At 57.9% G+C, this 115,343-nt stretch carries 105 protein-coding genes and 8 pseudogenes (1 of these 113 running past the window's edge); 44 read left to right on the top strand and 69 right to left on the bottom strand.

Annotated elements, in window-relative coordinates:
- Window positions 1-462, top strand: the 3' portion of a protein-coding gene (locus R6W86_RS08095) for an asparaginase domain-containing protein (protein ID WP_410328848.1). 18 nt of this gene lie to the left of the window's left edge; 462 of the gene's 480 nt are visible here — the last part of the coding sequence; its start codon lies beyond the left edge, outside the window; its stop codon occupies window positions 460-462.
- On the opposite strand, the gene rsuA is transcribed toward R6W86_RS08095, so the two are convergent.
- The 8 genes from rsuA to R6W86_RS08055 all read right to left on the bottom strand — a co-directional run bounded on the left by rsuA (window position 463) and on the right by R6W86_RS08055 (window position 7,808).
- Window positions 463-1,161, bottom strand: coding sequence for a 16S rRNA pseudouridine(516) synthase RsuA (gene rsuA, locus R6W86_RS08090; protein WP_410328856.1), 699 nt, complete (start codon window positions 1,159-1,161; stop codon window positions 463-465). It lies immediately after the preceding gene.
- Between the two features lie 5 nt (window positions 1,162-1,166).
- A complete protein-coding gene (locus R6W86_RS08085) occupies window positions 1,167-2,195 on the bottom strand; it encodes a metal-dependent hydrolase (protein WP_410328847.1) in 1,029 nt (342 codons plus the stop codon).
- A gap of 33 nt (window positions 2,196-2,228) precedes the next feature.
- Entirely contained in the window at window positions 2,229-3,389 is a 1,161-nt protein-coding gene (locus R6W86_RS08080) for a lytic murein transglycosylase (RefSeq protein WP_410328855.1), read from the bottom strand.
- A 216-nt stretch (window positions 3,390-3,605) separates the two neighbouring features.
- A complete protein-coding gene (gene phoR, locus R6W86_RS08075) occupies window positions 3,606-4,928 on the bottom strand; it encodes a phosphate regulon sensor histidine kinase PhoR (protein ID WP_410328846.1) in 1,323 nt (440 codons plus the stop codon).
- A gap of 55 nt (window positions 4,929-4,983) precedes the next feature.
- Window positions 4,984-5,676 (bottom strand): phosphate regulon transcriptional regulator PhoB, encoded by a 693-nt coding sequence (phoB, locus tag R6W86_RS08070; RefSeq protein ID WP_410328845.1) that lies wholly within the window; start codon window positions 5,674-5,676, stop codon window positions 4,984-4,986.
- Window positions 5,677-5,752: 76 nt separating this feature from the next.
- Window positions 5,753-6,640 carry a 4-hydroxybenzoate octaprenyltransferase gene (ubiA, locus tag R6W86_RS08065; RefSeq protein ID WP_410328844.1) on the bottom strand — a complete coding sequence of 296 codons (888 nt, stop codon included), beginning with the start codon at window positions 6,638-6,640 and terminating at the stop codon, window positions 5,753-5,755.
- An 84-nt stretch (window positions 6,641-6,724) separates the two neighbouring features.
- Window positions 6,725-7,270 (bottom strand): chorismate--pyruvate lyase family protein, encoded by a 546-nt coding sequence (locus R6W86_RS08060; protein WP_410328854.1) that lies wholly within the window; start codon window positions 7,268-7,270, stop codon window positions 6,725-6,727.
- Entirely contained in the window at window positions 7,251-7,808 is a 558-nt protein-coding gene (locus tag R6W86_RS08055) for a hypoxanthine-guanine phosphoribosyltransferase (RefSeq protein WP_410328843.1), read from the bottom strand. Before R6W86_RS08055 ends, R6W86_RS08060 begins: the two co-directional genes overlap by 20 nt.
- 300 nt (window positions 7,809-8,108) lie before the next feature.
- Here R6W86_RS08055 and R6W86_RS08050 point away from each other — a divergent pair, with 300 nt between their 5' ends.
- The 3 genes from R6W86_RS08050 to tesB all read left to right on the top strand — a co-directional run bounded on the left by R6W86_RS08050 (window position 8,109) and on the right by tesB (window position 10,423).
- Window positions 8,109-8,276, top strand: coding sequence for a rubredoxin (locus tag R6W86_RS08050; protein ID WP_008173532.1), 168 nt, complete (start codon window positions 8,109-8,111; stop codon window positions 8,274-8,276).
- Between the two features lie 17 nt (window positions 8,277-8,293).
- A complete protein-coding gene (locus R6W86_RS08045) occupies window positions 8,294-9,448 on the top strand; it encodes an FAD-dependent oxidoreductase (RefSeq protein ID WP_410328842.1) in 1,155 nt (384 codons plus the stop codon).
- Between the two features lie 117 nt (window positions 9,449-9,565).
- Entirely contained in the window at window positions 9,566-10,423 is an 858-nt protein-coding gene (gene tesB, locus R6W86_RS08040) for an acyl-CoA thioesterase II (RefSeq protein WP_410328841.1), read from the top strand.
- On the opposite strand, the gene R6W86_RS08035 is transcribed toward tesB, so the two are convergent.
- From R6W86_RS08035 to R6W86_RS08025, 3 genes are all read right to left on the bottom strand, one after another.
- The gene (locus R6W86_RS08035) at window positions 10,420-12,987 is read right to left on the bottom strand and encodes an EAL domain-containing protein (RefSeq protein ID WP_410328840.1); all 2,568 of its coding nucleotides are present in this window, start codon (window positions 12,985-12,987) and stop codon (window positions 10,420-10,422) included. The genes tesB and R6W86_RS08035 overlap by 4 nt on opposite strands.
- 85 nt (window positions 12,988-13,072) lie before the next feature.
- Window positions 13,073-13,519: a flavodoxin gene (locus R6W86_RS08030; protein ID WP_410328839.1), complete on the bottom strand. Its 447-nt coding sequence runs from the start codon at window positions 13,517-13,519 to the stop codon at window positions 13,073-13,075.
- A gap of 78 nt (window positions 13,520-13,597) precedes the next feature.
- Window positions 13,598-14,701: a GGDEF domain-containing protein gene (locus R6W86_RS08025; protein WP_410328838.1), complete on the bottom strand. Its 1,104-nt coding sequence runs from the start codon at window positions 14,699-14,701 to the stop codon at window positions 13,598-13,600.
- A 204-nt stretch (window positions 14,702-14,905) separates the two neighbouring features.
- Between R6W86_RS08025 and R6W86_RS08020 the strand changes: the two genes are divergently transcribed.
- Both R6W86_RS08020 and R6W86_RS08015 read left to right on the top strand, forming a co-directional pair.
- A complete protein-coding gene (locus tag R6W86_RS08020; protein ID WP_410328837.1) occupies window positions 14,906-16,468 on the top strand; it encodes an inorganic phosphate transporter in 1,563 nt (520 codons plus the stop codon).
- Between the two features lie 87 nt (window positions 16,469-16,555).
- A complete protein-coding gene (locus R6W86_RS08015) occupies window positions 16,556-16,822 on the top strand; it encodes a hypothetical protein (protein ID WP_410328836.1) in 267 nt (88 codons plus the stop codon).
- A gap of 133 nt (window positions 16,823-16,955) precedes the next feature.
- Here the strand turns inward: R6W86_RS08015 and panP are convergent, their stop codons facing one another.
- From panP to R6W86_RS07995, 4 genes are all read right to left on the bottom strand, one after another.
- The gene (gene panP / locus R6W86_RS08010) at window positions 16,956-18,632 is read right to left on the bottom strand and encodes a pyridoxal-dependent aspartate 1-decarboxylase PanP (RefSeq protein ID WP_410328835.1); all 1,677 of its coding nucleotides are present in this window, start codon (window positions 18,630-18,632) and stop codon (window positions 16,956-16,958) included.
- A 190-nt stretch (window positions 18,633-18,822) separates the two neighbouring features.
- Complete coding sequence (locus tag R6W86_RS08005; RefSeq protein WP_410328834.1) at window positions 18,823-19,167, bottom strand: DUF503 domain-containing protein; 345 nt, start codon at window positions 19,165-19,167, stop codon at window positions 18,823-18,825.
- 242 nt (window positions 19,168-19,409) lie between these two features.
- Window positions 19,410-21,110 carry an isovaleryl-CoA dehydrogenase gene (locus tag R6W86_RS08000; protein WP_410328833.1) on the bottom strand — a complete coding sequence of 567 codons (1,701 nt, stop codon included), beginning with the start codon at window positions 21,108-21,110 and terminating at the stop codon, window positions 19,410-19,412.
- A gap of 2 nt (window positions 21,111-21,112) precedes the next feature.
- The gene (locus R6W86_RS07995) at window positions 21,113-21,745 is read right to left on the bottom strand and encodes a TetR/AcrR family transcriptional regulator (RefSeq protein WP_410328832.1); all 633 of its coding nucleotides are present in this window, start codon (window positions 21,743-21,745) and stop codon (window positions 21,113-21,115) included.
- Between the two features lie 170 nt (window positions 21,746-21,915).
- On the opposite strand from R6W86_RS07995, the pseudogene R6W86_RS07990 reads away from it, so the two are divergent.
- Window positions 21,916-22,638 (top strand): annotated as a pseudogene (locus R6W86_RS07990) (IS5 family transposase).
- Window positions 22,639-22,860: 222 nt separating this feature from the next.
- Window positions 22,861-23,949 carry an IS630 family transposase gene (locus R6W86_RS07985; RefSeq protein WP_410328831.1) on the top strand — a complete coding sequence of 363 codons (1,089 nt, stop codon included), beginning with the start codon at window positions 22,861-22,863 and terminating at the stop codon, window positions 23,947-23,949.
- 6 nt (window positions 23,950-23,955) lie between these two features.
- Here the strand turns inward: R6W86_RS07985 and R6W86_RS07980 are convergent, their stop codons facing one another.
- Window positions 23,956-24,510: a cupin domain-containing protein gene (locus R6W86_RS07980; protein ID WP_410328830.1), complete on the bottom strand. Its 555-nt coding sequence runs from the start codon at window positions 24,508-24,510 to the stop codon at window positions 23,956-23,958.
- A gap of 181 nt (window positions 24,511-24,691) precedes the next feature.
- Between R6W86_RS07980 and R6W86_RS07975 the strand changes: the two genes are divergently transcribed.
- Entirely contained in the window at window positions 24,692-25,987 is a 1,296-nt protein-coding gene (locus R6W86_RS07975; RefSeq protein ID WP_410328829.1) for an NAD(P)/FAD-dependent oxidoreductase, read from the top strand.
- 372 nt (window positions 25,988-26,359) lie between these two features.
- Here the strand turns inward: R6W86_RS07975 and alr are convergent, their stop codons facing one another.
- The 3 genes from alr to R6W86_RS07960 form a co-directional block, all read right to left on the bottom strand.
- Window positions 26,360-27,475: an alanine racemase gene (alr, locus tag R6W86_RS07970; protein ID WP_410328828.1), complete on the bottom strand. Its 1,116-nt coding sequence runs from the start codon at window positions 27,473-27,475 to the stop codon at window positions 26,360-26,362.
- 95 nt (window positions 27,476-27,570) lie between these two features.
- A complete protein-coding gene (locus R6W86_RS07965) occupies window positions 27,571-28,830 on the bottom strand; it encodes a D-amino acid dehydrogenase (protein ID WP_410328827.1) in 1,260 nt (419 codons plus the stop codon).
- Between the two features lie 286 nt (window positions 28,831-29,116).
- A complete protein-coding gene (locus tag R6W86_RS07960; RefSeq protein WP_410328826.1) occupies window positions 29,117-29,875 on the bottom strand; it encodes a reverse transcriptase domain-containing protein in 759 nt (252 codons plus the stop codon).
- A 766-nt stretch (window positions 29,876-30,641) separates the two neighbouring features.
- Here R6W86_RS07960 and R6W86_RS07955 point away from each other — a divergent pair.
- Window positions 30,642-30,992, top strand: coding sequence for a hypothetical protein (locus R6W86_RS07955; protein WP_410328825.1), 351 nt, complete (start codon window positions 30,642-30,644; stop codon window positions 30,990-30,992).
- A 5-nt stretch (window positions 30,993-30,997) separates the two neighbouring features.
- Here the strand turns inward: R6W86_RS07955 and R6W86_RS07950 are convergent, their stop codons facing one another.
- The 7 genes and pseudogenes from R6W86_RS07950 to R6W86_RS07920 all read right to left on the bottom strand — a co-directional run bounded on the left by R6W86_RS07950 (window position 30,998) and on the right by R6W86_RS07920 (window position 35,218).
- Window positions 30,998-31,267 carry a hypothetical protein gene (locus tag R6W86_RS07950; protein WP_410328824.1) on the bottom strand — a complete coding sequence of 90 codons (270 nt, stop codon included), beginning with the start codon at window positions 31,265-31,267 and terminating at the stop codon, window positions 30,998-31,000.
- 98 nt (window positions 31,268-31,365) lie between these two features.
- Window positions 31,366-32,001, bottom strand: coding sequence for an IS66 family transposase (locus R6W86_RS07945; protein WP_410328853.1), 636 nt, complete (start codon window positions 31,999-32,001; stop codon window positions 31,366-31,368).
- A 48-nt stretch (window positions 32,002-32,049) separates the two neighbouring features.
- A complete protein-coding gene (locus R6W86_RS07940; protein ID WP_410328823.1) occupies window positions 32,050-32,301 on the bottom strand; it encodes a hypothetical protein in 252 nt (83 codons plus the stop codon).
- Between the two features lie 35 nt (window positions 32,302-32,336).
- Entirely contained in the window at window positions 32,337-32,558 is a 222-nt protein-coding gene (locus R6W86_RS07935; protein WP_410328822.1) for a hypothetical protein, read from the bottom strand.
- A gap of 34 nt (window positions 32,559-32,592) precedes the next feature.
- Window positions 32,593-33,564: pseudogene (locus R6W86_RS07930) on the bottom strand (IS630 family transposase); the annotation flags it as partial.
- 98 nt (window positions 33,565-33,662) lie between these two features.
- Window positions 33,663-34,400 carry a glutamine amidotransferase-related protein gene (locus R6W86_RS07925; protein WP_410328821.1) on the bottom strand — a complete coding sequence of 246 codons (738 nt, stop codon included), beginning with the start codon at window positions 34,398-34,400 and terminating at the stop codon, window positions 33,663-33,665.
- 98 nt (window positions 34,401-34,498) lie between these two features.
- Window positions 34,499-35,218, bottom strand: a complete 720-nt coding sequence (locus R6W86_RS07920) for a glutamine amidotransferase-related protein (RefSeq protein WP_410328820.1) — start codon at window positions 35,216-35,218, stop codon at window positions 34,499-34,501.
- Window positions 35,219-35,556: 338 nt separating this feature from the next.
- Between R6W86_RS07920 and R6W86_RS07915 the strand changes: the two are divergent.
- The 3 genes and pseudogenes from R6W86_RS07915 to R6W86_RS07905 form a co-directional block, all read left to right on the top strand.
- Window positions 35,557-35,897, top strand: a pseudogene (locus tag R6W86_RS07915) (transposase); the annotation flags it as partial.
- A 173-nt stretch (window positions 35,898-36,070) separates the two neighbouring features.
- Window positions 36,071-36,403, top strand: coding sequence for an SMR family transporter (locus tag R6W86_RS07910; RefSeq protein ID WP_410328819.1), 333 nt, complete (start codon window positions 36,071-36,073; stop codon window positions 36,401-36,403).
- Window positions 36,404-36,634: 231 nt separating this feature from the next.
- A pseudogene (locus R6W86_RS07905) lies at window positions 36,635-37,547 on the top strand (IS3 family transposase).
- Between the two features lie 48 nt (window positions 37,548-37,595).
- Here R6W86_RS07905 and R6W86_RS07900 read toward each other — a convergent pair.
- Window positions 37,596-38,090: an Lrp/AsnC ligand binding domain-containing protein gene (locus tag R6W86_RS07900; RefSeq protein WP_410328818.1), complete on the bottom strand. Its 495-nt coding sequence runs from the start codon at window positions 38,088-38,090 to the stop codon at window positions 37,596-37,598.
- Window positions 38,091-38,260: 170 nt separating this feature from the next.
- Here R6W86_RS07900 and R6W86_RS07895 point away from each other — a divergent pair, with 170 nt between their 5' ends.
- Window positions 38,261-38,617: a RidA family protein gene (locus tag R6W86_RS07895; protein WP_410328817.1), complete on the top strand. Its 357-nt coding sequence runs from the start codon at window positions 38,261-38,263 to the stop codon at window positions 38,615-38,617.
- A 219-nt stretch (window positions 38,618-38,836) separates the two neighbouring features.
- A pseudogene (locus tag R6W86_RS07890) lies at window positions 38,837-39,872 on the top strand (IS110 family transposase).
- 302 nt (window positions 39,873-40,174) lie between these two features.
- Here the strand turns inward: R6W86_RS07890 and speB are convergent.
- The 7 genes from speB to R6W86_RS07855 all read right to left on the bottom strand — a co-directional run bounded on the left by speB (window position 40,175) and on the right by R6W86_RS07855 (window position 47,497).
- A complete protein-coding gene (gene speB / locus R6W86_RS07885; RefSeq protein WP_410328816.1) occupies window positions 40,175-41,146 on the bottom strand; it encodes an agmatinase in 972 nt (323 codons plus the stop codon).
- Between the two features lie 35 nt (window positions 41,147-41,181).
- Window positions 41,182-42,006 (bottom strand): ABC transporter permease subunit, encoded by an 825-nt coding sequence (locus R6W86_RS07880; protein ID WP_410328815.1) that lies wholly within the window; start codon window positions 42,004-42,006, stop codon window positions 41,182-41,184.
- Window positions 42,006-42,911 carry an ABC transporter permease subunit gene (locus tag R6W86_RS07875; RefSeq protein WP_410328814.1) on the bottom strand — a complete coding sequence of 302 codons (906 nt, stop codon included), beginning with the start codon at window positions 42,909-42,911 and terminating at the stop codon, window positions 42,006-42,008. The genes R6W86_RS07880 and R6W86_RS07875 overlap by 1 nt, the downstream gene beginning before the upstream one ends.
- Window positions 42,908-44,038, bottom strand: a complete 1,131-nt coding sequence (locus R6W86_RS07870; protein WP_410328813.1) for an ABC transporter ATP-binding protein — start codon at window positions 44,036-44,038, stop codon at window positions 42,908-42,910. The genes R6W86_RS07875 and R6W86_RS07870 overlap by 4 nt, the downstream gene beginning before the upstream one ends.
- A 65-nt stretch (window positions 44,039-44,103) precedes the next feature.
- On the bottom strand, window positions 44,104-45,192 hold the full coding sequence (locus R6W86_RS07865) for a polyamine ABC transporter substrate-binding protein (protein ID WP_410328812.1): 1,089 nt from the start codon (window positions 45,190-45,192) through the stop codon (window positions 44,104-44,106).
- Between the two features lie 191 nt (window positions 45,193-45,383).
- Window positions 45,384-46,736, bottom strand: a complete 1,353-nt coding sequence (locus R6W86_RS07860) for a glutamine synthetase family protein (protein WP_410328811.1) — start codon at window positions 46,734-46,736, stop codon at window positions 45,384-45,386.
- 5 nt (window positions 46,737-46,741) lie between these two features.
- On the bottom strand, window positions 46,742-47,497 hold the full coding sequence (locus tag R6W86_RS07855; RefSeq protein ID WP_410328810.1) for a gamma-glutamyl-gamma-aminobutyrate hydrolase family protein: 756 nt from the start codon (window positions 47,495-47,497) through the stop codon (window positions 46,742-46,744).
- 248 nt (window positions 47,498-47,745) lie between these two features.
- Between R6W86_RS07855 and R6W86_RS07850 the strand changes: the two genes are divergently transcribed.
- Window positions 47,746-49,104 (top strand): glutamine synthetase family protein, encoded by a 1,359-nt coding sequence (locus tag R6W86_RS07850; RefSeq protein WP_410328809.1) that lies wholly within the window; start codon window positions 47,746-47,748, stop codon window positions 49,102-49,104.
- 82 nt (window positions 49,105-49,186) lie between these two features.
- The gene (locus R6W86_RS07845; protein WP_410328808.1) at window positions 49,187-50,503 is read left to right on the top strand and encodes an NAD(P)/FAD-dependent oxidoreductase; all 1,317 of its coding nucleotides are present in this window, start codon (window positions 49,187-49,189) and stop codon (window positions 50,501-50,503) included.
- A 61-nt stretch (window positions 50,504-50,564) separates the two neighbouring features.
- Here the strand turns inward: R6W86_RS07845 and R6W86_RS07840 are convergent.
- From R6W86_RS07840 to R6W86_RS07815, 6 genes and pseudogenes are all read right to left on the bottom strand, one after another.
- Window positions 50,565-51,607: pseudogene (locus R6W86_RS07840) on the bottom strand (polyamine ABC transporter substrate-binding protein).
- Entirely contained in the window at window positions 51,608-52,096 is a 489-nt protein-coding gene (locus R6W86_RS07835) for a GNAT family N-acetyltransferase (protein ID WP_410328807.1), read from the bottom strand.
- 15 nt (window positions 52,097-52,111) lie between these two features.
- Entirely contained in the window at window positions 52,112-53,398 is a 1,287-nt protein-coding gene (locus R6W86_RS07830; RefSeq protein ID WP_410328806.1) for an NAD(P)/FAD-dependent oxidoreductase, read from the bottom strand.
- Between the two features lie 6 nt (window positions 53,399-53,404).
- The gene (locus tag R6W86_RS07825) at window positions 53,405-53,764 is read right to left on the bottom strand and encodes a cupin domain-containing protein (RefSeq protein WP_410328805.1); all 360 of its coding nucleotides are present in this window, start codon (window positions 53,762-53,764) and stop codon (window positions 53,405-53,407) included.
- A 92-nt stretch (window positions 53,765-53,856) separates the two neighbouring features.
- A complete protein-coding gene (locus R6W86_RS07820; RefSeq protein WP_410328804.1) occupies window positions 53,857-55,347 on the bottom strand; it encodes a CoA-acylating methylmalonate-semialdehyde dehydrogenase in 1,491 nt (496 codons plus the stop codon).
- Between the two features lie 66 nt (window positions 55,348-55,413).
- A complete protein-coding gene (locus tag R6W86_RS07815) occupies window positions 55,414-56,733 on the bottom strand; it encodes an aspartate aminotransferase family protein (protein ID WP_410328852.1) in 1,320 nt (439 codons plus the stop codon).
- Between the two features lie 233 nt (window positions 56,734-56,966).
- Here R6W86_RS07815 and R6W86_RS07810 point away from each other — a divergent pair, with 233 nt between their 5' ends.
- From R6W86_RS07810 to R6W86_RS07770, 9 genes and pseudogenes are all read left to right on the top strand, one after another.
- Window positions 56,967-58,460: an aldehyde dehydrogenase gene (locus R6W86_RS07810; RefSeq protein ID WP_410328803.1), complete on the top strand. Its 1,494-nt coding sequence runs from the start codon at window positions 56,967-56,969 to the stop codon at window positions 58,458-58,460.
- 103 nt (window positions 58,461-58,563) lie between these two features.
- A complete protein-coding gene (locus R6W86_RS07805) occupies window positions 58,564-59,853 on the top strand; it encodes an NAD(P)/FAD-dependent oxidoreductase (protein WP_410328802.1) in 1,290 nt (429 codons plus the stop codon).
- Window positions 59,854-59,868: 15 nt separating this feature from the next.
- A pseudogene (locus tag R6W86_RS07800) lies at window positions 59,869-60,620 on the top strand (aldehyde dehydrogenase family protein); the annotation flags it as partial.
- An 87-nt stretch (window positions 60,621-60,707) separates the two neighbouring features.
- Window positions 60,708-61,601 (top strand): annotated as a pseudogene (locus R6W86_RS07795) (aspartate aminotransferase family protein).
- 311 nt (window positions 61,602-61,912) lie between these two features.
- Entirely contained in the window at window positions 61,913-62,134 is a 222-nt protein-coding gene (locus R6W86_RS07790) for a hypothetical protein (protein WP_410328801.1), read from the top strand.
- 388 nt (window positions 62,135-62,522) lie between these two features.
- Entirely contained in the window at window positions 62,523-62,903 is a 381-nt protein-coding gene (locus R6W86_RS07785) for a lipase secretion chaperone (RefSeq protein WP_410328800.1), read from the top strand.
- A gap of 115 nt (window positions 62,904-63,018) precedes the next feature.
- Window positions 63,019-64,035, top strand: a complete 1,017-nt coding sequence (gene hemB / locus R6W86_RS07780) for a porphobilinogen synthase (RefSeq protein WP_410328799.1) — start codon at window positions 63,019-63,021, stop codon at window positions 64,033-64,035.
- Window positions 64,036-64,102: 67 nt separating this feature from the next.
- Window positions 64,103-66,244, top strand: a complete 2,142-nt coding sequence (ppk1, locus tag R6W86_RS07775) for a polyphosphate kinase 1 (protein WP_410328798.1) — start codon at window positions 64,103-64,105, stop codon at window positions 66,242-66,244.
- Window positions 66,245-66,265: 21 nt separating this feature from the next.
- Window positions 66,266-67,555 (top strand): DUF945 family protein, encoded by a 1,290-nt coding sequence (locus tag R6W86_RS07770; RefSeq protein WP_410328797.1) that lies wholly within the window; start codon window positions 66,266-66,268, stop codon window positions 67,553-67,555.
- A 53-nt stretch (window positions 67,556-67,608) separates the two neighbouring features.
- On the opposite strand, the gene coaD is transcribed toward R6W86_RS07770, so the two are convergent.
- The 4 genes from coaD to R6W86_RS07750 all read right to left on the bottom strand — a co-directional run bounded on the left by coaD (window position 67,609) and on the right by R6W86_RS07750 (window position 72,223).
- On the bottom strand, window positions 67,609-68,091 hold the full coding sequence (gene coaD, locus R6W86_RS07765) for a pantetheine-phosphate adenylyltransferase (protein WP_410328796.1): 483 nt from the start codon (window positions 68,089-68,091) through the stop codon (window positions 67,609-67,611).
- A gap of 164 nt (window positions 68,092-68,255) precedes the next feature.
- Window positions 68,256-69,848, bottom strand: coding sequence for a GMC family oxidoreductase N-terminal domain-containing protein (locus R6W86_RS07760; RefSeq protein WP_410328795.1), 1,593 nt, complete (start codon window positions 69,846-69,848; stop codon window positions 68,256-68,258).
- A gap of 26 nt (window positions 69,849-69,874) precedes the next feature.
- Window positions 69,875-70,513, bottom strand: coding sequence for a hypothetical protein (locus R6W86_RS07755; protein WP_410328794.1), 639 nt, complete (start codon window positions 70,511-70,513; stop codon window positions 69,875-69,877).
- Between the two features lie 264 nt (window positions 70,514-70,777).
- A complete protein-coding gene (locus R6W86_RS07750) occupies window positions 70,778-72,223 on the bottom strand; it encodes a coniferyl aldehyde dehydrogenase (RefSeq protein WP_410328793.1) in 1,446 nt (481 codons plus the stop codon).
- A 178-nt stretch (window positions 72,224-72,401) separates the two neighbouring features.
- Here R6W86_RS07750 and R6W86_RS07745 point away from each other — a divergent pair, with 178 nt between their 5' ends.
- Window positions 72,402-73,070: a TetR/AcrR family transcriptional regulator gene (locus R6W86_RS07745; RefSeq protein ID WP_410328792.1), complete on the top strand. Its 669-nt coding sequence runs from the start codon at window positions 72,402-72,404 to the stop codon at window positions 73,068-73,070.
- Window positions 73,071-73,263: 193 nt separating this feature from the next.
- Here R6W86_RS07745 and yihA read toward each other — a convergent pair whose 3' ends face one another.
- Window positions 73,264-73,902, bottom strand: coding sequence for a ribosome biogenesis GTP-binding protein YihA/YsxC (gene yihA / locus R6W86_RS07740; RefSeq protein ID WP_410328791.1), 639 nt, complete (start codon window positions 73,900-73,902; stop codon window positions 73,264-73,266).
- A gap of 174 nt (window positions 73,903-74,076) precedes the next feature.
- On the opposite strand from yihA, the gene R6W86_RS07735 reads away from it, so the two are divergent.
- The 3 genes from R6W86_RS07735 (at window position 74,077) to R6W86_RS07725 (ending at window position 76,401) form a co-directional block, all read left to right on the top strand.
- Window positions 74,077-74,685 (top strand): c-type cytochrome, encoded by a 609-nt coding sequence (locus tag R6W86_RS07735; protein WP_410328790.1) that lies wholly within the window; start codon window positions 74,077-74,079, stop codon window positions 74,683-74,685.
- A gap of 157 nt (window positions 74,686-74,842) precedes the next feature.
- Window positions 74,843-75,478: a thiol:disulfide interchange protein DsbA/DsbL gene (locus R6W86_RS07730; RefSeq protein WP_410328789.1), complete on the top strand. Its 636-nt coding sequence runs from the start codon at window positions 74,843-74,845 to the stop codon at window positions 75,476-75,478.
- Window positions 75,479-75,540: 62 nt separating this feature from the next.
- The gene (locus R6W86_RS07725; protein WP_410328788.1) at window positions 75,541-76,401 is read left to right on the top strand and encodes an endonuclease/exonuclease/phosphatase family protein; all 861 of its coding nucleotides are present in this window, start codon (window positions 75,541-75,543) and stop codon (window positions 76,399-76,401) included.
- A 64-nt stretch (window positions 76,402-76,465) separates the two neighbouring features.
- On the opposite strand, the gene rpmG is transcribed toward R6W86_RS07725, so the two are convergent.
- The 3 genes from rpmG to radC all read right to left on the bottom strand — a co-directional run bounded on the left by rpmG (window position 76,466) and on the right by radC (window position 77,764).
- Window positions 76,466-76,621: a 50S ribosomal protein L33 gene (gene rpmG / locus R6W86_RS07720; protein ID WP_008173465.1), complete on the bottom strand. Its 156-nt coding sequence runs from the start codon at window positions 76,619-76,621 to the stop codon at window positions 76,466-76,468.
- Window positions 76,622-76,632: 11 nt separating this feature from the next.
- The gene (gene rpmB / locus R6W86_RS07715) at window positions 76,633-76,869 is read right to left on the bottom strand and encodes a 50S ribosomal protein L28 (protein ID WP_008939672.1); all 237 of its coding nucleotides are present in this window, start codon (window positions 76,867-76,869) and stop codon (window positions 76,633-76,635) included.
- 220 nt (window positions 76,870-77,089) lie between these two features.
- Window positions 77,090-77,764, bottom strand: coding sequence for a RadC family protein (radC, locus tag R6W86_RS07710; protein WP_410328787.1), 675 nt, complete (start codon window positions 77,762-77,764; stop codon window positions 77,090-77,092).
- A gap of 186 nt (window positions 77,765-77,950) precedes the next feature.
- Between radC and coaBC the strand changes: the two genes are divergently transcribed.
- From coaBC to argA, 7 genes are all read left to right on the top strand, one after another.
- The gene (gene coaBC, locus R6W86_RS07705; RefSeq protein ID WP_410328786.1) at window positions 77,951-79,147 is read left to right on the top strand and encodes a bifunctional phosphopantothenoylcysteine decarboxylase/phosphopantothenate--cysteine ligase CoaBC; all 1,197 of its coding nucleotides are present in this window, start codon (window positions 77,951-77,953) and stop codon (window positions 79,145-79,147) included.
- The gene (gene dut, locus R6W86_RS07700; protein WP_410328785.1) at window positions 79,144-79,605 is read left to right on the top strand and encodes a dUTP diphosphatase; all 462 of its coding nucleotides are present in this window, start codon (window positions 79,144-79,146) and stop codon (window positions 79,603-79,605) included. The genes coaBC and dut overlap by 4 nt, the downstream gene beginning before the upstream one ends.
- Window positions 79,606-79,698: 93 nt before the next feature.
- Window positions 79,699-82,329: a phosphomannomutase/phosphoglucomutase gene (locus R6W86_RS07695; protein ID WP_410328784.1), complete on the top strand. Its 2,631-nt coding sequence runs from the start codon at window positions 79,699-79,701 to the stop codon at window positions 82,327-82,329.
- Between the two features lie 51 nt (window positions 82,330-82,380).
- Window positions 82,381-83,277 carry an acetylglutamate kinase gene (argB, locus tag R6W86_RS07690; protein WP_410328783.1) on the top strand — a complete coding sequence of 299 codons (897 nt, stop codon included), beginning with the start codon at window positions 82,381-82,383 and terminating at the stop codon, window positions 83,275-83,277.
- Window positions 83,278-83,297: 20 nt separating this feature from the next.
- The gene (locus tag R6W86_RS07685) at window positions 83,298-84,548 is read left to right on the top strand and encodes an acetylornithine deacetylase (protein WP_410328782.1); all 1,251 of its coding nucleotides are present in this window, start codon (window positions 83,298-83,300) and stop codon (window positions 84,546-84,548) included.
- Between the two features lie 55 nt (window positions 84,549-84,603).
- Entirely contained in the window at window positions 84,604-85,773 is a 1,170-nt protein-coding gene (gene argE, locus R6W86_RS07680) for an acetylornithine deacetylase (RefSeq protein WP_410328781.1), read from the top strand.
- Window positions 85,774-85,786: 13 nt separating this feature from the next.
- Window positions 85,787-87,094 (top strand): amino-acid N-acetyltransferase, encoded by a 1,308-nt coding sequence (gene argA / locus R6W86_RS07675; protein WP_410328780.1) that lies wholly within the window; start codon window positions 85,787-85,789, stop codon window positions 87,092-87,094.
- Here the strand turns inward: argA and R6W86_RS07670 are convergent.
- Window positions 87,068-88,138 carry an aminopeptidase gene (locus tag R6W86_RS07670; RefSeq protein ID WP_410328779.1) on the bottom strand — a complete coding sequence of 357 codons (1,071 nt, stop codon included), beginning with the start codon at window positions 88,136-88,138 and terminating at the stop codon, window positions 87,068-87,070. The genes argA and R6W86_RS07670 overlap by 27 nt on opposite strands.
- Window positions 88,139-88,301: 163 nt before the next feature.
- Between R6W86_RS07670 and R6W86_RS07665 the strand changes: the two genes are divergently transcribed.
- Entirely contained in the window at window positions 88,302-92,057 is a 3,756-nt protein-coding gene (locus R6W86_RS07665) for a DUF1631 family protein (protein WP_410328778.1), read from the top strand.
- A gap of 19 nt (window positions 92,058-92,076) precedes the next feature.
- Complete coding sequence (locus R6W86_RS07660) at window positions 92,077-92,943, top strand: phosphoribulokinase (protein WP_410328777.1); 867 nt, start codon at window positions 92,077-92,079, stop codon at window positions 92,941-92,943.
- A 2-nt stretch (window positions 92,944-92,945) separates the two neighbouring features.
- Here R6W86_RS07660 and R6W86_RS07655 read toward each other — a convergent pair whose 3' ends face one another.
- The 3 genes from R6W86_RS07655 to R6W86_RS07645 all read right to left on the bottom strand — a co-directional run bounded on the left by R6W86_RS07655 (window position 92,946) and on the right by R6W86_RS07645 (window position 95,366).
- Window positions 92,946-93,791: a pirin family protein gene (locus R6W86_RS07655; RefSeq protein ID WP_410328776.1), complete on the bottom strand. Its 846-nt coding sequence runs from the start codon at window positions 93,789-93,791 to the stop codon at window positions 92,946-92,948.
- Between the two features lie 133 nt (window positions 93,792-93,924).
- Entirely contained in the window at window positions 93,925-94,716 is a 792-nt protein-coding gene (speD, locus tag R6W86_RS07650; protein ID WP_372986096.1) for an adenosylmethionine decarboxylase, read from the bottom strand.
- Window positions 94,717-94,943: 227 nt separating this feature from the next.
- A complete protein-coding gene (locus R6W86_RS07645) occupies window positions 94,944-95,366 on the bottom strand; it encodes an OsmC family protein (protein ID WP_410328775.1) in 423 nt (140 codons plus the stop codon).
- Between the two features lie 246 nt (window positions 95,367-95,612).
- Here R6W86_RS07645 and crp point away from each other — a divergent pair, with 246 nt between their 5' ends.
- Window positions 95,613-96,254, top strand: coding sequence for a cAMP-activated global transcriptional regulator CRP (gene crp / locus R6W86_RS07640; RefSeq protein WP_007153756.1), 642 nt, complete (start codon window positions 95,613-95,615; stop codon window positions 96,252-96,254).
- Here crp and R6W86_RS07635 read toward each other — a convergent pair.
- From R6W86_RS07635 to R6W86_RS07610, 6 genes are all read right to left on the bottom strand, one after another.
- The gene (locus tag R6W86_RS07635; RefSeq protein WP_410328774.1) at window positions 96,251-97,138 is read right to left on the bottom strand and encodes an alpha/beta fold hydrolase; all 888 of its coding nucleotides are present in this window, start codon (window positions 97,136-97,138) and stop codon (window positions 96,251-96,253) included. The two genes, crp and R6W86_RS07635, sit on opposite strands and share 4 nt — an antisense overlap.
- A 104-nt stretch (window positions 97,139-97,242) precedes the next feature.
- Window positions 97,243-98,325 (bottom strand): molybdenum ABC transporter ATP-binding protein, encoded by a 1,083-nt coding sequence (gene modC, locus R6W86_RS07630; RefSeq protein WP_410328773.1) that lies wholly within the window; start codon window positions 98,323-98,325, stop codon window positions 97,243-97,245.
- A complete protein-coding gene (gene modB, locus R6W86_RS07625) occupies window positions 98,322-98,999 on the bottom strand; it encodes a molybdate ABC transporter permease subunit (protein WP_410328772.1) in 678 nt (225 codons plus the stop codon). The genes modC and modB overlap by 4 nt, the downstream gene beginning before the upstream one ends.
- A 29-nt stretch (window positions 99,000-99,028) precedes the next feature.
- Entirely contained in the window at window positions 99,029-99,838 is an 810-nt protein-coding gene (modA, locus tag R6W86_RS07620) for a molybdate ABC transporter substrate-binding protein (protein ID WP_410328771.1), read from the bottom strand.
- A gap of 120 nt (window positions 99,839-99,958) precedes the next feature.
- A complete protein-coding gene (locus R6W86_RS07615) occupies window positions 99,959-100,909 on the bottom strand; it encodes a sterol desaturase family protein (RefSeq protein ID WP_410328770.1) in 951 nt (316 codons plus the stop codon).
- A 110-nt stretch (window positions 100,910-101,019) separates the two neighbouring features.
- Entirely contained in the window at window positions 101,020-101,796 is a 777-nt protein-coding gene (locus R6W86_RS07610; protein ID WP_410328769.1) for a glutathione S-transferase family protein, read from the bottom strand.
- A gap of 105 nt (window positions 101,797-101,901) precedes the next feature.
- On the opposite strand from R6W86_RS07610, the gene R6W86_RS07605 reads away from it, so the two are divergent.
- Entirely contained in the window at window positions 101,902-102,879 is a 978-nt protein-coding gene (locus R6W86_RS07605) for an META domain-containing protein (RefSeq protein ID WP_410328768.1), read from the top strand.
- Here the strand turns inward: R6W86_RS07605 and R6W86_RS07600 are convergent.
- From R6W86_RS07600 to R6W86_RS07585, 4 genes are all read right to left on the bottom strand, one after another.
- Window positions 102,855-103,688, bottom strand: coding sequence for a substrate-binding periplasmic protein (locus tag R6W86_RS07600; RefSeq protein WP_410328767.1), 834 nt, complete (start codon window positions 103,686-103,688; stop codon window positions 102,855-102,857). The genes R6W86_RS07605 and R6W86_RS07600 overlap by 25 nt on opposite strands.
- Window positions 103,689-103,769: 81 nt before the next feature.
- Entirely contained in the window at window positions 103,770-104,825 is a 1,056-nt protein-coding gene (locus R6W86_RS07595) for a glycine betaine/L-proline ABC transporter ATP-binding protein (RefSeq protein ID WP_410328766.1), read from the bottom strand.
- A 10-nt stretch (window positions 104,826-104,835) separates the two neighbouring features.
- Window positions 104,836-105,870: an ABC transporter permease gene (locus tag R6W86_RS07590; protein WP_410328765.1), complete on the bottom strand. Its 1,035-nt coding sequence runs from the start codon at window positions 105,868-105,870 to the stop codon at window positions 104,836-104,838.
- 94 nt (window positions 105,871-105,964) lie between these two features.
- Complete coding sequence (locus R6W86_RS07585; RefSeq protein WP_410328764.1) at window positions 105,965-106,936, bottom strand: ABC transporter substrate-binding protein; 972 nt, start codon at window positions 106,934-106,936, stop codon at window positions 105,965-105,967.
- Between the two features lie 393 nt (window positions 106,937-107,329).
- On the opposite strand from R6W86_RS07585, the gene R6W86_RS07580 reads away from it, so the two are divergent.
- Window positions 107,330-108,067, top strand: coding sequence for an alpha/beta fold hydrolase (locus tag R6W86_RS07580; RefSeq protein WP_410328763.1), 738 nt, complete (start codon window positions 107,330-107,332; stop codon window positions 108,065-108,067).
- 110 nt (window positions 108,068-108,177) lie between these two features.
- Window positions 108,178-108,795: a glutathione S-transferase family protein gene (locus R6W86_RS07575; RefSeq protein ID WP_410328762.1), complete on the top strand. Its 618-nt coding sequence runs from the start codon at window positions 108,178-108,180 to the stop codon at window positions 108,793-108,795.
- Between the two features lie 38 nt (window positions 108,796-108,833).
- Here the strand turns inward: R6W86_RS07575 and R6W86_RS07570 are convergent, their stop codons facing one another.
- Window positions 108,834-108,950, bottom strand: coding sequence for a hypothetical protein (locus tag R6W86_RS07570; RefSeq protein WP_410328851.1), 117 nt, complete (start codon window positions 108,948-108,950; stop codon window positions 108,834-108,836).
- 222 nt (window positions 108,951-109,172) lie between these two features.
- Here R6W86_RS07570 and R6W86_RS07565 point away from each other — a divergent pair, with 222 nt between their 5' ends.
- Window positions 109,173-109,787 (top strand): DUF4202 domain-containing protein, encoded by a 615-nt coding sequence (locus R6W86_RS07565; RefSeq protein ID WP_410328761.1) that lies wholly within the window; start codon window positions 109,173-109,175, stop codon window positions 109,785-109,787.
- A 52-nt stretch (window positions 109,788-109,839) separates the two neighbouring features.
- On the opposite strand, the gene trpC is transcribed toward R6W86_RS07565, so the two are convergent.
- The 6 genes from trpC to rpe form a co-directional block, all read right to left on the bottom strand.
- Window positions 109,840-110,661: an indole-3-glycerol phosphate synthase TrpC gene (gene trpC, locus R6W86_RS07560; RefSeq protein WP_410328760.1), complete on the bottom strand. Its 822-nt coding sequence runs from the start codon at window positions 110,659-110,661 to the stop codon at window positions 109,840-109,842.
- 79 nt (window positions 110,662-110,740) lie between these two features.
- Window positions 110,741-111,769: an anthranilate phosphoribosyltransferase gene (gene trpD / locus R6W86_RS07555; protein ID WP_410328759.1), complete on the bottom strand. Its 1,029-nt coding sequence runs from the start codon at window positions 111,767-111,769 to the stop codon at window positions 110,741-110,743.
- Window positions 111,760-112,368: an anthranilate synthase component II gene (locus R6W86_RS07550; RefSeq protein ID WP_410328758.1), complete on the bottom strand. Its 609-nt coding sequence runs from the start codon at window positions 112,366-112,368 to the stop codon at window positions 111,760-111,762. Before R6W86_RS07550 ends, trpD begins: the two co-directional genes overlap by 10 nt.
- Window positions 112,369-112,384: 16 nt before the next feature.
- Window positions 112,385-113,872 carry an anthranilate synthase component I gene (gene trpE, locus R6W86_RS07545; RefSeq protein WP_410328757.1) on the bottom strand — a complete coding sequence of 496 codons (1,488 nt, stop codon included), beginning with the start codon at window positions 113,870-113,872 and terminating at the stop codon, window positions 112,385-112,387.
- 236 nt (window positions 113,873-114,108) lie between these two features.
- Window positions 114,109-114,798 (bottom strand): phosphoglycolate phosphatase, encoded by a 690-nt coding sequence (locus tag R6W86_RS07540; RefSeq protein WP_410328756.1) that lies wholly within the window; start codon window positions 114,796-114,798, stop codon window positions 114,109-114,111.
- The coding region (gene rpe / locus R6W86_RS07535; RefSeq protein ID WP_410328755.1) for a ribulose-phosphate 3-epimerase at window positions 114,795-115,343 on the bottom strand (549 nt) is incomplete at its 5' end. The genes rpe and R6W86_RS07540, both read right to left, overlap by 4 nt.

Genomic DNA, 115,343 nt, shown 5'->3' with positions numbered 1-115,343 from the left:
ACCGGCGGCACCATCGACAAGGTGTATTTCGACGCCAGCAGTCAGTTCGAGATCGGCGACTCGCTGTTGCCTGAACTGTTGTCGGAATCCAACATCCACGACGGCTATCGTATCCATGAGGTGTTGCGCAAAGACAGCCTGGATATGACCGAGGACGACCGGGACAGGGTATTCAATGCGGTGGCCGGTTGTGAGGGACAGAAGATCCTGATTACCCATGGTACGGATACCATGGCCGAAACGGCGGAACGACTGATGTCCCTGGCCGATCGGACCATCGTCCTGTTCGGGGCCATGCAGCCGGCGCGAATGCGCCGTTCCGATGCCGCGTTCAACCTGGGTTTTGCCTGGTCGGCGGTTCAGCTGCTGCCGCCGGGCGTCTACATCGCCATGAACGGCGAGGTCTTCGAGGCCGGTGCGGTGCGCAAGAATCGTGAAGCCAAACGGTTCGAGCGGACCTGATCAGTCCGTGCCGATGCTCGCGATTTCCTGCTCGGTGAGGGGGCGATACTCTCCGGGCGATAGCGCAGGATCGAGAACAATGACCCCCACGCGTATCCGGTGCAGTGCCTCCACATGATTCCCCACCGCGGCCAGCATACGCTTGACCTGATGATAGCGCCCCTCGGAAATGGTCAGCTCAATCACCCTGTCATCCACGCGCCGGACCGTCGCCGGCCGGGTTTCTCTCTCTTCATTACGCAACACCACGCCTGTGACCAATGCCTGTTCCGCCGTGTCCGTCAGTGGTTCCCCGAGAGTGACCCGGTAGGTCTTCGGGCAATCAGTCCGGGGTGAGGTGACGCGGTGGGACCACTGGCCGTCGGTGGTTAGCAACAACAGGCCGGTGGTGTCCAGGTCCAGCCGTCCAGCGATGTGCAGGTCCCGGGTCAGCCCGGCTGGCAGAAGGTCCAGCGCGGTCGGATGCTCGCTGTCGGTGGTGGCGCTGATCACGCCCTCCGGCTTGTTCATCATCAGATAACGTTCGCCAGGAAGGGCCAGGAGTTCACCATCCAGGGTGATGCAGGCGTCATCGGGAATTTTCCGGTTGGCGGTCTTACAGACCGCGCCATCGATGGTAACAGTGCCCGTGCCAATCGCCCGCTTTGCTTCCTTGCGGGACAGTTCGGTGCAATTGGCGATGAACTGGTCCAGGCGCAGATTCATCAGCAACTCTGTCCCGGTGCTGGTGAGCTTAGGGTGGCAAGGCAAAGCACCTTGCTCTTGCCGGTCACCCGGGCCCACAGCTGGCTCATCGCTTGGTCATTGACCGTGGGTCTTGGTAGACGGCTGCTGGTGAGCGGCAAGAGCTGCCCCGCGTTCTCTCGGGCGATCACGAAGGTGAAGGGGTGTGCACCGGGCAGGCCAAGGCGGATGTCCGTGGCGGTAATCCGGTCACCGTCGGTGGCATAGTCCAGAAAGCCGCCGGTGAACCATTCGAGGCGGCGTACTTCCGGCAGATCGGCCACGGCTTGCGCCAGCTGCGGGTCGCGGGGAAAGGTTTCCAGGGTCAGGGGCTGGTCACCGTCGAGGAAGCCGGTGACGATTTCCACGCGCTGTTCGTCGTTCATGGCGGTGGCCCGCCACAACACTGTGGTGAAGGGCATGGGCTGGACCATAAGCCGGGTGTTCTCCATGCCCGCGTGCGCCAGTGCGGGCGCGACCCGGTTGGTGATGATCTGCTGCGCGACCAGGGTCCAGCCCAGATAAACGGTGGAGAGAGTCAGGCCAACGGTAATGGCCCGCGGGGCCGGCGGTCGGACCAGGAACAGGATGCAGCCCGCCAGCAGTGGCAGGGTGTAGGCCGGGTCGATAATGAATATGCTGTTGATGGCAACCGGCCCGCCAAACGGCCAGAACAGTTGGGTGCCGTAGGTGGTAAAGGTGTCCAGTATCGGGTGGGTCAACAGGATCAGACCGGTCAGCAGCAGCCATCGCCGGAAGTCCAGCCGGGGTTTCCAGTGCCAGAGCAGCCCGGCGAGCAACAAGGCCACGGGCGCCAGGACAAAGAGCGAGTGGCTGAAACCACGATGCTGGGTGAAATTGGCCACCGCGGAACCATAGTCGATGACCACATCCAGATCGGGCAGTGTGCCGAGTGCGCCACCGATCAGGAGCGCTGACCGCCCCAGAGTTTTACCCGCTACCGCGCCAGCCAGGGAAGCTCCGAGGGCAACCTGAGTGATGGAATCCATGACGTTGTTTCGACCTCTGCCTTATGTGTCGAATCAGTTACCGGCAGATACGTTCAGTCTGGCCAGAACGGCTTGCCCGGGATAGCCATCGGCAACCATGCCGGAGGCTGCCTGGAACTTACGAATGGCCGATCGTGTGGCCGGACCGAGCACGCCGTCCGGTTTGCCGGTGTCATAACCCCGGTCGGTCAGGGCCTCCTGCAGTTCCATGATACTGTCCCGGGAAAGCGCTGGTGCATCCTCCGGTGGTGGATTCTGCAGCTGGCCGGCACCCGCCACCCGATCCGCCAGGTGGCCAACTGCGATGGCATAGAACTCGGAACGGTTCCAGCCCATGATCACCCGGAAGTTATCGTAGACCAGAAATGCCGGTCCCTGGTGCCCGGCGGGCACCAGGAGTTTGGCCTTGATGTCTGCGCGGGACAGGGCATTGCCAAAGGCATCGGTGATGCCCATCTCGCGCCATTCGCTCAATACCAGGCGCCGGCCATCGGCCAGGCTGTAATCGAAGTTGTCGGGTAGCAACACCTCGCGCCCCCAGCGGTAGTCCCCGTCCCATCCCATGGACTGCAGGAATTTTCCGGCAGACATCATGGCATCGGGCAGGCTGTTCCAGAGATCCCGGCGACCATCGCCATCGGCGTCCACCGCATGCTGGAGAAACACCGTCGGCATGAACTGGACGTGTCCCATGGCTCCGGCCCAGGACCCCTCCATCTGGTCGGCGGGTATCGCGCCCTCATCGATGATGCGCAGGGCGGCGATCAGCTGCTGGGTGAAGAAGGTGCTCCGGCGGGCATCGCAGGCCAGCGTGGTCAGGGCGTTGGGCACGGACATCTTGCCGAAATAGCTGCCGAAGTTGGTCTCCAGGCCCCAGAACGCCACCAGGTACGGCGCCGGAACCCCGGTTTCATCCGTCACCCGCTGCAGCAGGTCCCGGTGCTCGGCGAGCATCTCCCGGCCCTTACTGACCCGGGCCTCATTGACCCGACGGTTCAGGTAGTCGGCGAAGGTGGTGGTGAATTCCGGCTGCCGGCGGTCCAGTTCGATCACCCGGTCCAGGTGTTCCACCTGTGCCATTACCTGGCTGGCGGTGGCCTGGCTGACGCCGGCCTCGATGGCCTGTTGCTCGAGCCGGGCCTTGCACTCGACAAAGGCCTGCTGATTGATTGGCTCAGCCTGCTCCTGGGCGATAGCGGTGCCCGTGGCGGAGCCCAGGAGGCTGGCAATGATCAGGGCCAGGGGCCCGCGGGATGTCCTTGAGAGAGTGAAGCGCACTCGATACCTCGAACCGGATAGTCTTGGGTGGAAGCGGTTGTTGTCATGGTAGCGTGTTTTCAGGTTGCGAAAATACCGCAATCACCAAGAGGGGATGACAATTGTTTAAGCTTCCGGTTCCCCGGGGGCCGTTTAATCGTTCCTGGCCGTTTCCGGTACCCGCTCGACCAGCCTTTCCCGCGGGAAGTGGCAGATGAACTCGCTGCCATCACCAATCCGGCTACGGATTTCCAGGTTGCCATCGTGGTTCAGCAGCACGTGCTTGACGATCGCCAGGCCCAGGCCAGTTCCGCCGGTATCCTTGTGCCGGCTGGGATCAGCACGGTAGAAGCGTTCTGTCAGGCGGGGGATATGTACGGGGTCGATGCCTATGCCGGTGTCCTTCACCGAGAGGTGCGCACCCTCCCGGTTGGTGGTCCAGGAAACGGTTATGTGGCCATGGGCCGGGGTGTATTTCACGGCGTTGAAGATCAGGTTCGAGAAGGCGCTGCGTAACTGGCTTTCGTCACCCCGCAGCAACCGGTGGTCAGTAATATTGACAGTAAACGCATGCTGCTTGTCGCCGCTGAGGGCCTTGGCGTCGTGACAGATCTGTTCGATCACGGCGTCGACGTCGGTCAGGGAATCGTCCACCGTCTGCTCGCCGGTCTCGATCCGGGACAGAAGAATCAGGTCGGTGATCAGGGCTTCCATGCGGGAGGACTGGGCCGCCATGGTGTTGATGGCACGCCGCCATTTCGGGGGTAGCTCGTCGGAATGGTCCACCAGGGTTTCCAGGTAACCGCTGATCACCGTCAGCGGGGTGCGCATCTCATGGGACACGTTGCCGACGAAGTCCCGACGCATCTGCTCCAGATGGTAGAGGCGGGTGACGTCCTTGGCGACGATCAGCCGGTCGTCATCGCCAAACAGGCTGATCTGGATCTGCAGATGGATGTGGGGCTTGGCCGGAGAGTTGATCTCCAGCGGTTCACGGTAGTCCCGGGAATCAAAATAGTTCTTGAACACCGGGTTACGGATCAAATTGTGGATGTACTGGCCCTGGTCGGTATTGCGTCGGAAACCCAGCAGGTGCTCGGCCGAGCCGTTCCACCATTCCATAGCGCCCCTGGAGTCGGTCATGATGACCCCGTCGCGCATGGCGTTTGTGGACTCCTGCACCCGGTTGATACGCGCCCGCAGCCGGTCCAGGGTGCGCAGGTGGTTCTGGTGCAGCTTGTTCAGGCCATCGAAAATATCGCCCCACATACCAATGCTCTGAGGGGCTTCATCGGTACTGCTGGGATTGCCCAGCCAATGATAGAGGCGGCGCGCCTGGACCAGGGTCCACCACAGGTAGACTACCAGCCCGAAGGTCAGGCCCCACAGTGGTCTGTCGAAAATGAAGCCCACCAGCGTGGTAATGGCGAGCCCGGCAATGATTACCCGCAGGTAGCGTGACCAGTTGTGATGCATCGAAAGCTGCCTTGTCTCAGTTCCGGCCTGATGCAGAATGGATGGCCGGCAGTGCTTATGCGGCTCTGGTGGAAAAACGGTAACCGGTTCCCCGAACAGTCTGGATCAGTTGGTCGTGCTTGTCCCCCAGGGCCTTGCGTAACCGCCGGATGTGGACATCCACGGTGCGCTCCTCGACGTAGACGTTGCCGCCCCAGACCTGGTCCAGAAGCTGGGAGCGAGTATAGACCCGTTCCTGGTGTGTCATGAAGAACTGGAGCAAACGGTATTCGGTCGGGCCCATGATCAGCTCGCCTTCCTCGGTGGTTACCCGGTGGCCGACCGGGTCCAGGGTCAGACCCTTCACCTCGATTGGAGTATCGACACCGGGCGGGGTGGCACGGCGCAATACCGCCTTGAGGCGGGCAACCAGCTCGCGGGGGCTGAAGGGTTTGGTGATGTAGTCATCGGCCCCCACTTCCAGGCCCTGGATCTTGTTGTCTTCCTCAACCTTGGCGGTGAGCATGATGATCGGGATGTCGGCGGTGGCTTCGTCTTTCTTCAGTCGCCGGGCCAGCTCGACGCCGCTGGTTCCCGGAAGCATCCAGTCGAGCAGGACCAGGTCCGGGTGTTTGTCGACAATCAGGGCATGGGCTTCCCGGGCATCCGCTGCCTCCATGTAGTCGTAATCTGCCATTTCGAGGGCCACGGCAATCATCTCCCGGATGGGGGCCTCGTCATCGACGATCAGGACAGTTTTTCCATTCATGGTTTGTAACCTGTGTCAGACCTTTATTTGTTGCTGCCTCATTACAACGTCGAAGTATGACAAGTATATGACAGCTTCAGCGGAACAACAGGTCGATCGCCAGCCCCGCAAAGACCGCAAAGCCGGCCCAGTTGTTGTTCAGGAAAGCCTTGAAGCAGCCCTCCCGTGCCCGATCCCGGGCCAGGTACTGATGATAGGCAAACAGGCCGGCCATGGCGGTAACTCCCAGATAGTAGGACACGCCCAGCTCCGCCCGGTGGCCGACCATCACCAGGATCAGGATGACCAGGGCCTGAAGCATGCCGATTATGGCCTTGTCGGCATCCCCGAACAGGATGGCGGTGGACTTGATGCCGACCTTGAGGTCATCGTCCCGGTCGACCATGGCGTAGAGGGTGTCGTAGGCCACGGTCCAGAGCACGTTGGCGGTAAACAGCAGCCAGGTCAGCTGGCTGAGTTCGTTGGCCTCCGCCGCCCAGGCCATGGGAATGGCCCAGGAAAAAGCGGCGCCCAGGAATAGCTGGGGCAGGTGAGTATAGCGTTTCATGAACGGATAGATGAACGCCAGGAGGACCCCGCCAAAGGACAGGTACAGGGTCAGGGTGTTGGTGAACAGGATGACCATCAGGAATGAGACCAGGCACAGGCCGGCGAACAGGGCAACCGCCTCCCAGGCCTGGATGCGTCCGGCGGTCAGCGGTCGGTCCCGGGTGCGCTTGACGTGCTTGTCCCAGTCCCGGTCGGCATAGTCGTTGATGGCACAGCCGGCGGCACGCATGAAGAAAACGCCGAGGGTAAAGACGATGACATTGCCGATGCCGGGGTTGCCGTCCCCGGCGAGCCAGAGTGCCCAGTAGGTGGGCCAGAGCAGCAGTAGTGAGCCGATGGGACGATCGATTCGCAGCAGCCTGGCGTAATCGGCCAGGCGGCTTTGGACGTGGTCGGGCATGGCGTTCGGGATCATTGTGCGCATCCGGTTGCAGCAAATGGAAAAATGGATAGATCTGCGGATTATAGCCAGCCGGCTCCGGCCGGTTAAAGGCCGGGCTCAGGAATACAGGACCGGCAGCAGGTATTCGCCCACCAGCAGGGCATGATTCCCGTCATGGAAGATCGAGCGGCGGGCCAGGCGGGGTTGTTTGCTGTCCTGTGAAGCACACAGGCCGGTTTCCAGCGGGCCGCGTTGCCAGCGGGGGCTGCTGAACAGGTAGGCACCGAGGGGCTTGTTACCCAGGTTACGCAGGATGCGGTTGCGCCCCTCCAGGCACTCAAGGGGGATGATGGTACGGGCCAACACCCAGGGGCGCCCGTCACCACATAGCCGGACCTCGCGGATCCACGCCTGCTCGCGCTCGGGAATGGCCAGCCGTTGCGCCTCTTCGAGGGTAGGGCGGCCGAAGCCTTCGCGCTGGATCTCGACGTGGAAGGACTGGCGGCATTCTTTCTGGAGCGCGCGGGTAAAGGAGCCCTCCAGTTGCAGCCAGTAACGGGCCGGACCACGAACCTCCGGGTTGCGAAGGCTCGCTGCGGCAAGGGAGCGGTACCAGCGGGTCAGAGGGATGCCCGGCTGGTGCTTAGAGTCCCTTGACGGCATAGATCCCGGGGGCATTACGCCAGTAGCCTTTGTAGTCCATGCCATAGCCGAACAGAAAGCGGTCTTCCACTTCCAGGCCGGTGAAGTCGGCCTTGAGGCCGGGGCGGGCCTTGCGATCGTGCTGCTTGTCCACCAGCACTGCGGTCAGGACCTCTGATGCGCCATGGGCCAGGCAGTAGTCTGCAATCGCGCACAGGGTGGTGCCTTCGTCGAGAATGTCATCGACGATCAGTACGGTACGGCCATTCATGTCGGCTTCGGGCTGGAGCTTCCATTCCAGGATGCCGCCGGTGGTTTCCTGACGGTATCGGGTGGCGTGGAGATACTCGGCCTGGACCGGGAAGGTAAGCCGGGTCAGCAGTTGGCCGGTGAGGATCAGGCCTCCGTTCATTACACAGAACACCAGCGGATTGCTGTGCTTGAGACGGGCGGTGATGTCGTCAGCCAGATTGCCGATGGCAGCCTGTACCTGCTGTTCGTCAACCAGGCAGTCGGCCTCGGCCATGACCTGGTTCATTTCGGCGACGGTATCGGTCATAACGGTCGGATCCTGTCTAAAACGGGCGATTATACCGGAGTGGCTGGTCAGAAGGGAGGGGCGGTTGTGGGAGCGAAGATCTGTATTTATGGCTATTGGCAGAAAACTCTCCGGGTGGCCGTCCGTAATGGCATTGGTGTCGGGGAAGGCGGCCGGTATGATGACCCGTAAAGCCATGGTGGCCTGCCATGACAACTGTTGGTGGCCGGGAACAGGCAAAACAACTTGCGCGTATGATTGTCGGACAATTACTATGCGCCCAGCGATTCATCCACAAGCGAATGTTCGGGGAGAGTATTGATGAAAAAGTGGCAGTGCGTGGTCTGTGGGCTGATCTATGACGAAGCCGAGGGCTGGCCGGAGGACGGTATCGAGCCGGGTACCAAGTGGGAAGATGTCCCCGAGGACTGGGTGTGTCCGGATTGCGGTGTGGGCAAGGAAGACTTCGAGATGATTGAGATCGGTTAACGGACGGGAGTACCGCTATGTCTGAACAGGCCCCCATCGTGATTGTCGGGACCGGTTTGTCCGGCTACTCCCTGGTCCGGGAGTTCCGGAAACAGGACAAGGAAACCCCGGTGGTGATGGTGACCGCTGATGACGGCGTCAGCTATTCCAAGCCCATGTTGTCCACCGGGTTTACCAAGGGCAAGGATGCCGATGGTCTGGCCCAGGCTTCCACCGACGCCATGGCGGAGCAGCTCAATGTGCAGCTTCGGACCTTCACCACAGTGACCGGTATCGATCCCGGAGCCCACGAACTGATTCTCGGGGATGAACGACTGAAATACAGCAAGCTGGTGCTGGCATGGGGGGCGGATGTGATTCGCCTGGCCATTGCCGGTGATGGCCAGGAGCACGTGTTCTCCATCAATGATCTGATGGACTATCGGGCCTTCCGCGAGGCGCTGGCGGATGGCCAGCGGGTGGCGATCATGGGCGCCGGTCTGATCGGTTGCGAATTCGCCAACGATCTGCGTAATGGCGACTACGAGGTGGACGTCATCGCGCCGTCGGAAGTGGTGATGCCGGGCCTGTTACCCGAACCGGCCGCCAACGCGGTTCAGCAGGAACTTGAGAACCTGGGCGTGCGATTTCACCTGGGGACCGTGGTCGATCGGATCGATCGTCACAACAGTGGCGTCAGGCTGACCCTGGCCAACGGTGAGAGTTTTGAGGCGGATGTTGTCCTTTCCGCTGTGGGTCTGCATCCCCGCACGGGTCTGGCCGAGAGCGCCGGCCTGGATGTCGGCAAGGGCATCCGGGTGAACCGTGCCCTGGAGACTTCCGCCCCGGACATCTATGCGCTGGGGGATTGCGCCGAGGTGGATGGTCATGTGCTGTTGTATGTGTTGCCGCTGATGGCGTGCGCGCGGGCACTGGCAAAAACCCTCACCGGCGAGCGTATAGAGGTGAGCTACGGAACAATGCCGGTAATGATCAAAACCCCGTGCTGTCCGACGGCCGTGTGCCCACCTCCGTCGGGGGCCGACGGCAAATGGGATGTCGAGATCGAAGGGACCAGCGTGCGTGCGCTGTTCCGGAGTGACGCAGGTGAGATGTTGGGCTTCGCGGTAACGGGTCGTTTCGCCGTTGAAAAGCAGGCCCTGGCGAAGGAAGTGCCTCCGATCCACGGTTGATCCGTTCATGGTCTGTAGCGTCATCGCCGTCGCAGACCATGCCTGCTTGTCATTGCGAAAAAAGTACACTTGGGGTAGAAAACCCCTTCGTGAGCTAATTAATCGACAGGAGCAGGCATGCTAGAAGTCACAAAGAAGCTGGTTGAGCTGCTGGACCTTTCGCCCATCGGCGACGATCACTTCCAGGGCGGCAGTGAAGACCTGGGGTTTCCCAACGTGTTCGGTGGCCAGGTTCTCGGCCAAGCGCTGATGGCGGCCAGCCGCACCGTTGAGAAACGTCTGTGCCACTCTCTCCATGCTTATTTCCTGCGGCCGGGCAACCACAGCATGCCGATCGACTACGAGGTACAGCGGGTTCGGGACGGTGGCAGTTTCTCCGTACGCCGGGTGATCGCCCGCCAGGACGGCAAGGAAATCCTGACCGGTTCCATGTCCTTCCAGGACGAGGAATCGGGCTTCGAGCACCAGTTTGATATGCCCGATGCGCCCGGGCCGGAAACCCTCCAGTCCGAGCAGGAGCTGGGTCGGATCCTGGCGCCTCAGGTGCCAGAGCGGTTCCGGGAAACCCTGACGCGCGATCGACCTATCGAGATTCGCCCGGTGAATCCCGTCAATCCGCTGCAGCCGGAGAAGCGTCCTCCCATCAAGCAGAGTTGGTTGCGGGCCCAGGGTCGGCTGCCCGAGGACCCGGTGCTGCATCGGTGCCTGTTGACCTATGCCTCCGATTTCCACTTCCTGGCCACGTCCATGCAGCCCCATGGCCTGACTTTCACCAGCAAGAATATGCAGGTAGCCAGCCTCGACCACGCTATCTGGTTCCACCGGGATTTCCGCATGGATGAGTGGCTGCTCTATGACAAGGACAGTCCCAGCACCTCGGGCGGCCGGGGCTTCAACCGGGGCAACTTCTATAACCGGGACGGAGTGCTGGTGGCATCCACCACCCAGGAAGCCCTGATCCGAAAACGTTCCTAACCCAGCTTGCGTGAGGGCTGGCGATCAGTGGTATTGAGCCAGTCCAGGAACTCATTCACCGGCAGCGGAGGTGTGACCAGGTACCCCTGGATCATGTCGCAGCCCATGCCTCTCAACAGATCCGCGGTCGCCTGATCCTCCACGCCTTCCGCCACGACCTGGTAGCCCAGGTTGTGGCACATGTCGATGGTGGTCTGGACAATCACCCGGTCCTCGGCCTCGCTGGGCAGTTCGGTGACCAGGGACCGGTCGATCTTGATTTCGCTGGCGGGCAGTTGCTTGATGTAAGACAGCGAGGAGTAGCCTGAGCCGAAGTCATCGATGGAGACCCGGATTCCGGCCGCGTTCAGGTCATTCAGGGCCTCCAGTGAGTTGGCCGGGTCCAGCATCATCGAGGTTTCGGTGACCTCGAAGGTGACCGCGCCCCGGTGGTCATCGTACTGATTCATCAGGCGCTGTACGTAGAGGGAAAAATCCGCCTCGCGCAGATTGTTGGGCGAGATGTTGGCGGACAGCTCAAGGTCCCAGCCCTGTTCCAGCAGTCGAGTGCGAAGGCAGAGGGACTCCTCCAGGACCCAACGGGTCAGCGGCTTGATCAGCCCGGTTTGTTCCGCCAGAAGGACGATCTCGTCCGGGCTTACTGTCTTCTGGCGCCCCGGCCACCGGATAAGCGCCTCCATTCCGACCACCTGGCCTGTGACCAGGGATTGCTTGGGTTGCAGGTAGAGCGCCAGCTGGTGGCCGTCCAGGGCCTTGCGCAGTTCCGAAACCAAAGTTAGCCGATCCGCGCTGTAGGCATCCCGGGAAGGCTTGTAGTAGGCCATGCCCCGGTCCCGGGCCCGCTCGGAACCTTCGGCGATGATGGCGCGGCGGATCAGGGTGTTGGCGTCACTACCATGGTCGGGGAAAATGGCCACACCCATGCGCGGGTCCAGGGGAACCTGCATGCCCAGGTAATCGATAGACTGCCGCAGGCTATCCAGGCCGAGAATCATGGATCTGGGGGAGGCTTCCGCCAGGGTGGCATCGACAATAAAGCCGAAGGACTGCTGGTCGAGGGAGGCCAGAAAGTAGTTGCGCTCGTCGGTCTGCTCGACCGGCCGAGCACCCGGTATGGCCTGGATTACGGAATTGTAGTGCCGGGCGGCCAGTTCCAGGATCCGGTCGGTGTTGCGGTGGCCCAAGGTTTTGGTGACCGAAGACAGGTTGTTCAGATGCACCACGGCGACCCCGTAGCGCTTTTCGGGATGCCGCATGATCAGGTCATTGAGCATCATCTCGAAGCTGCTGCGGTTCGGCAGGCCGGTCAGGGGGTGATGCAGAGCTTGATCCATCAGCCTCAGTTCCACGCTACGGCGGGCTTCGAGGGCGCGGAGCTCGGCTTCCCTGGCGAGCACCTTGTCCTGGCGTTCCTGGTAGATCCTGCTTGCCATGGCCAGGGCGAGCAGGACGGCCTGCAGGGCCGAGCCGATCTGCATGGCATAAACGCTCAGGAAGCTGTTGGGTAACAGACCGTACTTGTTGGCCGCAGTCACCGCGCTGCCCAGGGTCAGCGCACCCCATGCCAGGGTGTAGTAGATGGCCTGCCGGTTACCACGGAGCCACTGTTGCGGCCCGAGCAGTGTCAGCAGCAGACAGCTGGGCATGGTCAGGGCGACCACCAGCCGGATCGCGGTGTTGTAGTCGGTCAGGAAAGTGGCCAGCGCTGCGACAGCATTGAGGACAATGGCGAAAGTAACCACCTGTGCGGTGGCGGGGCTCTGGCTGCGGAGTCGGAGAAACGCATGGGCGAACCAGAGCGTGAAGACCATGGCAAAGGGAATTCCCAGCACCATGGACCGGTTCTGTATCTCGGGGTTGGCTGGCCACAGGAGTTGGTAGGCAATGCCATTCAGACTGCCGATGATCACCAGGTAACCCAGGGTGGAGAGCACGTACAGCAGGTAGATCTTTTCCCGCAGCGCGATGAAAATGAATAGGTTGAAGCAGATGACGGTGATGAGGATGCCGTAATAAACGGCGTGGGTCAGATCCTCGAAAAACGCGCTCTCAAAGAAATCCTTGTCGTGCCAGAGGTGCACCGGCACCTGAACGGCTCCGCTGGTGCTGATTTCCAGCAGGATCTGCTGGTTGGTTTCCGCTGCATGATCAAAACGGAACAGGAAGTTGCGATAGAGCACCGGGCGTTCGAAAAACGGCAGCCGGTCGCCGGCCGTGGCCTGACTTACTACCTCACCGTTCTCCAGCAGGAAGAAACGGATGTGGTCCAGATGAGCGTAACCGATTTCCAGCAGATTGATGTCGCTCTGTTCGGGAACCGGGAAACGCAGCCAGACGGTTTTGCGGATATAACCGAAGTTCGGGCTCGGATCTTCCAGTGACTGCCAGCCGTCCATTGCCAGCGCCTGCGTCGGGCTTGCCGGTAACTCCGGGTCAGTCAGCAGGAAGTCCATCGCCGGGCGTACACTGTCGCCTGCCGCAAAGGAGGAGGCTGCCATAACCGACAGGACCATCAGGGTGATCAGAAGCTGGAGCGGGCGGGTCAAGGTCACAGGTTGTCGCATTTCTTATCATTGTTTCCCGAGTATGCCCCGTCGTTTCCGGTGGCTCAAGCGCCGGATCGGCCTTCGGCGCGTTTGCAGAGTCTGCTCAGAGTTGCCTGATCCAGTCCCGGACCCAGGGTAGTGCTTCACTCTCCGGTTCCATGGTTTCCATGGCATCGATGCGCAGGGTGTCTCCCACTTTCCGAGCGGCGGTCTCGTACAGGGCTTCCTCCATCAGCTCGCCGGCTCCGCAAAAGGTGTCACCGTAGGAACTGTCCCCCAGCACGATGATGCCGAAGGGGCGCCCGGGTTGGTGCGGCAGTTGCTCCCTCAACTCGACATAGAAGTGCAGTAGATTCTCCGGGATCTCGCCCTGGCCCGTGGTCGAAGTGCAAACCAGCAAAGGCTCCTCGTTGGATGTGATGTCGGAGAGTTTCGGGTTCTCCAGCACGGTAACCTGATGCCCGTCCGTCTCAAGCTCCTTCCGGATATCCCGTGCAGTCATCAGGGCACCGCCGTAAATGCTCCCGACCAGAATACGTATCGCTGTCATTGAGAGTCCTGTGAAAGTTGGCATAGTTGGGCCGAGCGCCCGAGTCGCGCCTGATCATAGCGATCGATATGGCCAGCCTCAAGACGATGAATCGATGGGTCGGACTTCTCCCCGGCTGCGAACCCGGGGGGCAATCCGGTTGCGGCCTGCGTCCTTGGCGTTATAGAGGTTGAGATCGGCCTGTTTCAGCAGGTCGTCGATGGAGGCAGCCTTGGCGATGGAGCAGACCCCGGCGCTGATGGTTACCGGTAGGCAGTGGTTCCTGAAGCTGAATCGGGCTTCGGCGACCTCCGCCCGCAACCGTTCCGCCAGGGTGAGGGCCTGGAGTAGGGAGGTATCCGGAAGCAGCAGCAGGAATTCCTCTCCGCCCCAGCGCGCTGCCACGTCGGTCTGGCGGATGATGTCCCGCACCAGGGCCGAAAACTGCCGAAGAACGGCGTCGCCGGCGTCATGACCATGGTCGTCGTTGATGGTCTTGAACAGATCCAGGTCGATCAGCACGATGGAGAAATGGTGCCCGGAACGCTGGTATCGTGAAAATTCGCTGACCAGCCGGTGTTGCATGTCCCTCCGGTTGGACAGGCCGGTCAGTTCGTCGGTCCTGGCGGCATGCTCGTGGGTCACCACCAGTTCCAGCAGTTCGTTGCGAGCCTTCAGCCGCCCGGCCTCCAGTACGAAGCAGAAGATGGACTCGAAAGTGAGGGTGGCAAAGAATCGGATCTTGAAGTCACTGGAATACTCCGCAGTGATGAACGGCAGATCGGGGAATTGGAACACCACCGCGGCCACCAGGTAACAAATGAGCAGGACCCCCGTGCCGGCCTTGAGGTTGGTCAGGAAAAACAGCAGTGGCGGAAAGACATAGAACCACAGCGGACCGGTGTTGCTCTCCCCGCCCGAGGCAATCAGGTACACGAACAGCAGACCCACCACCACAATCAGGCCGCCCTTCTGGCGCACGGCGTTGCCACTGAGTGCGAAGTAAACCATGTTCAGACTGACCAGAACGGAGCAGGACCAGAGCACCCAGGCATGCAACATGTGGCCGGAGTACCATGCCTTCAGGCCGATACCCAGCAGGAAGACGGTGGCCGTGAACGACAGCCACGTCAGTAACCGTGATACCTGCGCATCCTCGCGCGCACCTGCGGCCTGGTGGCTGAATGACTGGGACTGACTCATAGGGGATCAGGGCTTAATTGTATTTTTTGGCGTCATATCTGGTCATTATGCGCCAATCCGTGGCGCGTTCGCGGTCCTGGATCACAGTTGCGGATGCTGCGTACCCACATGAAGGTCCGGTTTCAATTTTGTGACAAAAAAATTATAGTTGCCGCGCGGCCCATCGGCCTGATTCCATTCTGACCAAATGAGACCTGATCTGTTATGGCCCGTTCAACCGGATTTCTGGATACCGTCCTCACCAGCCCTTCCACGGAAAGATACAGGGTCGGAATCAGCCTGCTGTTTCTTCTCGGCATCTGGCTGACTGTTGGTTCTTTCAGCGCCGGAATGCCCGGCAGCATGCTGTTGATGGCTGCGGCCGTCATCGGTGGTTACATGGCGATCAACATCGGTGCAAACGATGTCGCCAACAACGTGGGTCCGGCCGTGGGCTCCGGAGCGCTGTCCCTGGGGGCGGCGGTCCTGATAGCGGCAGTCTTCGAGGCTGGCGGGGCACTAATTGCCGGGGGCAATGTGGTATCCACCATCAAGGGCGGCATCATCGATCCATCCAGCCTGGAGGATGGCCGGGCGTTTATCTGGCTGATGACGGCTGCCCTGCTCGCCGGCGCCCTGTGGCTGAACCTGGCCACCTGGATGGGTGCGCCGGTATCCACCACCCATTCCATCGTTGGCGGTGTCCTGGGGGCTGGTATTGCCGCCGGTGGCTGGGGCATTGCCGACTGGGCGGTCATGGGCAAGATTGCTGCCAGTTGGGTCATCTCGCCGGTCCTCGGCGGGGCGCTTGCGGCCCTGTTCCTGTTCGCCATCAAGAAAACGGTGCTCTACCGCCAGGACGTGGTGCCGGCGGCGCGCACCTTTGTCCCCTGGCTGGTGGCGATCATGGCGTGGGCCTTCGGCACCTACCTGATGATCAAGGGCGTCAAGAAAGTCATCAAGGTGGACTTCCTTGAGGCTTCCCTGGTGGGTCTGGTGGCGGCTGCCGTGGTGTTTGTGATTGTTCGTGCCCTCGTCGGCCGGAAGGCCTCCACCATGGAGAACAGCTCCGCAGGCGTAAACACCCTCTTCACCTGGCCGCTGATCTTCGCTGCTGCCCTGCTCAGCTTCGCCCACGGTGCCAACGACGTGGCCAACGCCATCGGTCCGCTGGCAGCCATCAACGATGCCTTGTCTGCCGGCGCTGTCGTCGCCTCTGCCAGTATCCCCCTATGGGTGATGATGGTCGGGGCCCTGGGTATTGCCGTCGGCCTGATGCTGTTCGGCCCGCGCCTGATCAAGACCGTGGGCAGCGAGATTACCGAACTGGACAAAACCCGAGCCTTCTGTATTGCCCTGTCCGCGGCGCTGACCGTGATCCTGGCTTCCCAGCTGGGCCTGCCGGTCAGTTCCACCCACATCGCCATCGGCGGTGTCTTTGGCGTCGGCTTCCTGCGCGAATACCTGAAAAGCAACTACGCAACCCAGCTGCACAAGATCATCGAGCACCACGACCCGGACGAGCAGGAGCGCCTCAAGCCGTTCCTGGATGATTTCCGCAATGCCTCGGTGGAAGAGATGGAAAGCCTGCTCAAGCAGGCCAAGAAACAGAAGCAGCAGGTGCCGCTGTCCAAGTCCGAGCGCAAGCGCCTGAAGAAGATCTACAAGGAAGAAATGGTCAAGCGCTCACATCTGGTCAGGATTGCCGCAGCCTGGATCATCACCGTTCCGGCCTCTGCCATCATGGCTGCGATCCTGTTCTTTACTCTCCGGGGCTTGTTGATCTGACCGGGCTGGTTGTATAAACCGAGTTTGGTCATACTATCTGAAAAGGGGGTGTCTCACCCCCGAGCCTATTTGTCCGGGGAGTGAAGTATGAGTTCATCCGTTGAAAGTCGTCAGGCCAAGATGATTGACGAACTCAGGACCTTCATCAAGAAGGTCCTGAGTGACCCGACCATTGCGGTTAAATCCATGGAGATTGCCCGCAAGCACCGCAGCCAGCCCAACGCCAACGAGCTGATTGCCCAGGAAATCAGTGCCAGCACCAACATCCGGATTCCGGAGAACTGGAGCGAGGCGGACAAGATGTTCCTGGATATCATCCACGATGTGCTGGATGACGAAGAGGCGCTTTACTGATCAAGATATTGCGAGACCTTCGTAATGTCTGGCCAGGGCCGAATGCGCACGATTGGTCTGACTGAACCTCGGAGCGGGGAAGGGGGACCTAGGTTAACCCACCTTGCTTTGAAGCCTGTCTAGCATCCCACAATCAGGCCTGCCGTGCGCTGGGCTCGTGCTGCTTGAGGACCGCATCGGCCATCTGGTGCAGGATGGTCATCTCGTCCGAGATCCCTTCGTCTTTCGACAGCTCACGCTGTTCCTTCAGAATATCCGATAGGATTTCCTTGGTGGTCAGCGGGTTGGCCAGCACCACCCGGAAAACAATGCACGGGAAGTGGTAGTAACGGGCCGGCTCCAGCCGGGTCCGGGAGACAAACGCCTTGCCCCGCTCCCGTTGGGTTTTCTGGATGAACTTGGTGATCCTGTTCAGGCAGGTGTTCAGCTTTTCCGCCTGCAGTTCATCCGCCACCGCCAGCGCTTGCTGCACGTCCTCCGGGCAGTAGCGGTAGGTGAGGATGTTCAGCTCCGGCTTGGTCACCAGTTCGAAATCCGCTTCGGCGTTGATCATGTCAGCAAAGGTGTGGGCCTTCTCAATGCCCTGGTCGATCAGGATCTCGTAGCCCTCGCGGCCGAGGATCTTCAAGCCGGAATGGATCAGCATGGACATGCCGGGCCGGGAGCCCTCCAGGGTGGTGCTGCCCAGGTCCCGGGAGCCCTTGCGGATGATGTACTGGGCGTGATGTTCCACCGCGGTTGGCAGCGTGGGGTCCTTGAACACCACCAGGCCGGCGCCCATGGGCACGTACAGTTGTTTGTGAGCGTCGAAGGTGACGGAGTCCGCTTTCTCGATGCCGCGCATCAGGGTCTTGTAGGTACGGGAGAACAGGGTCGGCCCGCCCCAGGCGGCATCCACGTGGAAGTGGGCGCCGAATTCCCGGGCAATGTCGGCCACGGCATCCAGTGGGTCCACGTTGCCGGTTTCGGTGGTGCCGGCCACACCGCAAATGGCCATGACCTTGATTTTCTGCTTCTGCAATTCCAGGCACTTATCCCGCAGAGCATCCGGCTGGATACGATTCTCGTCATCGGTATCCACTGGCACCAGGGCATCACGACCGAGGCCAAGTACGTCGGCGGCCTTGCGTAGGGAGTAGTGGCCCCGACGGGACACCAGAATGGCAGCGCCTTCATAACCGTAATATTTCAGGGCCCGGAACAGACCTTCCTGGTGCAGACCACGGAAGCTACCTTCTGCCGGGAAGGCGTGGTTGCGTGCGATCCACAGTGCGGTCAGGTTGGCAATGGTGCCGCCAGAGCACATGACGCCCAGCGTGTGGCGGGGGTCGTGCATCCACTTGCGGTAGAAGGAGCCGTCTTCCTGGTATACCAGCCGGTGAATCATGCCCAGTACCTGGCGCTCCATGGGCGTGAAGGCCTTGGAGGTTTCGGTCTTCACCAGGTTCTGGTTCAGGGCGATCATGATCTTGGACAGTGGCAGCATGAAGTACGGCAGTGCCGAGGTCATGTGCCCGATGAAGGCCGGGGACGCAGTATGCACGGAGTTGGCTACGAGCTTGTCCAGCAGGAACTGGGCCTGCTCGGACACGAACACGGGTTTCTCCGGGATGTTGTACTCGGCGAAGTCTTTCTCGACTTCCGGTAGGTCCCGCTCTACCGCAACGATGTGCTCCTGCAGGAAGCCGGCAAGGTTGCGGGAGATGTCCTGGTCGATACGGCTGAGGGTGGATTCCGGTGCCTCGGGCACGGTGAATACACGGTACATCGCCTCGACCGAGGCCTGGGCAGATTTTTTCTTTCCGGTCATAGGCACCACACAGAATCAGTGGTCGTCCGCGGGGCTGGTTCCGGATGCCCCCCGGATTCGTCCGGATCCATGTCCGGCATTGGCAAACTGTAAACCTGCATCTGGCAGGTGCGCTGACGTCCCTGAGGGGGCGTAGTATACGGCCTGGCAGGCGGCTGCGCCACACGCCACTGCCACGGGGCCCCGGGAATCAGAGAATTTCGCGCTGCACTTCCAGTATGGCAGCATCAATGCGTTCCTGGATGGCTTTTTCAACCAGGTCGAGGCGTTGGCTGATCTGCTGGGAGGAGGTGCCCAGGGCTGCGATGGTCCAGGTGGCGCAGTCGAGGGCCTCCTGGTCGGCGGTTTCGGCGACGGCCAGATCGGGTTCTTTGCCCCAGACGGCCTTCAGGGCGGTGAAGACTTTGCGCTTGGCTTTGAGGTCTTCGCAGCCGTAGAGCTGGAAGTGCAGGGTCAGGACGCCCACGTGAGGCGTGATGACCGGCTGCTGGGGCTTTTGGCCTTCCCTCAGGAGTTTTCTCAGGGCTTCTGACATCGTTGGTTCCGTGCAGGAGTCGATGAGGAATCCCCTCCCAAAAAACGCTCCTTGCGGCACCCCTTCGGGGTCCAGCCTGCAATCACAGATTGCAGTCGTTCCGCTTTCGCATGAAGCTTCGCTTCATAAGCGCTCAGCGTCACCCATGTGGCGCTTGGGCTCCGCCATCCATGGCTCCGCACATTTTTGGGAGGGGGTTCCCCACCGACTCTCAGAGTTCTCAGTGGGCTTCTAGTAGCAACTTAGCCTACTACAGGCGTTGCCCGTTTGATAATGGCTGCGGGATCGGTGCCCGACGGGAGGTTGCCGTAGTTCATGCCGCCGCCGGATTGCAGGCGGGAGGCGCAGAAGGCGTCTGCCACGGCTTTGTCGGAGTGGCGCAGCAGCAGCGAGGCCTGCAGGACCAGGGCCATCCGATCAACCAGGTTGCGGGCGCGGTACTGGAAATCGCTGATGTCGGCGAAGTCGTGTTGCAGCTGCGCCAGGAACTGGTCGAAGCGCCGGTCGGCGCCTTTGGCTTCGGCGGCCTCCCGGAAGAAGGCGTCGAGGGTTTCGGGTTCTTTTTGCAGGGCGCGCAGGGTGTCCAGGCACTGGACGTTGCCGCTGCCTTCCCATATGGCGTTGACCGGCGATTCCCGGAACAGGCGAGGCATGATGCAGTCCTCCATCACGCCGCTGCCGCCGATGCATTCCATGGCTTCGTAGGCGTGATTCGGGGTGCGTTTGCAGATCCAGTATTTGCCGACCGGGGTGGCCAGGCGGGCCAGCAGGCGTTCATGTTCGCGGTCCTGGTTGTCCAGGGCGCGGGCGATGCGCATGGTGTACACCAGTGCTGCCTCGCTTTCCAGGGCCAGGTCGGCCAGGACATTCTGCATAAGGGGCTGATCGATCAGGCGGGCTCCGAAAGCGCTGCGGTGTCGGCAGTGGTGACTGGCCTGGGCGATGGCCTGACGCATGCCAGCGGAGCTGCCGATCATGCAATCGAAGCGGGTCATGGCGACCATTTCAATGATGGTGGGCACACCACGGCCTTCCTCGCCGACCATCCACGCCAGGGCGCCACGTAGTTCGGCTTCGCTGGAGGCGTTGGCAACGTTGCCCATCTTGTTCTTCAGTTGCTGGACCTGCCAGGGGTTTTTTGTGCCGTCCGGACGCCAGCGGGGCATCAGGAAGCAGGATAGCCCGCCTGGCGCCTGGGCCAGTACCAGAAAGGCGTCGCACATGGGTGCAGAGACGAACCATTTGTGGCCCACCAGTTCATAGGCCTGGCCTGGGCCTTCGGCGCCGGTCGGGTAGGCTCTGGTGCTGTTGGCGCGAACGTCGCTACCACCCTGCTTCTCAGTCATGGCCATGCCGATGGTGACCGAGGTTTTCTGGCTGTCCGGCAGGTTGCGGGGGTCGTAGCTTTCAGCCAGGATCCGGGCTTCCCAGTCGGCTGCCAGTCCGGGCTGTTTGCGGATCGAGGGGATGGCGGCGAAGGTCATGGTAACCGGGCAGCAGTGAGCGGCCTCCACCTGGGAGTGCATGTAATATTTGGCGGCGCGGGCAACGTGGGCACCCTGGCCGGGATGGCTCCAGGGGCTGCTGTGCAGGCCATTATCGAAGGCGATGCGCATCAGCTCGTGATAGGCCGGATGGAAGTCCACTTCATCAATGCGGTGGCCATACCGGTCGTGGGTATTGAACACCGGTTTGTTGGCGTTGGCGCGGAAACCCAGATCGATGGTTTCGGCGGCCCCGGCCAGGGCACCGAATGCCTTGAGGTCCTCGGCGGCTTTACCGGCGCCTTCCCGGAGGGCCGCTTCCTGCAGAGCGATATCCTGCTCAAACAGGTTGTAGTTCTCCAGAGCCGGTGGCTGGTTGAAGACCTCGTGGGTGTCGGCCAGATAGCGAGCTTCCTGGTCGGCTGATGGCCGGTCGGGCCGGGGTTGCGGCGCGTTCATTGCTACCTCCTGGCGCCGGTCAACCCCTGCATACAAAAGCGGATGATGGAGTTGACCAGCGGGTCATTGTTTTCACTTGTTGCGCTGTCCGCCTGGCTGGTCTGGGTTGGTGACAGCGGGCCAACCAGGCTTTCTGCGATAGCACCCACCAGGCAGGTACTGCTCTGGCGGGCGTCCTGATCCGGGATGGACCCTTCCTCGATACCTTCCCGGATGGCCGTTTCGAACAGGTTTGCGTAGGCCTTTCGATAAGCCAGCCGCTCCTCTTCCACTTTCGGGTCTACCGGTTCTGCAATCAGCGACCAGGCCATCATCGGACCCTTCAGGGCCCTCTCGGCGAACTGCCTCAAGGCCCGCTCCAGTCTTTCGGCAGCATTTCCGGACGTGGTCAGTGCTTCGGCCACCTTGTCCACTTCCCGCTGGGTTGCCAGCCGGAATATTTCCGCAAACAGGTCTTCCCTAGACTCGAAGTGGCGATAAATGGTTCCCGTCGCGACGCCGGCGAGGCCGGCGATCCGGGTAACCCGCGCGCTTCGGAATCCACCTTCGGCAACGCACTCGTAGGTGCATTCCACAATCCGTTTTCGCGCCTCGGCCTTACGCTGGCGCATTTTCTCCGTTTCTCGATAGGCCATTCCGGCTCCCTATAAGTAGTGAATCATTATTCATTCTTTGTGTCAATTCAGAATCTCTTCCCTGTAGGCTCATTTTGCCATTAAAATTCAGAAGCTTAAGGAGACTCTGATTAAGTCTCGAAATCAGCGATAATACGGCCATCGCCAACCGCATAGGATTCGTTGCCACCATGGATCAGATGACCTTCTCCGAAGCCGAGTACCAGAACAAGAAGCGCAAGACCCGCCGCGAGATCTTTCTGGAACGAATGGACAAACTGATTCCCTGGACGCAGTTGGAGCAGAAGGTAGCCCGTTATTAACTCAAGGGCCAGAACGGCAGACCTCCGTATCCGCTGTCCGCCATGTTGCGTGAAGGCAGCATTGTCGATGCGACCATTATTTCTGCTCCCAGCTCCACCAAGAACAGCACCGGCAAACGCGACCCGGAAATGCACCAGACCAGCAAGGGCAACGAATGGCACTTCGGCATGAAGATGCACATTGGTGTCGACGATACGTTCGGTCTGATTCACAGCATTGATACCACCGCGGCCAATGTTCACGACATCGTGCCCACCGATAAGCTGTTGCACGGTGAAGATCAATGGGTCTTCGGTGATGCCGGTTACCCTGGCATTCAGAAGCGGGATGAGCATAAGCACCGCGAGAACGTCTCGTGGTTAATAGCCAAACGGCCCGGCACCCGGAAGAAGCTGGATGCCGACAAGCTGAAAGCCGAGAAAATCAAAGCCAGTGTTCGTGCCAAAGTGGAGCATCCCTTTCGGTACATCAAGCAGGTCTTTGGTTATGGTAAGGCTCGCTATCGCGGCCTTGCCAAGAACAACAACCGGTTGCATTTGCTGGCCGCGTTCAGCAACCTGCTGATTGGCGAAAAATACATGCTGGCTTAGGGCCAGTGTGCCTGTTTTTCGCCAAAATGGCGGTAAACAGGCAAGAAACACACGAATAATAGGAGAATAGTGTCTGAAATTCCCGATTTTTGCCGGTTCAAACCAACATCGGCAAAAATCAGCGGTTATTCAGACCTTCCTCCAATGTTCCTTAACAAAAGTCCATCGAATAATTTGTAGCTTAAGGTTATAATTGCAGAAAGCATCGATGGAGCTACAGCAATGGGTCGACCCGTTATTCCTTTGATCATTACAGACGAAGAACGGGATGAGCTTAGTTCGTGGGTCCGTCGCCGGCAGATGCCAGCAGCCGAGCAGCAACGAGCGCGAATGATTCTGTTGAGTGCCGAGGGCCTGCCCGGTCGAGTGATTGCTGAGCGAGTGGGCGTAACGGCAGAAACCGTCAGTAAGTGGCGTAAGCGGTTTGAACAGTTCCGTGTAGCGGGACTGACAGATGCCCCGAGAAGCGGTCGGCCCCGCAGTATTGATGACGACAAGGTGACAGAGGTTATCAACAAGACGCTTCAATCCACGCCCAAGGATGCGACCCACTGGTCTACCACTCTGATGGCCAAGGAAACCGGGCTCAATGCCATGGCAATCAGCCGAATTTGGCGGGCGTTTGGGTTAAAGCCTCATCGTCTGGAGACCTTTAAGCTCTCAACCGACCCGCACTTTGTGGCGAAGGTCCACGACATTGTCGGGTTGTATATGAATCCGCCTGACCGGGCTCTGGTCCTGTGTGTGGACGAGAAAAGCCAGATACAGGCGCTGAACCGCACCCAGCCGGCGCTTCCGCTGTCGTTTGGTTACTCCGAAACGCGAACGCACGATTATGTTCGTCATGGCACGACAACTCTGTTTGCGGCCTTGGACGTTGCCACTGGCGAGGTTATCGGACGCCTTCACAGGCGACACCGTGCCAAAGAGTTCCTGGCGTTTCTAAATGAGATTGACCGGGAGGTTCCGGAAGATCTGGATATTCATCTGGTCATGGACAACTATGGGACTCACAAGACTGAGAAGGTACGAGCCTGGTTCGCCGCACGGCCCCGCTATCACCTTCATTTCACCCCAACATCCGCATCGTGGGTCAACTTGGTGGAACGATTTTTTGGCCTGATCTCGGAGCGTTGGATCAAACGCAGCTCGCACCGCAGCACTCGCGAACTGGAGGCTTCCATTAAAGACTACTTGGCAAAATACAACGACGATCCCAAACCTTTTGTCTGGCGCAAAACAGCGGATCAAATCATTGAATCAATTGAGCGCTTATCCGATAAGCTCAATAGCAAGACGAACTTTTGTTAAGGCACATTAGAGTTTTGGTGGTGTTAATGAGGACACCAGCAGACAGGTTTCATCAAACGGATTGCGGAACCGATGTGGTCGAGTAGTTTCAAAATAGTAACCATCACCTGGTTCTAATATGTAAGCTTCATCGTCTATTGTCAGCTCCAATTTCCCGGAGATAATCAGCCCCGCTTCTTCGCCTTCGTGCTGAAAAAGCTCACGCCCGGTATCGGAACCCGGCGGATAGCGCTCCTCCATGAAGGCCATTTTACGGTTCGGGAAATTACTTCCGACAGGTGTCCAGAGAATGCCGGCTTCTGCATCAATTGGCTGCATCTCATCTTTGCGATACACCACTGGCGCCGATGGGTGTCCGGGCTCCTCGGTCATAAAGAAGTCGAGTAACGACATCGGGACGCCCGACAATACCTTTTTCAGCGAGCCAACACTCGGTGAGACCTTGTTCTTTTCGATCATGGAGATCATTGAGTTGGTGACGCCGGCTCTTTTGGCCAGCTCTCGCTGTGAAAGTCCAGCAGCTTGGCGCACTGCGCGAAGTTGGCTACCTACATCATCCAAGGGCTTATTCCTTTACCAGTTCTAAAGTGAATTTCCATCTTTTGACAGAGCTGCAATTGACCAAAATTGTGAACATTTGTCAACGATATTTAACAATTGCGCCTTGTCATCCCCTATAGCTTTGTTAACATCGTTCACAATATTAACCGATATTTACAGTATAAAAAACGGCAGATAGATCATGCTTAACTCAAAGACCCATCGCCCCACTTACCCAGACTCCTACTATACCGCCAGTAAAAATCTGGATCTTAACCTCCCAAAACTGGCGGAGGACATTCAGACTGAAATCTGTGTGGTCGGCGGAGGGTTCAGCGGGGTGAATACCGCTTTGGAGTTGGCTGAGCGGGGTCATAAAGTCGTTTTGCTGGAAGCCTACCAGATAGGCTGGGGCGCTACCGGGAGAAACGGCGGACAGATGATCCGGGGTATTGGAGAAGGCGTGGATCAGTTCGAAAAACTGATCGGGCAGTCGGGTGTTGAGTCAATCAAGATGATGGGACTGGAAGCGGTCGACATTGTTCGTGAGCGCATCAAACGCTACAACATTGACTGTGATCTGGTGATGGGCTATTGCGATCTGGCCCATAAGCCTCGCCATATGAAAGCTTTTGAAGAAGAGAAGGCCTGGCTCGAAAGCGTGGGCTATGCCCACGAAGTCCGCATGGTGCCGGCGGAAGAGATGCACACCATTGTGGGCTCCGATAACTACATCGGCGGGATGGTGGACACGGGCAGTGGTCACCTGCATCCGCTGAATCTGGTTCTTGGCGAAGCGAAAGCTGCAATTGACTGCGGAGCTCAGTTGTTTGAACAGTCTGGCGTTACAGACATTGAGTACGGACCCACCGTTCACGTGAAAACGGCCAGTGGTTCGGTTCGCTGTGACAAGCTGATCCTCTGCGGAAACGCCTACGTCGCCGGTCTTAACCCCAAGCTTGAAGGGCAGGTTCTGCCAGCCGGCAGCTATGTAATTGCGACCGAGCAATTACCCGACGACCTGGCCCGGAAACTTCTTCCTCAGAACATGGCCGTCTGTGACCAGCGTGTGGCGCTGGATTACTATCGTCTCAGTGCAGACAACCGCCTGCTCTTCGGCGGCCTGTGCAACTATTCTGGCCGCGATCCGGGGTCCATTGCCGGCACCCTGAAGCCCCATATGGACAAGGTCTTTCCGCACCTGAAAGACATCAAGGTCGAATACCAGTGGGGCGGCATGATCGGTATTGGGGCCAATCGTATGCCGCAGATCGGTCGTCTCAAAGAAAACGTCTATTTTGCTCAGGCCTATTCGGGCCATGGGGTTAATGCAACACACATGGCGGCACGGGTGATTGCCGAACACATCGAGGGCGAGTCCGATCGGATCCTGAACTTTGAACGCATCCATCACATGCGTTTCCCCGGAGGCCGGCTGTTCCGTTCACCCATGCTGGCTGTCGGGATGTTGTATCATCGGGCGAAAGACCTGGTCTGAGGCCGCGGGCGCCGATTCCTGGTCTATCCTGCAAGCGACCATGTTGATGCAGGAGGCGATCTCATGACATTCAGCCGAACGGCTCTGGGGGCGCTTGTCTGTGTGCTGCTGTTTTCCCTTACGATGGCCGATAACAGCCATCTGGAATTGGGCGTCGGAACTGCGTTTTCACCGGCTTTGCTTACGCTTTAAAAAAAAGAAGCACTGATAAAATTGGCGACTGCCTACTTAGAGTATCCTGCCAACTTGGGGACTAAGCCGGTAAATTATTATCTCTATCGGACACGTCCTACAAACTTCTCCTTTGTCAGCCAACTACACATCGTAAATGACTTATTGTTTGACAATCTATGACAATCCGGAATCGTTATTTTAAGGCCAAATTGGAGAACTTGTTTTCGGGCTGCCCAAGTAAGTTCGGGGAACGCGTTTCGTTACTCCAGTAAAAAGATGATAAGGGATGGTGTTACAGCAATCCGCAACTTCTTTGGCTGGTAGATTTTTTCCCCAAAGCTCCACGTCTACCCCTACATGGGCGTTGGAAATGTCAGTAAGATCAACAGTCAACATATCCATGGATACTCTCCCTACAATCCGCGTTCGCTGCCCTCCGACAAGAACTGGCGTACCATCTCTAGCTTGGCGCGGGTATCCATCAGCATACCCGATAGCAACGGCTCCTATTCTGGAACGGCGGGAAGCGATAAATCGCCCACCATAACCCACCTGCTCTCCCGGCTCGATCCATCGTGTTGCGATTATTTTGCTCTTGAGCGTCATGGCTGCTTGCAATTGTTGGCTGTAATGATTCTCAACCTCTAGAGGTGAAGACCCATAAAGCATAATTCCAGGACGCTGCCAGTTTCTGCGCGCGAGCTCATGATCCAGAAGGCCAGCAGAATTAGCTAAACTCGTATCAATTTCTGAGTCGATAAATTCGCGAGGTAATCTCAAGATTTGTGACTCAACAGAAATACCTTGCGAAACAGCAGCATCGGCATTGGCCAGGTGGCTCATAATAACGATGTTTTTAACATGAGGAATTGATTGCAGGCGACGGAAGACTTTAAGAGCTTCACCTGGGTCAAATCCTAAACGATGCATCCCCGTGTCGATTTTTAACCAGACAGATATAGGCTCAGGGAGAGTTGCTCGCTCCAATTGTTCTAATTGATGCTCGTCATGAACTGCTGTCCAGAACCCCTGCATTGAAATTTCTTCCAGTTCTGCGAATTCGAAAAAACCCTCCAGCAACAGAATAGGATGCCGGAGTCCTGCTGACCGAATCGTCAAAGCCTCTTCTATCGAGGCCGTCGCAAAGGCGCCGGCTTGACCTGAGAGTGCACTGGAAACTTCTTCAATTCCGTGCCCATACGCATCCGCTTTGACAACAGCAATCGTACGTCCCTGTGGACACAATGAGGATGCGAGCTGAAAATTTTTGCTAATACTCTCCAAATCAATCTCTGCAATTGCAGGCCTAGCCATGTTGCTCATTCCTGTCTTTGAAAAATTAAAACAGACTTCAGTTGCCCATGGTCCATGTGCGATAAACCTGGATCATTAAGATCCATTGGGGGGCATCAATTTACGTACCGATAAATGGACAGGCCTTCCGTATCAATATCGGTCTGTTTTCCATTTATTACATCCCTAAGCAAACGAGCTGAACCCTGAGACATCGTCCAACCCAGAGTGCCATGACCGGTATTGGTAAACAGGTTTCTAATCGGGGTTTCCCCAACAACCGGTACACTGTCTGGTGTCATTGGCCTGAGTCCACACCAGAACTCGGCTTTGCTCACATCACCAGCACCCGGGAAAAGGTCCTGGATCACAAATTCCGTTGGCTTCCGGCGTTTTTTATCAAGGCTCAGGTCATACCCTGCGATTTCAGCGGTGCCTCCAACTCGAATTCGATCATCAAAACGCGTCACCGCCACCTTGAATGACTCGTCCATGACAGTGGACTGAGGCGCTCTTGAGGGATCGAGAATAGGAATAGTCAGCGAGTAACCCTTGATCGGATAGATCGGCAAATTGAATCCAAGCGGATTCAGGATGAACGAGGAGTAACTTCCCAGCGCCACAACGAAGGCGTCCGCAATCATCTCACCCTTCGATGTATGAACGCTGGTTACTCTCCCGGATACTGCATCGAGCTTCTCTACCGTTGTATCCAGGATAAATTTCACCCCGATAGACCGGCATTTTTCGGCAAGAGCGGCGGTAAACTTATTGCAATCGCCGGTCTCGTCCTCCGGAAATCGAAGTCCCCCGACAAACTTCTCACGCATATTGGCAAGCGCCGGTTCGTGATGTATGCACTCAGCTTGGTCAATAACCTCGTGCCTTACGCCGCAGTTTCTTAGCGATTCGATGTCGGCCCCAATCGAATCCATTTTCTCCTGACTGCGGAACAGCTCAATCGTACCTTTGGCCCGATGATCAAAATCCAGTGAAAGCTCTTGTATAAGTTCATTCAAACAAGTCCGGCTGTACTGAGAGACTCGGAGCATTCGAGCTTTATTAATTCGATAGGCGCCTTCGGTGCATTGACCAAGCATCTGCATCATCCATTTGGCAGTCCGAAGGTTGAAGGATGTAGGGCTAATCAAGATAGGCGCCATGTCCTGCATTGCCCACTTAATTGCCTTGAAAGGTACACCCGGGGCAGCCCAAGGACTCGTATAGCCGTAAGAGAGCATCCCGGCATTCCCATAGCTAGTTTCATCCCCAACAGCTGAACGACGATCGACGACAGATACATCATGCCCCGATCTGGCCAGATACCAGGCCGTCGAGACACCTGCCACACCTCCCCCCAGAACAATTATTTTCATACTTCCAATCTCCTATAGCCTTTCGGGATCCTGACCATCTAAAATCCAACATTATCGACTGATATTAGCTTATTTTTGTTATTAAAAATTAACTTTAAATTTATTTAAATAGGTTTTACCACTGAAAAAAGCCATTTTATAAGTGGTTTGAACGTTTCTGAACTTCAGGTATAGAGCACCTATTTCAGAAAACGCACTAGAAAATGAGGGAGCTCAGAGAGAGCAAACGGTAGCGGTAGGAATGCCGATTACTCAGCACCCCCCGCACAGATCCCAGCGTGCGCTGCTAACGCACTGGGCTCCTCCCTCGGGTTCTGGCGTCAAAACGATGCAACGGTTGTGGATGCAAGATACGGACTTTCGGAAAGAAGAAGTTCAGGATCACAGCGAAGCGTGGCCAGGGTATTCGATGGCGTTGGCTTCGACGCCGTAGCATCTTGAGCCATAGCCGAGATACCCGGAACACGAACCCTGACACCCTTTCTCCATTTCCAGGGACGGCGAAGTAGTTCATGTGCCCCTGAATTACTCGGCGGAGCCAGCGCCCCGTTTCGCCAATGGACCGGTTTATTCGCCGTCGCAGGTTGTCTTTTACCGCCCGCAGCTGCGCCCGAAGACGCTTGCGCGATGTTACGCGGGCAATTTTCAACCAGCCGTTTTGGCAAGATTGGGTGCAGTAGTGAGTGAAGCCCAGGAATTCGAAAGTTTCCGGCTTCCCCAAGCCCCTTTGCCGACGCTGTGCCGCCGCAAAGCGGCCAAACCGAATCAACCGGGTTTTATCAGGGTGCAGTTCCAGACCGAACTTTGCCAGTCTGCCAGCAAGGGCTTCCGTGAATGTGTACGCATCATCCTTCTGCTGGAATCCCAGCACCGTGTCGTCAGCGTAGCGGATGACCACCACGTCGCCATGCGCTCTCTTCTTTCTACTGGTATCAGCCCATAGATCGAAGACGTAGTGCAGGTAGATGTTAGCGTGTACCGCTGAGATGACCGTTTCCCTTGGGTCCGGTCCTTTCCTTCGATCTCTCCGCAGATACCTTCGCACCCTTGTTCGAGATCTTCTCAGGTACTACGACCGAATCCGACTTCTCACCCACGTTCATACTTATCTTTCGGAGTTACCCTTCGGTGAGTCGCCTTGGCTGTGCTGGGGTGGATGAGACCTCCCAGGTTCCGTACAAAAGACGTCACCACGTGCACCGGCTCTACGACTGCGTGGAGTGCCACCACAGCTTCCATCGCGGTGAGATAATTGTTGCGTTCTGTTTCGCTTAAGAACATCCGTCCTCCAGAATTGGATTTCGCAGCTCAATACCGAGCCCATGGTCTCCCCTGTCAACACTTCACACGCGACCTCGCGATCGGGTGCGCATGACTCGGGGCCGGGGCTGCTGGCTAGGCCTTACCCCGTGCGGGACTTGCACCTCCAGGAGTGCGCCCGGCACGGGCGCACTCCTGGAGGTGCAAGTCCTCCCGTAAGCTGGCCACAGCGAACGAAGTGAAGCGCAACTGCGGAAGGGTGACTGGCCGTGGCGAGGGAGCGTTGAGCGTAAACCGTGAGCCGATGAACAAGAACCGGATATAAGGCGCTGCCGAGCAGGGCGAGAGGGCTAGAAGCCGCGAAGCTCTTGTGGCCAAGACGAGGTGGCGTAAATCCGGCGGCTGTGCGGTGAAGGAGTGTGTTCTTACCCGGGGAGATCTCGCCTTATGCCTGAAAGGGCGACGTGATAACACGGAGCGAGAAGTCAGCAGAGGCCATAGTAGCTGCTTGTTTACGGCGAAGGGCTGAACGAGAAGGAGCGTCAAACGCCTTGTCGATGAGCACTGTAACTCATCAGATGCCCGTGTCAGCGGGGCGGGTCGCAACACGGGAAGGTGAAGCCTTGCCGGGCGTGGCTAGCGACGAAACAGGACTCCCGCGACAGGAACTGGAGGGCGCAGGGCGAAACCTGCTTGAGCAGGCATTCGCACGAGAGAACATGCAACGGGCATGGAAGCGCGTGAAGGTCAACAAGAGATCGGCAGGTGTTGATGGACTGGACATTGTCCAGACCGCCGAACACCTGCGATGGACCGGGCCGGATCTCCGGCAACAATTGCTGGAAGGTCACTATCGGCCACCGCCTGTCCGTCGGGTAGTAATCGTTCATTTCACGACGTAGTGGCCTTACTTCACATCACGTAGAGGCCTGAGTAGGTCCGGCGAGACCTTGTATTGCTTCTTGCCGTCCTCACTCAACACGATCACGCTCTTGCGGTTGATCTTGGTAACGATCCCTAACACCGGGCCTTCCCGGCCGTCGAACGTCACCTTGAGCCCCATACGCAGCTGACTCAGAGCTTGTAGGCTTTCCTGGTCTTGCAGTTCATCAATACGCCGGCAGATCATTCGGTTCAGTTCCAGCAGCTGATCGATGGTCATGTCTTCAATGCGCATGGACAGAGACCTCCAGCTTTGTGTTCTGTCGATCAGGATGACGCGGATCGATCAACGAGCGTAATGGGGTATCTGCGAATCGAACTTTCCAGAGCCCGCTACGGCCCATTCCTCTTGGAAAGAAAAATTGGGGCCCGTTCCAGGTGATAGGTGTCCGGTTGCACCTCCGGGTCTTCCAAGAACACAGTGAGGCTCGTTTTTCGGCTGAGCACGTAGTTCAGGGCTTTGGTCAGCGGATCACTGGGCAGCAGGCCACCCTTTTTCAACTGGTCCCTGCTCCACTGGAAGAAGTCCCTAACAACCGGCTGTGAGTGCTCCAGCCGGTACTGGCGTTTCTTTTCGCTGGTCGGTTGCTGAGTGCGGATGTCTTCTTCGTTTCGGTACAGTTTGGCGATCTGTTGCAGGGCCTCGGTGGCCCGTTCTGGGTGATCGTTCTGGGCGGCGATAAAGTACCTACGGCCATGTACCCAGCATTGGGCGTGGGTGACGCCTTCCTGCTGTTGCGCGTACCGGGCATAGGCGGCGTAGCCGTCACTGATCAGGGTGCCGGCGAACTGATCGTTCAGTACCTGTTCGATATGGGCCCGCCCCCGGTGGCCGGCTTTAATGGGTGTTTCATCCATCGCCAGGACACGGCTGCGCAGGACGTTATCGGTCTCGGCATCCACAACAGGCCGCAGCAGGTCGATGGCCCGCTTGACCAGGTTGGTCAAGGTGCTGCGACTGACGGTGATGCCCGCTTGCTGGATGCGCTGGTGCTGGCGATACAGCGGCAGGTGGAACTAGAACTTGTCCACCAATAACCCAGCCAGCAGGCTGACGTCGGCCAGGCTATTATCCAGCACGTTGAACGGAGCCGGTGTGGTGATGGGCTTGTCGCTGCCTTTGCGTCGGAACACTGGTCGGTCGCATTTGAGCACCACATAACTGGCGGCCCGCTGGGCCAGACGGTAGGTGGTCTTCATGCCGATAATGTCATACTGATCGGCGTCCGGCCCGGCCAGCTCGGGTGGCAGGTGCTCAACGACTTCCACCGGCACATCGGCGGTAAAGCGTAGCCCCGTGTCGTTCAGGCAGTCATCGTCCCGCTGCTTCTTGCCAGTGCCTCGCTGAAAGCCCGAACCGTGCGATTCTCATCCTCAGGCGGCTTTTCGGGAATCGGCGCTTCACTGGATTGGAACAGGCTGTCCTGTCCCGGCAGGTCGACCACCTGCTTCTCGGATTTGGGGCCGAACAGCTGCTTCTTGAACCAGTCCATCTGACGCTGCATGACCTGAAGTTGTTCACGCAACAGCGGATTCTCCTCGGCCAGTGCCGAGTAGGAAGGTGCGTTGGGAGCGAAACGGCTTTGCCAGCTTCTCATTATGAGTCTTGATAAAGCGGCGAATCGCCGTCTTGAGTTCGCCCACACTTGTAAAAATGCCACGGTACAAAGCGCGGCGTTCCAGCTGACCAAACCAGCCTTCCACGGCATTCAGCCATGAGGCGCTGGTTGGTGTGAAGTGAAGCTTGAACTGGGGATGTTTCTCCAGCCAAGCTTTCACCTCTGGTGTTTTATGAGTCGAGCTGTTGTCCAAAATCAGATGAAGGTTCTGCTCTTTCGGTGTTTCTCGATCAATTTGTCGTAGAAAGTCGAGAAATTCTTTGGCGCGGTGACGTTGAGTGATGCGCCCAATCACTTCGCCGTTCAGGATATTCAGAGCCGCGTATAAGCTGGTCGTGCCGTGTCTCTTGTAATCATGAGTGCGGCGCTCGATCTGGCCGGGTTTCAATTGCAGCTTTGGTTGAGTGCGATCCAGTGCCTGGATCTGCGTTTTCTCATCAACAGACAGCACCAGGGCGTTATCCGGCGGATCCAAGTACAGGCCAACGACATCGAAAACCTTCTCAGCAAAGTCCGGATCATTGCTTATTTTGAAGGTTTTCAGCCGGTGCGGTTTCAGGTCAGCGGCTTTCCAGATCTGATGCACTTGCCAGCGACTGACACCGGCATATTCGGCCATCAACCGGACGCTCCAGTGAGTTGCCTCACGCGGCAGTTTGTCTACAGTATCTTTAAGAATGGCCTTAACCTTCTTCTGGTTCAGCTTTCTTGGCTGCCCGGGCCTTGGAGCGTCTTGAAGACCGTTTAAGCCTTGTTTCGCGTAACGATTGCGCCACTTGAATACAGTCGGTGTAGTGACTTCCAGGTAGTCAGCCACTTCTTTTGGAGATTGCCCGGCATTCAAGGACAAGAGTATCCGTGCTCTCTGAACCAAATTCTGCCTCAGTGTGCTCGTTCGCAACCAACTTTCCAGCTCTAGTTGGTCATTTACAGTGAGGCTGAAAGGTGTTGGTTACCGGGCCAAAACAGGGTCTCCAAATCCGTGAATAATAGCCACGGACTATAGCATATTTACACTAAGGTATTACCCGGACGGAACACTGGCCCACCTTGTAAAACACTTAGCATCCAGCGCGCAACGATCAGCTCATCCAGTTTAGGTGGATTAGGTTGCAATAAGCTTAATGCTTGTTGCGAAGGCTCTAATGCAATGGCTTGTCCCTTATGCAATTCTAACAAGTCGGCTTCATATTCATTGGTGAACTCAGGATGAGCTTGAATCGTGAGTATCGAATCGCCATACATCAGTATGGCATATTCACAAAAGTCGGAGCTGGCTAGGCATTGAGCGTTAATGGGCTTTTCAATCACCTGATCTTGATGCACGGCATTGAGTGTAATGTTGGCTTTGCCCAGAATAGCATCATCTTTCATGGCATAGCTTTGAGGCCCCAAACTCCAGCCGCCATTAAACCTTTCAACCTTTCCCGCAAACACATCCGCAATAATTTGATGGCCAAAACAAATGCCCACCATAGGTATACCTTTCTCATGGGCATGCACAATCCATTTCTTTAATTGTTGCATCCAAGGTGTATTTTCATACACACCACTGGCAGACCCGGTAATCAGCCAGCCATCGCAACTATCAATATATTCTGGCCATTGCCCATCAATAACATCAAACACTTCATATTTTAATTTAGCATTCACCTTTTTAAATAACTGTTTAAACATATGGGCATAACTAACATATTTTTCAAAATGCGGCTCATCAATATGACCTGTAACTAAAATGCCAATCTTCATACTCGCTTTCGCTCACCATCTTTTTATTTTTGTAAATAAAAATCTAAGTAGATATCTGAATCAGATTTCATAAGCGCCATAAATATGTGCTTTATGGCTTACACTCGCTTTTGAATAAACTCCGCCATCCAGTGTGCTACTTTGGCTGATTCTGCTTGTGCACCACTAACACGTAAAGTTGCCAATCCTTCCTCTGCGGTTTCCGTTGGCACAACTGAACCTTTACGCGCTTCCACTAGCGCGTTTTCATAATCCACAGTAAATTCTGGGTGTGCTTGGAAAGTCAAAATACGATCATCATAAACAAGACCGGCATATTCACAAAAGTCAGACTTAGCGAAGATAACGGCATTATCAGGTTTATCAATCACCTGATCTTGGTGCATTGCATTAATAGTAAAGCCTTTTGAGCCATCGTTAATAAAATCAAATTCACCTACTAGGTCATAAGAATGTAGGCCAACGCCCCAACCACCTTGATACTTATCTACTTTTCCACCAAAAGCTTCTGCGATAATTTGATGGCCAAAGCAAATTCCTATCATAGATTTCTTGCTTTCATGAATATCTAAAATCAGTGACTTTAATTTCTGCATCCAAGGTAGATTTTGATACACATTGAATTTAGAGCCAGTAATGATCCACGCATCCGCCACCTTCTCTGATGCTGGGAAAAAATCATCACGCACATCATAGACTTCATATTCAAATTTATAGCCGCTATTTTTAAATAGCTGTATAAACATTTCTGAATATGAACCAAATTCATTAATCAATTCTTCTGGCGTAATGCCTGTGGCTAAAATACCAACTTTCATTTGCGAACCTGCCTATTCAGAGGTGCCGTTACCGGCACCTTATTTATACTTACTGGTTATTCTTGAGCCGCCGAAAGCATTTTGTTTTGTTTGCTCATATGCAGCATGGCCAAGATCAAACCAATGGCTCCGATGGCAATCATTATAGTAGCCAGTGCATTCACTTCTGGCGTCACCCTTAAACGAACTTTAGAGAAGATCTCCATAGATGCGTATAGTAAGAATGAACACCCTTTTTATCCAATTCTCGCCAGGATTACTCATGAGGAGATGAAAGGAATCGGCTGAAAGTGCCATAATTTCAGCAATCCACCAAGCACTATCATCCGCTATCCAAAATGGTACCTGACAAACTGGCGTTCTCGCCACTCTCTCGCCTCGCCGCCAAATTGAAGCCGATCTCTCGGGTGGCCACACCACCTCCGATGCCGGATTGCTTTTACTGCGCGCAGCATCGTCTGGCTCAGCGCCGGTCCTCGGTTCTCAGTGACGCTCGCAACCCGGAGCTGGTTCGTCAGAAGCTGGAGACCATGACCCGACAAAGAGTATTTGGGGCGGCGGCGACTCCTACCGTCCCCGTTTATTGAGTAGGTGCGACTGGAATAACGTGGATTATCTGGTGGGCATCAGCAAGAACAGCCGGTTGCTCAAGGACGTGGACGTGCCCTCGCTGTTGGTTTGACCAACTGAAGCTGGCCGTGAACAACGTTCAATTTCGGGATGGAGTGCAAGTGAATAATTAATCTGGCAGAGATGCCGTCTTATTGTCATACACCAGATTTGACAATAACTCATTGTTATATAAGCTAGCACTACCTATTCGTGATTTTGGTGTGAAGCTGGAGATTCTCTGTGAAAAGTTGGCTATTACTGGGCATTGCCATTGTAGCGGAAGTGGTTGCTACCAGCGGGCTTAAAGCCAGTGAAAGCTTTACCAGGCTCTGGCCCAGCTTGTTGGTGATTGCAGGCTATGCCTTTGCGATCTACTTACTCTCGATCACACTGGAGGAAATCCCCGTAGGCTTGGCTTATGCCATCTGGGCTGGGCTGGGCATTGTGCTGGTGGCGTTTGTCGGCTGGCTGGTATACGGGCAGGCTCTGGATGCCGCAAGTGTGATTGGAATTGCGCTGATTATTTCCGGCGTTGTGGTGATCAATTTATTCTCCAAGGCAATCGTTCACTAGCCCCTAGCGTCCCTTAACAAAAGGACGTCTTATTATTAAGTTTATCGGATAGACGAGCAATTGATTCAATGATTTGATCCGCTGTCTTGCGCCAGACAAAAGGCTTGGGATCGTCGTTGTATCGTGCCAGGTAATTTTTAATGGAAGCCTCCAGCTCGCGAGTGCCCCCCTTCTGGCAGGATAGTTGGCACTACTTAATTTTTAACCAGTTGGGCGGTTCAGGTGTTGATAGTGCCTCGTTACTCGGATGAACGTAAAGCGGCCGTTCTGGCGAAATTGTCCCCGCCCCACAACATGACGGTTGCGGCTCTTGCCAGGGCGGAAGGCATTTCGGATCAGACCCTTTATAATTGGCGGACACAAGCCAGAGAAGAAGGTCGTCCTGTGCCCGGATCCAAAGCCAGATCAGAGCAGTGGTCAGCAGAAGCCAAGCTTGCCACTGTGATCGAAACAGCCACCCTGTCGGAAGAAGAACTCAGCCAGTATTGTCGGGAAAAAGGTCTTTGCCCGGAGCTGGTGTTGGGACATTACTTATTTGGCCTCCGCCGTTCGTGGGCAGTTCTACTACCTGTATATGTTTGGAGATGTCTACAGCAGGAAGATCGTGGGGTACGAGGTCTACGAAGCTGAAAGCGGCGACTATGCCGCCGAACTATTGCAGCGCTGCCTGCTGCGGGAGAAATGTCTCCACCGACCTCTGGTGCTGCACTCTGACAACGGTGCACCGATGAAGGCCCAGACCATGAAGGCGAAGCTCGAAGAACTGGGCGTCCTGCCTTCCTACAGTCGGCCCCGGGTCAGTAATGATAATGCGTTTGCTGAGTCCTTGTTCAGAACGCTGAAGTACCGGGCTGAGTGGCCCTCATCGGGCTTTAAGAGCCTGGAGGACGCCCGGCGCTGGGTGGACGGCTTCGTGAACTGGTACAACACCGAACACAAGCACAGCAAACTAAGATTCGTGACACCGGAAGAGCGACATGAAGGCAAGGATGTGCCGATCCTGGCACAAAGTCAGCGGGTGCTGGAACAGGCCAGAGAACGAACTCCTGGCCGCTTGGGAGCACGTGCGGTCAGGAACTGTGAACTGGTAGGGCCAACGACGCTGAATCTGGAAAAAGCGGTTATGGAAAAGGACGCAGCTTAGACGGAAAAACAGTGCCAACTATCTTGAAAAACACCGCATGGAAGAGAGCTAATAGGTGTCGATTGGTAACTCGAATGTCTCTTTGACTTCCTCCATGACAATGTAGCTTTTTGAATTCTTTACCCCGGGAAGTTTGAGCAGCATGTCACCCAGCAGGGCCCGGTACTCTGATATGTCAGTTATTCTAGCCTTGAGCAGATAGTCTGCGTCTCCGGAAACCAAATGGCATTCCAGCATGAAAGGCAGACTTTCAACCGCCTCGTTGAACTTTTCGAAAGCGTCGCGGGACTGATAAGAGAGTGAGATCTCAACAAACACAAGCATGGAATATCCCATGAGCTGGGGGTTGAGCCGTGCGTAGTAACCCTGAATGAAGCCATCATTTTCAAGCCGTCTAACTCTTTCTATGCAGGGAGTCGCACTCAGTCCGACCTTCTCGGCCAATTCGACAAAGCTCAATCTCCCGTTTTTCTGAAGTTCAACGAGAATTCTACGGTCCAAGCGATCCAGCGCCTTTCGCCGGCGTCTTTCGTTTCTAGACATAGGGTGATCCTCTGTAATGGACGGTTAATTGGCAGTAATTATCACCTTTTTTATAATTTTCTGTAGTGTTATTACTTGGTTTTTTTGATAATAAAGAGATTAATCACGGTTTGAGCGCGCTAGAATTCTGGTGTACTTACGAAATAAACCGCCAAAGAACCGGAGCAAAGATGTCAGAAATTCAACGCGTGCATTCCACGGAAAGAATGAGCCGTATTGTTAAACACAACGGCACGATCTATTTGTGTGGGCAAACTGCCGGCAACGAATCTTGGGAAATTGGAAGGCAGACTGAGGAATGCCTCCGAAAAGTCGAGGTGCTACTTGCAGAAGCGGGTAGCTCTGTTGACCGCATGCTCTCAGTCACCATTTATATTCGCGATATGAAAGACTTTTCAGCGATGAACGCAGTTTGGGATGAATGGATTAGCGGCTACCCCAAACCTGCTCGTGCGTGTGTCGAGGCACGTATGGCCCGACCTGAAATATTGGTTGAAATGTCTGTCGTCGCCGCTGCAATAGATTGATTGGATCTTGGGCCGCAACGGACCATCTCCGGGGCGGTCCATATAGAGAAAATCGAAATATTCTAACCTATCCCCCCTCTGCTCCCCTTCGCGCAATCTCGGGTCCTGGCGATCGTTTGCTCGTAAGCAATGGGATGGACTCCTCCTCACCTAACCGGCATCCACGTGCCAAAATGGTGAGTGAACAGTCAACCATCGTGAAGATGAGGAGAAATCCACATGAATATTATCCGCGTCGGAGTTGATATTGCCAAGTCAGTGTTCCACGTGCACGGCGTAGACCGTCACTGCAAACCCAATGGCAAGGCAAGTATTCTCGCAGCAAGTGGCTTGATGCACTCAGCCGTAAAGTACCAACTGGCGCCGAGATTGGCATGGGGGGCTGTACCTCATCTCATTACTGGGCCCGTGAGCTGCAAAGGCGGGGTTATTACGTCAGGTTGATTGCCGCCCAGTTTGTGAAACCTTATGTCAAAAGTAACAAAAATGACCGGGTGGACGCGGAAGCGATATGCGAGGCCATGAGTCGTCCGAACATGCGGTTTGTCGCCCCCAAGACGGTGGCCCAGCAGGACATTCAGGCCGCTCACCGCATCCGTGAAGAGCTTGTTGGACAACGCACGGCCAAAGCCAACCAGATACGAGGGCTGGTGGGCGAGTACGGCATTATTGCACCGGTGGGCATCCAGCAGCTTCGCCGCGCCTTACCGGGATGGCTTGAAGATGCCGAGAACGGGCTTACCGATAGTTTCCGGGGTCTGCTGCATGGGCTGGCTGAGGATCTCCGTCACCTGGATGACCGCATTAAAGCACTTGACGATCGGATCACCGAGAGTGTCAGGCAGGACCTGTAGCGAAGCGTTTGATGACATTTCGCGGCGTGGGACCGCTCACAGCCAGTACTTTGTCTGGTGCACTGGGCGACGGGAAAGCCTTCCGCAGGGGGCGAGACTTCGCCGCCTCTCTCGGCTTGACGCCCAAACAGCACAGCACTGGAGGTCGGGACCGTTTGCTCGGGATCAGCAAGCGCGGCGATAGTTACCTGCGCAAGCTGCTCGTTCACGGAGCACGGGCCGTGTTGCGTCATATTGATGGCAAAGACGACGGACTCAGTCATTGGCTCAAACGCCTGGCAGCCCGGAAGCATGTCAATGTGGCGACGGTGGCATTGGCCAATAAAACAGCCCGCATTGCCTGGGCATTGGTTCACAACGAGGCGGTTTATGATGAAGGGCTTGCAGCAGCTGGCGCATAAGCGGGTAGCCTGACAGCGGAGCGCGCCTGAGTATAACCGGAAACCTTGCAGGAGACGTCCAACACCACGATTGCATGGCATTTTGATTGATGGCGAACAGGTCGAACCGGCGCTGGGAAACCCCTTTAGGGGCTAGAGCCTTGAGCTCGTGTAAGCGATTGGGAAACAGTGCGCGGATAGCCCATCAGGGTCCGATGCCTACAGAGACGGCATCATTAAAGAGACCGGATACACGCAGGCAGTCGTACCTTGGTCGCGATCAGACAAAGTGCTTGCAATAGAGGAGGAGTCCATACACGCCCCTAGCTGAACTCCGGATCTTTGCCGGCGGCCAACAGACAGACCATATTGGTTGCCACCGTTGCGCCGGCCAGGGCCGTGACCTCGGCATGGTCATACGGCGGTGCGACCTCCACCACATCGCAGCCGATCAGGTTCAATCCTTTCAGCCCCTTCAGCAGTTTGATGGCCACGAGCGTATCAAAACCACCGCATACCGGAGTGCCGGTGCCGGGCGCACAGGAAGGATCAAGAAAGTCGATATCGAACGTCAGATATGCCGGTCGGTCGCCGACAATGGCTCTGATCTCTTTTAGCGCTGCATCGATGCCGTTTTCATGCAGCCACAGTGCGTCAAACACATTGAAACCGGGGTTGCGATCATTCACTGTGCGCATGCCGATCTGAACAGAATCGGTCGGTGAGACCAGTCCTTCACGCGCGGCGTGATAGAACATGGTGCCATGGTCGATACGCCCGTTTTCGTCTTCCCAGCTATCACAGTGTGCATCGAAGTGAATCAGCGAAATCGGGCCGTGCTTTTCGGCAAGAGCCCGGATGATCGGGTACGTCACGAAATGATCACCGCCGATGCTTAGTGGAATCACTCCGGCGTCCAGGATCGGCTGATACCAGGCCATGACCTCCTCCACAATGCGTTCCGGTCGACCGGGATCAAATACACAGTCGCCATAGTCAACCACATTGAGCGTAAGGAACGGGTCCTTACGCCAGGGCCAGGGTCGTGCCCAGGCCAGCTGTGTGGATGCCGCGCGCACAGCGCGGGGACCGAATCGTGCACCAGGTCGGTTGGAGGTGGCGAGATCATAGGGAACACCGACGACGGCAACGTCGACATCAGTGAGATCCCGAGTATACAGCCGGCGCATAAAGCTAGTGGCGCCGGCGTAAATGGCCTCTATCTCGGTTCCGTAGTTGCTCTGGCGCGTGAACGCCAGATCTCCGTTTCCGTATTGGTCAAAAGAGTCAGACATTGCTTTACCCTGACTGATTGCCCCGTCAATTGAAATCAGGACGTGGCTAACTGAGCACTGACTCGGTCATTCATCCGCTTGGTCATATACCAACTTCCGATGGCCACCAACGAGACAGCCCCAATAATCAGTGTCGCCAACGCATTGATTTTCGGTGTGACGCCCAAACGGACTGAACTGAAGATTTCAATCGGCAAGGTCGTGGCGCCTGGTCCGGTCACAAAGCTGGCGATGACAACATCGTCCAACGACAGAGTGAACGACAGCAGCCAGGCAGAAACGATGGCGGGCGAAATGATCGGAAAGGTCACCATGAAAAAGGTACCGATCTGACCCGCACCAAGATCCATAGATGCCTCTTCAAGGGAGCGATCCATCTCCCGCAGACGCGAACTGATGACTATGGTCGAGTAAGCCAGGCAGAACGTGGTATGCGCTATCCAGACTGTCAGCATACCGCGGTTAGCTGGCCAGCCAAACATTTGCCCCATGGCCACAAACAGCAGCAGCATGGACAGACCGATGATCACATCGGGCATCACCAGCGGTGCGGTGATCATGCCCGAGAAGAGCCCTCGCCCTCTGAACTTGTGGTAACGCACCATGATCAGCGAGCCCATGATGGCAAGCACGACGGCTGTCGAGGCTGAGAAGAACGCAAGCTGCAGCGATCGCCAGACCGCGGTCATGATCTGCTGATCCTGGAACAGTTCGCCGTACCACTTTCCGGAAAAGCCAGCCCAGACGGTGACCAGGCGGCTTTCGTTAAATGAGTACACCACCAGGACGAGCATCGGCACATAAAGAAATGCAATGCCGACCCAGAACATGACACGAGAAAAACTGAATCGCGGCGACATTACAGCCCCCCCTCTTTATTCTGAATACGATGAAACAGCACGATTGGAATCAGCAGGATCAGCACCATGATCAGCGCCAAAGCGGACGCTACAGGCCAGTCTCGATTGTTGAAGAACTCCTGCCACAGCACTTTGCCGATCATGATGGTATCGGTTCCGCCAAGCAGTTCAGGAATCACGTACTCACCGACCACAGGAATAAAGACCAGCATCGAGCCGGCCACAATGCCGTTCACAGACAAAGGTAGTGTCACGGTATAAAAACGCTTTAAATGCCCTGCGCCGAGATCGGCGGCAGCTTCCAGCAGACTGTTATCGTGTTTCACCAGATTAGAGTATAGTGGCAGCACCATAAACGGCAGGTAGGAATAGACCACACCGATATAGACCGCGAAGTTGGTATTCAGCATCTGGATCGGGTCGTCGATCAGGCCCAACCACATCAGACTGTTGTTGATGATTCCGCTATTTTTCAACAACCCCATCCAGGCATAGACGCGGATAAGGAAGGATGTCCAGCTCGGAAGCAGAACAAGCAATAGCCAGACAGTTTGCTTTTCCTTGGGCGCTTTTGCTATGGCATAGGCCATCGGAAAGCCAATAAGCAGGCAGTAGACCGTTGACCAGAACGCCATCTTGATGGAGTTCCAGTAGGCCTGAATATACAGCGGATCGTCCAGTAGCCACTGGAAGTTATAAAAGCTGACACGGATGTTCAGTACGCCATCGAGCCACTCGAACAAGTCGCTGTAGGGCGGGATAGCCAGCATGCCATCGGCCACTGAAATCTTGGCGACGAACAGGAACGGCAACAGGAAGAAAACCGAGAGCCAGAGGAATGGTGCGGCTACCAGTGTATACCGCCCTTTAGGCAGATACTTTCTCAGCTTCGAATAAGCGTTCATGAGCGCATAACCATGCCAGCATCGTCCTGCCAGTATACCCAGACCTCTTGTTCCCAATTCGGACGCTCAGCACGACGTTCAGTATTGGCGAGGAAGCAGTGGACGATTTTTCCAGTTGGTAGTTTGACGTAGTAAACCGTGTGACCACCCAGATAGGCGATGTCGTCCACAACGCCGCTCGTCACATTCTTCTCCTTGTCGGGATGATCCAGGCTGATGAACGTCTTTTCGGGACGCAGGGCGAACAGCATGTTCTTATCATCAACGGCCGAAGACACGCCACGACCGATGAAGATGTCGGTCTCGACATCCGGCGAACGCAGTATCATATAATTTTCCTGGTCGTCGACGATTTCCGATTCAAACACATTCACTGAGCCGATGAATTCAGCCACCATACGGTTCATCGGGCTTTCATAAATATCCACCGGTGAGCCGACCTGCTGAATGTGGCCTTCGTCCATGATGGCAATGCGGTCGGCCATGGTCATGGCTTCTTCCTGATCGTGCGTCACCATCACACAGGTCACGCCGACACGCTCAATAATGTCGACCACTTCAAGCTGCATTTCAGTGCGCAGCTTTTTATCAAGAGCACCCATCGGCTCATCGAGCAAGAGCAACTTTGGATGTTTGGCCAGCGAGCGAACCAACGCAACACGCTGACGCTGTCCACCGGAAAGCTGATGAGGCTTTCGGTTGGCATACTTCTCCATATGAACCAGCTTGAGCATATCCTGCACACGGTCATGAATCTCACCTCTGGCCATGCCGTTCTGCTTCAGACCGTAGGCTATGTTTTTCTCAACGGACATGTGCGGAAATAATGCATAGGACTGGAACATCATGTTAAACGGACGTTCATTCGGCGGCAGATTCGCAATGTCTTTGCCGTGCAACAAAACGGAACCGGACGAAGGCAATTCAAAACCAGCCAACATTCTTAGCAGCGTGGATTTACCAGAACCGGACGCACCCAGCAGAGCAAATATTTCGCCCTGACGAATATCCAGATTGATGTCATCAACCGCCAGCACATCGCCGAAGTATTTGTTGATGTTGCGAATGCTCAGCAGAATTTCATCTTGAGCACGGCTATCTTTCCGGGCAATTTCATCACAATTCATAAGAAAATCTTTTCAAAAAAAACCACACAGTGACAGCCGGGCACAAGTGTGCCCGGCACCGATGCTTAGTGAGATTTGACCGAGGTCCAGGTACGCGTCTGATACCGACTGATTTTCCGTGGCAGAACTTCAAATGTGTACAGCTTGGTACCGGCAAGCGGGAATACACCGGGATTTTTCAGGATTTCAGGGTCAATGAATTCCTTGGCCGCTGCGTTCGGGGATCCGTACCAGACATAGTTGGTAATATCGGCACCGATCTGAGCGTCGAGAATGAAGTTTATGAACTCATGAGCCTCATCGACATTTTTGGCATCTTTTGGAATCGCCATCATGTCAGACCACATAGCCGTGCCTTCTTTCGGAATGTAGTAGGCTATTTCAACATTGTTTTCTGCTTCTTCTGCACGCCACATTGCCTGGAAGATGTCACCGCTCCAGCCCACAGCCAGACAGATATCACCATTGGCCAGGTCAGAGATGTAACGCGAGCTGTGGAAGTAAGTAATGCTTGGCTTGACGACATTCAGCAGATCGCCGGCCTTGTCATAGTCTTCGGTAACTTTGGAGTTTGGATCAAGTCCCAGGTAAGACAGAGCCAAGGGCAGAATTTCACCGGCCGAGTCGAGAACGGCGATGCCACACTCGGCCAGCTTTGACGAGTATTCCGGGTTGAAGAACAGCTCCCAGCTGTCGGTTGGTGCATCTTCGCCGAGGATTTCTTCAATCATGGCAACGTTGTAACCAATCCCGGTGGTACCCCACTGATAAGGGACGCCATATTGGTTGCCTGGGTCGTAGTTTTCCAGGTTGGCCAACAGTTCTTTGTCCAGGTTGTCCCAGTTTGGGATCTTGGACTTATCCAGTTTCTGATAGGCACCGGCAATGATGTGGCGTGCCAGATAGTCTGATGTCGGTACCACAACATCATAGCCGGACTGACCGGACAGAACTTTGGCTTCCAGCACTTCGTTGGAGTCAAACACGTCGTAGGTCACTTTGATGCCGGTGGCGGATTCAAATTTTTCGATCGTATCTTCAGCAATGTAGTCAGACCAGTTGTAGACGCGAACGACGCGATCGTCAGCCATGCTGGCTGAAGCGACCGTGCTTGCGACGGCTAACCCGAGAACGGGCTTCATTATTGCTTTCATATTGCCTCTCACCTTTAGTCGGTTGTTATTTTCAGATCACTGGTGTGCTGGCTTTTTCCCAGTCATTAGTTTTGCCCAACAGGTTGAGCCTAACTAATTCGCGTTCGGCAGCATTGCCGCAGCCCGCTGCCTTTTTTATTGTGCATAAAGATTTATCATTCAGCTGAGCTTAACCGCAACTGATTAATGGATCATACGGTCGCGAGCAGATACTGACGCTCCCAGGAACTGATCACTTTCTTGAACCCTTCGTATTCGGCCCAACGGGTTGCAACGAAACCATCCACAAAGTCATTGCCGAGAATCTCGCGGATTTCTTCGCAATTGCTCATATTCTCCAGGGCGGCCTCCAGGTTCCATGGCATGGTATCGTCGGCTGCATTGCCCATGCGACCAGTCACCGGCGTTCTGGGCTTCACTTCAGTGACCATGCCCAAATAGCCACACAGGAGATTGGCTGCCAATGCAAGATACGGGTTGACATCGGAGCCCGGCAGGCGGTTTTCGACACGACGCGCGGCTGGAGGTGCATCAGGTACCCGCAGACCAACTGTGCGGTTTTCTTCGGCCCATTCAATGTTCACAGGTGCGTTGCCATCGGCACCGGGCAGGTAACGGCGGTAGCTGTTAACGTTTGGTGCCAGCATCGGCATGACGCTCGGAATGTATTCCTGAAGGCCGCCAATGTAATGGTGAAATAGTGTGGATGCGGTGCCATCTTTATTGGAGAACAGGTTCTTTCCTGTTTTTGCATCGACCAGCGACTGATGTACATGCATGGAACTGCCGGGCTCACCTGAAACCGGCTTGGCCATGAAGGTGGCATTCATTTTGTGTTTCAGGGCGGCTTCGCGAACCAGACGTTTGAAAATAAATACCTGATCAGCCAGTTTCAATGCATCGCCGTGACGGAAGTTGAACTCAAGCTGCGCGGCGCCCTCTTCATGAATCAACGTATCAATATCCAGGCCCATATCTTCGGCCCAGTCATAAATATCCTCAATAATCGGATCAAATTCATTTGCAGCATCAATGCTGAAACTCTGGCGACCGCTCTCCTGACGACCGCTGCGACCATAGGGTGGCTCCAGAGGGATGTCAGGATCGGTGCTGCTCTTGGTCAAATAAAACTCGACTTCCGGTGCCACAATAGGCTGCCAGCCCTGTTCTCCATAGAGGTCAAGAATTTTTTTCAAAACTGCTCGTGGCGACAGCTCCATCAGGTTACCCATGGAGTCGTGGCAATCATGAATGATCTGCGCAGACGGTTCTGCGGCCCAGGGAATGGTAAAGGCGGCGGAGGAGTCTGGGCGCAATGACATATCAATGTCACGTGGATCAAGCAGTCTGTAGAAGACCTCATCATCGGGATAGTCACCGGTCGCGGTTTGCAGCAAAATACTTTCGGGCAGCCGAATACCACCTTCGGCCAAGAATTTATCGGTCGGCATGATCTTACCGCGCGCGATTCCGGTCTGATCCGGCGTGATGCATTCGATCTCAGTGATCTTGTGCTCAGTTAACCACTTCTTCAGTTCTTCCATACTTATCACTTTGACTGTCGCGCACGACACGCATCGCCAAAGGCCTCGAAGGTTAGTTTTTGTTCTTGGTTTTCCATGACTTCCCATTCCGGATGCCACTGTACGGCCAGGCCAAAAGATAGGGAGTCGATGGAAAGGGCTTCAATGAGTCCGTCAGGTGCGTTCGCTTCAACGGACAGACCAGAGCCCAGGCGGTTGATTCCTTGGGAATGGAGCGAATTAACGTTCATGAATGAGCAGTTGACGATGCGTTCCAGCAGTCCGCCGGACACAACGTCGACCCGATGTGCGGCGGTATACTGCTCTGGAAGCTCGACAGACCTGTCTTCCCGGTGATCGTTGAGTCCGGGAACGTCCTGTACCGCCTGATGCAGTGATCCTCCCAGCGCGACATTAATATCCTGAAAACCACGGCAGACTCCGAACAGGGGCAGATCTGATGCGATCACCGCTTCGATCAGCGCTTTCGCTAACGCATCACGACGGGCGTCATACCGATACGACAGGTCGATTCGGGATTCGCCATACAGGGCAGGGTCTGCCATTGAATAGGAGCCGGTCAGGAAGATGCCATCCAGGCGGTCAAGATAGTCGGTTACCCGAACGTCCGGCAATAAAGAAGGCAGGATGACTGGCGCCACACCTGACGCCTGAGCCAGTGCGCTGACATATTTATCACCCGCCGTGTGGGAAACGTGCGGATCAATCGTCTGGGTATCGCTGATGACTCCAACCAGCGGTTTTCGACTTAAATTCATCATAAATTGCACTCAAATCTTGAACACTCTCAGCATACACAACCATAAATTATTTTAAACACCAATTTCGTGATTTTTCTTTGGCTGCCCGTTCTTGGGCGCCCCATCGTTCTTTCATACATTATATTGAGCGTCAAGTGAGGGTTTTGTTTGAACTCACTCAGAAATGAGGTTAACTTATGTTCAATATATAGATCACTCGTAACACATGTATACGCAGCCAGTCTGCGGAATAACACAGGCCGAAAGCTATGACCGAGAATGAAGTCTCCTCTTTTCTGAAACGATACCCTAAGGTCACCACCATCGAGCTGCTGATCAGTGACATGAACGGGGTTCTTCGCGGAAAGCGGATTGAACGCAACCTTCTGGAAAAAGTTGTCACCCAGGGCTTTTATCTCCCGGGTTCTGTGATGTCTCTGGACGCCACCGGAACCACCGTAGAATCTGCAGGCTTGGGGGCAGACGTGGGTGATCGCGACCGGAAATGTTGCCTGATTCCGGGCACCCTGGCCATTGTGCCCTGGATTGAGGACGGCAGTCGTGGGCAGGCATTGTGTACCATGGTGGGTGACAGCGACGAACCGTTTTTTGCCGATCCACGCCAGATTCTCTGCAGCGCCGTGGAACGCTTTAACGAACTAAATTACCAGGTTGGCTTTGCCGCCGAGCTGGAATTTTACCTTGTGGATATCGCTCGAGATGCCAAAGGCGGGTTGAGACCGCCGGTGTCCGCGACGACCGGTCGTCGCATTGGGTCCTGCCAAGTCTACTCCATTGACGATCTCAGTGAATACGATGCCTTTATTCAGGATGTACTCCAGGCAGCCCGTGAGCAGAACATACCGGCAGACACCGTGATTGCCGAGTACGCTCCCGGTCAGTTTGAAGTGAACCTGCACCATTCAGACAATATCGTACGGTCGGTTGATCATGCCATTCTGCTCAAGCGGGTTATTCGCCAAATCGCCCGACAGCATGGAATGGAAGCCACCTTCATGGCCAAACCCTACATTGAAGAATCGGGAAATGGTCTGCACATGCACCTCAGCCTGATGCAGGACGGGAAGAACATCCTGGCAGCGGACAACCCGATCGACAATCCGATCATGCGCAATATGGTAGCGGGCCTGCTGAGCATGGCCGACAGCACACAGGCGTTTATGGCTCCGAACATCAACAGCTACCGACGCCTGGCCCCGGGCGCCTTTGCACCGACCGCCAAGAATTGGGGCTACGATAACCGAACCGTAGCTTTACGCATTCCGTCAGGTTCCAAAGCCGCAACCCGCATCGAGCATCGCATGGCCGGTGCTGATGCCAATCCTTATCTTGTGGTAACGGCTTTGATTGCGGGTGTCGCTGAAGGTATCCGCCAGCGGATGGAGCCGCCTGAAGCGGTGACCGGCAATGCCTACGAACAGACCCACCCGCATGTGGCCGACAATCTTCGTGACGCCTTGCGCAACATGGAAAATGACGCTCGCACTGCAGACTGGTTCGGTGAATCGTTCGTGAAGCTCTATAAGATCTGCAAATGGCACGACCTGCACCTGTTCGAACAGCAGGTCACCCAGATGGAGTACGACCTGCTTCTGGGTTATGCCTGATTCGCCATCGTCTTCCCAAACCTTTCTCTGGTGGCAGGGGCTGCAACTACCTGAGCCTGTCGACCCTTGCCTGGAGCTTGGGATGGTGGATGTTGCCATCGTCGGTGCCGGCTTCACTGGTCTGTGGACGGCCTACTTCCTTAAGCAACTCCGCCCGACGTGGCGCATCGCAATCTTTGAACAGCATCACGTCGGCTACGGAGCCTCTGGGCGCAATGGTGGCTGGCTGATTGGCGGCATGGCCGGCCAGGAGGATTGGCTAAGCGGCTTAGCTGGCGGCCAGCGACAGCATAGTCAACAATTGCTGTATGGCATCGTTGAGAGCGTTCGTGCGGTTTGTGAAAAGCATCAGATCAATTGTGACTTTAACCATGCGGGCGTACTGTACGCCGCAGCGCGTTACCCTGAACAGGCCCACTCCGCGCATGCCTGGCTGAACGAGATTCATGCCAGCGGCCAACCGGAGTCGGCATTTCGCTGGCTATCGAAATCAGACACAGAAAGCCTTCTGAGCATGCCGGAACTTTATGGCGGCTTGTACTCACCGCACTGCGCAACGATAAACCCGGTAAAACTCTGCTTAGGGTTAGCCAGCACGTTAAAAGGCATGGGCGTTCAGATTGTTGAGCATGCACGCGTTGAAGAAGTATCGAACCGCAAAGTCACCATCAATTCCCAACCGGTCGAGTGTGGCCATATGGTGTTGGCCAGCGAAGCATTTCCGTCAACCTGGCAGCCGCTAACCAGAAAACGGTTACCGGTTTATTCCAATGTTATTGCCACGCGAACCTTGTCGGAAAGCGAATGGCAACAGACCGTGAAGAAACCAGGTCTGGCGTTCAGCGACTTATGCCGGAGTGTGACCTATGGTCAGCGAAGTCAGGGCGGCCACATGGTGTTTGGCGCGCGAGGCGGCTACCAGTTTGGCGCAAAAGCACGCTATGAATTCACACAGGACGACCCTGCTTTCCGGGCACCTACCACCCTTCTACAGCGGTTGTTTCCTACCCTGACCGAACAGGACATCCAATATCGTTGGGCGGGCTCGCTGGCCATGAGTCGAGGCTTTCGGCCTTTCGCAGGGTTCGATAAAGAAAGTGGTATTGCCTACGCAGGCGGTTATGGTGGCGAAGGTGTCGGCGCGTCGCACCTGTTTGGCCAGACTCTGGCCGAGCTGATCGTTGAGAGCGGTAGCATCTTTACCGAACAGCCGTGGATTATTCGCGGTAAACCGAGTCAATTAAAGAACTGGGAAGCCGAACCGCTGCCGTGGCTGGGTTATCAAACACTCGGAAAACTGTTCGCACTGGAAGACTGGCTGTGCCACGAGAAGAAACTGCCGTGGCTGCATAAACCATTGTACAGCTTGAGTCGTTTGGCGGCTGGACTGATACATTAGAGCCTTCATAAAAAAGCCGGTAACACAGTTGTGTTACCGGCTTTTCTGTCAGTGCTAAAACCTACTGGCCAAATTTAATTTTCCGCCACGAGCGCGTAACGATGCGATCGATTCGAAGCGGCAAAACCTTAAACGTATACAGCTTTGCTTCGACTTCCGGCGTTGGGTAAATACTTGGATCACCCGTCACTTCTTCATCGATCAACGGTGTGTTGATGCGCTGTTGCCATTGGCATACCACACATAGTTGGAAACACCGGCAATCACTTCGGCATCCATCAGGTAGTTAATCAGCTCAAGCGCTTCGTCTACGTTGATCGCATTAACCGGGATCGTCGGCATATCGAACCACATACCCGCGCCTTCTTTCGGGATGCTGTACCGAACTTCAACACCATTATCAGCTTCGGCGGCGCGGCCGGCGGCCTGAAGAAGGTCACCGCTCCAGCCGACGGCGACACAGATGTCACCATTAGCAAGATCGGATATAAAGCGAGAACTGTGGAAGTAAGTAACGTGCGGAGCCAGCTCGCTTAGCTATGCTTCGGATTGCTCATAATCTTTCGGGTTTTCGGAATTCGGATCCAACCCCAGATAGTGCAGGGCTGTGGGAATGACTTCGGCCGGTGTGTCCAGAAAAGCAACGCCACAGGCATTGAGTTTGGCCAGATTCTCCGGTTTAAACACGAGATCCCATGAGTCTACCGGCGCATCATCACCTAAGACTTTAGCAACCATTTCTGGGTTATAACCAATACCGGTTGTACCCCACAGGTAGGGCCCTGAGTATTGATTGCCCGGATCAATCGTTTCAATCACCTCCATGATGACGGGGTTCAGGTTACCCCAGTTGGTGAGTTTACTTTTATCTAACTTCTGATACGCGCCAGCGGTAATGTGCTTGCCCATAAACGATGCGGCAGGTACAACCACATCATAACCGGATGATCCGGCCAACAGCTTCGCCTCCAGAACTTCATTGCTGTCAAAAACATCATATTTGACACTGATCCCGGACCCAATGTCTTGCTTTTTGTTGTAAACGATAGCTGTCCTTGTAATCGTCCGGATTCCACACAAAAAAATCAGAGCGGATGCCCTGATTTAAAATACCATAATCATCTGAACGGCGCGCTTTCCGTAACCTTTTTCGATGGCCACCGGGGCACTGACTTCAAAACCTTTTTTCTGCCAGTAAGCCTGCGAATCATTCACCGCCACCAAAGCAAGCGTCGTTATGTTCTCCTGCCTGACCTGTGCGGTCAGTGCCTGCCAAAGCGGCATTGAACGCCCCAATCCCTGGGCGTTCAATGCCAGCGCCATATCATGGATGTACATCACATCACCGCCAACAGCAGGCAACGGCTGATCAAGCGCTGGCACGTCAGTTACGCTTGGCCAGTGGTGAGCGAGCAGGTAACCCTGCACTCGGCCTTCACCATCAGTGACCACCCAGCAAGTGTCAGGTGACTGGTGCTGTTTCTGCTGCAAAATAGCGATATCTTCATGCAAGCACTCGGGATAGGCCTGTCGTTGAATCCCATCAATAGCAGGCCAATCTGAGCTTTGAATTGCACGTACCGTGACACTCACAATCTACACTCCAACTCACACGCCCAATTTGTCACGCAAGCCGTAGTACAGCGCACCAACGGCCGTGTATGGCACCCGGAACAAACGGCCACCCGGGAGAGGGAAATGCTTCAACTGCCCAAAGGCATCAAAGCGTTCAGCCTGACCTTTCAGTGCTTCCGCAACCAGGCGTCCCGCCAGGTGGGTCGTGGTGACGCCATGGCCAGAGTAACCCTGTGCATAGAAAATCTTGGGCGTCAGGCGGCCGAACTGCGGTAAGCGGCTCATGGTCAGCAGGAAGTCGCCGCCCCAGGCATATTCAAACTTCACTCCTCTGAGCTGCGGGAAAGTCTTTTCCATGTGACCACGGATAAAACCCTCAATGGACGCCGGATCGCCACCACCGTAGGTGACGCCGCCACCATACAGCAGTCGGTTGTCGCCAGTGACGCGATAGTAGTCGAGCTTGTAGTTGCAGTCTTCGACACAGTGACCGCCCGGAATGAGTGATTGCGCCACAGATTCGTCGAGCACTTCGGTGGCAACAATCTGTGTACCACAAGGCATGGCTTTGGCATCAAGCTCCGGAATGAGTCCGCCCATATAGGCGTTCCCGGCCAGCAGAACATAGTCCGCTGTCACCTGCCCAGTGGCGGTTTTGACCACAGGACGCTCACTGCGAGTCAGTTCGACCACTTTGGAGTCTTCAAAGACCTGGCCACCGAGGCTTTCAAGCGCCGCCACTTCGCCCAGCAACAGGTTCAGCGGATGAATGTGACCGCCGGTATGATCGAGCAGGCCACCAACATAGGCATCACTGGCAATGTATTTGTGGATGCTGTCAGCATCCAACAGCTCCAGATTGCTGTGACCGAAACGCTCCCAGAGTTTTTTCTGTTCGCTCAGCTCGTGCATCTGACGCTTGTTGAGCGCAGCAAAAATGCCACCCGGCTTGTAGTCGCACTGAATATTATATTTCTCAATGCGCTCACGGATGATGTTGCCGCCTTCAAAGGCCATATCACCCAGCGCCTTGCCAAGCTCGGTACCGTAGTTGTTTTCGATGACGTCGATGTCTCGACTGTAGCTGTTGACCAACTGACCGCCATTGCGGCCGCTTGCCCCAAAGCCGATACGTGCCGCTTCCAGGACCACTACTTTGAAACCGGCTTCGGCCAGGTGCAGAGCTGATGAAATTCCGGTGAAGCCGGCACCAACGATACAGACATCGGCTTCGATGGCTTCGGTGAGTGCCGGACGATCAGCCTTGTCGTTCCGGGTGGCAGCGTAATAGGAGCCGGTATGTTCCGTGCGTTGTGTCATAGTCGATCAGGCCTCATAGATAACATAGATTTTTTTGCAATAGGACGGCACCGACCATGTGCCCTCGAAACCAGCAGGTATAACAAACTGGTCGCCTGCCTTCACGGTTTTCTGATGACCGTCTTTATCAGATATGACCGACTCGCCTTCCAGAATCAGACAAAATTCTTCTTCGCTGTAGCTGATTGCCCACTCGCCGGCCTGAGCATCCCAGATCCCGACATGAAATTTTTCATCGCTCGACGAAAAACTGTTCCAGACGTTCTGTTTGGGCTTTCCGGAAAGAATTTTCTCGGCGTCCGGTAAATAGGTTTCGGCACTGATGCCGGTGGTTGTGACATCGACGATGTCCTTAACTTGGCTCATAACCAGTCCTGTTGTTAACGGTTAACGGAGTTTCTGATAAGGCGACACAGAAAAGGTCAGCAACGACAGAGTCGAGGCAGACCTTTCAACCTTTACTTCATTGTCGGCATAACAAATTCGGCGCTACCAATATCACCTTCCGGCCAGCGTGCCGTAATGGCTTTCCGGCGGGTGTAGAATTTCACACCTTCGGGACCATGCATGTGATGGCCTCCGAAGAGTGAACGTTTCCAGCCACCGAAGGAGTGGAACGCCATGGGGACCGGGATCGGTACGTTGACGCCGACCATGCCTACCTGAATATCGTGAGAGAATTTCCGGGCCACGGCACCACTCCGGGTAAAGATTGAGGTGCCGTTACCATATTCGTGATCGTCAATCAGTTTTATGGCGCTGGCATAATCATCCACGCGCACGACACACAGAACCGGGCCGAAAATTTCCTCCTGATAGATGGTCATGTCCGGGGTGACATGATCGAACAGGCAGCCACCCAGGAAGTAACCGTCTTCATAGCCTTCGACCTTAAAGTCTCGACCATCCACAACCAGCGTTGCTCCCTGTTCAACGCCGGCATCGACATAGCCTTTCACTTTCGCGTGATGTTCTTTACTGATCAGCGGGCCCATATCCAGGCCATGGTTTTCACCGTTTCCGATCTTTAGACCACGGGCTTTACCCGCCAGCTTGTCGACCAGCTCATCGGCAATGTCACCAACCGCCACGGCGACCGAAATGGCCATGCAGCGTTCACCTGCTGATCCATAGGCGGCACCGGTCAGTGCATTGACGGCCGCATCGATGTCGGCATCCGGCATGACGATCATGTGGTTTTTGGCCCCCCCCAGAGCCTGAACGCGTTTGCCGTGGCTGCTGGCGGTGGTGTAAATGTATTCGGCAATCGGTGTCGAACCGACAAAGGAGACCGCTTCAACGTCCTGATGGCTCAGCAGTACGTCCACCGCGTCTTTGTCGCCGTTAACGACATTGAATACACCATCGGGCAACCCGGCTTCTTTCAGCCATTCAGCAATGACCAGAGATGTCGTTGGGTTCTTTTCGGACGGTTTCAGCACAAAGGTGTTGCCGCAGGCAATCGCGACGGGCCACATCCACATCGGGACCATGGCCGGAAAGTTAAATGGGGTAATACCGGCCACGACGCCCAAGGCCTGATTGACCGAGTACGCATCTACGCCGGTACCGACCTGTTCGGTAAATTCACCTTTCAGAATCGACGGTGCACCGCAGGCAAACTCAACCACTTCCATACCTCGGATGATTTCGCCTTTGGCATCTTCAAACACTTTGCCATGTTCGGCGGTGACAATTTTTGCCAGTTCATCGAGGCGCTCTTCAAGTATCATCTTGAAGCGGAACAGAATACGCGAGCGATTCAGTGGGCTGGTATTGGACCAGGCCGGAAACGCAGCTTTAGCCGACGCAATTGCCTGCTCAACGTCACTGACAGATGCCAGGGACACCTTCGCCGTCTGGGCGCCCAGGGCAGGATTGAATACCGGCGAATGCCTCTCACTGGCTGACGTCAATTCGCCGTTAATGAAGTGGTTGATAGTTTTCATGGTTCACCTTATGTCCGGACGATTCGGGATTCTGACTCTCTGTTATTGGTTAAATGAATACGGGAATCAATAGAGTGCTTTAATACCGTTTCGCATGGCAGCAATAGCTTCGTCAATGTGTGTTTTCTCGACGATTAACGGTGGTGACATTGCAAGAATATCCATCGTGTAACGAACCATCACGTTGCCTTTCCAGAAGCAGTGCTCAAACACATCGTAGCCACGCTGCCCCGGCTTATCACCGGTATGGAATTCAACCGCGCCGACCAGACCGTAATTGCGAATGTCTTTTACAACATCAAACTCTTTCAGACTGTGCAGCTGTTCCTGCCAGTACTCACCCAACTCATAGGCTTTGTTAAACAGATTTTCTTGTTCATAAATGTCGAGTGTGGCCAGTGCTGCTGCGCAGGCGACCGGATGCGCGGAATAGGTGTATCCATGAAACAGTTCAATCGCTTCTTCCGGGCCGGTCATGAACGCATCGTGAATGTCGTTACTGACAAAAACCGCGCCCATCGGAATCGCACCGTTAGTGAGACCTTTGGCGGACGTCATCAGATCAGGTGTGATGTCGAAATGCGTGGCGGCAAAGGCGCCGCCGATGCGGCCGAAACCGGTGATGACTTCATCAAAGATCAGCAGGATGCCATGCTGCCGGGTAATATCGCGCAGTCGCTGCAGATAGCCCTTCGGGGGAATCCAGACACCACCGGAACCGGCGATCGGTTCAACAATGACAGCCGCAATGGTTTCCGCTCCATGCAGGGCAATGATGCTTTCCAGCTCATCGGCCAGGTTGGCACCAACTTCTGGCTGACCTTCGGTGAATTCGGTGCCCGGGGTCCAGGCATGCTTCAGATGATCCACGCCGGCCAGCAGAGACCCAAACGCTCGGCGGTTGTTAACCAGACCGCCCACGGAAATGCCACCGAAGCCGGTGCCGTGATAGCCCTTTTCCCGACCAATAAGGCGGGTACGGCCCGAATCCCCTTTGGCCCGGTGATAAGCCAGTGCAATTTTCAGCGCGGTATCAACCGACTCTGAACCGGAGTTACAGAAGAAGACATGGTCCATGTCTTTCGGTGACAGTTTTGTCAGACGCTCAGCGAGTTCAAAGGCCATCGGGTGAGCAAACTGAAACGTTGGTGCAAAGTCCAGATTCTGAATCTGACGACTGACGGCTTCCGAGATCTGTGTCCGGCCATGACCGGCATTAACGCACCAGAGCCCTGCAGTGCTGTCGAGCACGGAACGCCCATCCGGCGTTTTGTAGTACATGCCTTCGGCAGATTCAAACATCCGAGGATTGGCTTTGAATTGGCGGTTTGCCGTGAACGGCATCCAGAACGAGTCCATGGATGAGGGTGTTGGAGTCGTAGTCATTTCTTGCACCTGCTGTGTTTTTTATTTTGAACGATTTCGCCCGAGTGTATGTTAAATAAAATAAACATCAACCCTGCCTCCGATCTGAATGTCAAAAAAACTGAATTTTTTGCGAAATCGGCGGATATTTTGAGCTTTACGTCGAATTATGTTCAATATATTGAATTAAACCCCCCAGTTGCAGTATGTTTGTTACTGCTCCTATTCAAACATAGCAACAGACGAGGCATTCCATGGCAGAACAGCACACCTTCGAATACTGGCAATCCCTCGCTGCAAGCCTCAAACCGGAGGGTCGCGCCTATATTAATGGCCGTTATGTCGATGCGCTGGGCGGCGACACCTTTGATACCGTCTCCCCAATCGACAATCGCGTGCTGACTAAAGTTGCGTCCTGTCAGGAAGCGGATGTGAACGTTGCTGTGGAGGCCGCACGCGACTCATTTAACCGCGGTGTCTGGAGCGAACTGGCGCCGGCGGAGCGAAAAGCAGTGTTACTGAAGTGGGCGGATCTGATTGAAGCCAATGCCGATGAGCTGGCGCTGCTGGAAACGCTCGATATGGGCAAACCCATTGGCGATTCCCGTGCGGTGGACATTAACGGCACATTGTCCGCGCTTCGCTGGACCGCCGAAGCGGTTGATAAACTGTACGATGAAATTGCACCGACACCCAGCGATCAGCTGGGCATGATCACCCGCGAACCGGTCGGCGTGGTTGCGGCCATCGTGCCCTGGAACTTTCCGATGATCATGGCCACCTGGAAGTTTGCCCCGGCCCTGGCCATGGGTAATTCCTTCATTCTGAAACCGTCCGAAAAATCGCCTCTTACGGCGTTGCGTCTGGCACAGCTGGCCACTGAAGCGGGTATACCGGATGGGGTGTTCAATGTTTTGCCCGGCTTCGGGCACACGGCTGGCAAAGCACTGGCCCTGCATATGGATGTTGATGCGCTGGCCTTTACTGGCTCAACCGCCATTGCCAAGCAGCTGATGATTTATGCCGGTGAGTCCAACATGAAACGCGTCTGGACCGAAGCAGGCGGAAAGTCGGCCAATATTGTTTTTGCCGATGCCGATCTGGATGCAGCAGCGATAGGTGCGGCCGGTGGTATCTGTTTTAACACCGGTGAAGTCTGTACCGCCGGTTCACGCTTGCTGGTGGAAGACAGCATCGCCGATGAATTCATGGCGAAAGTGCGTGCACTGATGGCGGACTGGCGTCCGGGGCATCCGCTGGACCCGAACACCAATGTCGGTGCCATTGTCGATAACGCGCAGATGGAGCGTGTCCTCAAGTACATCGAGATCGGTCAGCAGGAAGGGGCGAAAATGACCGTCGGCGGGCAGCAGGTTACCCCTGTGGACGGTGGCCTCTTCCTGGAACCAACCGTATTTGAGAACGTGAATAACGGCATGACCATTGCCCGGGAAGAAATCTTCGGTGCGGTACTGTCGGTCATTCGCTTCAGCGATGAAGACGAGGCGCTGAAGATTGCCAACGATTCCATATACGGTCTCGCTGCGGGTCTGTGGACCAATAATCTGTCTCGGGCACATCGGGTCGCCCGCAAACTGCGCGCCGGTTCGGTATGGGTGAATGAATATGACCTGGGTGACATGACCGCACCCTTTGGCGGCTATAAGCAATCTGGTAACGGTCGGGATAAATCGCTCCACGCCTTTGATAAATACAGCGAGGTTAAGGCCACCTGGTTCAAGCTATGAGTCGCAGCGGTCGCGGGGCAGTGTGTTTAGACGCCTGCCCCGATTGATCGCTGTTGTCTCCATACCTCTTTTGATCCGCAGACTTTCAAAATAAGAAGAACGCATGAGCGAACCAAGAACAGGCGCCTACTACACGGCGACCATTAAAGAAGATTCCAATTACCCACGGCTGACTGGCGACATCCAGGTGGATGTCGCCATCGTCGGCGGTGGCTTTACCGGCGTAAACACTGCCCTGGAGCTGTCAGAGCGTGGCTATAAAGTGGCTCTGGTCGAAGCAAATCGTATCGGCTGGGGCGCCACCGGACGCAATGGCGGTCAGATTACCGGCTCCCTGTCGGGCGATGAATCCATGCGCCAGCAGATGGGCAAAACGCTGGGCAATGACGCTGAAGACTTTGTCTGGCAGCTTCGCTGGCGCGGGCACGACATCATCCGTAACCGGGTTGCGAAATATGGTATCGACTGTGATCTCAAGCACGGTCACCTGCATACGGCCTATAAGCCGTCGCACATGACGGAACTTCAGGCCAGCTACGATGAAGCGGTCAGACGTGGCATGGGCGATGAGGTGTCGCTGTTGCAGCGCGAGGACATTCCTGCTTACCTGGAAACCGACATCTATCACGGTGCGATCTACAATCGCAAAAACATGCATGTGCACTCGCTGAATCTGGTGCTTGGCGAGGCACGCGCCGCAGTGCAGCTGGGCGCGCAGATATTCGAACAGTCCAAAGTCATCGATATTGAGCATGGTGATAAGCCGGTGGTGATAACCGACGGTGGCCGGATTACGGCCGACCGGGTGGTGCTGGCCGGCAATGCCTATCATCGTCTGGAGCGTCGGAAGATGAGTGGCAAAATCTTCCCGGCCGCCGGGGGGGTTGTCGCGACGGCACCGCTGTCCGATGAAGTCGCTCAGGCCATTAACCCGAAAGACCTGGCCGTGTATGACTGCCGTTTTGTGCTCGACTATTACCGCCTGACGGCGGACAAGCGCTTATTGTTCGGTGGCGGTGCCAATTACAGCGGCCGGGAAAGCCGTAACATCGAAGCGGAACTGCGACCGGCACTGGAACGAACCTTTCCCCGCCTGAAAGGCGTCGACATTGATTTTGCCTGGAGCGGCATGATGGGCATCGTCATGAACCGGATCCCGCAGCTTGGCAAGCTGTCAGACCATGTATTTTATGCCCAGGGCTATTCCGGTCATGGCATCGCCACCTCACATATTGTGTCTGAGGTGATGGCCAATGCCCTTGACGGTCATATGCGGGAGTTTGACACCTTTGCGGCCTGCAGTCACATCCGGGTGCCCGGCAGTGAATGGCTGGGCAATCAGTTTCTGGCCATTGGCATGTGGTACTACCGCATGATGGAAGCGCTGCGCTGAACCGCCCCCCCCCGTATCACCCGGAAAGCGGCTCCTGCACTGGCAACAGGCTGCACTTTTGTCATTAAACCAGCCGCCGAAACACCGCTGTTAGCGACCGCACTGGCGGTACTGGCCGAACAGGCAGGGATTCCGGCCGGCACGGTGAAGAAGGTGTCGATGGAGCTCGGTGGTAACGCGCCGTTTATTGTTTTTGATGATGCAGATATCGACGCAGCCGTCCAAGGTGCGATGGTGTCGAAATACCGCAATGCCGGTCAGACCTGTGCGGCATGGATGACGGCACGGTCATCGGCCCGCTGATTCATGGAAACGCTATGCGCAACATTGATGAGCGCGTGCAGGCGTCAGTGAAAGCCGGTGCAAAAGTCGTGACCGGTGGCAAGCCCCATTCACTGGGTGGCTCTTTCTATGAGCCGACCATCCTCACCGATGTCACCACCGACATGCCGATTGCGCAGCCAGAAATATTTGGACCGGTCTCCCCGATCATTCCCTTTGAAACCGAAGAGGAACTGATCGCTATGGCCAATGACACCGAATTTGGCCTGGCGTCCTATTTCTATGCACGGGATATCGGCTGCGTCTGGCGGGTCGCCGAAGCGCTGGAATACGGCATGGTCGGTGTGAACGAAGGCATCATTTCAAACGTCGCGGCACCCTTTGGCGGCATGAAACAGTCCGGTTTGGGCCGAGAAGGTTCCAAATACGGAATGGATGAATACCTGGAAATGAAGTACGTCTGTCTGGGCGGCATGGATAAGTAGGACAAAATAATGTCAGAAAATCAGAGTGTGCAGGAACGAAAAGTCAGCGCCATTGCGTGCGGCATGGGTAACATGTAGTCGGCATACGTGTCGCATGCAAAAAATGCGGAAGTGTGGGATGTCGAAGGCAACCGCTACATCGATTTCGGAACCGGCATTGCCGTTTGTAATACCGGCCACAGCCATCCGAAAATAGTCGAAGCCGTGAAAGCACAGGTGGAAAAGTCTTCACACACCTGCGTAATGGTCAGCCCTTATGAGCAGGCTGTGGAACTGGCCGGCAGCAACCATCATCGAACCAGTGCAGGGTGAAGGCGGTTTTTATCTGGCCCCTGTCGAGTTCCTGCAGCAGTTGCGCGCGCTCTGTGATGAACACGGTATTGTGCTGATCATCGATGAAATTCAGAGCGGGTTCGGCCGTACCGGAACCTTCTTCAATGCTGAGCGTGCTGGGATCGAACCGGATCTGATGACGATGGCCAAGGGTATCGAAGGTGGGTACCCACTGTCCGCGGTGGTCGGCAAAGCAGATATGATGGATGCACCCGAACCGGGAGGGCTGGGTGGTCCTTATGGCGGTTCTCCAGTTGGTTGTGCCGTAGCTTTGGCCGTACTGGAAGTGATAGAAGATGAACAGCTGGTGGAACGGGCTAATGTGATCGGCACTCGTTTTGACCAACGTTTAAAGGGGATTGCTGAACGTTATCCTGGGGTTGTTGGTGAAGCGCGGATCAACGATGCCACGATTGCGCTCGAACTGGTGAATGACGGCGATACTAAACAGCCTAACACTGAATTGACGGGTCAGATTATCAGCAAGGCACAGCAGCACGGACTCATATTGCTACCATGCGGTTATCATGGGAATGTCATTCGATTCCTGCCAGCACTGACAACACAGGCCAACTGATAGATGAAGGAATGGACAAATTTGATTCGATATTAAGTGAGTTGCTTCGATCGATGTCGGATCGCTCCTAAGGGCGGGCATGAAAAGCAAACAGACTGCGGTAAGGGGCGGCGGAGATAGAATAACTATGATCTTTGACCCTCGCCTTGTCACTTCACTTTTCAAGCTCTGTAGAGGCACTTCCCAGTTAATCAGAGGCGCCTTAAAAGTGGTTACAAAAAAAACACAAAAAATATGTTGCCGGAAAATAGCGTTACCATGAAAACCGGATTATAAAGACGCCAAGACGATGCCATCGACGGCCATTCGTCGAGACTGAGTGTAGTCGCCCAGCAGGGTGACGGCACTCGATGACACTGTTTTCGTTGATGGAGAAGAGGCCATGGGTGAGTTCGACGAAAGCAACCTGGAGCAGTCCGGAGGCTGGACAAGCGACAGTGACGACAACCATTCTATTGCCGGCCGTGCGCGGATCCGTGCACAGTTGCAGGCAGACATTGACGCTTTCCTGAACCAGGGCGGCAAGATCCAGGAAGTTGATACAACCTTTCGTTCTGATTCCCCTCGCAAGGTGGATATCGGGTTCAACAACCGCTCCCTCTGAACGCTGTCCGGGCAGGCCGGGGTGGTGCACCCCGGCCCTGTTTTTGATCCCTGTCTCGGTATGGCATGCCGGCCTGGTTTATCCTCGCTCAATACCATCCTGTCCTGTTAACCGGGGCAAGACGCCAGTTACCCGACGATTCGGCCCCGCCCTTGTCTATGAAATCCTCTATCTGACTTTCCGTTACGATGCCGGTGATAATAGCAGTTGTTGCCGTATTCTGGCTGTTCACCAGTGATACACAGGATATCACCTCGCCAACCGATTCCTCCTCCGAAGGTGGGCAAACGGTCGTGGTGCCGGAGCAAAGGTATTCCGACGAACAGGTTGCTCCCTCGAAGCTGGTTGGCCAATCGTCGGCTGTCACTGTTCCGGAAACATCCAGGCATTGCGCCGAACCTGGCTGGATGCGAATACTGCGGATGCCTTTTTCGCCGATGAGGAAGCGGTGGACCGGTTCCAGATGGAGAAGCTCAGAATTACCCGGGATCAGAGCCTGACAGAAGAGCCGAGGGCAGAGGCATTGCGCAGGGCTGAGTCGTCATTGCCCGAGTCTCTTCGCAAGGCCAGGGAAGAAACCCGTCAGTTCACCCAATATGAACAGGTGCGCCAGGAACTGGCTGATGATCCGCAGGCGCTCCGGGTCTGGCGGCAAAAGGCGTTCGGTGCAGAAGCTGTGGACAGGCTGGCACAGCTCGACAAAGAGCTGGAGCAATGGGACGAGCGCTGGATTCGATTCGGTAATATACCTGTCATGGAATCCGATTAACCTGCTGAGGGAGTCTGCAACTGGCGGCGCTGGCCGTGTATGATGGCGCAAGGGGCGCCGGGCCGGCGCCGGGATTATTCATCAGAATTTTGCTCAGCCACTCAGGAGGTTGTCCGTGCCGATTCCGACTCCACGTGCTTTCCCAGCTACCCGCCTTCGCCGCAACCGGGCCAGTGACTTTTCCCGCCGGCTGGTCCGGGAAAATCAGTTGACTCCGGACAATCTGATTTATCCGGTGTTTGTCCTGGAGGGTGAGGGCCAGCGCGAGCAGGTGCCCTCCATGCCAGGGGTGGAGCGACTGAGTATCGATCTTCTGGTTGAGCAGGCTGCGGAGCTGGTGGCGCTGGGAATTCCCGCCGTTGCCTTATTTCCGGTAGTGCCAGCGGACAAGAAAAACCTGTCCGGTTCCGGTGCCTGGGATTCGGAAGGCCTGGCCCAGCGAGCTGTAAGGGCACTGAAAAAAGCGCAGCCGGAGCTGGGTGTGATCACCGATGTGGCGCTGGACCCGTTCACCACTCACGGGCAGGACGGCATCATTGATAACGACGGTTACGTGCTCAACGATGTGACCGTCGAGGCGCTGGTCAATCAGGCCCTCTCCCATGCCGATGCCGGTGCCGATGTGGTTGCCCCCTCGGACATGATGGACGGCCGGGTGGGTGCTATTCGGAACGCGCTGGAGAATGCCGGCTATGTGAATACCCGAATCCTGGCCTATTCTGCCAAGTATGCATCCAGCTATTACGGGCCTTTCCGCGACGCGGTGGGCTCGGCAGGCAATCTCGGTAAAGGCAACAAGTCCACTTACCAAATGGATCCGGCGAACAGCGACGAGGCATTGCACGAAGTGGCCATGGATCTGTCCGAAGGTGCTGACATGGTGATGATAAAGCCCGGTATGCCATACCTGGATATCGTGTACCGGGTGAAAACGGAACTGCAGGTGCCCACTTTTGTGTACCAGGTCAGCGGTGAATACGCCATGCACATGGCAGCGGCACAGAATGGCTGGCTGGACGGCGACGCGGTGATGATGGAAAGCCTGATGGCCATGCGTCGCGCGGGAGCTGACGGTATCCTGACCTATTTTGCCGTGCGTGCGGCCCGCCTGATGTGGGAACGACAAGGCTGACAACCGATACAAACCAATCGCCAGCTTGCAAAGCCACGGCGGCGAACAAGACTGGAACCGAGGAAACATGACAACGGAAACGGCCAAGAATCAGACAACGGGTGGCGAGCTGAGTGTGCCTGCGCCAGTGGAAGTTCCCCCGGTGGGCGAAGAGGTCAACCTGGATGCCAATGAAAACTACTTCAACCGGGAACTGAGCCAGCTACAGTTCAACTACCGGGTGCTCAAGCAGGCTCTGGATACCACGCATCCTCTCATCAACCGTCTGATGTTCTGCTGTATATTCAGCAGTAACATGGATGAGTTTTTCGAAATCCGTGTCGCGGGGCTGCGCCAGCAGATGAAATACGGGCGCGAGACAATCGGCGCGGATGGCATGATGCCGGATCAGGCGCTGGCCGAAATCAGCCGTGTTGCCCACGATTATATTCGCGAACAGTACGACATCCTCAACAACGTCCTGATTCCCGAAATGGAGCAACAGAACATTCATTTCGTGCGGCGCCGGGAATGGACCCCGCAACAGGCCGAATGGGTTCGTAACTATTTTGAAGAGGAAATCCTGCCGGTTGTCAGCCCGATCGGGCTGGACCCTTCCCACCCCTTCCCCCGGCTGGTGAACAAGAGCCTGAACTTCATTGTTGAGCTGGACGGCAAGGATGCCTTTGGCCGTGAAACCGGGATGGCGATCGTGCCTGCTCCCCGGTCGCTGCCGCGCCTGGTGCGACTGCCGGATGAGGTGTGTGACGGTGGAGAGAACCTGGTATTCCTGTCCTCCATGATCCACGCCCATACCGACGAGCTGTTTCCGGGCATGGAAGTCAAAGGCTGCTACCAGTTCCGGCTGACCCGTAACGCCGACCTGGAGCTTGAGGACGACCTGGAAGACTTGGCTTCGGCTCTGCGAGGTGAACTGCTGAGCCGCCGTTTCGGTGACGGCGTACGCCTGGAAGTGGCGGACAACTGCCCGCAGGAGCTGGTGCAATTCCTGCTGACCGAGTTCGGACTCACCGAACGGGATCTGTATCAGGTCCATGGCCCGGTTAACCTGACCCGGCTGATGGCCGTTGGCGGTCTGGTAGACCGGCCGGACCTGACCTATTCCGGCTTCTCGCCTTCGATTCCCAGGCAGATTCGAAGCAAGGAATCGATGTTTGACGCCATCCGCAAGCAGCCGATTCTGTTGCACCATCCCTTCGAGAACTTCAGCCCGGTGGTGGATTTGCTGCGCCAGGCTGCCAAGGATCCCCAGGTGCTGGCGATTCGCCAGACGCTTTACCGGACCGGGGCGGATTCCGAGCTTGTGGAAGCGCTGGCGGATGCGGCCAGGCGTGGCAAGGAAGTGACCGCGGTGATCGAATTGCGGGCCCGGTTTAGTGAGGCCGAAAACCTTGAACTGGCGAGCAGGCTTCAGGAAGCCGGGGTGATCGTGGTCTATGGCGTTGTTGGCTACAAGACGCATGCCAAGATGATCCTGATCGTACGCCGGGAAGAAGGGCGTCTGCGGCGCTACGTGCACCTGGGCACGGGCAACTATCATGCTGGCAACGCCCGGTTGTACACCGATTACAGTTTCATGACCTGTGACGAATCCATCAGCGATGATGTCAACAAGCTGTTCCAGCAACTGACAGGCATGGGTAAAGCCCTGAAGATCAAGAAGCTGTTTCATTCTCCGTTTACCCTGCACTCCCGTTTGCTCAGCCTGATCGAGCGGGAAGCCGACTATGGTGAGAAAGGCCGGATTATTATCAAGGTCAATGCCCTCACCGAGATCAAGATGATCAAGGCCCTGTACCGGGCATCTCAGGCGGGCGTGAAGATTGATCTGATCATCCGTGGCATTTGTTGTCTGCGCCCGGAGGTGCCGGGCCTTTCCGATAACATTCGGGTAAGATCCATCCTTGGTCGCTTCCTCGAACACACCCGGGTGTATTACTTCGGCAATAACGGCCGGCCCGATGTTTACTGCTCGAGCGCGGATGGTATGGAGCGCAACCTGCTGAGCCGTGTGGAAACCGCGTTTCCCCTGGATGACCCGGACCTGGCGGCCCGTGTTCGCGAAGACCTGGATACCTACCTGGCCGATAACTGCCAGTCCTGGGTTTTGCAACCTGACGGCAGTTACATCCAGAACCAGCCCGCCGAGGGTGATGAGCGTTTGGCGGCCCAACTGGTGCTATTGGAGCGGTTGACCGGAAAAAACTGATTTCCCAGACGGAGAATGCTTTTGAATGCCAAATGGATGATTGCCGGCGCCGGGGTGCTGGCTGTGGCCGGTGGACTGCCGTGGGTGGTGGGTTATGTTACCGAACAGCAGTGGCAGCAGGCTACGGCAGAGGCCAACAGTGCTCAGCCATTACTGAAGCTTGAGACAGAAGCGTATCGCCGGGGCCTTCTCGGTTCAGAGCTGAGGGGCTCAGTCACCCTGTTGAATCCCGAAACCGGCGAATCCAATCGTGTGGCTTTCCGGGCGGATGTGACCCATGGGGTGACCGGCAGTCTGATGGACTTTGAACCAACTGATGGTTGGTCTGCACCGGGTATGGACTGGTTTCCCGAAGAAGATCCAAGGTTGACCCTGGAGACTCGGCTCTGGGGTACTGCGACACTTGAGCTGGAAGTGCCGGGTATGTCTGTTACTGACGCCGGAACAGGCGAGTCTCTGGCCACCAGCGGCGGTCTGGCAAGAATCGAGATCAGTGACGCGGGCACCAGGGCAGAGGCTCTGGTAGTCTGGCCTGCGCTGATATTGTCTGGTCCAGAGCTGGATGTCCGTGTCAGTGACTTCCGGATGGAGCAGACCATGAACCACCTTTCGGGTGAGGTCTGGACCGGCTCCGGCGAGGTTGTGGTTGAGTCTGTGTCTGTCACGCCCGATCAGGAGCAGTCGGTTTCTCTGAACGGCATTTCTGTTCAGAGCAGCAGTGAGGCCGTTAGCAATGGTGAGCGGCTGGATTCGCGTGTGGCCTTCGAGGTTTCCGATATCACGTTTTCCGATGAAGCTTATGGCCCCCAACGGCTGGTGTTCGCGCTGGAGGGGCTGGAAGTGGCGGCCTGGAGTGCCCTGACAGAAAGCCTGTCGGCGATGCAGGCACTGGCTGTTACTCAGGCCTCGGGCGGTCAGGAGCAGTTTGCGCAGCAGATGGCTGCCATGGGGCAGATGAATGCCGCCGTACGGGATTTGGCTGCAGCCGGCTTTTCCGTGGGTTTTCCGGAGTTGTATATGACAACTCCGGAAGGCGCGGTAACCGGAAGTGCCCGGATCTCCCATCCGGAGCTGACGGCGGATCAGAAGGCCGAGATGCTGATGGTGATGCAGCGCCTGGCCGGCGAAATGAATCTGAGCCTGCCCCTGGCCCTGGCAGAGAAATATCCGGAGCTGCAACTGCAACTGGCGCCCCTGATCAAGCAGGGCTTACTGGTTCAGGAGGGTGACATACTTGTGCTGGACGCGCAGATGAAGGACCTGGTAGTTGATGTGAACGGCGTGGAAATTCCGTTGCCACCTTTGCTTTGAATCATTGGCCTGAAGTAACAAAAAAGCCCCGGTCACGGGGCTTTTTTGTTACTTCAGGCCCGGTCAAACTTCTGTTTCAGGGCCGCCTCTACCGCGGGATCGACGAATTCCGACACATCGCCGCCCAGGGATGCGATTTCCCGGATCAGGGTGGAGGAGATGTAGGACAGGTGGTTCGCGGGTGTCAGGAATACGCTTTCCACTTCCGGGGCAAGCCGGCGGTTCATGTCTGCCAGCTGGAACTCATACTCGAAATCGGAGACGGCGCGCAGGCCCCGCAGGATCACGGTGGCGCCCTGTTCGCGGACGAAGTCTGCCAGCAGATTGCTGAAGCCGGTGACGCTGACATTGGGGATATGCGCCGTTGCCTGGCGGACCAGTTCGCAGCGTTCTTCCAGGTCGAAGAGGGGTTGTTTCTTGGGGTTGTAGGCGACGGCGACGACGATTTCGTCGAACATGCGGCTGGCGCGTTCGGTGAGGTCGGTGTGGCCGTTGGTGATTGGGTCGAAGGTGCCCGGATAGATGACTTTGGACATGCACAGCTCCTTTCTTCGCTGGGTGCAATCATATCAGCATTCCTGGTTGTTCTGTAGTTGCCGGGGGAGGGATTCCGGGGCTTTGGGGTGGGCATTCAAGTGATGGGGGAGTGGCCAATTGGGAGGATCTGTCCGGGAAGAGCGGAGCGGACGTGCCGAATCGATCAGGCCTTGAATCGATTGGCCAGTCGCGTACTGTTCCGGGCTGAAAGTGCATAGACGGACAACTGCGGATTCGCGCCGATGCTGGTCGGGAAGATAGAAGCGTCGTGGATGCTGAGGTTGCTGACGTGGTGGTGTTCCCCGAAGCCGTTGACCACGGATCCCTCCGGATTGGCACCCATGCCGCAGCCGCCCATCTGGTGGGCGGTGAACAGGCGGACTCGGTGCAGTTCCATGGGGAGTTGGTCGATGGCGGTTTTGACGTCGGCCAGAGTGGTGTACCAATCGGAATCCAGGTGCATGAGGCGGACGCGTTTGGCGCCAGCGGCGAACTGGATTCCGGCCATGGTGTGGAAGGCGCGGCGCAGGCCGTCCCAGAGGTAGTCGGTGACCGGGTAGTCCAGGTAGGGGCTGCCGTCGTCGCGCAGGCCGATGGTGCCGCCCGGGCTGTCGGGGTGGAAGCCATCCCGGAGCAGGGCGATGACGGAGTTCATCCAGGGCAGGCGGGCCATGGTGTTGATCTGGGTGTCGCCGTGGCCGGGGATGACACCGCTGGACATGGCCGGGTGCAGCGGGGGGACTTCCAGTTTGTAGCCCACCGGGCCGTCGACCCCGCCGCTGAAGTTGAAGTGGTCGGAGTAGATGGACTGCGGAGCGCCGTAGAAAGGTTCGACTTTTTCCGGCATTTCCGCGACGCAGGCGTTGACCGGGTGGATGAAGGAGCGCTTGCCGATGCGGTTGTGCGGGTCGGGGATGTCGGAGCGCAGCAGCAGGCCGGGGGTGCCGATGGCACTTGCGGCGGCGACGAAGTGTCGGGCCTTCAGGGTGACTGTGACGCCGGAGGGCGTGATGCCGTCGGCGGCCATGGCACTGGCCTGGAGATGGTCGATCCGGTCCTGGTCCATCACCAGTTTGTCCGCCCGCAGGCCGTGGATCAGATGGGCATCGTTGTCCAGTGCCCCCGGGACGGTGGTCAGCAGGGCGCCCTGTTTGGCGTTGGTGGGGCAGCCGACGCCGCAGTATCCCAGATTCCAGCACCCTTTGACGTTACGGGGAATGACTTTCCAGCTGTAACCGAGCTGGTCGCAACCCTGGCGCAGGATGTCGTTGTTGACGTTGGGCTCCCGCGCCCAGGGTTCCATGTTATGGCGCTGTTCCCGCCCATCGAACCAGGGCGCCATGGCATCTGGAGTGAGGGCATCGAGCCCAAAGTGTTCGGTCCAATAGTTCAGGGTAGCGTCCGGTGTGCGGAAGCTGCTGGTCCAGTTCACGGTGGTGGAACCACCGACGCAGCGGCCCTGGAGGATGGCGATGGCGCCGTCTTTGGTAACCCGGCTCATGCCTTCCTGGTAAAGGCTGGCGTAGGCGCTGAGCTCGTCCATCTTGAAGTCTTTCTGGTAATACAGCCGGCCTTCTTCCACCAGGATGACCGACAGGCCGCTTTTGGCCAGGATCTCGGCGGTGGTGCCACCACCGGCGCCGGTGCCGATCACCACGACATCGGCTTCAAGGGTATGGTCCTCCGTCAGAGTGGTGCCATCGGTGACTTTCCAGCCGGATTCCAGGCCCTGGGCGATTCGATCTTTTAACTGCATGGTTGGCTCCGTCAATCAGCTGGGGGTCACACGTTCTGAAACTGGGGCAGGGCATCCACCGCCCATTGCGGCGGCCCCGGATAACCGGACAGATGCCAGAAATCCTCGTAACCATAGAACGCCACGTTGCTGATCTTGGTCAGGGCGATGTATCCGTTGTTGAACAGCCCGATACCGCTGGTACGCCAGCGCTCCAGGAATGCATCGGCTTCCTCGGTAGTGACCTTGGGCCAGTTGGACCAGACCCGGGCGATGGTGACGCGGGTCAGGCCGAAATTGAGCAGGTCAAACAGGCGCCGGAGTTCCTTCTGGTTGGCCGGGCCGAAGTTATGGATGCCGGCATCGATCCGCTCGATGGTGCCGGCGATCGCCATGCGCCGGGCCTGCGGCTGCTCCGGCAGCCCGGGGCCTATAATCGCCGGAAGCAGGGCCCCGAACAGCTGAATGTCGTCGGGGGTCAGGAAGCGGAACTCGTAGCTCGCATCCATGCGGGTGCCCACCGCACTGACTCGACCGGCGGGCGCAGAGCTACAGCCGCTCAGACCGGCGGTCGCGCTGACGGTACCCAGAAAAATGGCTCCGCCGAGTCCGGTTTTGAGAAAGCTGCGGCGGTTCAGGTTGGCAAAATCGGAAGGAGTTGAACGTACATCGGCTTGATCGTTCATCGATCCATTCTCTTTTTGTTATTGGGTGAGGCCTGCAACCAAGCTGGGCGGCGGTGATGGGCATTCCTTTCCGGGACTGTGCAAAACAGGGATGTTTTGCTCAAGCCTACAGGGGTCAGTTCGAGCGTTTATGAAGCGAAGCTTCATGCGACAAACTGACGACGGCAATCCGTGATTGCCGGCCGGACCCCGCAGGGGGATTCACGGCGTGTCCCGGAAAGGAATGCCCATCGCCGACAGGCACCCGTACTCACAGGCAAAAAATCAGCGAATAAAGAACCGGTAAACCAGCCTGTGCATGGCGGTCCCGTGCGGGGCATAGACAAACTTGCCGCTGTTGAACTTTTGCTTGGTGAAGATCGCCCGGTGATGGGAGAAGGTCAGGAAACCCTCCCGGCCGTGATAGTGGCCCATGCCGGAATCCCCGATACCCCCGAACGGCAGATCGTCCTGGGCCACATGCATCAGCGCATCGTTGATGCACATGCCGCCGGAGTGGGTGTTCTCAACCACGTGCTGCTGCTCATCCTTGTCGTAACCGAAGAAGTACAGAGCCAGCGGGCGTGGACGGTCATTGATGTAGTGGGTGGCCTCATCCAGGGTGCCGTAGGCCACCACCGGTAGGATCGGACCGAAAATCTCGTCCTGCATCACCTTCATGTCCGGGTTTGCCTTGAGAACCAGAGTCAGCGGAATCTTCCGGGTCCCATCCTTCAGGTCCTCACGGGCCGGGTTGATCTCGATCAACTCCGCGCCTTTCTCCCTGGCGTCTTCCAGATAACTTTGCAGACGATCGTACTGGCGCTCGTTGATGATGGCGGTGTAATCGTCATTGTCCCGCAGGCTTGGGTACATTTCTGCGAAACGGGTGCGGAATTCATCCACAAAGGTCTGTACCCGGTCTGCGGGGCACAATACATAGTCCGGCGCCACGCAGGTCTGCCCTGCGTTGAAGGCCTTGCCGAAAGCAATGCGCTGGGCCGCGTCTTCCATGGGGACATCCGGGGAAACGATGGCCGGGGATTTGCCACCCAGCTCCAGAGTCACCGGTGTTAGATTCTCGGCCGCTGCGCGCATCACCAGCTTGCCGACCGACGTGGAGCCGGTGAACAGCAGATGGTCAAAGGGGCGTGAGGAGAAGTCCGCGGCCACATCCGCTTCACCATTGATCACCGCGACCAGGTCCTCGGCAAAGTTGTCCTCGATGATTTCCTTGAATAGCGCCGAGGTGTGCGGGGTGTATTCGGACATCTTGATCATGGTGCGGTTGCCGGCGGCGAGTGAGGCCACCAGCGGGCCAACCGCCAGGTACAGCGGATAGTTCCAGGGCACGATCACGCCCACCACGCCCTTGGGCTGATAATGCACCTTATTGCTGGCGGGCTGGAACAGCACCGAGACATGGCGCTTGGACGGTTTCATCCAGTCAGCGAGATTTTTCAGGGTGTAGTTGATGCCCTGGATTGATGGCATCACCTCGGCAATCAGCGATTCGTCCCGGGAACGGCAGCTGAAATCCCGGTCAATGGCTTCCACCAGCCGGTCCTGATTGCTGAGCAGGGCACGTTTGAGGCGTTTGAGGTTGTCCTGCCGCTCGGTCAGCGAGGGCGAGGGATTGCCCCGGAAGGCCTTTTTCTGCGCTGCAAATACCCGGTGGGTATGCTGGATATGTTTCTTGCTTTCCGTGAGCTGGACGACGGTAGCAGCCATGACATTCTCCCCTGGTCAGCCGGCACTGCGGGCCGGCACCCTGTTTTGTAGTGTGGCTAAAAAACAGCCAGTTTGCATCAGGGACTATTATTAGAGTATATACTCTAGGCAGTCAAGCAAGCGCCGATGGCCGATTGGGCCAGTCGAGCGAAAGACCACTAAAAGTGCTTACAGCCTTATGAAAACCAGAGAAAAAATCCTTCTTGCCAGTCTGGAACTGTTCAACGAACGGGGAGAGCGCAATGTCACCACCAATCACATCGCCGCGGATCTGGCGATTTCCCCGGGCAACCTGTATTACCACTTCCGCAACAAGTCGGACATCATTTATGAAATTTTTCTGGAGTATGAAAAGCTGGTCGATTACTACCTGGATATTCCTCAGGATCGGCCGCTGACTCTGGATGATCTGACTTTCTATCTGGAATCGGTCTTTGACGGCTTGTGGAGTTACCGGTTTTTCCACCGGGATCTGGAGTACCTGCTCGATAGCGATACTCGTCTGCGCAAGGATTATCGGGAATTCACCAATCGCTGTCTGACGGCGATCAGCCAGATCTTCGAGAAGATGTCCGAGGCCGGTATTATCGAACCCCAGCCTGAGGATCTGCGCTCGGCCATGTCGCTGAATGTGTGGTTGGTGATCACCAACTGGATGGCATTCCTCAAAACAGCCCACGCGGCGGATGAGCCGGCCAGTCTGAGCCTGACCGAATTGAAGCAGGGTATTTACCAGGTTCTCACTCTGGAGATTCCCTATCTGACACCGGGTTACCGGGAGCAGGTGATGGCACTACGAGAAAAGTACCGGCCGTCGCTCCCTGAGCTGGCCGGAGCAGTTGGCTGAGCGGATCAGAGTATGTGAAAGGCGAAATGTTGAACAGAAAATGAACGATCCGGGAACTTTAGGCGCGACCGTCGATCATAGAAATGACGTTGGGAATTCGGACATTCCTTGCGTCTCCTGAGTGAGTTCTCAGGTTTTAGCACGTCGCAAACCCTGACGTTTCGCCGGTCTGTCGCCTGACAGACCGGTTTTTTTATGCCTGTTCCGGCAGTTCCCCCTCCAGCCAGCGGCTCAGTGCATCCCGGCATTCCTCAACACCTCGTTTGGTAGTGGCCGAGAACATGATCAGGTGTTCCACGCACTGGTAGCTCTTCAGCTGTTTGGCTATGCCGAGCATGGCGGTCTTGGCCTGGCCGAATTTCAGTTTGTCGGCCTTGGTGGCCAGAATCATCAGCGGAAGGTGGTTATGTTCGCACCATTCCACCATCATTTGGTCGAAGTCGGTTAACGGGTGACGAATGTCCATGACAAGCACCAGGCCTCGCAGGCACCGGCGGTCGTTCAGGTAATGACCGAGGTGCTGTTGCCAGTCGTCCTTCATGTCCCGCGACACCTTGGCATAGCCATAGCCCGGCAGGTCCACGAGCCTGCATCCTTCCCGGTTCAGGGAGAAAAAGTTGATCAGACGGGTGCGCCCGGGAGTCTTGGAGGTACGGGCCAGCTTGCCGTTGGCGGTGATAGCGTTGAGAGCGCTCGATTTGCCGGCGTTGGAGCGGCCGGCAAAGGCAACTTCGGCCCCGATATCGGGTGGACACTCTTCCAGTCGGGATGCGCTAATCAGGAATCTGGCACTGTTAAAAGAGATGGATTTTTGAGTCAGATCAGGGTCCACGACAGTTGGCTTTCCTTTGGATTTCAGTTATTGGCGATTAATGTATAATGCTACACCAATTCCGGGCGGCGCGCTGTGCGTGGCCGCTTTCAGTCCCGGTTTTGAGCCTGCCTGGTCAGCGCCTGCCGGCTGCATGATGAAGAATACCTTTAAGATGAGAGAAGCGGAGCGAGCATGAAAAAACTGATCGCAGGAGTTGTTCTTGGTGTAAGCCTTACAACGCTGGCACACGGAGCAGGAGATCCCCAGGCAGGTCAACAGAACGCAGCGGTATGTGCCGGCTGCCACGGCCAGAGTGGCCAGAAGCCGGTTATGGGTGTGTACCCGAAGCTGTCTGGACTGGGCGAGAAATACCTTTACGACCAGCTGGCGGCTATCAAGGCCGGTGATCGGGCCATCCCGGAGATGACCGGTCTACTTGATAACATGTCCGAGCAGAATCTGCAGGATCTGGCGGCTTATTTTGATAGCCAGGACGTGATCGTAAGCCAGGCCAGCCCGGACACCATCGACCAGGGCGCAGCGCTCTACCGTGGTGGCAACCTGGCCACCGGTGTGCCGGCGTGCGCAGGCTGCCACAACCCGCAAGGCAAGGGTAACGAGCCGGGTGGTTATCCTGCGCTGGGGGGGCAGAATACGGAGTATGTCATCAAGCAGCTGAAAGCCTACCGTGACGGTTCCCGCAACACCGGTGCCAACGCCGCGATCATGATGGACGTTGCCGCCAAACTGACGGACGCCGAGATCGAGGCCGTTGCCAACTACGTTTCCGGTCTGAACTGAGACCGGAACCGGCAATCTGAAAACCCCGCCTTGGCGGGGTTTTTTGGTGCTTGCTTACCATCCTGTAATACGCCACGGTCGGCCCCGTTGTGGAACTTTTGCCGATTGCTGGGTCATAATCCCTCACAAAATGCATTCAGGAAATCGGAGACGTTGAATGATCAGATCACTTGGAGTGGCAGTTTTCTTGGCAATGGCCGTCGCCGCTACGGGAACCGCCAGTGCCCAGAGCTGGGAAGAGGGTGTGCACTATCGCGAGCTTGAGACGCCGGTCCGCACCGCAAGTGAAAGTGGAGTCGAGGTGGCCGAGGTGTTCTGGTACGGCTGCCCCCACTGTTACAACTTCAAGCCGTTGGCCGAGGCCTGGGAAGCCGATGCCCCGGATTACGTGGATTACGTTCGTATTCCGGCAGCGCTGGGGCGTTCCTGGGAGCCCCATGCCCGGGCGTTTTACGCCCTCGAAGCCATGGGCGAGCGGGAGAAGGTGCATGATGCCCTGTTTGATGCCCTGGCCGGTGAGCGCCGGCCCCTGAACGACGGCGAATCCCTGGCGGATTTCGTTGCTGAGTATGGTGTGGATCCGGAGGAGTTTCTCAAAAATTACAACAGCTTCGGTGTAAACGCGAAGATGCAGCAGGCCCAGGCCAAAATTCGCGGCGCGCGGGTCACCGGCACACCGACTATGCTGGTTGATGGAAAATACACGGTGACGGCTTCCATGGCTGGTGGTCACGAGGCCGTATTGAAAGTTGTGGATTACCTGGTGGAGAAGGAGCACGACGCCGGGCAATGACAGGTAGCCCGGTGGCACGGCCTTGCCACCGGGCCTTACAGGCAGGAAGAGACTGCCGGTCTATGTATAAGCGTATTCGCAAACAGATCGATGGAATTCTGAAGTCGGAGCAGGAGCCGAGAGGTCGCTGTTCCGGTTTCGAGCATGTTCCGGAATTCGAGCCCCACCGTCATATCCGGCTGCTGACCTTCAATATCCAGGTGGGCATCAAAACCACGTCCTACCGCCACTATTTGACCCGCAGCTGGCAGCATGTCCTGCCTTATCGCAATCGCATCGAGAACCTGGACCGGATTGCCCGGCTGGTCAGCAATTACGATGTGGTGGCGCTGCAGGAGTGTGATGGCGGCAGCCTCCGCAGCGGTTTTATCAATCAGGTGCAATACCTGGCCGAGGCGGCAGGAATCCCTTACTGGTATCAGCAGCTGAACCGGAACATGGGGCAGATTGCCCAGCACTCCAACGGCCTGCTGAGCCGGTTCCGCCCCCTGGATGTCACCGAGCACCGTTTGCCGGGGTTCATTCCCGGGCGGGGTGCCATCATCGCGCGCTATGGTGTGAAAGAGGATCCCCTCGTGCTGGTTCTGATGCACCTGTCCCTGAGCAAGGCCGCGCAGCAGCGGCAGTTGGGCTATATCCGGGAGCAGATTGCCGATTATCGGCATGTGGTGCTGATGGGGGATATGAACGCCCACGCCGATCAGCTTCTGACTCAGACCCCCCTGAAAGAAACCGACCTGATTCCGTTACCGGAGACTGCGCACAGTTTTCCGAGCTGGCGTCCGGAGAAGGCGTTGGACCATATCCTGGTCAGTCCGAGCCTGGACATCCGCCGGTCAGAGGTGGTGAGCTATCCGGTTTCCGACCACCTGCCCATTGCCATGGATGTGGCGTTGCCGGAGGGCTACCTGGAAACCTTCTGATGCAATTCGCAGCCACAAAAAAACCCGGCGGTTGCCGGGTTTTTTTGTGAAGGCCCGATCAGGATTATTTGATCTTGGCTTCCTTGTACGCAACGTGCTTGCGGACAACCGGATCGTACTTTTTGATCTCGATCTTTTCCGGAGTGTTACGCTTGTTCTTTTTGGTCGTGTAGAAGTGACCAGTGCCTGCTGAAGATACCAGCTTGATTTTCTCGCGCATGATGCGGCTCCTTATACCTTCTCGCCGCGGGCACGAAGATCGGCCAGCACAGCGTCAATGCCTTTTTTGTCGATGATGCGCATGCCCTTGGTGGATACGCGCAGCTTCACGAAACGCTTCTCGGATTCAACCCAGAAACGATGGTTCTGCAGATTCGGCAGAAAACGGCGACGAGTGTGATTCATCGCGTGGGATACGTTGTTACCGGATACCGGGCGCTTACCGGTAACCTGACAAACTCTGGACATACTTGCCTCCGACCTGAGCAGTGGTCTCTATCAATACGAATTCGTTTTTAATGCGTCTCTGGTTGCCGGGGAGCCTGCTTGCTCCCTGTTCGCGCCTTGTAAACGGAACGCTGCCTGCCAGACGCCGCCAGAAAGGGACGCTTTTATACCAGAACTGGCCCCCCAACGCAAAAGATTGTTGGGAAATTGGCCAGTATCCAGGGCGTCATTTTGCTGACAGTCACATCAATCCTCTTTCGGCGAGGGATATTACCTCACCGTGGCCGACAACCATATGGTCAAGAACCCTGATATCCACCAGACCCAGGGCCTCTTTCAGGCGTCGGGTCAGGGAGATGTCGGCCTGGCTGGGTTCAGCCACACCCGAGGGATGGTTGTGGGCAAAGATGACCGCCGCGGCGTTGTCCTCCAGTGCCTGGCGAACCACCTCCCGGGGGTAGACGGCGGCGCCGTCGATGGTGCCCCGGAACAGTTCCCGGTACTGGATGACCCGATGACGGTTGTCCAGGAACAGACCGGCAAACACTTCGTGGGGATAGGTTCCCAGCCGGCTGGTGAGAAACCGGCGGGTGTCGGCCGGTGAGCGTAGCGGATCACCCTGGCGAAGCGGTTCGTCCATCACCCGCCGGGACATCTCCATGGCAGCCTGGACCTGGGCGTACTTGGCGGTGCCCAATCCCTTGACCTGGCAGAATTGCCGACGGGAGGTCGTCAGCAGCCCGCGCAGGCCGCCGAACTCGTCAATCAGGTGCCTTGCCAGGGCCATCACTGGCATGCCGGCGGTGCCTGTGCGCAGAAAAATGGCCAGTAGTTCGGCGTCGGAAAGCGATTCAGGGCCGTGCGCCAGCAAGCGCTCACGGGGGCGCTCGTCTGCCGGCCAGAGAGAAGTGGGCATGCCTGGCTTCCTTGCATCTGGTGGTTATGTTGGTGCTTCCTGCACCGTGAATGGCTTCTTAGGGTTACAAAGGTTACTTGAAAAAGTAACATTCGGTAAATGTGAAGATTTCCGCGCGGTGCTGTTCCTGATAACCGGGCGTGCTATCTTATAACCCTTTTCAGTATAAGGAATTGTGGAGCCGGTATGGGCGCCAAACGAATTCTTTTGGGAGTAACCGGTGGCATTGCCGCCTATAAGACTGCCGAGCTGGTGCGGTTGCTGAAAAAGGCCGGCTGCGAGGTTCGTGTGGTGATGACCTCCGGTGCCGAGGCTTTCGTGACTCCGCTGACGTTTCAGGCGTTGAGCGGCGAGCCGGTCCGGACGTCGCTGCTGGACTCCGAGGCAGAAGCGGGCATGGGCCACATCGAGCTGGCCAAATGGGCCGAACAGGTAGTCGTGGCCCCGGCCTCGGCGGATTTCATTGCCAGGCTTGCCAACGGTCTGGCAAATGACCTGCTGACTACCGTCTGTAGTGCCACCGCTGTTCCCATTGCCCTGGCGCCGGCGATGAACCAGGCCATGTGGCGCAATTTCCGGACCCAACGCAACCTGACGATGCTGAACGAAGATCCCCAGGTCACGCTCTGGGGTCCTGATCAGGGCAATCAGGCCTGTGGCGATACCGGTCCCGGCCGGATGCTGGAGCCGGAAGCACTGGCGTCGTTGATTCTGGATGAACGTCAGGGTCCGCTAGGCGGCAAGCGGGTCGTGATCACCGCGGGGCCGACCCGGGAACCGCTGGACCCGGTCCGGTACATCAGCAATCATAGCTCCGGCAAGATGGGCTATGCGTTGGCCGATGCGGCCAGGGCTGCCGGCGCCAGGGTCATCCTGGTCAGTGGGCCGGTCACCATCGCACCGCCACCGGGTGTGGACGTGCGGCCGGTAATGACCGCCCAGGACATGCTCACGCAATCCATGGCTGCCGTGGATGAGGGGTGCGATATCTTCATTGCGACCGCGGCCGTGGCGGATTACCGCCCGGAGATCTGCGCCAGCGACAAGATCAAGAAATCCAGCAAAGCCATGTCCCTGGCGCTGGTGCGTAACCCGGATACCCTGGCGACGGTGGCGGCGCGTGGGGACGCACCCTTTACCGTGGGCTTCGCGGCGGAAACCACCGACGTGGCCCGTTATGCCACCGACAAGATGGCCCGTAAGAAGCTGGACATGATCGTCGCCAACGACGTTTCTGCGCCGGGACTGGGCTTCAACAGCGACAACAACGCGGTCACGGTGTTTTGGCCCGGGGGGCAGGAACAGATCGGACCGGACAGCAAACAGACCATTGCCACCCGGCTGGTGGCGCTGATTGGTGACCACCTGGAAGCGACTACATGACCAAAAAGACCCTGCAGGTCCGGATCCTTGATGACCGGATCGGTACCAGCATCCCGTTTCCCGAGTATGCGACCGAAGGTTCTGCCGGACTGGACTTGAGAGCCTGTCTGGAAGAGCCGTTGGCGCTCGAGCCCGGACAGACCCAGCTGATCCCCACCGGGTTGTCGGTCCATATTGCCGATCCGTCCCTGGCGGCGATGATTCTTCCCCGCAGCGGATTGGGCCACAAGTACGGTATCGTGCTGGGAAACCTGGTCGGGCTGATCGACTCCGATTACCAGGGCGAGTTGATGGTGTCCTGTTGGAATCGTGGAAATACCACCTTCAAGGTCAATGTCGGCGAGCGTATCGCGCAGCTGGTGCTGGTGCCGGTCGTTCAGGCCGATTTTGAAGTCGTGGATGAATTTGACGCCAGTGCCCGGGGCGATGGTGGCTTCGGATCAACCGGGAGCCACTGACTTACCCCGGGTTCATGTCGGCCTATCGTCGGCCGGCTATACTTGGCGGATAACTGCCGGTTCAGGACGAAAAATAACATCGCAGGATAGACTATGAAGTTCGGCTGGAAAAAGACTTCAGTAGACGCGTCAGACGACAAACCAGCGAAGACCGGAAAGGCACGCAAGGGCGGGGGCAAGGCCTCCGGACCCCGCCTGAAGCGCCTGACTTCCATCGCGGTCAGTCAGGCCCTGGTTGTTGTGCTGGCAGGGATCGTCTCTGTCGTGTTGCTGCACTTCATGGTGGTCCAGCCGTCTGGAAACGAACGCCTGCTGGCACAGCAGAATCATGAGGTGGCGGCCGCAGCCGAGCGACTGAACAGCTATCTGGAGCTGCTGCAGCAGAGTGTCGATGGCCTGGCGACCCAGGCTTACGTCCGGCAGGCGGTCCAGACCGGCGAATCCGTGGCGGCGGCTGAAGAGCAGCTCGCGGGCACCCTACCGGGTATCCGGGCTGTCTATCTGTTCCCCTCCGGCGCCATTCCCCGTTCCGTCGATGACGATGCTCTCCTCGGCTTTGCTGGCCTGGAGTTGGTGCGCACGGCGGAAGCCGGAGGCAAGCTCTATCCGGATGCTTTCCCGCGGGAAAATCACTGGTTTGTGCAGATTGCGACCGCGGTTCGCAACCCTGAGACCGAGGCGGTGACAGGCAGCCTGCTGATGGTGTTCGAGGCGTCAGGGCTGCAGCCGCTGCTGACTGTGATCAATCCTGAACTGGGTGGCCAGTTGGCGCTGGTACAGACCGTCTCCGGTGCCGCCCGGACAGTTGTGAGCAAGGGCAACGGTAATGGTGAGCCGGTCAGCCGCACTCTGGTCAATCCCGACTGGTCGGTTTCCTATCGGCCGGCGCGGGTGCCCGGACCTCCGGTGGACATGATTGTGATTGCGTTGATGGTGGGTGTGCCAGTCCTGTTTGCGGCCGTTGCTGTCTGGCTCCTGCTCGGCAGCGCCCAGCGCAGTCTCCGGCAGGATGTTGCCGCCCTGGTCCAGTGGGCCCAGAAGGTGTTCGGTGGTGAACGCTCCAGACCTCCCGGTTTCAGGTGGGACATGATTGCGTCCACCGGAGAGGTGCTTTTCCGGTTGGTCCAGACGGTGGACAAGCGTATTTCCCGAGCCACCGCTACGGCTCCCTCCTTCCCGGGGGCAGGCCCCGCCAAAGCCGGAGCGGAGGACGAACCACTGTTCCAGGACAAGGACGTGCTCGACATCGACATGATGGACGGGGATGAGGATGTGCTGGGTTTCAGCGGCGGAACCAGCCCGTCACGCGGTGAACCCGTTCCGGAAGCAGCGCCGGCTGAGGCTGCGGCCGTGCAGCTGTCCCCGGAGATTTTCCGGGCCTACGACATCCGGGGCATTGTCGGTGAGACCCTTTCCGAGGACGTGGTCCGGGTGATTGGTCAGGCAATCGGCTCCGAGGCGCTTGCCAGAGGCGTTGACGCGTTGTGTGTCGGCTATGATGGACGCCACTCCAGTCCCGGGCTGGCCGATGCCCTTGCCCAGGGGGTGATGGCGGCAGGCTGTAACGTTATCCATATCGGCGCGGTACCCACGCCGGTACTCTATTTCGCCACCCACGAGCTGCAGACCGGTTCCGGGGTAATGGTAACCGGCAGTCACAACCCGGCCAATTACAACGGCCTCAAGATCATGCTCGGTGGTGAGACCCTTTCCGGTGAGGCCATCCAGCAGCTGTACCAGCGGGTTGAAACAGGTGACCTGGTAAGCGGCCAGGGTGGGCAAGCCTCCCAGGATGTGCGCCGGGCCTATCTGGACCGGATCGTAGGCGACATTGCCGTGGCCGCGCCCCTGAAAGTAGTGATTGACGCCGGTAATGGTATCGCCGGTGAACTGGCGCCCCTGCTCATCGAGGAGCTGGGTTGCGAGGTGGTGCCCTTATACTGTGAGGTCGATGGCGATTTCCCCAACCATCATCCGGATCCCGGCAAGCCGGCCAACCTGGAAGATCTCATCGCCCGGGTTGGGGCCGAGGGTGCGGATCTCGGTGTCGCCTTCGACGGCGACGGGGACCGACTTGGCGTGGTGACCAATACCGGAAAGATCATCTGGCCCGACCGGTTGCTGATGCTGTTCGCCCGGGACGTGGTGTCCCGCAATCCCGGCGCCGATGTGCTCTATGATGTCAAGTGCAGCCGCCGCCTGGCCAATGTGATCTCCGAGGCCGGTGGCCGGCCGATCATGTGGAAAACCGGGCACTCCCTGATGAAGGCCAAGATGAAGGAAACCGGCGCCCTGCTGGCCGGCGAGATGAGTGGTCATATCTTCTTCGGTGAGCGCTGGTACGGCTTTGATGACGGCCTTTATTCAGCTGCCCGGTTGCTGGAGATCCTGGGGATCGAGGACCGGCATTGTGACGAGGTGTTCGAGGATTTTCCGGAGGATGTCAGTACCCCCGAGCTGAATGTCGAAGTGACCGAGAGCAGCAAGTTCGCGATCATTGAGCGACTCGCTGCCGAGGGGGATTTTGGTGATGGCAGCATCAGTACCATTGACGGTATTCGCGTAGACTACGCCGATGGCTGGGGGCTGTGTCGGGCGTCCAATACCACGCCGGTTCTGGTGCTCCGGTTCGAGGGTGAGACCCAAGTGGCCCTGGAGAGGATCAGGACGGTGTTCCGGGAGCAGCTGCAGCGGGTGGCCCCCGATATTGTGACCGATTTCTGATGCCCGCAGGCCCGGGCGGGTTATCAATGTTTTTCATAGGTAAGGAACAACATGGCGCTGGATCGTGAAACAGCAATGCAGGTGGCTTCGGTACTGAGCCGGGGCCTGCCCTATATCCAACGGTTCACCGGCAAAACGGTGGTGATCAAGTATGGCGGCAACGCCATGGAAAACGAGGAACTCAAGAGCAGTTTCGCCAGGGACGTGGTGCTGATGAAGCTGGTAGGCATCAACCCGATCGTGGTTCACGGTGGCGGCCCCCAGATCGGTGAACTGCTGGAGCGCCTGAATATCGAGTCCCGCTTCGTCAACGGCATGCGGGTCACCGATTCCGAAACCATGGATGTGGTGGAGATGGTGCTCGGCGGCCAGGTGAACAAGGAAATCGTATCCCTGATCAATGCCCATGGTGGCACCGCGGTCGGTCTGACCGGCAAGGATGCCAACCTGATCCGGGCCCGAAAGCTCGAGGTGGTTAACCGGTCCCCGGAGCTGGAGCGGCCGGAGATCATCGATATCGGCCACGTGGGTGAGGTCGCCAGTGTCAACGTGGACGTCATCGAGATGCTGACCCGCAGCAATGTCATCCCGGTGATTGCGCCCATCGGAGTGGGGCCGGATGGCGCCTCCTATAACATCAATGCCGATCTGGTTGCCGGCAAGGTGGCCGAAGCCATGAAGGCCGAGAAGCTGATCCTGCTGACTAATGTCTCCGGTCTCAAGAGCAAGGATGGCAAGGTTCTCACCGGCCTTACGGCCCAGCAGGTGAACGAGCTGATCGAGGATGGCACCATCCACGGTGGCATGTTGCCCAAGATCCGCTGTGCTCTGAACGCGGTGGAAAACGGAGTGCGCACCGCCCACATCATTGATGGCCGGGTTGCCCACGCCTGCCTGCTGGAAATCTTTACCGACGAGGGTGTCGGCACCCTGATTTCCCGCAACTGATCCACCCGAGGAGTTTCCGGATGAAACGGCTGCTGACCCTGCTGATTGTACTGGCCCTGTTGAGTTTTGCGGCCTTCAAGGGAGCCACCTGGTGGCTGGCCGACCAGCGTCTGGCGGAAGCCCGTCTGGCCCTGGACGATTACGGGCTGCTTGAGCGCGGTACCATTGGTTCCGGCCTCGATGGGCGGTTGTTATTGACCAATGCCCGGTGGCAGGATTTCCGCCTGACCCAGCCACTGGAGTCGGGCCGTGTCGAATTTGACGCCCGCTCGCCGCTGGCCCTTCTGACCGTTCTGGCCGATCCGCGCAACTTGCCGCCGGAATGGTCACTCAGGGCCGAGGGTCTGGGCCTCGTGCTTGATGCGACCATGCTCCGGAACTGGGTGACCGCCGAGGGCACTAATGTGGAGGGTGACCCGGCACTGCTGGTGCTGCCCTGCGCGCCAGATCCGAGGCAGCAGCTAGGCAGTGGTGACCTGATGCGGATGGGCATCACAGGTCTGGCGGGCGAGCTCCTGGTGGAACAGACAAATGATCGCGTGTACGCCGAACTGAACACCGCGGGCACCGGAAGCCTGGAAGTGGACTGGCCTGGTGGCCGGGTGGACCTGGTGACACCGGAAGATACCCTGGCCAGTTCGGATGCACCGATGGCGGTCACCCTCAGGGATGGCGGCCTGATGCGTCGGATTGCAGCCTACTGTTCCCGGGAAGCGGGGCTGGATACCATGGAGTGGGCACGCCGTGCGACCGGAGCGCTGGAACAGGGTTTGAGCGCCCGGGGGCTGGCGGCCAGTGAGCAGCTGCTTGCCCTCTACCGTCAGTGGCTGCTGGAAGGTGGCGAGCTGAACCTGGCCATCGAGCCATCGGAGCCCTGGTTGGGTATCCCGGTCAGGGATCCGGGCGCAGAAGGTCAGGAGGCTGACTGGCAAGTGGCGTACAATGGAGCCGGTGTTCCGGATGTTTACCTGGAGGTCCTGCCGTCCGAGCCCGAGCTGGTGGATGAGGCTTCGGAACCGTCCCCCGGCACCCGCGAGGATCCGGCGGTGGCGGGGTGGTATGCCGAGCCTGTGGCAGCGGCGGGCTCGTGGGTCGGTCGCCGGGTTCGGGTCACCCTTTCCAATGACAATGTGGTGGAAGGGCGCCTGGTCAGTGTCTCCGAGCGCGAGCTGGAAGTGGCCCGGGTGGTTGCCGGCGGCGAAGTGGCCTATCCGATGCTGTTGAGCGCGGTATCCGGCTTCGAGGTCTGGCGTCGTGGCCGCAGGGAATGACACCTGACCTCCCCTGATCATTCTTGTTCACCCCGGACGGGGTTGAGAGGATACTATGGCACAGTCGGCAGATACCAAAGCGGCGGTACCCGGACTCAAGGACATGCTGGCCCGGCTGATTTCTCTGCCCTCAATCAGCAGTGTCTCGCCTGAGTGGGATCACAGTAATGAAGCGGTCGTTCGCACCCTGGCCGAATGGCTGGAACCCCTGGGCTTCGTGGTGGAAATTCTCGAAGTGCCCGGTATGCCCGGCAAGTTCAACCTTATTGCCACTCTTGGGCGGGGGAGCGGCGGGCTGGTGTTATCCGGTCACACCGATACCGTCCCCTTCGATGACAAGCGCTGGCAGAGTGACCCGTTCACACTGACCGAGCGGGATAACCGCTGGTACGGTCTGGGAACCTGCGACATGAAGGGCTTCTTTCCGTTGGCGATCGAGGCAGCCAGGGCCTATTCGAAGGCTACGCTCAAACAGCCGCTGATCATTCTGGCGACAGCGGACGAAGAGAGCTCCATGAATGGCGCCCGGGCCTTGGCCGAGGCCGGCAAGCCCAACGCCCGTTACGCCGTCATCGGCGAGCCCACCAGTCTCAGGCCGGTGCGGATGCACAAGGGCATCATGATGGAGCGGTTGAAGTTTGAGGGCCAGTCCGGCCATTCCTCCAACCCGGCCCTGGGTCGCAATGCCATGGAGGGTATGCACGAAGCCCTGACCGAACTGCTGACGCTCCGGAGCCAGTGGCAGCAGCAGTACCGGAACCCCAACTTTGAAGTCCAGTTTCCCACCCTGAACCTGGGCTGCATCCACGGTGGTGATAACCCCAACCGGATCTGTGCCCAGTGCGAACTGCATTTCGACCTCCGTCCACTGCCGGGCATGGCCATGGAGGACCTGAGGCAGGCGATCCTGGCGAAGGTACAGCCCATTGCCGAGCGGCGGGAACTCGGGTTGGTCTTTGAGCCCCTGTTCGACGGTGTGCCGCCGTTCGAGACACCGGCCGATGCGGCGCTGGTCCGGACCTGTGAAAAACTTACCGGACACACGGCCCACGCGGTGGCCTTTGCCACGGAAGCGCCGTGGCTGCAAAAGCTGGGTCTGGAGACCCTGGTGATGGGGCCAGGATCGATTGACCAGGCGCACCAGCCGGATGAATACCTGGAGCTGTCTCAGCTGGAACCGACTGTGCGGATACTCCGGGGACTGATCGAGGAGTTTTGTCTGTGACGGAGAAGCGGAATTGAAATCGAACGAATGGTTGCACGGTTTCCGCCACTCATCGCCCTACATCAATGCCCATCGCGGCCGGACGGTGGTGCTGACGATTCCGGGCGATGCCATTGAGCACAGCAACTTCATCAATATCATCCACGATATTGCCCTGTTGAGCAGCCTGGGTGTGCGCCTGATCGTTGCCTTCGGCGCGCGCCCACAGATCCAGGCACGCCTGGACAATGCCGGCGCCGAGTCCCGTTTTGACCGGGGCCTGAGGATCACCCCCGAACAGCATCTGCCCATGGTCATGGAGGCCATTGGTGGTCTTCGTGCCTATCTGGAGAGCCAGTTGTCCATGGGGCTGGTCAATTCACCCATGCATAATGCCCGTATCCGGGTCAGCAGTGGCAACTTCGTCACCGCCCGCCCCGTGGGAGTGCTTGATGGTGTCGATTTCGGCTACACGGGCCGGGTCCGGCGGATCGATGCCAGCGGTATCGAGAAGCTCCTGGAGCTGGGGCATATCGTAATCCTGCCTCCCATGGGCTATTCACCTACGGGGGATACCTTTAACCTGTCGTACGAGGATGTCGGTAGTCAGGTTGCAGCCGCTGTGCAGGCCGAGAAGCTGATGGTGTTCATCGACGATCAGGGGTTGCTGGAGGAGGATGGCACCCTGATCCGGGAGCTGTCGGTCCGGCAGGCCTCGGAGCGCCTTGCGGCAGGGACGGTGACCGGGCACGATGCAGATCTCCTGAAGGCGGCATGCGACGCCTGCGTCAAAGGCGTTCGTCGGGCGCACATCATCAGCTATGTGGAAGACGGGGCTCTGCTTGGCGAACTGTTCACATTGGATGGTTCCGGTACCCTGGTCAGTGGTGACAATTACGAGAAGATCCGTCAGGCCCGCGTGGAGGATCTCGGCGGTATCCTCGAGCTGATCCAGCCGCTGGAGGAGCGGGGGATCCTGGTACGGCGTTCCCGGGAAATGCTGGAAACCGAAATTGACCGCTTCGTGGTGGCGGAGCGGGACGGCACCATCGTCGGCTGCGCGGCCCTGTACCCTTATCCTGAGGAAAACGCCGGGGAACTGTCCTGCTTCGCTGTCGACCCTTCCTATCGCCGGGCCGGCCGGGGGGATGAGCTCCTGGCCATGATCGAGAAGCTGGCTCGTGGCCAGGGTCTCCAGAAGCTGTTTGTCCTCACCACCCAGACCGAACACTGGTTCCGGGAGCGCGGTTTCCTGCCTTCCACTGTCCAGTCGCTGCCTGGCCCAAAACTGGCGTCCTATAACAGTCAGCGCAACTCAAAGGTTTTCTTCAAACCTCTGTGACAGCTGCGTTAATGCCGCGCTCCGCTGATCCAGCGGGCGCTGGCCCAGCTCTTCCACCGCCCGGTAGAAGGCCGGGAAGTCATGGTCATGGTCTGATAGCAGCTGGCGGAACCCGGGTACAAATTGGTTGTACTGCCGTAACAGGGCCAGTTTGGCGTTATTGAGGGTGACCGGGGCAGGGCCGAATGGGCCGGGTTCGTTCCAGGTCTCTGACAGTTTTCCGTAATCGTCAGCAAGCTGCGTGAGGATTCCCTGCTTTCGTGCCCGCAAGTTGTCCGGGGCCAGGGTATCCGCCTGCCTGTAGAGTCTCTCCAGACTGCCGGTGGCCTCGTGGACCAGGGTCAGGGTCTGGTTTCGCCGTTGCAATCGGGCCAGGGCCGCGTCGAATCGGTCTGCCTCGTCCCGTTGGCTCAGCCACAGCCGGAGCCCCTCCAGTGCCACCGCGGTGGCAAAGCTTTCGTTGAAGATGGTGTCCTCGGCAATGTAGACCACACGATGGGCCAGCTCGTGGAACATCAGGGCAACCATGTGATCTTCGCTCAGGCGGGTAAACCCGCTGTGCAGGGGATCGTCAAACCAGCCCAAGGTGGAGTAGGCGGTGACACCGCCAATAAAGGTGTCGTAACCGTCCTCGCGGAATCGGGTCTGCTCGCGTCTTGCATCCTCCAGGCTGAAATAGCCCCGGTAGGCCTGGCAGCCGACAAATGGGTAGCACCAGCGATGGGGCTCCAGGGAGAACTCCGGTACCACCACCAGGTTCACCACCGCCCAGGGTCGGTCCAGTTGCACGTATTCCAGAAAGGTCTCGCCCACCGGCAGCGCCAGTTGATCGCGGGCAAAATACCTGGCCTCCATCGCCAGCTTCAGTTTTTCCCGGGTATCGGGGAGCGTTTCTGCGCCATGGATGACCTCGGCCACCGGTTCTGCCCGGGTGATGAGGCTGAAATGACCGGAAATTGCCTGGGAGTAGTAGCCAATGGTCGTACACCCGGAAAGACCGGTAATCAGTAGCAAAAGAAGATAGATCTGACTAAGCTGTTTCATGGATCGGGGTGTTATACTTGGGCCGGTTTCCAGTCAGGATCCAGCCACTATATAACAGCCATAATACCTATAGTAGCCGGTGGCGAACTCCGCCGTTTCAGGGACCCATACCGGACCTGGTGTGCACAAGGGTCGGCTGGTGGTACGAAAAATCAGGTTGTTCATGGAATCAAGAGAACGTCGTAGAAGTCCCCGCCAACCTATCAAACTGGCTGCCCAGATCGACCTGGGTGGCGGTGAATCCTGGCCCTGCCAGATTGCCGACTTTTGTGCCGAGGGCCTGTTTGTCCGCTATTCCGGGGAAACCTCCAGAAAGCTTGACCAGAATCTCGCCCGTGGCGCAAAACCGGAACTGGTCGTGCGTTTCCACAGTGCGGATGGCCGTCGTGCCCATCAACTGCACGTCAGTATCGTTCGTCGCATTGAGGGTGCCATGGGGGTGAACTTCACCCGGTCGAATCCCGAAGCCCTGGACGCAATGATCGCCCAATGCGGCGGCTCCCGGCATCAGGAACGCTCCTCCCTGCATGCCCCGAATGACCGCATCCAGTTCGTCCTGCGCCAATGCGCCAAGACGGTGAGCCAGTTCATCGAACCCCTGATGGATGCCTGCTTCGTCCAGATGATCGCCAGTCTGAAACAGGCTGCCCAGAAAGCCGCCAACGATCAACTGGCCAACGAATTCATGGATGCCTCGGGCCAGATTCAGGCTCGGCAGCGAGTGATCTGGCATCACATGTCACGCAACCTGGAATCCCCCCTGAAGCCGGCCCCCAAGGGCTTTCCCGGATCGGAGCTTTCCATTGTCGATAAGGGTGAATTTGAGGATTGGTTGACCATCCGCGTGATGGTGACCAAGGCTGATACCCAATACCGGGGCGACCTGCTGCAGTTGAAGCTGCGCCTGGACAAGCTGGGTATTGCCAATGCCACCGGGCACCACAATCCGCTCGGTCCGGCACTGGTGTGCGAGGCCTTCCATGTCAGCCTCAGCCAGCTGAAACTGCCTCGGGAAGTGGAGAAGGTGTGTCTTAAGGCGTTCGAGCAAACTGTGCTCCAACAGCTAGGTCCGCTCTATGAGGAGCTCAACAACATCCTCGTTCGACACGGTGTGTTGCCGGACCTGGACTTGAGCAAATATCTCAGTGAGAACACCGTCAGAAAGGAGGAACCCCGGAGAGCGAAACAGCCCGAGCCGGTATCCGAGACACCCGAACCCGCCCCCGCCCGGGTCCAACCGATCCGCGAAGCGGCTTCGGGGCGCGCAAAATCTCCTTTCGGGCGTGCGGGTCAGGAATTCCGGGGCTATGCCCAGGCCGCCCAGACTGCTTTCGCTACGGTACGCAACCTCATCTCCACCCTCTCTGCGAGCCGCCTCGCAAGCGGTGATGCCGAACCCGTGCCGTTCCCTCCCAATGCCCAGCCGTTGTCAGCGGGTGAGTTCCAGCGCCAGTTACAGCAGCTTCAGGTGCAGGCCAGGGAAGCGGTGGCTGACGATCTGCCACTGAAGCAGCGGGTAGTGGAACGGGTTCGTGAAAGCGGCGACCACAGGCTGAACGAGGAACAGCAGGAAACCCTGGATGTGGTCGACCGCTTCTTTCGCAGCGTGGTTGAGAGCCCCAAACTCAGTGACTATGCCCAGAGCCGGATACGGCAGCTGGAGGTACCGGTTCTGAAAGTGGTCATGCGTGATCCGGCTTTCTTCGATGATCAGGACAGTCCGGTGCGCGGTGTCATGAACCGCCTGGCGCAGCTTGGTGTGAAAGGCGGTCGGGTGAACCCGGTGGTGCAGTGCCGGGTGGATGAACTGATCCAGCGAATCAACACCAACTTCGAGCAGGATGCCGGCGTCTTCGAGCAGACCGTCCGGGAGCTTGATACCCTGATTGACCGTCAGAATCTGGCCTACCGCCGCAATGTCGAGCGGGTTACGGCTGCCGCCGAAGGGGCCCAGAAGGTGGCGGAATCCAAGAAGGCGGTGGCGGAGGTTCTCAACCAGCGGGTGGCGGGCCGCAAGGTGCCGAAGGCAGTCCTGGGCCTGCTTGATGGCGGCTGGCGGGACCTGCTGTCGCTGACATGGATCCGCCAGGGCCCGGACAGCCAGCTCTGGCAGGACTACCTGTCGGTGATCGATTCGCTGCTGGCTTTTGCCGACGATCCCGGCAGCAGCATCAATCTGCCGGAGTTGCTTCGGGTGATCCAGGATGGCCTGGCGTCGATTTCCAGCAATCACATGCCCTCGTCCCAGATTCGCAACGAGCTCAAACAGTTCCTGGTGCGCCGGCCTGATCAGCAGCCGGAACTGGTAGAGGTGCCGCCGGCCCGCGCCATCGAGGACGAACACCGGGAACTTCCAGACCGCGAGCAACGAAGTCTCCAGCGCTGGATCAATCGTGCCCAGCAGCTGCGGACCGGAGACTGGCTGCGGGATCAGGAAAATCCGGACAAGCCCCAGTACATCCGCCTGGTCTGGGTTGCCCGGGGCTTCAGCCGTTTCGTGTTTGTGAATCACCAGGGTATGCGGGTAGTGGAACTGGAGCTGGACGCACTGGCCCGGCAGATGCGGAAGGGGGTTATCGTGCCGGATAACCAGTACGAGCGCCCGCTGGTGGATGAAAGTATCGATCGCATGGTGCGCAAGGTCTATGACCAGCTGTCCTGGGCCTCCACACACGACGAACTGACCGGGCTGCTGGGAAGGCGGGAATTCGAGCGTATGCTGGACCAGCAACTGGCCCGGCGGGAAGATGAGCGCGCCCTGGTACGGCTGGATCTCCGTCGCTTCCGGATTCTCAACGACACCGCCGGCTACCAGGCCGGAGACGATGCCCTGAAACAGGTAGCCGACCTCCTTTGCCGTCACGTGGGAGACGGCATGCCGGTGGCCCGCCTGGCCGGTAACGAATTTGGCATGCTGCTGCCCGCTGAGGACGCGAGGGAGGTGGCCGGCAATCTGATCAAGACGATAGAGTCCAGCGAGTTCAGTTTCAGTGGTCGCAGCTACCAGTTGTCCGCCAGTGCCAGTATCGTGCCGACATTGCCAGGCCTGGTGAATGCAGAGCGCTGGCTTCGCGCTTCGGAGCAGGCGTTGGCAACGGCCAAACAGCAAGGCCATGGCCAGGCCGTTGAATACGTGGCAGATGCGGATGATCAGGCCCGTCAGGAGCAGATTGCTGCCAAGGTCGCCAGCCTGGGTGACCTGAACGAGGAGCGCATGCTGCTGCGGTGCCAGAAAATCATCCCCCTGCACGGCCGCACCTACATGTCGCCCCAGTACGAGATTCTGATCAGCATGTACGATGATGCCGGCAACCTGATTACCGGTCGGGATTTCGTCCGCATGGCCGAGCGTTATGACCGCATGCAGGCGGTCGATCGCTGGGTGGTCGGGCAGATGCTCGACTGGCTTCGGGAGCGTCAACCGGATCCCCGTCACCTCGGTGGTGTCTGCATCAACCTGTCCGGTTTCAGCCTGAATGACCAGTCCCTGCTGGAATTCATCTACGAGAAGCTAAGCGAGAAGGATGCGCCGATCGAGAGGATCTGGTTTGAACTCACCGAAGCATCGGCCATCAATGACATCGAGTCGGTGGCGGAGTTCATTCGCGAGATGAAGGAACTGGGCTGCCGGTTCTGCTTGGGTAATTTTGGCAGCGGCCCCAGCTCGTTCAATTTCATGCGCTCCCTGCCAGTAGACCTGATCAAGATCGACAGTGCCTTCACCAGCCAGCTCACCACCAGCGAAATGGACCGCGCCATGGTCAGATCCATGGTGGAGATGGCGCACTACATGCAGCGGGAAGTCATTGCCTCACAGGTTGAATCCCGCGAGGTTCTGGATATGCTGAGGCAATTGGGCGTGGATTACGCCCAGGGATTCGTGGTGGAGAAGCCCCGATCCCTCGACAGCCTTCTGTAAACCGGGACAGGCGGAGTCCATGTCAAAGCGTCATCCGATTATTGCCGTGACCGGCTCCAGCGGTGCCGGTACCACAACCACCGGGCAGATCTTCAGTCGCATGTTCGCCAGTGAGGGTTTGCGCGCAGCCATGGTCAGTGGTGACAGCTTTCACCGCTACAATCGGGAACAGATGGCCCGGCTGGCGGCCAAGGGCCAGTTCGGTGAGCGCAACCATTTTGCCCTGGCGGCCAATCACATCGACAAGCTCGAGGCGCTGTTCTACGATTACGGCCACACCGGTAATGGCCGCTATCGCCAGTATGTTCACGATGAGGACCATAATTTGATTGCAGCCGGCCACAAGGCGGGTACCTTTACACCTTGGGGACCGCTGCCGGCAGACACCGACCTGATGTTCTACGAGGGCTTGCACGGCGGGGTGGTGAGTGACACCTACAACATCGCCCAGTACGTGGACTTGCTGATCGGGGTGGTTCCCATTGTGAACCTGGAATGGATCCAGAAGATCCACCGGGATACCCACAAGCGTGGCTACAGCCAGGAGGCGGTGGTCCAGACCATTGTCAATCGCATGGATGATTACGTCCACGATATCGTGCCGCAGTTCGCCCACACCCACATCAACTTTCAGCGCGTGCCCCTGGTGGATACGTCCAACCCGTTCGTGGTCCGGGATGTGCCCACCGAGGACGAGAGTATGGTGGTGATCCGGTTCCGGGACCCCTCGGAAGTGAAACTCACCCAGTTGCTGCAACTGATCTCCGGCAGTACCGTGTCCCGTCATGATACCCTGGTGGTTCCGGGACCGAAGATGGCGCTGGCCATGGACATTGTACTTCGGCCCATGGTCCAGCGTCTGATGAGCCGGAAGACCTACGCCTGACCTCAGGCGGTCAATCGGCCATCCCGGTAATCCCGCAGCGCCTGCTCGATTTCCTCGCGGGTGTTCATCACGAACGGACCATACTGGACCACCGGTTCACCAAGCGGCTTGCCGGCGATCAGCAGCAGCCGGGCGCCGCTGGCTCCGGCGCAGACGGTAATCCGGTCACCATCACCAAGCACGTTGGCGGCGCTGCGCCGCAGGGCCTGATCGCCCAGACTCGCGTCGCCCTCGTACAGGTACAGCATGCCGTTATGGCCCGCCGGGACCGGCAGTGTTACCTGTCCGTCCGGGCTCAGCTGAAGGTCCGCATAGAGCGGCTCGGTACTGCGGCCGGTCACTGCGCCCTGATGAGTCGTGCCCTCGACCGTCACTGTTCCCGCGATCAGCCTGATAAGGCCGCCACTGACCGCAATCTCCGGAATGTCCTCGGGCTGGATGTCACGGTAGCCGGCATCGGTCATCTTTTCCGCCGCCGGCAGGTTAAGCCAGAGCTGGAACCCGCGCATCATGCCTTCCTCCTGCTGTGGCATCTCGGAGTGGATGATGCCCCTGCCGGCCGTCATCCACTGGACGCCACCATTGCGCAGATCCCCCCGGTTACCCAGATGATCCTCATGGAGCATGTGCCCCTCGATCATGTAGGTCACGGTTTCAAAGCCACGGTGGGGGTGGGAAGGAAAGCCGGCAATGTAGTCGGCCGCCTCGGCGGAGCCGAATTCATCCAGCATCAGGAACGGGTCGAGCCGGACCGACTGGTGCTGCCCCAGTGAGCGCTTGATGCGGACACCGGCACCGTCGGAGGTCTCCATTGCGGGAATAATCTGTTTAACGGAACGAAGCGCCATGTCGTCCTCCTGTTGTTTGACATGGTTCTATTTAAACCGGCTGTCACGGAGGATGAAAACGCAGAATTCTGGAGGGAGAGATCAAAAAAACTGAAGGAACAACGGCGGCCCGGAAGACCGCCGTTGCCCAAGCTTATTCCACGTTCCGGGAATAGAAGATTTCCAGCATCTCGCGCCTGAGGCGATCCTCGATGGACTGGGCTTCGGCCGGATCCAGGTCGCTGGCATTGACGCCAAACACGTAGTTGTCCAGGTTGAAGTTCTTGAGCATCATTTTGGTGTGGAACAGGTTCTCCTGGTACACATTCACATCGATCATCTGATACGCGTTCTGGGTATCCTCGGTCAGGTAGTTCTGGATCGAGTTGATGTCGTGATCAATGTAATGCTTGGTGCCATCCACATCCCGGGTGAAGCCGCGCACGCGGTAGTCCACGGTCACCACGTCGGAATCGAAGCTGTGGATCAGGTAGTTCAATACCTTCAGCGGGGAAATCAGGCCGCAGGTGGACACGTCGATGTCGGCCCGGAAAGTACTGACGCCATCGTGGGGGTGGCTCTCGGGGTATGTGTGCACGGTCACGTGGCTCTTGTCCAGATGCGCCACGATGGTGTCCGGCAGCGGGCCCGGAGACTCCTCGTTGTTGGCTTCGCCGTCGGTAATCTCATGCTCGGCAATGAGCATGGTTACGGACGCCCCGTGGGGCTCGTAGTCCTGGCGAGCGATATTGAGGATGTTGGCGCCGATGATCTTGACCACGTCGGTCAGGATCTGGGTCAGGCGCTCGGCGTTGTACATCTCGTCGATGTAGTCGATATAGGCTTCGCGTTGTTCTTCGGTCTGCGCGTAACAGATGTCGTAGATGTTGAAGCTCAGGGATTTGGTCAGGTTGTTGAAACCGTGCAGCTGGAGTTTGGTTTCCATGCTCAGCCCCTCCGGACATTGGAGATGAATGACTGCAGGGCACTACCTTGTAGTGTCAGCCCTGCCGAGGCCGCCACCGATTACTGACCGGGTGACTCATTGTTCACCTTTTGCGCAGACCGGCGGAGAAGGCGCGTATTATGCACACCGCATGTGACGTTGAATAGTATCTGCAATGACATTTTAGCATCCGTAATTCCCGCCGGTTCCGGCTGGCTGGACAGACCTTACTCCGCCTCGCGGATTTCATGGCTGTGACTGATTTCCACGCCGGCCTTTTCCAGCATGATCGAGGCGGAACAGTACTTCTCTGCCGACAGGCTTACCGCCCGCTGAACCTGCTTCTCCTTCAGGTTGTGGCCGGTAACGACAAAATGCAGGTGGATTCTGGTGAAAACCGCCGGCACGACATCGGCACGTTCCGCTTCCAGTACCGCGTGGCAGGCAGTCACATCCTGGCGGCTTTTTTTGAGGATACTCATCACATCAAAGGAAGAACATCCACCGAGGCCCATCAGCAGCAGCTCCATGGGGCGGGGTCCCAGGTTTTCGCCGCCGTGGTCCGGGGGGCCATCAATCTGTACGCTGTGGCCGCTGCCACTGGTGGCCCTGAAGCTGGCATTGCCGGTCCAGTCGACGGTTGCTTTCATATCGTGATGGTCTCCGTTGGTCGGAACAAGGGGTAATGAGGCCGGATGCTAGCACAGTCGGAATCCTCCGGCAGCCACCGAAAACGGTACCGAGGTCAAGGTGTGCGCTCTTTCCGGTTGCCCGCCATTGGCCTTCTTGTTATAAGTTGGCGTGTTTTTGAAGAAAAATTAACGAACCCGCAGGGAAAGCCGGGTGAATTATAACCATCGGGACCCGCCAGTATCTGAGGAGGCATGACTCGAACTATGGCTACTATCGTCAAGCCGGTTGAGCAGAAAACCAAGCACCTGGACTATTTCCTGTCCCAGTGCCACCGCCGGCGTTACCCCGCCAAGAGCACCATCATATACGCCGGAGACAAGAGCGATTCCCTGTTCTACATCGTCAAGGGTTCCGTCACCGTCATCATCGAGGATGACGATGGCCGTGAAATGATCATGGCCTACCTGAATGCCGGTGACTTCTTCGGTGAAATGGGCCTGTTCGATAACATGGACTCCCGCAGCGCCTGGGTCAAAGCCAAGACCGAATGCGAAGTGGCCGAGATCAGCTATACGAAGTTCCGCGAGATCGCCCAGCAGGATCCGAGGGTGCTGTACTTCATTGGTGAACAGATGGCTTCGCGTCTGCGTCAGACCACCCGCAAGGTCGGAGACCTGGCTTTCCTGGATGTCACCGGCCGGGTGGCCAGAACCTTGCTGGACCTGTGCAAGGAGCCCGATGCCATGACCCATCCCGATGGCATGCAGATCAAGATCACCCGCCAGGAAATTGGCCGTATCGTCGGCTGTTCCCGGGAGATGGTGGGTCGGGTGCTCAAGACCCTGGAGGACCAGGGGCTGGTGCGGGTCAAGGGCAAGACCATGGTGGTGTACGGCACCCGTTAACCAGCCCACCCTCCTGCGAATGCGAATTCCCTGATTGCGTCCGCCACCAGGCCGGGCGCAGTCAGCGGCGCCCAGTGGGGCGCGTCCACTTTTCGTCTTGTCAGCTTTCCCGTCCAACGGACCTGCCGCTCAAACAGTTGCTCCCCGACGTAGTTGTCTCCTTTGGGAATGATCAGTTGTACCGGGCACTGCGCGTGGCGCAGTGCCGGGCGCCACAGCCGGGGCAGGAAATTGGCACGGTAGAGTTTGACACCAAACAGGCCATCACCCTGCTGCAGTTCGCTGAAGCTGGCATTGGTAATGCCTTCATGTTTCCGCAGAATGTCGGGCCAGGCCCGATCCAGTCCCAGCCGCCAGAGGGTTTCGGGCACGACCGGTAACTGAAACAGGAACACATACCAGGAGCTGGCCAGCTGCCGGAGCACTTTGGCGGTGCCTCCGCCTCGCAGATCTGTCGCCTGTTCCCTCAGCCAATAACCGACATGATCCAGGCAGGGACCGGAGATCGAGGAGTAGGAGCGAATCCGACCTGAGAGCGAACCGGACGTCACCGATTCCCAACTCTGGATCGAACCCCAGTCATGGGCCGCCAGGTGAAAGGCGCGACCCGGCAGCAACTGGTCGACGACGGCCTCAAGGTCGCGCGCCAGTTCCTGGAGCCGGTAGTCCCGGGTCTTGTCGGGTTTGTCGGAAAGCCCGGCGCCCCGGACGTCATAGCGGACCAGGTAAAAGTCCGGAATCAGTTTCTCGACGACCCGGTCCCAGATGTGGTGATTATCCGGGTAGCCATGAACCAGCACCAGGGCTTCGTTGCCGGGGTCGCCCTCGGTGACGGCATGGAGCGAGATAGTGCCACTTTGTACGCGATGGTTGACCCGGTTCATGACGGCTCCTGTCGGTGGGCATCGGATGGATTCGTTGCCTACAGGTTAAACGCTGGGGCCATAACCGGCTGCGGCCAAAGAGGCCATAGCTCATGCCCGGGGTGTCAGTCGACGATGGCCACCGATTTCACCTGCATCCAGACCCGCTGGCCGGGTTGCAGTGACAGGGTGTGAACCGACCGGCTGGTAAGCCGGGCCAGGAAGGGGGTATTCCCCGCCATGAGTCGGACCATAGACGTGCCCGGGCTCAGATCCGAGGCGATTTCATCGATGGTGGCCGGCACAAGGTTCTGAGTGCTCTGCTCGGTGAGCTGGGTCAGGGCAATACTGATGTCCCTTGCCAATACCTGAAGGCGAATCCGTTGTCCGGTGGACAGTGCTGCGTCGTCCCGCAACCACAGGTGGCCACCCTCGAAATCGGCCCGGCAAAGATGCCATCGCTCATCGCGCTGGCCGATGACCGCCTCCATGATCACACCGGCGTCCTCCTCAAGGCCGAACGGCTGGTCGGTGCGGGCCAGAGTCTGTTGCAATGGCCCCTCGGCAACCACCCGGCCGTTGTCCATCATAACAATGTGATCCGCAAGTCGGGCGACCTCGGCGGTGGAATGGGACACATAGAGGATGGGAATGGCCAGGGAATCCCTGAGGCTTTCCAGGTAGGGCATGATCTCCTCCTTGCTGCGTGCATCCAGGGCCGAGAGCGGCTCGTCCATCAGCAACAGGTCGGGGCTGGTCAGCAACGCCCGGGCAATGGCGACCCGCTGGCGTTCACCGCCGGACAAGCGCTCAGGCATGCGTTCGAGCAGGTGGCCAAGCCCCAGCCAGTTCACAGCCTGATCAAAGCCAATCCGGCGCCGGGCCTCCGGAATTCGGCGGAAGCCGTAATTGAGATTCCTGCGTACGGTCAGGTGCGGGAACAGGCTGGTTTCCTGAAAGACATAGGCCAGGGAACGCTGGTGCACCGGCAGGCTCCGGGAACCTTCCTGCCAGGTCTCGCCGTTGACGGTCAGGACGCCGCTGGCGGCCTGGAGTCCGGCAATGCATCGCAGCAGGGTGGTCTTGCCGCAGCCGGAGTGTCCGAACAGCGCGGTGACGCCAGTGCCCGGCAGCTCCAGGTCGACGTCGAGCCGGAATGTCCCGAATCCGCACCCGAAGCGCGCCTGGATGCCAGAGGAACCGGTCATTTCATCACCCCGGGCTGAAGACGACCGTTGAGGCTGTAAAGGCTCAACAGGACGATAAAGGAAAATGCCAGCATGCCGGCGGCCAGCCAGTGTGCGGAAGCGTAGTCCAGGGCCTCGACGTGATCATAGATTGCCACTGACAACACCTTGGTCTCGCCCGGAATATTGCCTCCGATCATCAGCACCACGCCGAACTCACCCACCGTGTGAGCAAAGGTCAGTACCGCAGCACTGAGAAAGCCCGGTCTCGCCAGTGGCAGGACCACGGTGAAAAAGCGGTCCCGTGGCGACGCCCGGAGCGTGGCGGCCACCTCCAGCAAGCGCTGGTCGATGGTCATGAAGCTGTTCTGGAGCGGTTGCACGGTGAACGGCAGGGAGTAGATGATCGAGGCAACCACGAGTCCCTCAAAGGAAAATGGCAGCAGGCCGAGGCCGAGCTGTTCGGTCAGTCGCCCCACCAGGCCGTCCGGCCCCATCACGATGAGCAGGTAAAAACCCAGCACAGTGGGCGGCAGCACCAGGGGCAGGGCGATGAGGGCGGATACCGGTTGCCGCGACCAGTGCTGGCTGCGAGCCAGCCACCAGGCCAGCGGGGTGCCGATGATCAGTAACAGCAGTGTGGTAATGCCTGCCAGTTTCAGTGTCAGCCAGACGGCCTGCCATTCCGGGCCCATGAAATCTCCATCGCCTAGGTCAGCCGGGTTCAGGGCTCCGGCGTGTCACCGGTATCGTAGCCATCTTTTTCAATGATTGCCCGTGCTTCCTTGCTGGCAAGGAATTCCAGCCAGTCCCGGGCGGTTTCAGGGTGTTTGCTCCGGGCCAGCAGGATGGCCTGCTGGTCAATGGGCTGATGCAGCGAGGCGGGCACGACCCAGCTGGCACCGCTTGCGCCGTCCCAGGCTCTCAGCTGGGCCAGGGCGACAAAGCCCGCCTCGGCATTGCCGGTGGCGACAAACTGGAAGGTCTGGGCGATGGAATCACCACGGACCAGGCGGCGCTGGACGGTGCTTTTCAGGCCCAGAGCGTCAAGTACTTCCATGGCGGCGACTCCATAGGGTGCCGTACGGGGGTTGCCAATGGCCAGGCGCGGGCCCGTGCTGGCAGCAAGGTAGGCCTCTGGGTCGTTGAATGCGTCCACGGAACGGCTCCACAGTGCCAGGCGCCCACGGGCGTAGGTGAAGCGGCTGCCGGCTACCCCCAGTTCCTGCTGTTCGAGCAATTTCGGTCGTTGCCGGTCAGCGGCCAGGAACACGTCGAAGGGCGCGCCTTGGCGAATCTGGGCATAGAGCTTTCCGGTGGAGCCATAACTGGCGCGGACCTGATGGCCAGTCTGCTGCTCGAACAGGGGAATCAGCTTTTGCATGGTGCCGGTAAAGTTTGCGGCGACCGCCGCGGTCAGCGTCTCGGCGCTGGTGGATACCGCAACGGTTGCCACCAACAGGCCAGCCAGGCCGGCACGGATGCTCCGCCAGCCCGGGTACCGGCGGGAATATGGTTCTGGAGCTGCTGCCATGGATCCTCGGCGTTCGGTTCATCAGGTATTCCTGAAACCAGATCATGCCACAGGCCGGGGCGGTATTCGAACCGGGGTAGCCCTTACCGAGAGTGGGTGATGGGCGGGAGCTGCCCGGATTCAGCCCCGGACCTTTCGCGAATCTCCCGGGCGAACCGGTCGCTGCCATTCCGGAGCATGCCATAAATGGCTCAATCGTGACCACATGCTTCCGGGGCGCGTCATGTCGCGGAAAAGATCCGCGTACTCGTGGGTCCAGAGCACCAGCAGGTTGTTCGAGGGCACCGGCCGGGTAATGCCATAGTCGGGCGGGTCCTTGGCGTCTTCGTCCACGAAGGTTCCGAACAGCCGATCCCAGACAATCAGGGTGCCGCCATAATTGCGGTCAATGTAGCCAGGGTTGCGGCCGTGGTGCACTCGGTGATGGCTTGGGGTATTCAACGCAAGTTCGATCCAGCCGGGCAGCCGGCCCACCAGGGTCGTGTGGATAAAGAACTGGTACACGAGGGAAAAAGCATAGGCGACACCGATCCAGACCGGATTGAAGCCGATCAGGGCGAGGGGCAGGTAAAAGATCCACATGCCGTTGAAAATGTTGGTGGCATTCTGCCGCATGGCGGTGGAGAAGTTCATCCGCTCGGAGGAGTGGTGTACCACATGGGCGGCCCAGAACCAGCGCATCCGGTGACTGGCCCGGTGCATCCAGTAAAAACAGAAATCGACGCCGAGGAAGGTCAGGAACCCGGTGAGCCAGTTGAGCTCGAGATCAAACAGCCGGTAGTGATAGCACAGGGCATAAACCGGGAAAGCGATCACGCCGGCAAACAACAATTCGGTGACTTGGTAGCCGGCTCCGAGAGCGAAGTTGCGGACGGCCTCCCGGGCATCGATCAGCCGTGGATCGTGGCGGATCTTGAGGTATTCCCACAGGGTCACGACGATGAAGATCGGCGTGGCAAACACGAAAATCAGCTGGCGCTCATCCAGGGCCAGCCAGGGCGCAACATGCTGCCAGAGTGCCATCAGGCCGCTGTCTTCAAGCACAGCCTGCATCATGTCCATTAGAGCCATAGGCTGTCCTGGTGGTGCGGTAAACGTTCAGTCTCCATAGTGGCACAGACAGCCGATATTGCATTGTCGTTTTGCGCCAGGCCCATTGGCGCTTTCCGCCAACTGTCGACTCAGCGCTGGCGATGTTCCCGGTACAGGCGGGCCAGTGGTTCGATCTGCTCCTGCCACTGGTCGAGCCAGGTTCTCATTGCCGGCAACAGCCGCTGCCGCTTTGGCCAGGGCACCGGGTATTGTGGCGGTTGGAAAAGCGGTGCGAGCAGTGCTCCGGCCGTCAGGTCGGCACGGGAGAAACGGTCACCGGCCAGGTATGGCCGCTGCTGGTAGATATCCGCCAGTTCGGTGAGCAGCGTTTCCAGAACCTGCTGCGAGGCATTCGCCGTTTCCTGGTTGATCTTCATCCAGTCGCGCATGATTTCGTCAACCCGGCTGAAGGCCAGGCTCAGCAGTATACGGTTATAGAAGGGCGTGCCGGAGGCCAGCATGGGGACCACCAGCCTGGGGCGCTGTAGCAGGTAATGGTAGGCCCAGCACCGTACCGCCGGGCCGGCCTCGTCATCCAGGCGTTGTTCCCAGGCCAGCGCCTGCTCCCGGCTCGCCGGATCGGCCGGCGTCAGTGGGTGTTCCGGATAGGCCTCATCCAGGTAATCGAGGATTGTCGAGGAGCCCTGGATGATCTCGCCGTCGTAGTCCAGTACCGGGACGGAAGATTCCTTGCCGGTGAGCGCCCGGATGGTCTTGACGTGCTGGCCGGGTAGCAGGTTCACCGGCTGGTAGCGAATGTCCTTGTAGTCCAGGGCCCAGCGGACTTTTTCACTGTAATGGGAAATGGCGAACTGATAGAGCCGGACGGTCATGGCAGCAACCTCGGTGGCAGAAGTCAGGGCCACTACGATACCTCTGAATCCGCAGTTCGGCCAGCGACCTGCGTCATGGCGGAACCGCCCCGGCCGGCCTAAAATAACGTCCTTGTCATCGGGATCATTGGAGAGATCATGTTGGTACGACGCCGCTCAGGGATAGCCGTTCTGATCATCGCAGGACCGTTGGGGGGCTGCGCCTCCAGCGGGCAGCCAGTAGCCGGCCCGGAACCGCACTCGGTTTATCACTGTGGCCAGATGGAGATCCGGGTGACCTCCGGGGAGAACAGGGATCTGCTGGGAATCGATTACCTGGATCGTCGATTGCTGCTCAAGCCCGCCGAAAGCGCCCCCGGCGCCCTCTATGTGGCACCGGGGGACGACCAGACCCGATTCTGGAGCAAGGGTGAGCGGGCAACGTTGACCATCCGGGGCGAGACCTACCCGGAATGCGTGGTGCCCGGGGCGGTGAAGATGCCATTCGAGGCCAAGGGTAACGAGCCTTTCTGGCGAGTGGTGGTCTCCGGTGCCGAGCTCCAACTTGAACGTCCCTTCGAAAAGGATGGCGTGAAGCGGCTTGAAGTGGAAAAGGTGATGGCTGACCGCCATGGCCGGAGATTCCAGGCCAGAGGTGATGATCTCAATGTCCGCCTGACCGTGGCCCGCCAGTTATGCCAGGACAGCATGTCTGGCGCCCAATATCCGGCCCAGGCCCGGTTGACGGTGAATGGGCAAACCTACAATGGCTGCGGGGGGGATCCACAGCGGTTACTGCGGGGCGCCGAGTGGGTCGTGGAGGATATTGCCGATGGCGGTATTATTGACAGTTCACGGGTAACCATCCGGCTCCTCTCGGACAACCGGGTTGCCGGGCGCGGATCCTGCAACCGCTATACCGGTAGCTACCGGCTGACCGGCGAAGGCATCGGGTTCGGTGCCATTGCCCCAACCCGGATGGCCTGTGCACCGGCACTGATGGATCAGGAAGCCCGTTTCCTACGGATACTCGGTGACGTTTCCCGTATGCGGATCGGGCGCGAGGGGCAGCTGCAGCTGAGCACCCCGTCCGGTGCAACCATTACCGCGATTCAGTCTACCGGGGACACGCCGTAGCCTGCGAGGATCTCCGTCAGGCGGCCGGATGCCCGGAGCTCCCGGATGCCACGACTGAGCGTATCGGCCAGCTCTTCCGAACGGGGGCTGGCGGCCGAGAAGGCAATATAAACCGGCGTCTTGTAGAGAGCACCGGCGTTGCGGAGCTGAACGCCGGGGAGCTGGTTCTTGAGCGTCCATGCCATGACATCACGGTCTTCCGGTAGAACATCGGAACGCCCCTCCAGAATCAATTTGATGGCGCGCTCCAGGGGCGCCGGTCCCGAGAGAATCCATACCCGTTCCTGGTCGTCGCGGTTACGCAGGATGTAATCATCCAGTTCGGGGGAATAGGAATAGCCGTTGAGGGCAATCAGGGCCTGGTTCCGCAGCGAATCAATGCCCTCATAGCGCCAGTCTTGTCCAGGCTGGGTGTACAGCTCGACGTGGGAGGTCCCCATGTGTTCTTCCGGGAAGATGAATTCGGGAGCGTCTGACGTGAATGGCCCGATGATGCCGTCGATATAGCCGGTTCTGGCTTGTTCCAGTGCTCGTGCCCAGCTCATGTTGACGTAGCTGACCTCGAACCCCGCCAGTCCAAGAGCTTCACGGGCGAGATCCACCATATAACCTTCGGGCGTTGATCCGGAGACGCAATTGTGAGGGCACCAGGGGTCAGCCGCCAGTACCACAATCCGGTTTTCCGGGTTCGCGGTGTCGATCTTGGGCGAAGCGGGGGGCTGGATCTGTTCTATCGGGGTACGGGGTGGCTGTTCGGGCGAGCAGGCCGAGAGAAACAACGTCAGTATGATAAGAAAAACTTTGCGCATTGGTCGGGACCGATTAACCGCCGGTGAGAGGCGACTTCCCTCATCATAGCCCCTCGCCCGCGGTTTGTAATCATCCCTCGCCTAGGCTCGTTGGCGTGACTCCGTTGCTGCGGTCGTCGGTACAAGCGCCCTGGTCAGATCCTTCATATGCAGAGAACCTACCTGTTGGCCATTCCGGACCACGCGGAATGCCAGATCGGTATCACCCCCGGAGCGTTCCAGTACGGTCTCGAGATTGTCCCGTTCGGAGATATCCCCCGCATAGGCATCTTCGGCCTCGCTGCCCGGCTTCATGACCGAGCGTACTCGCAGCACCCGGGCTCGGTTGATGTCGGAGATGAAGTCGACGATGTACGGGTCACCCGGATTGAGAAGGATGTCCTGGGGATCCCCCTGCTGCACCACTTCGCCATCCTTGAGGATAACCAGGTGGTCGGCCAGCTTGAGCGCCTCGTCCAGATCGTGGGTGATGAACACGATGGTTTTGTGCAGCTCCTCCTGCAACTCCAGTAGCAGGTCCTGCATGTCCGACCGGATCAGCGGGTCCAGCGCTGAAAACGCCTCGTCCATCAGCATGATCGGGGCATCGGAAACCAGTGCCCGGGCAATCCCGACCCGCTGCTGCATGCCGCCGGACAACTGGTGGGGGTACTGGTTCTCGTTGCCTTCCAGACCTACCCGGGCCAGCCATTTACGGGCATCGGCCTCGAAATCCGAGGTGGTGTAACCGCGGATGGCCTTGGCCATGCCGGCATTCTCCAGCACCGTCTTGTGGGGGAGCAGGGCGAATTTCTGGAACACCATCGACATGCGCTCCCGCCTGAGCTTGCGCAGCTGTTCCTCGTTGTAGCTGAGCACGTCCTCGCCATCGATCCGGATCTCCCCGGCCGTCGGCTCGATCAGGCGGTTGAGGTGCCGGATCAGGGTCGATTTTCCGGACCCGGACAAGCCCATGATCACGGTGACCTCGCCATCCCGTATATCCACGTTGATGTCCCGCAGGCCGAGGACATGATTCTGCTGGTCCAGCAGGTCCGCCTTGTTCATGCCCCGGCGCACATACTCCAGTGCCACATCGGGAACCGGGCCGAAGATCTTGAACAGGTTTCTGATCGAAATCTTGATATCGTTTGCCACGAGATCTTCCTCACTGCTTCTGGGATACGTTGATACGAGCGAGCGACGCTTTGGTGACCCGGTCGAGGATCACCGCCAGGATCACGATGCCCAGGCCGGACACCAGGCCAACACCCAGTTCCAGGTTCCGGATACCTCTCAGGACCAGCACACCCAACCCGGGTGCAGACACCAGGGAGGCGATCACGACCATGGCAAGGCTCATCATGATGGTCTGGTTCACCCCGGCCATGATGTTTGGCAGTGCCAGCGGGATCTGGACCTTGTAGAGCTTTTGCCGGGGGGTCATGCCGAAGGCATCGGCCGCCTCGATCACGTCCTTGTCCACCAGCCGGATCCCCAGGTTGGTCAGACGGATAACCGGGACAATGGCGTAGAGGATGATGGCAATGCCATAAAGCTTGGACTCGGTTACGCTGAACAGGAAGATCAGCGGAATCAGGTACACGAACGGCGGCAGCGTCTGCAGCATGTCCAGCACCGGGATAATGAGTCGCTGCAGGGTGTTGCTCCGGGCCATGGTGATCCCGATCGGAACGCCAAGCAAGACGCACAAAAAGGCGCAGACAAAGATGATGGCCAGGGTCTGCATGGCGTAATCATAGTGGTCGATGAACGCCAGCAGTACGATGCTGCCGCCGACGAACAGCATCAGTCTCCAGGATTTGGTGACCAGATAAACCACCGTAAGCAATAGCGGTATGACGATCCACCAGGGTGTGTTGAGCATGGCGTACAGGGCGCCATCCAGGAACCAGCTCAGTGGCTGGGTCAGTGGGTCGAGCACCAGGCTGAGACTGTCCTTGATGGCGAGAAACCCCTGCTCCAGCCCCTTGGTCAGCTCCCGCGACTGCGGAAAGGCCGCACAGGATTCGTTGAGCGCATCCATCGAGGGGAAAGGTGCGTCCCAGATTGATTCCGGTTCGGTGTTTCCACCCTTGGTCTTGGCCAACAGGGCGGCCATCGACATCGGGGCATCGCTCTGGCCTTGCGAGCACCACTCTTCGAGCCCGAGTGATGAAAATAACGAATCGTAGGTTGCCATCAGGGGTCAGTCTCTCCTGGGTATCTGGAGTCGGAGGGATTGGAATGAAAGCCCGGGACGGGCCCGAAACGGGGTCCCGGGCGGGGTGGGTCGATCAGTTATCGAGAATCGCAGCGAGCTTTTCCCGGGCCGAGTCGTTCAGCCAGGCGGACCACTCGTTGCTGTTGCTGCTCAGGTAGTACACAGCCGCTTCCTCGCCGGACGCATTGTTGGCGTCCATCCATGCCAGGATCGAGCTCATGGTCGAGGTCTGGAACGTCAGTTTGCTGAGCATCTCGGCCACTTCCGGTTCACGCTCTTGAAAGTCCGTGGTCACCGAGGTCAGGATGGTGGCCGCCGGGAATTCGGAAACACCCGGGTTCTCAACACCCTGGGTCTGGTTCCGCTTGTGAACCTCGGGCTTGTATTCGCCCAACTCCACCCGGGTCATGTCGTACTTGCCCAGTGGTACAGTCGGGCCCCAGTAGTAGCCGAACCAGGGTTCCTGGTTCTGGACCGCGGAGGCCATGGAAGAGGCCAGGGTTTCACCGGAACCGTGGTTGAAGACTTTGATACCGGACTCTTCAAGGTCCAGGGCACGAATCAGGTTGTCACTGACTACGCGGCAGCCCCAGCCATCGGGACAGTTGTTGAAACGACCGCCGACCAGTTCCGGGTTGGCCATCACGCCTTCGATGGTGGTGAGCTCCGGGTGCTTCTCCGCCAGGTAGGTGGGGATCCACCAGCCTTCAACACCACCCGGCTCCAGCACCTTGCCCAGGCGCTCAACCTTGCCCTGTTCTTCCAGTCGCAGGTACGCCTCGCCAGCGGAGTTCAGCCACAGCTCGGTGACAATGTCCGGCTCACCGTTTTCGGCGACCGAGGTGACGGCCGGTACGGTATCGGAGGGAACAATGGTGACATCGCAGCCATAGCCTTGCTCCATGATGAATTTGGCGACATTGGTAACCACCGTATTGGACGCCCAGTTCATCTCGGTGATGGATACTTCACCACATTCGTTGGCCTGGGCCATGCCGGGAATTGCCGCCGCACACAGGAGCGCGGCAGAAGTAAACTTCTTCATGGTTACTTCTCCTTTGGGGTTGGTAACGCAGTAGAGCGCTTGCAGGAATGACCAAACTGCGATCGCATGGGATCGGAGGGAGGGAGTGTTTTTGGGACCGCTACTGCGTTCTTCAAAACAGGACTTCTCGTAAGAATTCCCTTTCTAGGATAAGGAAATTGAATCGAGATTCAAGGAAATGGCCTGAAAGCGTCGTGTTTGCCGTCATATTTCCGCACCACCGTCAACATCTGTAGCTTCAGGGGGAGGTATCTTGAAAGGTTGTTGGCTGGAGGTGTGTGCATGACCAAATTACGTGATCTGACTCCCCCACACGGCGGTTGCCGGAGCGGAAACAGGAGGCCATGCTGAGAGAAGCGGCCATCATTCACTGGTACCGGGATTCGATCTGATATGCATTGGATACTGTTGCGGGGACTGACACGGGAGCAGGCGCACTGGGGGGATTTCCCGGTGGCTTTACAGTCCGCGTTTCCCGGGCACCGTTTCCACGCGGTCGACCTTCCCGGCACTGGTGTCCATTACCGGCAGGATAGCCCCGATACCATTGAAGGCATCCGTCGGCAGGTCTGTCAGCAGGTCAATCACATCCCACGGCCCTTCGGCATCATCGCCCTCTCCATGGGTGGCATGGTGGCGCTGGATTGGGCCCAGCACGCGGAAGTAGGTGAAATTCAGCAGCTCGTGATGATCAATGCCAGTTCCGGGTTCAGCCCGCCCTGGCAGCGCATGCGGCCTGCGGCCTGGCCCAGGGTGCTCAGGTTGCTGGCGCGCCGGGAGCTGTTTGACCGGGAGCGGGATCTGTTGCACCTGACCTCCAACCGACCGGTGCCCCTGGCCTTGGCCAAACGCTGGTACAGCATCCAGCGCCAGCGCCCGGTCAGCCTGACCAATGCTTTCAATCAGCTGCGGGCCGCGGCGCGTTTTACCCCGGCACCCCAGCGACCGCTGCCAGATGCCCTGCTGCTGGCCAGCCGGGGGGACCGGATCGTGCACTTCCAGTGCAGCGAAGTCCTGGAATCCCGTTGGCAATGGACCCTCAGACTGCATCCCGATGCTGGCCACGACCTTCCGCTGGATGAACCTGGGTGGATACTGGAGCAGATCCGGAGCTGGCTGCCACGGAGTTAATCAGCGGTGCCTTAACAGTTGCTTGACGCAACCGTTTTTTGCGGTCAGTCTCTGGGCTGTTCTCAGCAATTATGTTCATCCATCGAACACCCGGAACGGAGCCGATCCTGATGAAGATCTTTGAAACAAAAACTGCCCCGAATCCCCGCCGCGTGCGTATGTTCATGGCCGAGAAGGGCCTGCTGGACGAGGCCGAATTCGTCGAGATCGACTTGCAGAAGGGCGAGAACCTGACACCGGAATTCGTTGCCCGCAATCCCATGAAAAAAGTGCCGGTCATGGAACTGGATGACGGCACCTGCATTGCCGAGACCATGGCCATCTGCCGCTACTTCGAAGAGGCCTATTCCGATGCGCCCAAGCTGCTCGGTGAAACGCCGCTGGAGAAGGCCTACCTCGAACAATGGCTGCGCTGGATCGACTTCTACTTCTTCCTGCCCACCGGCATGTGCTTCCAGCACACTACCGGCTATTTCAAGGACCGGATGAACCCCATCAAGGAATGGGGCGAGGAGTGTGGTCAGGGTGTGGAGAAGTTCATGCACTTCCTGGACAAGCACCTGGAAGGCAAGGAATTTATTTGTTGTGACCGATTCACCGCTGCCGACATCAATGCCTTCACCACCATGGCTTTCGCGCGGGTGGTGAATATCCGTATCAAGCCGGAGCAGTCCCATCTTCAGGCCTGGTACGACCGGATCAAGGCTCGGCCATCGGCTCAAGCCTGAACCGGGAGTGGCCCCGGTTTCATTGCCCGGGGCCATCATCACCCGGTTAAGGCCGACGGCCTTGGCGCCATACAGGGCGTTGTCGGCCCAGTTTCCGGTAGCAGGATCAGCAGCTCCTCGCCACCCCAGCGGCACAGCACATCCTGCTGGCACAGGCAGGCGCTCCCTTTGCCGCTGGGAATCGTGGTAAGCGGATTGCCACTCGGTGGGATTGTCCAGGTTGGTCAATTACACGGCTTGGTCGGGCTCCGGATAAGGTTCGGGTCAAACATTAATATTCATTCACGGATTACAGTCGGGACAAGTTCCAGTAAGAGATATACCCTTCAAGGGATTCACCTACGCTGATCCCGATTCAAGTAACGATGGAGTGAGAGATGACGGTTTCCGCCAGTCTCGATTGTGCCCTGAACAAGATTGACGAGGCCAACCGGGCCGACCCGAGCCGGGAAGTGGTGGGCGGCGAAAGCCTGCCCCGGGAGTTCGCCTATAGCCAGCACATGACCCGGTGGCTGTTTGAGCTGGACCCGGATCCCTCCGAACGCATGCAAATCGCCTGCCGGGCCCAGCACATCGAGCGTTGGACCATGCCCCGGAGCGAGTTCGGGGAGGGTCGGAAGAATTACTACCAGTGGCGGCAGGCCTGTGGCCGCATGCACGGCCGCCGGGCGGCGGAGATAATGGCCGAATGCGGCTATCCCGAGGAAGAGTGCCAGCGGGTGGAAACCATCCTCACCAAGCGGGAGCTGCGCCAGGATCCGGATACCCAGCTGCTGGAGGATGTCGCCTGCATGGTGTTCCTGGAGCGCTATTTTGCTCCGTTCTATGAGGAAAGGCCGGATTATGATCGGGAGAAGTGGCTTCGGATTGTGCGCCGGACCTGGGGCAAGATGTCGCCCCGGGGGCATGAGGCGGCTCTCAAGTTGGCCAGCGGGATGCCGGCTCATTTACTGGCGTTATTGCAGGAAGCTTTGGCGCAACCTGAGGAGTGACTTCTGGTGCACAGGGCCCGGCCCACCCGCCGCCCTGTATCTAACTCCTCAGTCAGCCTTCTGGAAAAAACAGCTCTTTAACTTTTTCTCCAGGTTTCGCCGCCCGCATAAACGATTCACCCACCAGGAAGCCATAAATACCACGGCTGGTCATGGCTTCCACATCGTCCCGGGTCATGATCCCGCTTTCGGTCACCGTCAGCCGGTCTGGGCCGATCCGCTCGTGCAGCTCGAACGTGGTGTCCAGGGATACCTCGAAGGTGTGCAGGTTGCGGTTATTGATGCCGACCAATGGCGTTTTCAGGGTCAGGGCATCGTCCATCTCTTCCGGGTCGTGCACCTCCACCAGCACATCCAGCCCGATATCCCGGGCAATGCCTTCCAGTTCCTGCATCTGGTCCCGGGTCAGGCAGGCGGCAATCAGCAGGATGCAGTCGGCGCCGATGGCGCGGCTTTCGTAGACCTGGTAGGGCGCCACCATGAAATCCTTGCGAATCACCGGCAGGCTGCAGGCAGCCCGGGCGGCTTTCAGGTAGTCCTCGTGGCCCTGGAAGAAGTCACGGTCGGTCAGGACGGACAAACAGGCCGCGCCGCCCTTCTCATAACTTTCGGCAATCTCGGCCGGCACGAACGGATCGCGCAGGATGCCCTTGCTGGGAGACGCCTTCTTGATCTCGGCAATGACGGCAGGGGTCGCTTGCTCGATGCGTGATCGCATGGCGTCGGCAAAACCCCGGGCAGGTGCCTGGTCCCCCGCCATGGCTTTCAAATCGTCAACGGTGACGCGGCGTTTGCGCTCGTCGATTTCCTGCCATTTCCGGTCAACGATTTTCCGAAGAATGGTGGGAGTCTTATCCAGATGTCTGTCTGTCATATCAGGCCCGTAAATAGTCTGCGAGAGCGGAAAGCGCCTCCCCTTCCGATCGTCCGGCTGCGAAGTTAGCAGGCCGGTATTAAAAACACTGGGAAAAATCAGCCAACTCGGACATCTTGCCCGCAGCCAGTCCCGATCCCATGGCATCCAGCGCCATCTCAACGCCGGCTTTCGGGGAATCCGCCAGACCGGCAATGTAGATGGCCGCACCGGCATTAAGGGCGATGAGATCCCGGGCTTTCTCGGTGATCTCATCATGATCCCGGCCGAACGCGGCCTTGATCAGGTTCAGCGATTCCTCGGAGGAGCCCACGTCCAGACCCACCAGAGACTGGCTCTTGATGCCGAGGTCTTCCGGGGTAATGTCATACTCGGTGATCTCACCATCCTTGAGCTCCGCCACATGAGTAATGGTGGCCAGGCTGATCTCGTCCAGGCCGTCCTTCGAATGCACCACCATGATGTGCTCCGCACCGAGGCGCTTCATCACTTCGGCCATCGGACGGCACAGCTCCTTGGTGAACACACCGAGCAGCTGACGCTTGACCCCGGCGGGATTGGTCATCGGGCCGAGGATGTTGAAGATGGTCCGGCAGCCCAGCTCCTTGCGCGGGCCGATGGCGTGCTTCATGGCGCCATGGTGGGCCGGAGCAAACATGAAGCCTACGCCGATCTGCTCCACGCAGCGGGCCACCTGCTCAGGGGTCATGTCCAGGTTGATGCCCGCCTTCTCGATGAGATCGGCGCTGCCGCTCTTGGAGGACACGCCCCGGTTGCCGTGCTTGGCGACGTACCCGCCGGCTGCGGCCACCACGAAAGAGGCTGCGGAGGAGACGTTGAACAGGTTAGCGCCGTCGCCGCCGGTACCGACAATGTCCACCAGTGGCTCGGCGTTGACGGTCACCCCGGTGGCCAGCTCGCGCATGACCTCGGTGGCGCCGGTAATCTCGTCAATGGTCTCGCTCTTGAGGCGCAACCCCATCAGCAATGCCCCGATCTGCGCATCAGTGGCCTCGCCGTTCATGACGATGCGCATGACCTCTTTCATTTCCTCCCGGGAAAGATCCAGGTTGGAGGCGATCCGGTTCAGAGCTTCTTTCATGTCCATGGAGAGTTGGCCTCTTGGTTGTTTGTTCTCAGGAAGTTGCGCAGCAGTTCATGGCCCTGTTCGGTCATGATCGACTCGGGGTGGAACTGAACGCCTTCGATGGGCAGGGTTTTGTGGCGCACGCCCATGATTTCCTCGATGGAGCCGTCATCATTGCGGGTCCAGGCGGTGACTTCCAGACAATCCGGCAGAGTGTTCTGGTCAATGACCAGGCTGTGGTAGCGGGTGGCCTGCAACGGATTGCTCAGCCCCCGGAACACGCCGATGTCCTTGTGGTAGACCGCGGAGACCTTGCCATGCATGACCCGACCGGCCCGGACAATGTCGGCGCCGTAGACCTGGCCGATGGCCTGATGCCCCAGGCAGATACCGAGGATGGGCAGCTTGCCGGCAAAGTGGCGGATCGCCTCCATGGAAACGCCGGCTTCGTTCGGTGTGCACGGCCCCGGTGAGATCACCAGCCGTTCCGGTTGCAGGGACTCGATCTGCTCGATGGTGATTTCATCGTTTCGGTAGACCCGCACATCCGCACCCAGCTCCGCCAGGTACTGCACCACGTTGTAGGTGAAGGAGTCGTAGTTATCGATCATCAGCAACATAATCCGTTCCTCCGCCTCAGTGGTCGTAATCGTTGTAGGTCATGGCCACGGCACGGAAAATCGCCCGGCCCTTGTTCATTGTTTCTTTCCACTCGAGGCGGGGAACAGAGTCCGCCACCACCCCGGCACCGGCCTGGATGTGCAGGGTGTTGTCCTTGATGACAGCGGTGCGGATGGCAATGGCGGTATCCATGTTGCCGTTGAACGAGAGATACCCCACCGCGCCACCATAGACGCCACGCTTGACGGGCTCCAGTTCGTCGATGATTTCCATGGCCCGGATCTTGGGGGCGCCACTGAGGGTGCCGGCGGGCAGGGTGGCCCGCAGTACGTCCAGGCAGCTGGTGCCTTCTTTCAGGCGGCCGGTGACGTTGGACACGATGTGCATGACGTGGGAATAGCGCTCCACGATCATCTTGTCGGTGACCTTGACTGTCCCGGTTTCCGAGACCCGGCCGGCGTCGTTGCGGCCCAGATCGATCAGCATCAGGTGTTCCGCAATCTCCTTCGGATCGGCCAGCAGTTCGTTTTCCAGCGCCTTGTCCTCGGCATCGGTGGCGCCGCGCTTTCGGGTGCCGGCGATGGGCCGCACGGTCACCTCTTCATCCTCCACCCGTGCCAGGATTTCCGGGGATGAACCAACAATGTGGAAGCTGTCCAGGTCCAGGAAATACATGTATGGCGACGGGTTCAGCACCCTCAGGGAGCGATACAGGTTGAGGGGCGGTGCCTCGAAGGGAATGGACATACGCTGGGAAATGACTGTCTGCATCACGTCGCCATCCAGCACGTATTTCTTGATCCGGTCGACGGCCGCTTCAAATCGGTCCTGGGTGAAGCCGGAGATGAAATCACCCTCGTCCACGGCCTTGCCGCGCAGGTGTTCCGGAGTACGTGGAGCATTGGCGGTCTGCCGGTGCAGTCTTGCTTCCAGTTCGTCGATACGGGCCTGGGCCTGATCGTAGGCGCCTTTGGTGGTCGGGTCGACGTGGACAATCAGGTGCAGCTTGCCGCGCAGATTATCGAACACCACGATCTCGTCGGAAACCATCAACAGGATATCCGGGGTGCCGATCTTGTCCGGTGGGGAGGAATGGCGGAGGCGCTTTTCGATGTAGCGCACGGTATCGTAGCCGAAATAGCCTACCAGACCGCCATTGAATCGCGGGAGTTCCGGCAGGTCCGGGGCATTGAAGCGCTTCTGGTACTCGTCGACGAACGCCAGCGGGTCTTCCACCTCTTCCTGCTCAACCACCTTGCCGTTCCGGCTGACTTCAATGCGGTGGTCATAGACCTTGAGAATTTCCTGGCTGGGCAGGCCGATGATGGAATAGCGGCCCCATTTCTCACCACCCTGGACGGATTCGAACAGGTAGGAATAGGGACCACTGGCCAGCTTCAGATAGGTGCTCAATGGTGTATCGAGGTCCGCCAGGACCTCGCGATACACAGGAATGCGGTTAAAGCCGGCTTGGGCGAGCTCGGAGAACTGCTCGGGTGTCATGTGTCGGTTTCCTGAATTCTGATCTGCATTTGCACGGAAGGGCCGGATGCCATTCCGTCGGGTGGTACGGTCTCGACAGGCGCGCGCCGGTCAGCCGCCAGGCCTGTTCAGCCGGTGCGCCATCGCCACCATCGTGTTGCGCGGGTTGTGAGCATGCCTCGCGCTGCAGTCAGATTCAGTCCCTGCACGGCAGGAATCTCCCGATAACAAGTGTTCAATGAAACGTCCTTGTGAGATTACAAAAGCTCGGCCAGCGAATCAACAATCGCGTCGGCCCCCAGGGTTTCCACAGATCCCCCGAAGTTGTAACCGTAGCGGACTGCCACGCAGGGAATGCCGGCAGCAATGGCGGCGTTCACGTCAGCCGCGGAGTCTCCGACCATGACCGTCGTGCCACGGGTCCCGCCGAGCTGCTCCATGGCATGCAGCAGTGGGCCAGGGTCCGGTTTTTTGACCGGCAGCGTGTCGCCGCCGATGCTCAGGTCAAACCAGTGGTCCAGGTTCAGCTGCCTGAGCAGAGGCGCCACGAACTGTTCCGGCTTGTTGGTCACCACCGCCAGCCGGCAGCCATTGTTTTTCAGGTGCGTGAGACAGGCTTCCACTCCCGGGTAGACCCGGGAATGCTGGCCGTTGAGCCGGCCGTAGTGATGGAAAAAGATCGCCAGGGCGTCCTTGAACAGGGCGTCGTCCTTCGGTTCGGCGGGCTCCCAGTCGGTGGTTCCGGCCAGGGCGCGCCGCACCAGAACCGCGGCGCCATTACCCACCCAGTCCCGGACCTTGTCGAGACCCGCCGGTGTCCGGCCCAAATGCTCGAGCATCTGGTCCACCGCTGCGGCCAGATCCGGTGCGCTGTCTACGAGGGTGCCGTCCAGGTCAAACAGGGCAACGCCCGGCCACCGGGCGTTGAACAGGCCTTTGAGACTCATCCGCCAATCACCTTGTGGGCCTGCTCCAGTTCTGCCCGCATGGCGTCGATGGTGGCCTTGTAGTCCGGAGTGTTGAAAATGGCAGAACCGGCGACGAAGGTGTCGGCACCGGCTTCGGCGATTTCACGGATGTTATCGGTTTTCACGCCGCCATCGATTTCCAGCCGGATGTTGTAATTGCTGGCGTCGATTTTCTTGCGGGCTTCGCGCAGCTTGTCGAGGGTGCCGGGGATGAACTTCTGGCCGCCAAAGCCCGGGTTGACCGACATCAGCAGCACCATGTCGAGCTTGTCCATCACGTAATCCATATAGCTCAGCGGCGTGGCCGGGTTGAACACCAGGCCGGCCTTGCACCCGCCGTCCCGGATCAGTTGCAGGGAACGGTCGATGTGGTTGGACGCCTCCGGGTGGAAGGTGATGTAACTGGCGCCGGCATCAATGAACATGCGAATCAGGTCATCCACAGGGGACACCATCAGGTGCACATCGATGGGAGCAGTAACGCCGTGCTTGCGCAGTGCCTCGCACACCATGGGGCCGATGGT

Source organism: Marinobacter sp. (assembly GCF_046484525.1).
GTDB lineage: Bacteria > Pseudomonadota > Gammaproteobacteria > Pseudomonadales > Oleiphilaceae > Marinobacter.
The sequence above is the reverse complement of the archived record's forward strand: the minus strand, read 5'-3'. Positions and strand labels throughout refer to the sequence as shown.

Excerpts from the sequence above, each read along its gene's own strand:
- R6W86_RS08085 (WP_410328847.1), bottom strand. The coding sequence starts at position 2,195 with ATGGATTCCATCACTCAGGTTGCCCTCGGAGCTTCCCTGGCTGGCGCG.
- phoR (WP_410328846.1), bottom strand. The coding sequence starts at position 4,928 with ATGCATCACAACTGGTCACGCTACCTGCGGGTAATCATTGCCGGGCTC.
- phoB (WP_410328845.1), bottom strand. The coding sequence starts at position 5,676 with ATGAATGGAAAAACTGTCCTGATCGTCGATGACGAGGCCCCCATCCGG.
- ubiA (WP_410328844.1), bottom strand. The coding sequence starts at position 6,640 with ATGATCCCGAACGCCATGCCCGACCACGTCCAAAGCCGCCTGGCCGAT.
- R6W86_RS08060 (WP_410328854.1), bottom strand. The coding sequence starts at position 7,270 with ATGCCGTCAAGGGACTCTAAGCACCAGCCGGGCATCCCTCTGACCCGC.
- R6W86_RS08055 (WP_410328843.1), bottom strand. The coding sequence starts at position 7,808 with ATGACCGATACCGTCGCCGAAATGAACCAGGTCATGGCCGAGGCCGAC.
- R6W86_RS08050 (WP_008173532.1), top strand. The coding sequence starts at position 8,109 with ATGAAAAAGTGGCAGTGCGTGGTCTGTGGGCTGATCTATGACGAAGCC.
- R6W86_RS08045 (WP_410328842.1), top strand. The coding sequence starts at position 8,294 with ATGTCTGAACAGGCCCCCATCGTGATTGTCGGGACCGGTTTGTCCGGC.
- tesB (WP_410328841.1), top strand. The coding sequence starts at position 9,566 with ATGCTAGAAGTCACAAAGAAGCTGGTTGAGCTGCTGGACCTTTCGCCC.
- R6W86_RS08035 (WP_410328840.1), bottom strand. The coding sequence starts at position 12,987 with ATGCGACAACCTGTGACCTTGACCCGCCCGCTCCAGCTTCTGATCACC.
- R6W86_RS08030 (WP_410328839.1), bottom strand. The coding sequence starts at position 13,519 with ATGACAGCGATACGTATTCTGGTCGGGAGCATTTACGGCGGTGCCCTG.
- R6W86_RS08025 (WP_410328838.1), bottom strand. The coding sequence starts at position 14,701 with ATGAGTCAGTCCCAGTCATTCAGCCACCAGGCCGCAGGTGCGCGCGAG.
- R6W86_RS08020 (WP_410328837.1), top strand. The coding sequence starts at position 14,906 with ATGGCCCGTTCAACCGGATTTCTGGATACCGTCCTCACCAGCCCTTCC.
- R6W86_RS08015 (WP_410328836.1), top strand. The coding sequence starts at position 16,556 with ATGAGTTCATCCGTTGAAAGTCGTCAGGCCAAGATGATTGACGAACTC.
- panP (WP_410328835.1), bottom strand. The coding sequence starts at position 18,632 with ATGACCGGAAAGAAAAAATCTGCCCAGGCCTCGGTCGAGGCGATGTAC.
- R6W86_RS08005 (WP_410328834.1), bottom strand. The coding sequence starts at position 19,167 with ATGTCAGAAGCCCTGAGAAAACTCCTGAGGGAAGGCCAAAAGCCCCAG.
- R6W86_RS08000 (WP_410328833.1), bottom strand. The coding sequence starts at position 21,110 with ATGAACGCGCCGCAACCCCGGCCCGACCGGCCATCAGCCGACCAGGAA.
- R6W86_RS07995 (WP_410328832.1), bottom strand. The coding sequence starts at position 21,745 with ATGGCCTATCGAGAAACGGAGAAAATGCGCCAGCGTAAGGCCGAGGCG.
- R6W86_RS07985 (WP_410328831.1), top strand. The coding sequence starts at position 22,861 with ATGGGTCGACCCGTTATTCCTTTGATCATTACAGACGAAGAACGGGAT.
- R6W86_RS07975 (WP_410328829.1), top strand. The coding sequence starts at position 24,692 with ATGCTTAACTCAAAGACCCATCGCCCCACTTACCCAGACTCCTACTAT.
- alr (WP_410328828.1), bottom strand. The coding sequence starts at position 27,475 with ATGGCTAGGCCTGCAATTGCAGAGATTGATTTGGAGAGTATTAGCAAA.
- R6W86_RS07965 (WP_410328827.1), bottom strand. The coding sequence starts at position 28,830 with ATGAAAATAATTGTTCTGGGGGGAGGTGTGGCAGGTGTCTCGACGGCC.
- R6W86_RS07950 (WP_410328824.1), bottom strand. The coding sequence starts at position 31,267 with ATGCGCATTGAAGACATGACCATCGATCAGCTGCTGGAACTGAACCGA.
- R6W86_RS07925 (WP_410328821.1), bottom strand. The coding sequence starts at position 34,400 with ATGAAGATTGGCATTTTAGTTACAGGTCATATTGATGAGCCGCATTTT.
- R6W86_RS07920 (WP_410328820.1), bottom strand. The coding sequence starts at position 35,218 with ATGAAAGTTGGTATTTTAGCCACAGGCATTACGCCAGAAGAATTGATT.
- R6W86_RS07900 (WP_410328818.1), bottom strand. The coding sequence starts at position 38,090 with ATGTCTAGAAACGAAAGACGCCGGCGAAAGGCGCTGGATCGCTTGGAC.
- R6W86_RS07895 (WP_410328817.1), top strand. The coding sequence starts at position 38,261 with ATGTCAGAAATTCAACGCGTGCATTCCACGGAAAGAATGAGCCGTATT.
- speB (WP_410328816.1), bottom strand. The coding sequence starts at position 41,146 with ATGTCTGACTCTTTTGACCAATACGGAAACGGAGATCTGGCGTTCACG.
- R6W86_RS07880 (WP_410328815.1), bottom strand. The coding sequence starts at position 42,006 with ATGTCGCCGCGATTCAGTTTTTCTCGTGTCATGTTCTGGGTCGGCATT.
- R6W86_RS07875 (WP_410328814.1), bottom strand. The coding sequence starts at position 42,911 with ATGAACGCTTATTCGAAGCTGAGAAAGTATCTGCCTAAAGGGCGGTAT.
- R6W86_RS07870 (WP_410328813.1), bottom strand. The coding sequence starts at position 44,038 with ATGAATTGTGATGAAATTGCCCGGAAAGATAGCCGTGCTCAAGATGAA.
- R6W86_RS07865 (WP_410328812.1), bottom strand. The coding sequence starts at position 45,192 with ATGAAAGCAATAATGAAGCCCGTTCTCGGGTTAGCCGTCGCAAGCACG.
- R6W86_RS07860 (WP_410328811.1), bottom strand. The coding sequence starts at position 46,736 with ATGGAAGAACTGAAGAAGTGGTTAACTGAGCACAAGATCACTGAGATC.
- R6W86_RS07855 (WP_410328810.1), bottom strand. The coding sequence starts at position 47,497 with ATGATGAATTTAAGTCGAAAACCGCTGGTTGGAGTCATCAGCGATACC.
- R6W86_RS07850 (WP_410328809.1), top strand. The coding sequence starts at position 47,746 with ATGACCGAGAATGAAGTCTCCTCTTTTCTGAAACGATACCCTAAGGTC.
- R6W86_RS07845 (WP_410328808.1), top strand. The coding sequence starts at position 49,187 with ATGGTGGATGTTGCCATCGTCGGTGCCGGCTTCACTGGTCTGTGGACG.
- R6W86_RS07830 (WP_410328806.1), bottom strand. The coding sequence starts at position 53,398 with ATGACACAACGCACGGAACATACCGGCTCCTATTACGCTGCCACCCGG.
- R6W86_RS07825 (WP_410328805.1), bottom strand. The coding sequence starts at position 53,764 with ATGAGCCAAGTTAAGGACATCGTCGATGTCACAACCACCGGCATCAGT.
- R6W86_RS07820 (WP_410328804.1), bottom strand. The coding sequence starts at position 55,347 with ATGAAAACTATCAACCACTTCATTAACGGCGAATTGACGTCAGCCAGT.
- R6W86_RS07815 (WP_410328852.1), bottom strand. The coding sequence starts at position 56,733 with ATGACTACGACTCCAACACCCTCATCCATGGACTCGTTCTGGATGCCG.
- R6W86_RS07810 (WP_410328803.1), top strand. The coding sequence starts at position 56,967 with ATGGCAGAACAGCACACCTTCGAATACTGGCAATCCCTCGCTGCAAGC.
- R6W86_RS07805 (WP_410328802.1), top strand. The coding sequence starts at position 58,564 with ATGAGCGAACCAAGAACAGGCGCCTACTACACGGCGACCATTAAAGAA.
- R6W86_RS07790 (WP_410328801.1), top strand. The coding sequence starts at position 61,913 with ATGGGTGAGTTCGACGAAAGCAACCTGGAGCAGTCCGGAGGCTGGACA.
- ppk1 (WP_410328798.1), top strand. The coding sequence starts at position 64,103 with ATGACAACGGAAACGGCCAAGAATCAGACAACGGGTGGCGAGCTGAGT.
- coaD (WP_410328796.1), bottom strand. The coding sequence starts at position 68,091 with ATGTCCAAAGTCATCTATCCGGGCACCTTCGACCCAATCACCAACGGC.
- R6W86_RS07760 (WP_410328795.1), bottom strand. The coding sequence starts at position 69,848 with ATGCAGTTAAAAGATCGAATCGCCCAGGGCCTGGAATCCGGCTGGAAA.
- R6W86_RS07755 (WP_410328794.1), bottom strand. The coding sequence starts at position 70,513 with ATGAACGATCAAGCCGATGTACGTTCAACTCCTTCCGATTTTGCCAAC.
- R6W86_RS07750 (WP_410328793.1), bottom strand. The coding sequence starts at position 72,223 with ATGGCTGCTACCGTCGTCCAGCTCACGGAAAGCAAGAAACATATCCAG.
- R6W86_RS07745 (WP_410328792.1), top strand. The coding sequence starts at position 72,402 with ATGAAAACCAGAGAAAAAATCCTTCTTGCCAGTCTGGAACTGTTCAAC.
- R6W86_RS07735 (WP_410328790.1), top strand. The coding sequence starts at position 74,077 with ATGAAAAAACTGATCGCAGGAGTTGTTCTTGGTGTAAGCCTTACAACG.
- R6W86_RS07730 (WP_410328789.1), top strand. The coding sequence starts at position 74,843 with ATGATCAGATCACTTGGAGTGGCAGTTTTCTTGGCAATGGCCGTCGCC.
- R6W86_RS07725 (WP_410328788.1), top strand. The coding sequence starts at position 75,541 with ATGTATAAGCGTATTCGCAAACAGATCGATGGAATTCTGAAGTCGGAG.
- rpmG (WP_008173465.1), bottom strand. The coding sequence starts at position 76,621 with ATGCGCGAGAAAATCAAGCTGGTATCTTCAGCAGGCACTGGTCACTTC.
- rpmB (WP_008939672.1), bottom strand. The coding sequence starts at position 76,869 with ATGTCCAGAGTTTGTCAGGTTACCGGTAAGCGCCCGGTATCCGGTAAC.
- radC (WP_410328787.1), bottom strand. The coding sequence starts at position 77,764 with ATGCCCACTTCTCTCTGGCCGGCAGACGAGCGCCCCCGTGAGCGCTTG.
- coaBC (WP_410328786.1), top strand. The coding sequence starts at position 77,951 with ATGGGCGCCAAACGAATTCTTTTGGGAGTAACCGGTGGCATTGCCGCC.
- dut (WP_410328785.1), top strand. The coding sequence starts at position 79,144 with ATGACCAAAAAGACCCTGCAGGTCCGGATCCTTGATGACCGGATCGGT.
- R6W86_RS07695 (WP_410328784.1), top strand. The coding sequence starts at position 79,699 with ATGAAGTTCGGCTGGAAAAAGACTTCAGTAGACGCGTCAGACGACAAA.
- argB (WP_410328783.1), top strand. The coding sequence starts at position 82,381 with ATGGCGCTGGATCGTGAAACAGCAATGCAGGTGGCTTCGGTACTGAGC.
- R6W86_RS07685 (WP_410328782.1), top strand. The coding sequence starts at position 83,298 with ATGAAACGGCTGCTGACCCTGCTGATTGTACTGGCCCTGTTGAGTTTT.
- argE (WP_410328781.1), top strand. The coding sequence starts at position 84,604 with ATGGCACAGTCGGCAGATACCAAAGCGGCGGTACCCGGACTCAAGGAC.
- R6W86_RS07670 (WP_410328779.1), bottom strand. The coding sequence starts at position 88,138 with ATGAAACAGCTTAGTCAGATCTATCTTCTTTTGCTACTGATTACCGGT.
- R6W86_RS07665 (WP_410328778.1), top strand. The coding sequence starts at position 88,302 with ATGGAATCAAGAGAACGTCGTAGAAGTCCCCGCCAACCTATCAAACTG.
- R6W86_RS07660 (WP_410328777.1), top strand. The coding sequence starts at position 92,077 with ATGTCAAAGCGTCATCCGATTATTGCCGTGACCGGCTCCAGCGGTGCC.
- R6W86_RS07655 (WP_410328776.1), bottom strand. The coding sequence starts at position 93,791 with ATGGCGCTTCGTTCCGTTAAACAGATTATTCCCGCAATGGAGACCTCC.
- speD (WP_372986096.1), bottom strand. The coding sequence starts at position 94,716 with ATGGAAACCAAACTCCAGCTGCACGGTTTCAACAACCTGACCAAATCC.
- R6W86_RS07645 (WP_410328775.1), bottom strand. The coding sequence starts at position 95,366 with ATGAAAGCAACCGTCGACTGGACCGGCAATGCCAGCTTCAGGGCCACC.
- crp (WP_007153756.1), top strand. The coding sequence starts at position 95,613 with ATGGCTACTATCGTCAAGCCGGTTGAGCAGAAAACCAAGCACCTGGAC.
- R6W86_RS07635 (WP_410328774.1), bottom strand. The coding sequence starts at position 97,138 with ATGAACCGGGTCAACCATCGCGTACAAAGTGGCACTATCTCGCTCCAT.
- modC (WP_410328773.1), bottom strand. The coding sequence starts at position 98,325 with ATGACCGGTTCCTCTGGCATCCAGGCGCGCTTCGGGTGCGGATTCGGG.
- modB (WP_410328772.1), bottom strand. The coding sequence starts at position 98,999 with ATGGGCCCGGAATGGCAGGCCGTCTGGCTGACACTGAAACTGGCAGGC.
- modA (WP_410328771.1), bottom strand. The coding sequence starts at position 99,838 with ATGGCAGCAGCTCCAGAACCATATTCCCGCCGGTACCCGGGCTGGCGG.
- R6W86_RS07615 (WP_410328770.1), bottom strand. The coding sequence starts at position 100,909 with ATGGCTCTAATGGACATGATGCAGGCTGTGCTTGAAGACAGCGGCCTG.
- R6W86_RS07605 (WP_410328768.1), top strand. The coding sequence starts at position 101,902 with ATGTTGGTACGACGCCGCTCAGGGATAGCCGTTCTGATCATCGCAGGA.
- R6W86_RS07600 (WP_410328767.1), bottom strand. The coding sequence starts at position 103,688 with ATGCGCAAAGTTTTTCTTATCATACTGACGTTGTTTCTCTCGGCCTGC.
- R6W86_RS07590 (WP_410328765.1), bottom strand. The coding sequence starts at position 105,870 with ATGGCAACCTACGATTCGTTATTTTCATCACTCGGGCTCGAAGAGTGG.
- R6W86_RS07585 (WP_410328764.1), bottom strand. The coding sequence starts at position 106,936 with ATGAAGAAGTTTACTTCTGCCGCGCTCCTGTGTGCGGCGGCAATTCCC.
- R6W86_RS07580 (WP_410328763.1), top strand. The coding sequence starts at position 107,330 with ATGCATTGGATACTGTTGCGGGGACTGACACGGGAGCAGGCGCACTGG.
- R6W86_RS07575 (WP_410328762.1), top strand. The coding sequence starts at position 108,178 with ATGAAGATCTTTGAAACAAAAACTGCCCCGAATCCCCGCCGCGTGCGT.
- R6W86_RS07565 (WP_410328761.1), top strand. The coding sequence starts at position 109,173 with ATGACGGTTTCCGCCAGTCTCGATTGTGCCCTGAACAAGATTGACGAG.
- trpC (WP_410328760.1), bottom strand. The coding sequence starts at position 110,661 with ATGACAGACAGACATCTGGATAAGACTCCCACCATTCTTCGGAAAATC.
- trpD (WP_410328759.1), bottom strand. The coding sequence starts at position 111,769 with ATGGACATGAAAGAAGCTCTGAACCGGATCGCCTCCAACCTGGATCTT.
- R6W86_RS07550 (WP_410328758.1), bottom strand. The coding sequence starts at position 112,368 with ATGTTGCTGATGATCGATAACTACGACTCCTTCACCTACAACGTGGTG.
- trpE (WP_410328757.1), bottom strand. The coding sequence starts at position 113,872 with ATGACACCCGAGCAGTTCTCCGAGCTCGCCCAAGCCGGCTTTAACCGC.
- R6W86_RS07540 (WP_410328756.1), bottom strand. The coding sequence starts at position 114,798 with ATGAGTCTCAAAGGCCTGTTCAACGCCCGGTGGCCGGGCGTTGCCCTG.